Source organism: Streptomyces sp. NPDC088254 (assembly GCF_044740925.1).
In the GTDB taxonomy this organism is placed as follows: Bacteria; Actinomycetota; Actinomycetes; order Streptomycetales; family Streptomycetaceae; genus Streptomyces.
On the sequence record NZ_JBIURQ010000009.1, the window covers coordinates 339,612 to 448,531 of the forward strand.

The 108,920-nt window shown below is 72.4% G+C and carries 100 protein-coding genes, 1 pseudogene and 2 riboswitches (1 of these 103 only partly in view); of the genes and pseudogenes, 44 read left to right on the forward strand and 57 right to left on the reverse strand.

The window, feature by feature from the left end; translation table 11 throughout:
* The 3 genes in view from ACIOC0_RS26580 to rsmH are tightly spaced (at most 28 nt apart) and all read right to left on the reverse strand, a layout consistent with a single transcriptional unit that may run on beyond the window.
* Positions 1-12, reverse strand: the beginning of a protein-coding gene (locus ACIOC0_RS26580; protein WP_402158083.1) for a peptidoglycan D,D-transpeptidase FtsI family protein. The gene continues 1,947 nt to the left of window position 1, outside the view; only the first 12 of its 1,959 coding nucleotides appear in the window; its start codon is at positions 10-12; its stop codon lies off the left edge, out of view.
* 5 nt (positions 13-17) lie between these two features.
* Positions 18-506 carry a septum formation initiator family protein gene (locus ACIOC0_RS26585; RefSeq protein WP_402158084.1) on the reverse strand — a complete coding sequence of 163 codons (489 nt, stop codon included), beginning with the start codon at positions 504-506 and terminating at the stop codon, positions 18-20.
* Positions 507-534: 28 nt separating this feature from the next.
* The gene (gene rsmH / locus ACIOC0_RS26590; protein ID WP_402158085.1) at positions 535-1,539 is read right to left on the reverse strand and encodes a 16S rRNA (cytosine(1402)-N(4))-methyltransferase RsmH; all 1,005 of its coding nucleotides are present in this window, start codon (positions 1,537-1,539) and stop codon (positions 535-537) included.
* Positions 1,540-1,964: 425 nt separating this feature from the next.
* Between rsmH and ACIOC0_RS26595 the strand changes: the two genes are divergently transcribed.
* The 4 genes from ACIOC0_RS26595 (at position 1,965) to ACIOC0_RS26610 (ending at position 7,615) form a co-directional block, all read left to right on the forward strand.
* Positions 1,965-2,543 (forward strand): beta-class carbonic anhydrase, encoded by a 579-nt coding sequence (locus tag ACIOC0_RS26595; RefSeq protein ID WP_402158086.1) that lies wholly within the window; start codon positions 1,965-1,967, stop codon positions 2,541-2,543.
* Positions 2,544-2,715: 172 nt separating this feature from the next.
* Positions 2,716-3,747, forward strand: coding sequence for a MoxR family ATPase (locus ACIOC0_RS26600; protein WP_352246306.1), 1,032 nt, complete (start codon positions 2,716-2,718; stop codon positions 3,745-3,747).
* The gene (locus ACIOC0_RS26605; RefSeq protein ID WP_402158087.1) at positions 3,747-5,117 is read left to right on the forward strand and encodes a DUF58 domain-containing protein; all 1,371 of its coding nucleotides are present in this window, start codon (positions 3,747-3,749) and stop codon (positions 5,115-5,117) included. The genes ACIOC0_RS26600 and ACIOC0_RS26605 overlap by 1 nt, the downstream gene beginning before the upstream one ends.
* Positions 5,118-5,119: 2 nt before the next feature.
* Positions 5,120-7,615 (forward strand): DUF3488 and DUF4129 domain-containing transglutaminase family protein, encoded by a 2,496-nt coding sequence (locus ACIOC0_RS26610; RefSeq protein ID WP_402158220.1) that lies wholly within the window; start codon positions 5,120-5,122, stop codon positions 7,613-7,615.
* A 132-nt stretch (positions 7,616-7,747) separates the two neighbouring features.
* Here ACIOC0_RS26610 and ACIOC0_RS26615 read toward each other — a convergent pair whose 3' ends face one another.
* From ACIOC0_RS26615 to ACIOC0_RS26625, 3 genes are all read right to left on the reverse strand, one after another.
* Complete coding sequence (locus ACIOC0_RS26615; protein WP_130437204.1) at positions 7,748-8,149, reverse strand: DUF3040 domain-containing protein; 402 nt, start codon at positions 8,147-8,149, stop codon at positions 7,748-7,750.
* A gap of 288 nt (positions 8,150-8,437) precedes the next feature.
* The gene (locus tag ACIOC0_RS26620) at positions 8,438-9,259 is read right to left on the reverse strand and encodes a class I SAM-dependent methyltransferase (protein ID WP_402158088.1); all 822 of its coding nucleotides are present in this window, start codon (positions 9,257-9,259) and stop codon (positions 8,438-8,440) included.
* 219 nt (positions 9,260-9,478) lie between these two features.
* Complete coding sequence (locus ACIOC0_RS26625; RefSeq protein ID WP_402158090.1) at positions 9,479-10,075, reverse strand: SAV_6107 family HEPN domain-containing protein; 597 nt, start codon at positions 10,073-10,075, stop codon at positions 9,479-9,481.
* 175 nt (positions 10,076-10,250) lie between these two features.
* On the opposite strand from ACIOC0_RS26625, the gene ACIOC0_RS26630 reads away from it, so the two are divergent.
* From ACIOC0_RS26630 to ACIOC0_RS26645, 4 genes are all read left to right on the forward strand, one after another.
* Positions 10,251-11,288: an ATP-binding cassette domain-containing protein gene (locus ACIOC0_RS26630; RefSeq protein ID WP_402158092.1), complete on the forward strand. Its 1,038-nt coding sequence runs from the start codon at positions 10,251-10,253 to the stop codon at positions 11,286-11,288.
* Complete coding sequence (locus ACIOC0_RS26635) at positions 11,260-13,344, forward strand: YhgE/Pip family protein (RefSeq protein WP_402158093.1); 2,085 nt, start codon at positions 11,260-11,262, stop codon at positions 13,342-13,344. The genes ACIOC0_RS26630 and ACIOC0_RS26635 overlap by 29 nt, the downstream gene beginning before the upstream one ends.
* Before the next feature lie 50 nt (positions 13,345-13,394).
* Positions 13,395-14,021, forward strand: a complete 627-nt coding sequence (locus ACIOC0_RS26640) for a TetR/AcrR family transcriptional regulator (RefSeq protein ID WP_402158095.1) — start codon at positions 13,395-13,397, stop codon at positions 14,019-14,021.
* A gap of 463 nt (positions 14,022-14,484) precedes the next feature.
* A complete protein-coding gene (locus ACIOC0_RS26645) occupies positions 14,485-15,990 on the forward strand; it encodes a phytoene desaturase family protein (RefSeq protein WP_402158096.1) in 1,506 nt (501 codons plus the stop codon).
* Between the two features lie 43 nt (positions 15,991-16,033).
* On the opposite strand, the gene ACIOC0_RS26650 is transcribed toward ACIOC0_RS26645, so the two are convergent.
* The 6 genes from ACIOC0_RS26650 to ACIOC0_RS26675 all read right to left on the reverse strand — a co-directional run bounded on the left by ACIOC0_RS26650 (position 16,034) and on the right by ACIOC0_RS26675 (position 20,872).
* On the reverse strand, positions 16,034-16,978 hold the full coding sequence (locus ACIOC0_RS26650) for a hypothetical protein (RefSeq protein ID WP_402158097.1): 945 nt from the start codon (positions 16,976-16,978) through the stop codon (positions 16,034-16,036).
* 55 nt (positions 16,979-17,033) lie between these two features.
* On the reverse strand, positions 17,034-17,957 hold the full coding sequence (gene metF, locus ACIOC0_RS26655) for a methylenetetrahydrofolate reductase [NAD(P)H] (protein WP_402158098.1): 924 nt from the start codon (positions 17,955-17,957) through the stop codon (positions 17,034-17,036).
* 125 nt (positions 17,958-18,082) lie between these two features.
* Positions 18,083-18,730 carry a thiamine phosphate synthase gene (gene thiE / locus ACIOC0_RS26660; RefSeq protein ID WP_402158100.1) on the reverse strand — a complete coding sequence of 216 codons (648 nt, stop codon included), beginning with the start codon at positions 18,728-18,730 and terminating at the stop codon, positions 18,083-18,085.
* Between the two features lie 78 nt (positions 18,731-18,808).
* Positions 18,809-19,174, reverse strand: coding sequence for an Rv2175c family DNA-binding protein (locus ACIOC0_RS26665; RefSeq protein WP_402158102.1), 366 nt, complete (start codon positions 19,172-19,174; stop codon positions 18,809-18,811).
* Positions 19,175-19,247: 73 nt separating this feature from the next.
* Positions 19,248-20,444, reverse strand: coding sequence for an NAD(P)/FAD-dependent oxidoreductase (locus ACIOC0_RS26670; protein WP_402158223.1), 1,197 nt, complete (start codon positions 20,442-20,444; stop codon positions 19,248-19,250).
* Between the two features lie 77 nt (positions 20,445-20,521).
* The gene (locus tag ACIOC0_RS26675; protein WP_402158103.1) at positions 20,522-20,872 is read right to left on the reverse strand and encodes a hypothetical protein; all 351 of its coding nucleotides are present in this window, start codon (positions 20,870-20,872) and stop codon (positions 20,522-20,524) included.
* A gap of 52 nt (positions 20,873-20,924) precedes the next feature.
* Positions 20,925-21,036, forward strand: a riboswitch (TPP riboswitch).
* Between ACIOC0_RS26675 and thiO the strand changes: the two genes are divergently transcribed.
* From thiO to ACIOC0_RS26700, 5 genes are all read left to right on the forward strand, one after another.
* A complete protein-coding gene (thiO, locus tag ACIOC0_RS26680; RefSeq protein WP_402158105.1) occupies positions 21,034-22,197 on the forward strand; it encodes a glycine oxidase ThiO in 1,164 nt (387 codons plus the stop codon). (Overlaps the previous riboswitch by 3 nt.)
* Positions 22,194-22,394 carry a sulfur carrier protein ThiS gene (thiS, locus tag ACIOC0_RS26685; RefSeq protein WP_351093235.1) on the forward strand — a complete coding sequence of 67 codons (201 nt, stop codon included), beginning with the start codon at positions 22,194-22,196 and terminating at the stop codon, positions 22,392-22,394. Before thiO ends, thiS begins: the two co-directional genes overlap by 4 nt.
* A gap of 3 nt (positions 22,395-22,397) precedes the next feature.
* Positions 22,398-23,192, forward strand: coding sequence for a thiazole synthase (locus ACIOC0_RS26690; protein ID WP_402158108.1), 795 nt, complete (start codon positions 22,398-22,400; stop codon positions 23,190-23,192).
* A gap of 426 nt (positions 23,193-23,618) precedes the next feature.
* A complete protein-coding gene (gene pknB, locus ACIOC0_RS26695; protein WP_402158109.1) occupies positions 23,619-25,568 on the forward strand; it encodes a Stk1 family PASTA domain-containing Ser/Thr kinase in 1,950 nt (649 codons plus the stop codon).
* 34 nt (positions 25,569-25,602) lie between these two features.
* Complete coding sequence (locus ACIOC0_RS26700; RefSeq protein ID WP_130437190.1) at positions 25,603-26,484, forward strand: deoxyribonuclease IV; 882 nt, start codon at positions 25,603-25,605, stop codon at positions 26,482-26,484.
* Between the two features lie 67 nt (positions 26,485-26,551).
* Here ACIOC0_RS26700 and ACIOC0_RS26705 read toward each other — a convergent pair whose 3' ends face one another.
* Positions 26,552-27,184: a sulfite oxidase-like oxidoreductase gene (locus tag ACIOC0_RS26705; RefSeq protein ID WP_130437189.1), complete on the reverse strand. Its 633-nt coding sequence runs from the start codon at positions 27,182-27,184 to the stop codon at positions 26,552-26,554.
* Positions 27,185-27,358: 174 nt separating this feature from the next.
* On the opposite strand from ACIOC0_RS26705, the gene bfr reads away from it, so the two are divergent.
* A complete protein-coding gene (gene bfr / locus ACIOC0_RS26710) occupies positions 27,359-27,838 on the forward strand; it encodes a bacterioferritin (protein WP_351093242.1) in 480 nt (159 codons plus the stop codon).
* A gap of 27 nt (positions 27,839-27,865) precedes the next feature.
* On the opposite strand, the gene ACIOC0_RS26715 is transcribed toward bfr, so the two are convergent.
* The 3 genes from ACIOC0_RS26715 to ACIOC0_RS26725 form a co-directional block, all read right to left on the reverse strand.
* Positions 27,866-28,093: a bacterioferritin-associated ferredoxin gene (locus ACIOC0_RS26715; RefSeq protein ID WP_402158111.1), complete on the reverse strand. Its 228-nt coding sequence runs from the start codon at positions 28,091-28,093 to the stop codon at positions 27,866-27,868.
* Between the two features lie 155 nt (positions 28,094-28,248).
* Entirely contained in the window at positions 28,249-29,601 is a 1,353-nt protein-coding gene (locus tag ACIOC0_RS26720; protein WP_402158113.1) for a class II 3-deoxy-7-phosphoheptulonate synthase, read from the reverse strand.
* Positions 29,602-29,728: 127 nt separating this feature from the next.
* Positions 29,729-31,222, reverse strand: coding sequence for a hypothetical protein (locus ACIOC0_RS26725; protein ID WP_402158114.1), 1,494 nt, complete (start codon positions 31,220-31,222; stop codon positions 29,729-29,731).
* Between the two features lie 138 nt (positions 31,223-31,360).
* On the opposite strand from ACIOC0_RS26725, the gene ACIOC0_RS26730 reads away from it, so the two are divergent.
* On the forward strand, positions 31,361-31,423 hold the full coding sequence (locus ACIOC0_RS26730; RefSeq protein ID WP_351093427.1) for a trp operon leader peptide: 63 nt from the start codon (positions 31,361-31,363) through the stop codon (positions 31,421-31,423).
* 139 nt (positions 31,424-31,562) lie between these two features.
* Complete coding sequence (locus tag ACIOC0_RS26735; protein WP_402158116.1) at positions 31,563-33,470, forward strand: anthranilate synthase family protein; 1,908 nt, start codon at positions 31,563-31,565, stop codon at positions 33,468-33,470.
* A gap of 220 nt (positions 33,471-33,690) precedes the next feature.
* On the opposite strand, the gene ACIOC0_RS26740 is transcribed toward ACIOC0_RS26735, so the two are convergent.
* From ACIOC0_RS26740 to ACIOC0_RS26755, 4 genes are read right to left on the reverse strand one after another with little or no spacing between them, the layout of a single operon-like run.
* A complete protein-coding gene (locus ACIOC0_RS26740; protein ID WP_402158117.1) occupies positions 33,691-34,719 on the reverse strand; it encodes a 6-phosphofructokinase in 1,029 nt (342 codons plus the stop codon).
* Between the two features lie 59 nt (positions 34,720-34,778).
* Complete coding sequence (locus ACIOC0_RS26745) at positions 34,779-35,456, reverse strand: response regulator (RefSeq protein ID WP_402158119.1); 678 nt, start codon at positions 35,454-35,456, stop codon at positions 34,779-34,781.
* Entirely contained in the window at positions 35,453-36,691 is a 1,239-nt protein-coding gene (gene macS / locus ACIOC0_RS26750; protein WP_402158121.1) for a MacS family sensor histidine kinase, read from the reverse strand. The genes ACIOC0_RS26745 and macS overlap by 4 nt, the downstream gene beginning before the upstream one ends.
* Before the next feature lie 27 nt (positions 36,692-36,718).
* A complete protein-coding gene (locus tag ACIOC0_RS26755) occupies positions 36,719-37,489 on the reverse strand; it encodes a lysophospholipid acyltransferase family protein (RefSeq protein WP_402158122.1) in 771 nt (256 codons plus the stop codon).
* A 146-nt stretch (positions 37,490-37,635) separates the two neighbouring features.
* On the opposite strand from ACIOC0_RS26755, the gene ACIOC0_RS26760 reads away from it, so the two are divergent.
* The gene (locus tag ACIOC0_RS26760) at positions 37,636-38,415 is read left to right on the forward strand and encodes an alpha/beta hydrolase (protein WP_402158124.1); all 780 of its coding nucleotides are present in this window, start codon (positions 37,636-37,638) and stop codon (positions 38,413-38,415) included.
* Positions 38,408-39,100, forward strand: a complete 693-nt coding sequence (locus ACIOC0_RS26765) for a hypothetical protein (RefSeq protein ID WP_402158125.1) — start codon at positions 38,408-38,410, stop codon at positions 39,098-39,100. The genes ACIOC0_RS26760 and ACIOC0_RS26765 overlap by 8 nt, the downstream gene beginning before the upstream one ends.
* A gap of 52 nt (positions 39,101-39,152) precedes the next feature.
* On the opposite strand, the gene ACIOC0_RS26770 is transcribed toward ACIOC0_RS26765, so the two are convergent.
* From ACIOC0_RS26770 to ACIOC0_RS26795, 6 genes are all read right to left on the reverse strand, one after another.
* On the reverse strand, positions 39,153-39,899 hold the full coding sequence (locus ACIOC0_RS26770) for an endonuclease/exonuclease/phosphatase family protein (protein ID WP_402158127.1): 747 nt from the start codon (positions 39,897-39,899) through the stop codon (positions 39,153-39,155).
* A gap of 82 nt (positions 39,900-39,981) precedes the next feature.
* Complete coding sequence (locus ACIOC0_RS26775; RefSeq protein ID WP_402158129.1) at positions 39,982-40,935, reverse strand: ROK family glucokinase; 954 nt, start codon at positions 40,933-40,935, stop codon at positions 39,982-39,984.
* Between the two features lie 53 nt (positions 40,936-40,988).
* Positions 40,989-41,495, reverse strand: a complete 507-nt coding sequence (locus ACIOC0_RS26780; protein WP_402158131.1) for a DUF5304 domain-containing protein — start codon at positions 41,493-41,495, stop codon at positions 40,989-40,991.
* A gap of 56 nt (positions 41,496-41,551) precedes the next feature.
* The gene (locus ACIOC0_RS26785; protein WP_402158133.1) at positions 41,552-42,718 is read right to left on the reverse strand and encodes an ArsA family ATPase; all 1,167 of its coding nucleotides are present in this window, start codon (positions 42,716-42,718) and stop codon (positions 41,552-41,554) included.
* 103 nt (positions 42,719-42,821) lie between these two features.
* Positions 42,822-43,262: an SRPBCC family protein gene (locus tag ACIOC0_RS26790; protein WP_130437173.1), complete on the reverse strand. Its 441-nt coding sequence runs from the start codon at positions 43,260-43,262 to the stop codon at positions 42,822-42,824.
* Between the two features lie 93 nt (positions 43,263-43,355).
* Positions 43,356-44,111 carry a metallophosphoesterase gene (locus ACIOC0_RS26795; RefSeq protein ID WP_402158225.1) on the reverse strand — a complete coding sequence of 252 codons (756 nt, stop codon included), beginning with the start codon at positions 44,109-44,111 and terminating at the stop codon, positions 43,356-43,358.
* Positions 44,112-44,464: 353 nt separating this feature from the next.
* Here ACIOC0_RS26795 and ACIOC0_RS26800 point away from each other — a divergent pair, with 353 nt between their 5' ends.
* Positions 44,465-46,264, forward strand: coding sequence for an AMP-dependent synthetase/ligase (locus ACIOC0_RS26800; protein ID WP_402158135.1), 1,800 nt, complete (start codon positions 44,465-44,467; stop codon positions 46,262-46,264).
* A 48-nt stretch (positions 46,265-46,312) separates the two neighbouring features.
* On the opposite strand, the gene ACIOC0_RS26805 is transcribed toward ACIOC0_RS26800, so the two are convergent.
* The 7 genes from ACIOC0_RS26805 to ACIOC0_RS26835 all read right to left on the reverse strand — a co-directional run bounded on the left by ACIOC0_RS26805 (position 46,313) and on the right by ACIOC0_RS26835 (position 54,502).
* Complete coding sequence (locus tag ACIOC0_RS26805; protein ID WP_402158137.1) at positions 46,313-47,899, reverse strand: GMC oxidoreductase; 1,587 nt, start codon at positions 47,897-47,899, stop codon at positions 46,313-46,315.
* A 101-nt stretch (positions 47,900-48,000) separates the two neighbouring features.
* Positions 48,001-49,143 (reverse strand): glycosyltransferase family 4 protein, encoded by a 1,143-nt coding sequence (locus ACIOC0_RS26810; protein ID WP_402158139.1) that lies wholly within the window; start codon positions 49,141-49,143, stop codon positions 48,001-48,003.
* 31 nt (positions 49,144-49,174) lie between these two features.
* Positions 49,175-50,365, reverse strand: a complete 1,191-nt coding sequence (locus ACIOC0_RS26815; protein ID WP_402158140.1) for a hypothetical protein — start codon at positions 50,363-50,365, stop codon at positions 49,175-49,177.
* Between the two features lie 47 nt (positions 50,366-50,412).
* A complete protein-coding gene (locus ACIOC0_RS26820; RefSeq protein ID WP_402158142.1) occupies positions 50,413-51,423 on the reverse strand; it encodes an NlpC/P60 family protein in 1,011 nt (336 codons plus the stop codon).
* A 214-nt stretch (positions 51,424-51,637) separates the two neighbouring features.
* Positions 51,638-52,672, reverse strand: coding sequence for an NlpC/P60 family protein (locus ACIOC0_RS26825; RefSeq protein ID WP_130437166.1), 1,035 nt, complete (start codon positions 52,670-52,672; stop codon positions 51,638-51,640).
* A gap of 210 nt (positions 52,673-52,882) precedes the next feature.
* Positions 52,883-54,226 carry an NYN domain-containing protein gene (locus ACIOC0_RS26830; protein ID WP_351334350.1) on the reverse strand — a complete coding sequence of 448 codons (1,344 nt, stop codon included), beginning with the start codon at positions 54,224-54,226 and terminating at the stop codon, positions 52,883-52,885.
* A gap of 36 nt (positions 54,227-54,262) precedes the next feature.
* Positions 54,263-54,502 (reverse strand): hypothetical protein, encoded by a 240-nt coding sequence (locus tag ACIOC0_RS26835; RefSeq protein WP_020939540.1) that lies wholly within the window; start codon positions 54,500-54,502, stop codon positions 54,263-54,265.
* A gap of 181 nt (positions 54,503-54,683) precedes the next feature.
* Here ACIOC0_RS26835 and ACIOC0_RS26840 point away from each other — a divergent pair, with 181 nt between their 5' ends.
* Both ACIOC0_RS26840 and ACIOC0_RS26845 read left to right on the forward strand, forming a co-directional pair.
* Entirely contained in the window at positions 54,684-55,418 is a 735-nt protein-coding gene (locus ACIOC0_RS26840) for a rhomboid family intramembrane serine protease (protein ID WP_402158143.1), read from the forward strand.
* Complete coding sequence (locus tag ACIOC0_RS26845; RefSeq protein WP_130437162.1) at positions 55,415-55,696, forward strand: Lrp/AsnC family transcriptional regulator; 282 nt, start codon at positions 55,415-55,417, stop codon at positions 55,694-55,696. The genes ACIOC0_RS26840 and ACIOC0_RS26845 overlap by 4 nt, the downstream gene beginning before the upstream one ends.
* Positions 55,697-55,807: 111 nt before the next feature.
* Here ACIOC0_RS26845 and ACIOC0_RS26850 read toward each other — a convergent pair whose 3' ends face one another.
* From ACIOC0_RS26850 to ACIOC0_RS26875, 6 genes are all read right to left on the reverse strand, one after another.
* Entirely contained in the window at positions 55,808-57,184 is a 1,377-nt protein-coding gene (locus tag ACIOC0_RS26850) for an aminotransferase class V-fold PLP-dependent enzyme (RefSeq protein ID WP_402158145.1), read from the reverse strand.
* 164 nt (positions 57,185-57,348) lie between these two features.
* A riboswitch (SAM riboswitch) is annotated at positions 57,349-57,465 on the reverse strand.
* 126 nt (positions 57,466-57,591) lie between these two features.
* The gene (gene trpD / locus ACIOC0_RS26855) at positions 57,592-58,656 is read right to left on the reverse strand and encodes an anthranilate phosphoribosyltransferase (RefSeq protein WP_402158147.1); all 1,065 of its coding nucleotides are present in this window, start codon (positions 58,654-58,656) and stop codon (positions 57,592-57,594) included.
* 118 nt (positions 58,657-58,774) lie between these two features.
* Complete coding sequence (locus ACIOC0_RS26860; RefSeq protein ID WP_402158148.1) at positions 58,775-60,397, reverse strand: cytochrome bc complex cytochrome b subunit; 1,623 nt, start codon at positions 60,395-60,397, stop codon at positions 58,775-58,777.
* Positions 60,394-61,452 (reverse strand): Rieske 2Fe-2S domain-containing protein, encoded by a 1,059-nt coding sequence (locus ACIOC0_RS26865; protein ID WP_402158150.1) that lies wholly within the window; start codon positions 61,450-61,452, stop codon positions 60,394-60,396. The genes ACIOC0_RS26860 and ACIOC0_RS26865 overlap by 4 nt, the downstream gene beginning before the upstream one ends.
* Positions 61,449-62,261 (reverse strand): c-type cytochrome, encoded by an 813-nt coding sequence (locus ACIOC0_RS26870; protein WP_402158152.1) that lies wholly within the window; start codon positions 62,259-62,261, stop codon positions 61,449-61,451. The genes ACIOC0_RS26865 and ACIOC0_RS26870 overlap by 4 nt, the downstream gene beginning before the upstream one ends.
* 64 nt (positions 62,262-62,325) lie before the next feature.
* A complete protein-coding gene (locus ACIOC0_RS26875) occupies positions 62,326-62,946 on the reverse strand; it encodes a heme-copper oxidase subunit III (protein WP_402158153.1) in 621 nt (206 codons plus the stop codon).
* Positions 62,947-63,125: 179 nt separating this feature from the next.
* Here ACIOC0_RS26875 and ACIOC0_RS26880 point away from each other — a divergent pair, with 179 nt between their 5' ends.
* Positions 63,126-63,527 carry a hypothetical protein gene (locus ACIOC0_RS26880; protein ID WP_130437155.1) on the forward strand — a complete coding sequence of 134 codons (402 nt, stop codon included), beginning with the start codon at positions 63,126-63,128 and terminating at the stop codon, positions 63,525-63,527.
* Between the two features lie 121 nt (positions 63,528-63,648).
* Here ACIOC0_RS26880 and ACIOC0_RS26885 read toward each other — a convergent pair whose 3' ends face one another.
* The 4 genes from ACIOC0_RS26885 to coxB form a co-directional block, all read right to left on the reverse strand.
* On the reverse strand, positions 63,649-64,917 hold the full coding sequence (locus ACIOC0_RS26885; RefSeq protein WP_402158154.1) for an Ig-like domain-containing protein: 1,269 nt from the start codon (positions 64,915-64,917) through the stop codon (positions 63,649-63,651).
* Positions 64,918-65,080: 163 nt separating this feature from the next.
* Positions 65,081-65,479, reverse strand: coding sequence for a cytochrome c oxidase subunit 4 (locus ACIOC0_RS26890; RefSeq protein ID WP_130437153.1), 399 nt, complete (start codon positions 65,477-65,479; stop codon positions 65,081-65,083).
* Positions 65,476-67,212 (reverse strand): cytochrome c oxidase subunit I, encoded by a 1,737-nt coding sequence (gene ctaD / locus ACIOC0_RS26895; protein ID WP_402158156.1) that lies wholly within the window; start codon positions 67,210-67,212, stop codon positions 65,476-65,478. The genes ACIOC0_RS26890 and ctaD overlap by 4 nt, the downstream gene beginning before the upstream one ends.
* Positions 67,209-68,168 carry a cytochrome c oxidase subunit II gene (coxB, locus tag ACIOC0_RS26900; RefSeq protein ID WP_402158158.1) on the reverse strand — a complete coding sequence of 320 codons (960 nt, stop codon included), beginning with the start codon at positions 68,166-68,168 and terminating at the stop codon, positions 67,209-67,211. The genes ctaD and coxB overlap by 4 nt, the downstream gene beginning before the upstream one ends.
* A gap of 285 nt (positions 68,169-68,453) precedes the next feature.
* Between coxB and ACIOC0_RS26905 the strand changes: the two genes are divergently transcribed.
* A complete protein-coding gene (locus ACIOC0_RS26905; protein ID WP_402158159.1) occupies positions 68,454-69,836 on the forward strand; it encodes a cysteine desulfurase/sulfurtransferase TusA family protein in 1,383 nt (460 codons plus the stop codon).
* Positions 69,837-69,842: 6 nt separating this feature from the next.
* Here ACIOC0_RS26905 and ACIOC0_RS26910 read toward each other — a convergent pair whose 3' ends face one another.
* Positions 69,843-70,817 (reverse strand): carbohydrate kinase family protein, encoded by a 975-nt coding sequence (locus tag ACIOC0_RS26910; RefSeq protein ID WP_351093303.1) that lies wholly within the window; start codon positions 70,815-70,817, stop codon positions 69,843-69,845.
* Positions 70,818-70,949: 132 nt separating this feature from the next.
* Here ACIOC0_RS26910 and ACIOC0_RS26915 point away from each other — a divergent pair, with 132 nt between their 5' ends.
* Together ACIOC0_RS26915 and ACIOC0_RS26920 are read left to right on the forward strand one after the other, a co-directional pair.
* Positions 70,950-71,186, forward strand: coding sequence for a hypothetical protein (locus ACIOC0_RS26915; RefSeq protein ID WP_402158162.1), 237 nt, complete (start codon positions 70,950-70,952; stop codon positions 71,184-71,186).
* 146 nt (positions 71,187-71,332) lie between these two features.
* Positions 71,333-73,339 (forward strand): hypothetical protein, encoded by a 2,007-nt coding sequence (locus tag ACIOC0_RS26920; protein WP_402158164.1) that lies wholly within the window; start codon positions 71,333-71,335, stop codon positions 73,337-73,339.
* A gap of 78 nt (positions 73,340-73,417) precedes the next feature.
* Here ACIOC0_RS26920 and erpA read toward each other — a convergent pair whose 3' ends face one another.
* Entirely contained in the window at positions 73,418-73,774 is a 357-nt protein-coding gene (gene erpA / locus ACIOC0_RS26925) for an iron-sulfur cluster insertion protein ErpA (protein ID WP_130437147.1), read from the reverse strand.
* Positions 73,775-74,052: 278 nt separating this feature from the next.
* Between erpA and nadA the strand changes: the two genes are divergently transcribed.
* Positions 74,053-75,237, forward strand: a complete 1,185-nt coding sequence (nadA, locus tag ACIOC0_RS26930) for a quinolinate synthase NadA (RefSeq protein ID WP_402158165.1) — start codon at positions 74,053-74,055, stop codon at positions 75,235-75,237.
* A gap of 32 nt (positions 75,238-75,269) precedes the next feature.
* Here the strand turns inward: nadA and ACIOC0_RS26935 are convergent, their stop codons facing one another.
* The 5 genes from ACIOC0_RS26935 to ACIOC0_RS26955 form a co-directional block, all read right to left on the reverse strand.
* A complete protein-coding gene (locus tag ACIOC0_RS26935; RefSeq protein ID WP_402158167.1) occupies positions 75,270-77,570 on the reverse strand; it encodes a PQQ-binding-like beta-propeller repeat protein in 2,301 nt (766 codons plus the stop codon).
* A gap of 99 nt (positions 77,571-77,669) precedes the next feature.
* Complete coding sequence (locus tag ACIOC0_RS26940; protein ID WP_351093309.1) at positions 77,670-78,350, reverse strand: response regulator transcription factor; 681 nt, start codon at positions 78,348-78,350, stop codon at positions 77,670-77,672.
* The gene (locus ACIOC0_RS26945) at positions 78,347-79,573 is read right to left on the reverse strand and encodes a sensor histidine kinase (protein ID WP_402158169.1); all 1,227 of its coding nucleotides are present in this window, start codon (positions 79,571-79,573) and stop codon (positions 78,347-78,349) included. The genes ACIOC0_RS26940 and ACIOC0_RS26945 overlap by 4 nt, the downstream gene beginning before the upstream one ends.
* Positions 79,574-79,748: 175 nt before the next feature.
* Positions 79,749-80,027: a hypothetical protein gene (locus ACIOC0_RS26950; protein WP_402158171.1), complete on the reverse strand. Its 279-nt coding sequence runs from the start codon at positions 80,025-80,027 to the stop codon at positions 79,749-79,751.
* A gap of 33 nt (positions 80,028-80,060) precedes the next feature.
* The gene (locus ACIOC0_RS26955) at positions 80,061-80,861 is read right to left on the reverse strand and encodes a PspA/IM30 family protein (protein ID WP_402158173.1); all 801 of its coding nucleotides are present in this window, start codon (positions 80,859-80,861) and stop codon (positions 80,061-80,063) included.
* Positions 80,862-81,132: 271 nt separating this feature from the next.
* Here ACIOC0_RS26955 and ACIOC0_RS26960 point away from each other — a divergent pair, with 271 nt between their 5' ends.
* Together ACIOC0_RS26960 and ACIOC0_RS26965 are read left to right on the forward strand one after the other, a co-directional pair.
* A complete protein-coding gene (locus ACIOC0_RS26960) occupies positions 81,133-81,762 on the forward strand; it encodes a DUF3043 domain-containing protein (protein ID WP_130437140.1) in 630 nt (209 codons plus the stop codon).
* 83 nt (positions 81,763-81,845) lie between these two features.
* Positions 81,846-82,547, forward strand: a complete 702-nt coding sequence (locus ACIOC0_RS26965; protein WP_402158228.1) for a class I SAM-dependent methyltransferase — start codon at positions 81,846-81,848, stop codon at positions 82,545-82,547.
* A gap of 67 nt (positions 82,548-82,614) precedes the next feature.
* Here ACIOC0_RS26965 and ACIOC0_RS26970 read toward each other — a convergent pair whose 3' ends face one another.
* Entirely contained in the window at positions 82,615-82,827 is a 213-nt protein-coding gene (locus ACIOC0_RS26970; protein ID WP_130437139.1) for a hypothetical protein, read from the reverse strand.
* Between the two features lie 113 nt (positions 82,828-82,940).
* On the opposite strand from ACIOC0_RS26970, the gene ACIOC0_RS26975 reads away from it, so the two are divergent.
* Positions 82,941-84,158, forward strand: coding sequence for a bifunctional adenosylcobinamide kinase/adenosylcobinamide-phosphate guanylyltransferase (locus ACIOC0_RS26975; protein ID WP_402158175.1), 1,218 nt, complete (start codon positions 82,941-82,943; stop codon positions 84,156-84,158).
* A gap of 36 nt (positions 84,159-84,194) precedes the next feature.
* On the opposite strand, the gene ACIOC0_RS26980 is transcribed toward ACIOC0_RS26975, so the two are convergent.
* Positions 84,195-85,124 (reverse strand): class I SAM-dependent methyltransferase, encoded by a 930-nt coding sequence (locus ACIOC0_RS26980; protein WP_402158176.1) that lies wholly within the window; start codon positions 85,122-85,124, stop codon positions 84,195-84,197.
* A gap of 184 nt (positions 85,125-85,308) precedes the next feature.
* On the opposite strand from ACIOC0_RS26980, the gene cobT reads away from it, so the two are divergent.
* A complete protein-coding gene (gene cobT, locus ACIOC0_RS26985; RefSeq protein WP_402158178.1) occupies positions 85,309-86,508 on the forward strand; it encodes a nicotinate-nucleotide--dimethylbenzimidazole phosphoribosyltransferase in 1,200 nt (399 codons plus the stop codon).
* Positions 86,509-86,558: 50 nt separating this feature from the next.
* Here cobT and ACIOC0_RS26990 read toward each other — a convergent pair whose 3' ends face one another.
* Positions 86,559-87,320: a hypothetical protein gene (locus ACIOC0_RS26990; protein WP_402158179.1), complete on the reverse strand. Its 762-nt coding sequence runs from the start codon at positions 87,318-87,320 to the stop codon at positions 86,559-86,561.
* 61 nt (positions 87,321-87,381) lie between these two features.
* On the opposite strand from ACIOC0_RS26990, the gene ACIOC0_RS26995 reads away from it, so the two are divergent.
* The 7 genes from ACIOC0_RS26995 to ACIOC0_RS27025 all read left to right on the forward strand — a co-directional run bounded on the left by ACIOC0_RS26995 (position 87,382) and on the right by ACIOC0_RS27025 (position 98,263).
* On the forward strand, positions 87,382-88,206 hold the full coding sequence (locus ACIOC0_RS26995; RefSeq protein WP_402158181.1) for an adenosylcobinamide-GDP ribazoletransferase: 825 nt from the start codon (positions 87,382-87,384) through the stop codon (positions 88,204-88,206).
* A 297-nt stretch (positions 88,207-88,503) separates the two neighbouring features.
* The gene (locus ACIOC0_RS27000) at positions 88,504-90,042 is read left to right on the forward strand and encodes a leucyl aminopeptidase (protein WP_402158182.1); all 1,539 of its coding nucleotides are present in this window, start codon (positions 88,504-88,506) and stop codon (positions 90,040-90,042) included.
* A gap of 289 nt (positions 90,043-90,331) precedes the next feature.
* A complete protein-coding gene (lpdA, locus tag ACIOC0_RS27005; protein WP_351093326.1) occupies positions 90,332-91,720 on the forward strand; it encodes a dihydrolipoyl dehydrogenase in 1,389 nt (462 codons plus the stop codon).
* Positions 91,721-91,780: 60 nt separating this feature from the next.
* Positions 91,781-93,589, forward strand: coding sequence for a 2-oxoglutarate dehydrogenase, E2 component, dihydrolipoamide succinyltransferase (sucB, locus tag ACIOC0_RS27010; protein WP_402158183.1), 1,809 nt, complete (start codon positions 91,781-91,783; stop codon positions 93,587-93,589).
* Between the two features lie 216 nt (positions 93,590-93,805).
* Positions 93,806-94,447, forward strand: coding sequence for a GntR family transcriptional regulator (locus tag ACIOC0_RS27015; RefSeq protein WP_402158185.1), 642 nt, complete (start codon positions 93,806-93,808; stop codon positions 94,445-94,447).
* A 430-nt stretch (positions 94,448-94,877) separates the two neighbouring features.
* Complete coding sequence (gene aceE, locus ACIOC0_RS27020; RefSeq protein ID WP_402158186.1) at positions 94,878-97,589, forward strand: pyruvate dehydrogenase (acetyl-transferring), homodimeric type; 2,712 nt, start codon at positions 94,878-94,880, stop codon at positions 97,587-97,589.
* A 155-nt stretch (positions 97,590-97,744) separates the two neighbouring features.
* Positions 97,745-98,263, forward strand: coding sequence for a DUF4240 domain-containing protein (locus tag ACIOC0_RS27025; RefSeq protein WP_402158230.1), 519 nt, complete (start codon positions 97,745-97,747; stop codon positions 98,261-98,263).
* On the opposite strand, the gene ACIOC0_RS27030 is transcribed toward ACIOC0_RS27025, so the two are convergent.
* Entirely contained in the window at positions 98,253-99,107 is an 855-nt protein-coding gene (locus tag ACIOC0_RS27030; RefSeq protein ID WP_402158187.1) for a peptidoglycan recognition protein, read from the reverse strand. The genes ACIOC0_RS27025 and ACIOC0_RS27030 overlap by 11 nt on opposite strands.
* 197 nt (positions 99,108-99,304) lie before the next feature.
* Between ACIOC0_RS27030 and ACIOC0_RS27035 the strand changes: the two genes are divergently transcribed.
* On the forward strand, positions 99,305-100,489 hold the full coding sequence (locus ACIOC0_RS27035; protein WP_402158190.1) for a MarP family serine protease: 1,185 nt from the start codon (positions 99,305-99,307) through the stop codon (positions 100,487-100,489).
* A 31-nt stretch (positions 100,490-100,520) separates the two neighbouring features.
* Here ACIOC0_RS27035 and ACIOC0_RS27040 read toward each other — a convergent pair whose 3' ends face one another.
* The gene (locus ACIOC0_RS27040; RefSeq protein ID WP_402158191.1) at positions 100,521-101,021 is read right to left on the reverse strand and encodes a GNAT family N-acetyltransferase; all 501 of its coding nucleotides are present in this window, start codon (positions 101,019-101,021) and stop codon (positions 100,521-100,523) included.
* A 71-nt stretch (positions 101,022-101,092) separates the two neighbouring features.
* On the opposite strand from ACIOC0_RS27040, the gene ACIOC0_RS27045 reads away from it, so the two are divergent.
* Positions 101,093-101,992, forward strand: a complete 900-nt coding sequence (locus ACIOC0_RS27045; protein WP_402158192.1) for a TIGR01777 family oxidoreductase — start codon at positions 101,093-101,095, stop codon at positions 101,990-101,992.
* A gap of 198 nt (positions 101,993-102,190) precedes the next feature.
* Complete coding sequence (locus tag ACIOC0_RS27050) at positions 102,191-103,621, forward strand: NAD(P)/FAD-dependent oxidoreductase (RefSeq protein WP_402158194.1); 1,431 nt, start codon at positions 102,191-102,193, stop codon at positions 103,619-103,621.
* A gap of 82 nt (positions 103,622-103,703) precedes the next feature.
* On the opposite strand, the gene ACIOC0_RS27055 is transcribed toward ACIOC0_RS27050, so the two are convergent.
* Positions 103,704-105,299, reverse strand: a complete 1,596-nt coding sequence (locus ACIOC0_RS27055) for a regulator (RefSeq protein WP_402158196.1) — start codon at positions 105,297-105,299, stop codon at positions 103,704-103,706.
* A gap of 234 nt (positions 105,300-105,533) precedes the next feature.
* On the opposite strand from ACIOC0_RS27055, the gene lipB reads away from it, so the two are divergent.
* The 4 genes from lipB to ACIOC0_RS27075 all read left to right on the forward strand — a co-directional run bounded on the left by lipB (position 105,534) and on the right by ACIOC0_RS27075 (position 108,726).
* Positions 105,534-106,352: a lipoyl(octanoyl) transferase LipB gene (gene lipB / locus ACIOC0_RS27060; protein ID WP_402158198.1), complete on the forward strand. Its 819-nt coding sequence runs from the start codon at positions 105,534-105,536 to the stop codon at positions 106,350-106,352.
* Positions 106,353-106,483: 131 nt separating this feature from the next.
* On the forward strand, positions 106,484-107,473 hold the full coding sequence (gene lipA / locus ACIOC0_RS27065; RefSeq protein ID WP_402158200.1) for a lipoyl synthase: 990 nt from the start codon (positions 106,484-106,486) through the stop codon (positions 107,471-107,473).
* Positions 107,474-107,753: 280 nt separating this feature from the next.
* Complete coding sequence (locus tag ACIOC0_RS27070) at positions 107,754-107,954, forward strand: hypothetical protein (RefSeq protein ID WP_402158203.1); 201 nt, start codon at positions 107,754-107,756, stop codon at positions 107,952-107,954.
* 70 nt (positions 107,955-108,024) lie between these two features.
* On the forward strand, positions 108,025-108,726 hold the full coding sequence (locus tag ACIOC0_RS27075; RefSeq protein ID WP_130437120.1) for a DUF4191 domain-containing protein: 702 nt from the start codon (positions 108,025-108,027) through the stop codon (positions 108,724-108,726).
* An 86-nt stretch (positions 108,727-108,812) separates the two neighbouring features.
* Here the strand turns inward: ACIOC0_RS27075 and ACIOC0_RS27080 are convergent.
* Positions 108,813-108,920 (reverse strand): annotated as a pseudogene (locus ACIOC0_RS27080) (IS481 family transposase); the annotation flags it as partial.

Genomic DNA, 108,920 nt, shown 5'->3' on the forward strand with positions numbered 1-108,920 from the left:
CCTGTCGGACACTTCCGTCACCTGCCGTCGGTGGTGGGGGTGGCTGCGGTCGGGGTGTCGCCCGGCGCGGGCGCCACCGGGGCGCCGGCCCCGATGACCTCGGGCGGGCGGACGGCCGCGGGGGCGTCCCGCGCGGAGGGCATGCCGGCGGGTGACGGGACGCCCTTCACGGTGCCGTCTGGGGCGAGGAAGGCGGGGTCCCCGCCGGGCACCATGCCGAGTTCGCGGGCGCGGCGCTGGAGGGCGTCCGGGGCGGAGTAGGAGTCGATGTCCCGCTGGAGCGCCTGTTCCTCGTCGGTGAGGCTCTTGGTGTCCTTCTGCAGGTCGTCCATCTTGAACGACCCTTCGCTGAGGGCGGAGTTCAGCACGAGCAGGCCGATGAGTCCGCCGCCGAGGAGCAGGACGACCAGGAGGACGAACGGGGTGCGGGCCGCCCGGCGCGGGCCGGCCGGGAAGAGGCGCGCGAGCCGGGCGGCCCTCCCCCTCAGCTCGGGTTCGCCGCTCACTCGCCCTCCCCCGGGCAGGTCGCGCCCCTCATTCGACGTCCTCCCTGATGCGCTCGGCCCCGCGCAGCCGCGCGGGCGCCGCCCGCCGGTTCTCGGCGATCTCTTCCTCGGTGGGAAGTTCGGCACCGCGCGTGAGCAGCTTGAGCCGGGGCTGGTAGCGCTCGGGGACGACCGGCAGTCCGGGCGGCGCGGTGGTGGCGGCTCCGGCCGCGAGCACCTGCTTGACGAGCCGGTCCTCGAGGGAGTGGTACGACAGCACGGCGATCCGGCCGCCCACGTCGAGGGCCTTCACGGCGGCCGGTACGGCCCTTTCCAGCACGGCGAGTTCGCCGTTGACCTCGATGCGCAGGGCCTGGAAGGTGCGCTTGGCCGGGTTGCCGCCGGTGCGCTTGGCGGCCTGCGGGAGCGCGGAGCGGATCAGGTCGACCAGGCGCGCGCTGTTGGTGAACGGTTCCTCGTCCCGTTCGCGGACGATCGCCGAGACGATCCGCTTGGCCTGCTTCTCCTCGCCGTACGCCCGCAGGATGCGCACGAGTTCGCCCGCCGGGTAGGTGTTGAGGACCTCGGCGGCGCTGACGCCGGCCGACTGGTCCATGCGCATGTCGAGCGGGGCGTCCTGGGCGTAGGCGAAACCCCGGTCGGCCTCGTCGAGTTGCATGGAGGACACGCCGAGATCGAACAGGACGCCCTGCACGCGCGCGATGCCGAGCCGGGCGAGGACGGCGGGGAGTTCGTCGTAGACGGCGTGCACGAGTTCGGCTCGGTCGCCGAAGGGGGCGAGGCGCTCGCCGGACAGGCGCAGGGCCTCCTTGTCCCGGTCGAGGGCAACGAGCCGCGCCTCGGGGAAGCGCGTCAGCAGGGCCTCGCTGTGGCCACCGAGTCCGAGGGTGCAGTCGACGACGACGGCTCCGGGCTGCTCCAGGGCGGGGGCCAGCAGGTCCAGGCAGCGCCGGAGCATCACCGGGACGTGTCGGGCCTCGCCCTCCCGTCGCTCGGCACCACCCTTGTTCGAATGCGCTTCGCGCCCCTGCACTGTGGGCCCTCTCAGATCCGGCGGGCCCGTACGCACCGCCGGGTCCCCGTCCGCTCGAAGAAGGGAGGCCCGCCGGCGCCGGAAGCGTCAGCCGACCGGGAGCGGGAGGAGGCCGAGCCGTACGTACGCGCCGCGCACGCGGGGAGATCTCCGGCGGCCGCGCCGGGGTCTCTCGGGGAATTCAGTCCAGCGGGGAGACCGCAGCCTCCCGCTTCGCGTCACTTTAGTCCACCCTGTGTCGCGGTCAATCAACCGGCCTGCGCGTCGCGGCTCCACGCGCGCGTGAAGCGGCGCAGCGCCCGAAACCACCCGTTCGGGTGTCCGCCTCTCACTCTTGTGGCTTACCTCACAAGTGCGGCGTGATGACGCTCTTTTTCCCTCCCCACCGCAGGACCGGAACGGCGGTGACCAGTAACGTCATACTCATGACGACTTCCGCATCCGTACCCGTCGAGTCCGCCGGCACCGCGGGCGGCGGCTCCGTGACCGACCGCCTCGTCGCAGCGAACGAGCGGTACGCCGCGGCGTTCGCCGACCCCGGCATGGACGCCCGGCCCGTGCTGCACGTCGCCGTGGTGGCCTGCATGGACGCCCGTCTCGACCTGCACGCCGCGCTCGGCCTGGAGCTCGGCGACTGCCACACGATCCGCAACGCGGGCGGCGTGGTGACCGACGACGTGATCCGCTCGCTCACGATCAGCCAGCACAAGCTGGGCACGCGCAGCGTGGTCCTCATCCACCACACCGGCTGCGGCCTGGAGGCGATCACCGAGGACTTCCGCTCCGAGCTGGAGATGGAGGTCGGCCAGCGTCCCTCCTGGGCCGTCGAGGCCTTCAAGGACGTCGACCAGGACGTACGGCAGTCGATGCAGCGGGTGCGGACCTCGCCGTTCCTCCTGCACACCGACGACGTCCGCGGGTTCGTGTTCGACGTCAAGACCGGCCTGCTGCGGGAGGTCGACCCCGGGCGGAAAGCCGGCCCGGAGTCGGCACAAGAGGCCTGAGAGCTGACATACCGCTGTCAGTTGTCCACAGGCGAGTGACACGAAACGGTAACGGCGGCAAGAATGCGGTGATGGCATCACGCGAACGTTTTCCGCGTGGTGTCCGTATTCGGGGTGGGCCGTTGCGCGGACAGAAGCGTCGGCCTGGAAAGAACGGGCCGAGGAGGGCCGGGTGACGACCTATGACGATCGAGCGAGCCTCACTGATCTGACCGCCACTGTGGAGCGTGTCCGCAGTTCGGTGGAGGGAGTGATCGAGGGCAAGCCCGAGGTCGTACGGCTTTCGCTGACCGTGCTGCTCGCCGAGGGACATCTTCTGATCGAGGATGTCCCCGGCGTGGGCAAGACGATGCTCGCCAAGGCGCTGGCGCGGTCGATCGACTGCTCGGTGCGGCGCATCCAGTTCACGCCCGACCTGCTGCCGTCGGACATCACGGGCGTGTCCATCTGGGACCAGCAGCACCACGTCTTCGAGTTCAAGCCGGGGGCGATCTTCGCGCAGATCGTCATCGGCGACGAGATCAACCGCGCGTCGCCGAAGACGCAGTCGGCGCTGCTGGAGTCGATGGAGGAGCGCCAGGTCACCAGCGACGGGCAGTCCTACGAGCTGCCCAGCCCGTTCATGGTGGTGGCCACGCAGAACCCGGTCGAGATGGAGGGCACCTACCCGCTGCCCGAGGCCCAGCGCGACCGCTTCATGGCCCGGGTCTCCATCGGCTACCCGAGCCCCGAGGCCGAGCTTCAGATGCTCGACATCCACGGCGGGGTGAACCCCCTGGACGACCTCCAGCCGGTGGCGCACGCGCACGAGATAGTGAAGCTGATCGAGGCGGTCCGCGCGGTGCACGTCGCGGAGGCGGTCCGGCGGTACGCGGTCGACCTGGTCGCCGCCACCCGCACGCACCCCGACCTCAGACTCGGGGCCTCGCCGCGCGCGACGCTGCATCTGCTGCGCGCGGCGAAGGCCTCCGCCGCTCTGAGCGGGCGCGACTACGCGCTGCCGGACGACGTGCAGAACCTCGCCGTGGCCGTTCTCGCCCACCGTCTGCTGCCCACCGCGCAGGCGCAGCTCAACCGGCGCACCTCGGAGCAGGTCGTCGAGGAGATCCTCCAGCGCACTCCCGTCCCGGCGGCCCCGCAGCAGCGCGGCTACGGCCTGGGCGCGGACGCGCAATCGTACGGCCGGCCGCCGCGGGGGCTGTGATGGCCCACGGCGGGACGGGGCAGGCGGACACCGGCCGGGGGGAGAGGGGCGGCGGCGTCCGCACCGCCCTGGCCGGTCTGACCACCCGTGGCCGCTCCTTCCTCGCCGCCGGCGTCGCCGCCGCGATCTGTGCGTACGTCCTCGGGCAGCCCGACCTGCTGCGGGTGGGGCTGCTGCTGGCCGCGCTGCCGCTGGTGTGCGCCGCCGTCGTCTACCGCACCCGCTACCGGGTCGCCGGCAGCCGCCGGCTCTCCCCCGGCCGGGTGCCCGCCGGCAGCGAGGCCCGCGTCCATCTGCGGATGGACAACGTCTCCCGGCTGCCCACAGGCCTGCTGATGCTCCAGGACCGGGTGCCCTACGTGCTCGGACCGCGCCCCCGGTTCGTGCTGGACCGGGTCGAGCCGGGCGGCCGCCGCGAGGTGTCCTACCGGGTCCGCTCCGATCTGCGCGGCCGCTATCCGCTGGGCCCGCTGCAGCTGCGGCTGAACGACCCGTTCGGGATGTGCGAGCTGACCCGCTCCTTCTCGACGTTCGACACGCTGACGGTCGTTCCGCGTGTGGAGGCGTTGCCCGCGGTCCGGCTGAGCGGCGAGGCCAAGGGGTACGGCGACGGCCGGCAGCGTTCGCTGGCGCTGGCCGGCGAGGACGACGTGATCCCGCGCGAGTACCGCTACGGCGACGACCTGCGGCGCGTGCACTGGCGCTCCACGGCCCGCTACGGCGAGCTGATGGTGCGCCGCGAGGAGCAGCCCCAGCGGTCCCGCTGCACGGTGCTGCTCGACACCCGGGGGGCTGCCTTCCGGGGCGCCGGCCCCGACTCGGCGTTCGAGTGGGCGGTCTCGGGCTGCGCGTCGGTGCTGGTGCACATGCTGGAGCGGGGTTTCTCGGTGCGGCTGCTGACGGACACGGGCGCCTCGGTGCCCGGCGAGGGCGCCGACGGGTTCGCCGGGGCCAGCCAGGAGTCCGCGGACGCGGCCGGGCTGATGATGGACACCCTCGCGGTGGTCGACCACTCCGACGGCACGGGCCTGTCCCGGGCGTACGACGTGCTGCGCGGCGGCAACGAGGGGCTGCTGGTGGCCTTCTTCGGCGAACTCGACGAGGAACAGGCCGCGGTGGCCGGGAGGATGCGCCAGCGCAGCGGGGGCGCGATCGCGTTCCTGCTGGACGGCGACACGTGGGGGCGTGAACCGAACGAGGCCCCCGAAACGATGAACAGGACGAAGGAGCGGCTGCGGATGCTGCGCGAGGCGGGCTGGACGGCCGTGAGCGTGCCGCGGGGCGCTTCGCTGACCGAGTTGTGGCAGCGGGCGGACCAGGAGCGTTCCGGTGTCGTGACCGCGGGCCGGGCGAGCGGAGGGGAGGCGTGATGTTGAGCGGGCGGGCGCGACTGACGCTGTGCTCTGCGGCGGCCACGCTGATGGCCTCCCTCGCGATGATGCCTCTGGTCGAGCAGGCCTCGTGGATCCTGCAGGCGGCGTTCCTGCTGGCGGTCCAGTCCGGGGTGGGCGCGGCGACGCGGCGGGTGCCGCTGGCCCGGCCGCTGACGGTGCTGGCGCAGGCGGTGGTGTCGCTGGTGCTGCTGACCCTTGTCTTCGCCCGGGAGCAGGCCATCGCTGGGCTGATCCCCGGCCCGCGGGCCGTCCAGCACTTCGCCGACCTGCTGCAGGCCGGCGCGGACGACGTGGGTCGGTTCGCGATACCGGCGCCGCTGTCCGAGGGCATCCGGCTGATGATGGTCGCAGGTGTGCTGGTGATCGGCCTGGCGGTGGACACCCTCGCGGTGACCTTCCGCAACGCCGCCCCGGCGGGTCTGCCGCTGCTGGCGCTGTACTCGGTCGCCGCGGGCCTGTCGGACGGGGTCGCGGACTGGCTGTGGTTCCTGGTGGCCGCCGCCGGCTATCTGATGCTGCTCCTGGCGGAGAGCCGGGAGCGGCTCTCGCAGTGGGGCCGTGTCTTCGGCGGCGCTCCGCGCACGCCCGGCGGGCCGTCAGGCCCGGTGGCGCCGCTGCGCACCGGGCGGCGCATCGGCGCGGTCGCCCTGGGCGTGGCGCTGGTGGTGCCGCTGCTGCCGTTGCCGGCGATCGGCGGCGGTCTGCTGGCCGGCGCGGGCGACGGGGTGGGCGCGGGCAGCGGCGGAGGGGGCACGATCTCCGCGGTCAACCCGCTGGTGTCGCTGCGCGACAGCCTGAACCAGGACGAGGACCGCACGGTCCTGACCCTGCGCACCGACTCCGGCGACATCTCGGACCTGTATCTGCGGATCGTCTCCCTGGACGACTTCGACGGCACCACGTGGAAGCCGTCGAAGCGCCAGATCGTCGCCGTGCCGGACGACTTGCCGACGCCGGCCGGGCTGAGCCCGGACGTCAGGCGCTCCCAGGTGACGACCCGGATCAGGGCCGCCGACTGGTACGCCCAGGACTGGCTGCCGATGCCGTACCCGCCGAGCGCCGTGAAGATCAGCGGGAACTGGCGGTACGAACCGGTCGGCATGACCCTGGTGGGCGACCACGGCCAGAACACGCGCGGCAAGACGTACGAGGTGACCAGTCTGGCGGTGCGGCCGACGGCGAAGCAGCTGGCCTCGGCCCCGGAGGCGGCCGGCTCGGTCAGGAGCGACTACACCGAGGTGCCGTCGTCGCTGCCGGCGTCGGTGGCGAAGACGGCGCTCCAGGTCACCCGGGGCGCGCGCAACGACTACGAGCGGGCGGTGGAGCTGCAGGACTGGTTCGCGGTCACGGGCGGCTTCGAGTACGACACCGAGGTGCAGGTCGGCAGCGGCAAGGACGCGATCTCCCGCTTCCTGCGGGACAAGCGGGGCTTCTGCGTGCACTACTCGTTCGCGATGGCGGCGATGGCCCGCACGCTGGGCATTCCGGCCCGGGTGGCAGTGGGCTTCGCGCCGGGCTCCCCGCAGGCGGACGGTTCGGTGGCGGTGAGCCTGAAGGACGCGCACGCGTGGCCGGAGCTGTACTTCGAGGGCGTGGGCTGGACCCGCTTCGAGCCGACCCCGACGCGGGGGACGACGCCTCCGTACACGCTGCCGGAGAACTCCGGTGACGCGATCGCGGAGCTGCCGCAGGCCTCTCGGTCGGCGAGCGCGGCGCCCTCGGCGCAGCCCTCGGCGAGCAGCAGCTGCTCGGCGGCGGACAAGAAGGCCGAGGCCTGCCTGGGCGCGCTGCCGCTGGACGAGGCGGAGCAGGGCGGCGGCGGGCTGCCGTGGTACGAGATCGGGGGCTGGATCCTGCTCGGGGCCGCGGTGCTGTTGCTGACGCTGCTGCCGATGCTGTGGCGGATGAGACGGCGGTCGGTGCGGCTGGCGTCGGCCCAGCACACCGGCGCCGCGGGTGCCGCCGCGGGCGGAGTCGGCGGCGGTGGCCCGGAGGCGGCCGTTCCCGGTCCGGGGGTGGTGGTGGACGTGCCGGCGCGGGAGACCGCGGAGGCGGCCGTAGCCCATGTCCTGGCGGTGTGGCGGGAGCTGACCGACACGGCCTGGGACTACGGCATCACGCCCGACGACGCGCTGACTCCCCGGCGGGCGGCCGCGCGGATCGTCCGCCTGGGCGAGCTCGACGACACGGTGGCCGCGTCGGTGCACCGGGTGGCGGGCGCGGTGGAGCAGGTGCTGTACGCGCCGCGGCCGCGGGCCGAGGCCGGGCTGGCCGACGAGGTGCGCGGGGTGCGGGCGGCCCTGCGGTCGCGAGTCGGAAGGCGCACCCGGGTGCGCGCGGTCCTCGCGCCGCGCTCCGCAGTCCGGGCCGTATGGGATCTCGCCGACCGCTGGACGGCTCTGAGGACGGCCTGGGCGGCCCGCCTGACGGCGCTGCTGCGCCGGCCGTCGGGAGAGCAGGGCCAGAGCGTCTGATCCGGACACGAGTGAGGGGGCGACCACCTTGTCGGGTGGTCGCCCCCTCGTCGATGTCCCTCGTCGATATGCCGGTGTCCCTGTGTCGGCCAGGCGCTGCGGGGCCGGCTGTGCAGGAGGGTGGGGCCGGTATCAGTGGCCGTGTCCGCCTTGCTCGTCGCGGCGGCGCTGCCAGCGCTGTTCGATCCGGTCCATCATGGAGCGCTTGGGCCGTCCCTGACCGCGTGGGTGGGCGGCGGCGCCGGCGGGCTGTTCGCCCGGCTTGGGGGCCTTGCGCCAGCCAGTCACGGCGAGCACCGCACACCCGAGCATGACGAGGAAGCCCACCACGCTGAGCCAGACCTGCTTGGCGACCATACCGGCCATGAGGAGCGCGATTCCCACGAGGAAGCCGGCGACTGCCTGGTAGACCCGCCGCCGGGTGTACGTACGCAGCCCGCTTCCCTCGAGCGCCGACGCGAACTTGGGATCTTCGGCGTACAGCGCTCGCTCCATCTGCTCGAGCATGCGCTGCTCGTGCTCCGAGAGCGGCACGGAGTCCTCCTCATCGTGCAGTCGCCGGGGCGACCCGGGGGGTCCCTTCAGGATAGGCAGGGAATCGCCCCCGTGAAACCCGCCCCTCTGCGCCAATTGGCCAACCGGAGCCCGCCATGGGCGTCCCGGACTCGCTGGGGGTTCCATTCCCCAGCGGCCGACCCGTCATGCCGGGCGGTCTCCCTCGATCATACGGCGCACAGCGCCCGAACGGGGGGCCTGTGGCGTACTCCATGTGCGGCCAAGTCGCTGATCAGCGTGTGCCTGGCGGGTCACCCCACCGGTCACTCAGGCCTCCTCGGCCCCTCGGGTCTCGCCGAGGACGTGGAGCTGGGTCGCCACGGAGTGGAAGGCGGGTAGTTCGGCGGCGGCCTCCTCCAGCTTCAGCAGTGCTTCCAGGGCGCCGGGCTCGGTGTCCACGAGGACGCCGGGCACGAGGTCGGCGAAGACCCGCACACCGTGCACCGCGCCGACGGCGAGGCCGGCGCCCTCGACCAGGCCGGTGAGCTGTTCGGCGGTGAAGCGGTGCGGCACGGGGTCGCTCTCGCCCCAGCGGCCGGCCGGGTCGGTGAGCGCCTGCCGGGCCTCCGTGAAGTGACCGGCGAGGGCGCGCGCGACCACGGCTCCGCCGAGGCCGGCGGCGAGCAGGCTGAGCACGCCCTCCGGGCGCAGCGCGGCCACCGCGTTGCGGACGCCCTCGGCCGGGTCGTCGACGTACTCCAGGACGCCGTGGCACAGGACGGCGTCATAGGCGCCGCGTTCGACGACGTCGAAGAGGCCGTGCGCGTCGCCCTGGACGCCGCGGACGCGCTCGGCGACGCCTGCCTCGGCGGCGCGGCGCTCCAGCGCGAACAGCGCGTTGGGGCTGGGGTCGACGACGGTGACCCGGTGCCCGAGCCGGGCCACGAGCACGGCGAACTGGCCGCTGCCGCCCCCGGTGTCCAGGACGTCCAGCGACTCCCGCCCGGTGGCCTTGACCCGGCGGTCCAGGGCGTCCTGGAGGACGTCCCGGACGACGGCGGTGCGGAGAGCGGCGCGGGGGCGGGAGTCGGAGCGCGGCGACGTCGTCTCCGGGCGGTGGGGGGCGGGAGGGCGCATCGGGTCCGACACGGCAGTTGACTCCTCGGCGCGGCACCGCCTCTTGCGCGGCGGAGCGAACGGGGCGCCTTCCCGGCCCTGGTCGAGGGGGAAGGCTTCAGGCGCCCTCCACCCTATTGCCTCGCGGCGCTCGCCTCAGCGCCGCACCTGGTCACCGCGGCGCCGGGGGCATCGGGGTGACCAGGTGTCGCCGGGGTGCCAGCCGTCGACGGTGTGCCAGGGGTCGGCGTCTCATCCCGCGTCCGGCATGTCCCGGCCCTCCCCCGGGGCGTCGTGCGTCCGGGCGCCGGGGCGGGGCGGGCCTTCGCGGTGCTGCGGTCCGTCCTGGCGGGGCTGGGGCAGGGCCGGCTGCAGGACCAGCATGCGTTCCACGATGCGGAGGAACATCGCCACGTCCCTGATGAGGTCGTCGGCGTCCCTACGGCCGGCCGCGCCCTGGATGCCGGCCTCGGCCCGGGCGCGGCGGCGGGCCCCGGAGGCGAAGAGCGCGCTCCACTCGGTGAGTTCGGGCGCTATCTCGGGGAGCACTTCCCATGCGCTCCGGATGCGGGCCCGGCGCTTGGGCGAGGTCTCGGGCCGGCCACGCGCGGCGAGCACGGCGGCGGCGGTGCGCAGGGCGGCGAGGTGGGCCGTGGCGTAGCGCTCGTTGGGGGTTTCGAGGACGGCGGCCTCGTCCAGTCCGGCGCGGGCCTGGGCGAGCAGGTCGAGGGCGGCGGGCGGGGCGGTGGTCCGGCGCAGCACGGGGTGCACGTCGCTCGCCGGTCCGGTCAGTGAGGGGGCAGGGCCGAACGCGCGGCGCCGGTGGGCGGCTGCGGGGTTGCTGGCCATGACGAACCTCCTGTCGTCTGTGTGACGGCACGGCCCGATACGGGGTGCCGTATGTGCCCATCGTGGGGTATGGCACTGACAATCCGTTCTGAGCTGGGCTTTTGCTTCGAGCGAAGGTTCGCGTTAGTTTTTGCACTGACCAGTCAGTTCAAATTGGTGGGACACAGGGGGAACTGTGGACGGAGTCGGTGTCACGGCCGACGGCCTCGGGCTCCGCGGGCCGCGCGGGTGGGCGTTCCGCGGCGTCGGCTTCCGGGCGGAGCCGGGCTCGCTGATCGTGATCGAGGGGCCGTCGGGGTCCGGCCGGACGAGCCTGCTGCTCGCGCTCACCGGCCGGATGAAGGCCACGGAGGGCACGGCGACGGTGGGCGCGGCACGGCTGCCCAAGCAGGCGGCCGCGGCCCGCAAGGTCAGCGCCCTGGCCCATGTCGCCGGGCTCACCGACCTGGAGCCGGCCCTCACCGTGGGCGAGCACCTGCGCGAACGGGCGCTGCTGGAGCGGCGGTTCTCCGGTTCCGTACGGCAACTGCTGCGCCCGCGCGCGGAGAAGGCCGCCGAGCTGGACGCGCGCGTGGACGACGCGCTCGCCGCCGCCGGGCTCGACCTGGAGGCGCTGCCCAAGGGAGCGCGGACGGCCGTCCGCGATCTGGAACGCCTGGAGGCGCTGCGGCTGTCGGTGGCGCTGGCCCTCATCGGCCGGCCGGGGCTGCTCGGCGTGGACGACGCCGACCTGAAACTGTCCGAGGGTGAACGCGCCGAGGTGCGCGCGCTGTTCGCGTCCCTCACCGCGGCCGGGACGACGGTCGTGGCGGTGGGCGGCGAGGCCCCCGAGGACGCGGTCCGGGTGACGACGTCCGGCCAGGACGGCGAGGCCGGCGCGGCCGACGTGACCGGGGCGACCGGGGCGACCGGGGCGGGGAACCCGGAACCGGCCGCGGCTTCCGAGGCGGAGGGCGGCACGGACGCAGCCCAGGACGGACATGGGGAAGACGGAAAGGCCGGGGAAGACGGGGAAGTCCCCGAGAACGCGGCTGAGACGGCGGACGCGGCGGACACGGACACGGACACCGGCACGACCGAGGCGACAGCTGAAGACACCCCCGCCGGCGCCCGCGACGACGACCCGAAGACCGAAGACGCGAAGACCGACGACCGGAACACCGGTGACAAGGAGGACCCGGCGGATGCGCTCCCCGAAACTGGCCGCGCTTGAGCTGCGCCGCTTCGGCCGGGGGCGCCTCCCCCGCGCCGCCCTGGTCGCGCTCCTGCTGCTGCCCCTGCTCTACGGCGCGCTGTACCTGTGGTCCTTCTGGGACCCCTACGGACGCCTCGACCGCATCCCCGTCGCGTTGGTCAACGACGACCGGGGGGCGAACGTCGGCGGCAGAAGGCTCACCGCGGGCGACGACATCACCGAGAGGCTGCGGGACAGCGCGACCTTCGAGTGGCACGAGGTGAGCGCCGCGCAGGCACGCGCGGGCGTGGAGGACGGGACCTACTACCTGTCGCTGACCATGCCGGCCGACTTCAGCCGGCGGATCGCCTCCAGCTCCGGCGAGACCCCCGAGACGAGCGCCCTCCAGGTCCGCACGAACGACGCGAACAACTACATCGTCGGGCAGATCTCGCGGACGGTCTTCAGCGAGGTGCGCACGGCCGCCTCGACGAAGGCCTCGCGCTCGTTCCTCGACAAGATCTTCATCTCGTTCTCCGACATCCACGGCAAGACCGAGAAGGCCGCCGACGGGGCCGACAAGCTGACCGGCGGCATCGACAAGGCCGAGAAGGGCTCCAAGGACCTCGCCGACGGGCTGAAGAACGCCAAGACGGGCAGCGACAAGCTGGCCAAGGCGCTGACGAAGCTCGACAAGGGCGCCGGCGACCTGGCGGACGCGTCGCGCAAGGTCGCGGACGGCACGCAGACGCTGGCCGACAAGGTCAACGGCATCGACGCCAAGGTGGGGCCGTACGTCGCGAAGAACGAGAAGACCATCGGGGACACCGCGCAACTCGTCGCGGACTCCGCCAAGGTGGTCGGCGGCCACCTCGCCACACTGGTGAAGGCCGCCCCGATCGCCGCCAAGGGCGCGCACACTGGCGCCGACACACTGGCCGGCGTCTACACGGCACGCTGCGAGACCCCGGTGCTGCCCGACCCGGCCTGCGCCGACCTGAAGAAGGCCAGGGACGCGGCCGCGGACGTCGTGCTGATAGCCGACGACGTCAACACGCTCATCGCCGACCAGAACGGCGACCTCAAGACGCTCCGCGCGAACCTCGCCCTCCTGCAGAAGCAGTCGCAGGCCCTCGCCGACCGCGCCCCGAACCTGTCCGAGGACCTCACCGACGCCGTGTCCAGGATCAACGAGCTGAACGAGGGGGCCGGGAAGGTCGCCGCCGGCGCGAAGAAGCTGCACACCGGGCTCGGCGCCGCCGACACCGGCGCGGGGAACCTCGACAAGGGCGTCGGCAAGCTGAAGACCGGCGCGGACGACCTCAACGGCGGCATCTTCAAGCTGGTCGACGGCTCGGGGAAGCTCGCCGGCGGACTGCACGACGGCGCCGAGCGGATCCCCGACTACGACGAACGGGCCCGCGACGCGCGCACCGCGGTCATGGCGGACCCGGTGCGGCTCGCCAACCAGGACCTGCACAAGGCGCCCAACTACGGCACCGGGTTCGCCCCGTACTTCATCCCGCTGTCCCTGTGGGTGGGCGCGATGGTGGCGTACATGCTGATCGCGCCGATGAACCGGCGGGCGCTCGCCGCCGGCGCCTCGGCGTGGCGGATCGCGCTGGCGGGCTGGCTGCCGGTGGTGGCGATCGGCGTGCTGCAGACGACCGCGCTGATGGCGGTGCTGCACTGGGCGGTCGGCCTGCGGATGGAGCGGGCCGCCGGGACGGTTGGCTTCCTCTTCCTGGTGACGGCGTGCTTCGCGGCGCTGATCCAGTGGCTCAACGCCCGCTTCGGCGCGGCCGGCCGCATCCTCGTGCTCGCGCTGCTGATGCTCCAGCTGACGTCGGCGGGCGGCACGTACCCGGTGCAGACCAGTCCCGGCTTCTTCAACGCGATCCACCCCTACCTGCCGATGAGTCACGTCGTGGACGCGCTGCGCCGGCTCATCACGGGCGGCGGCCTGGAACCGGTGTGGCAGGCGTGCGTGGTGCTCGTCGCGTTCACCGCGGGCGCCCTGGCGCTGACCGCGCTGTCCGCGAGGCGGCGCCAGGTGTGGACGCTGGACCGGCTGCACCCGGAGCTGAGCCTGTGAGCACGCGATCCCGCCCTCCGGCGAGCCGGGTACCTGTGACAATCGGGGGCATGGAAAGCACCACCACGCCGGGCGGCCGCACCCGCCGCGAGGCCACCCGGCAGAAGCTCTACGAGGCGGCCGTCACCCTCATCGCCGAGCAGGGCTTCTCCGCCACCACGGTGGACGAGATCGCCGAGCGGGCCGGGGTCGCCAAGGGCACGGTCTACTACAACTTCGCGAGCAAGTCGGTCCTCTTCGAGGAGCTGCTGCGGCACGGGGTGGGCCTGCTCACCGCCTCGCTGCGGGAGGCCGCCGAGCGCACCGCGCAGGAGGGCGGCAGCCGGGTCGACGCGCTGGACGCGATGATCCGCGCGGGCCTCGTCTTCATCGACCGCTATCCGGCGTTCACGCAGCTCTACGTGGCCGAGCTGTGGCGCACCAACCGGGCGTGGCAGTCCACGCTGATGGTGGTGCGGCAGGAGGCGGTGGCCGTCGTCGAGGGGGTGCTGCGGGAGGGCATCGAGGGCGGGGACTTCAGCGAGGAGATCGATGTGCAGCTGACCGCGGCCGCGCTGGTGGGCATGGTCCTGGTGGCCGCGCTGGACTGGCAGTCCTTCCAGCCGGAACGCTCGCTGGACGACGTCCACGCGGCGCTGTCCCGGCTGCTCCAGGGGCGGGTCAGCGGGCGCCCGTAGGGCGGCCGGTTCCCGGGGCGCTTCCCGTGCGCCCCGGGGATGAGCGCTCATGGCTGAGTACGCGTACCTAGTGGGAGAGATGAGTACGCGCGCGGATGGGTGCGGGTCCATGGGGACGGGAGAGTAAAGGCACGGGAAGGGGCACGGCACCGGCACCGCCGACACGGGGCGGCGGAACGGCGCCGGTCCTGGACCGCTCCTTCCGCCGGCCGGGTCGGCGGGAGCGAGGCACGGGGGGACCCGGGGGAACGACCGAACGGGGTAACGGGGGAAGCACGGGGAAGCGCCGGTGCGCGGTGGCTCACGGGGGACGTGGCCACCACGCACCGGCGCTTCCCTGCGATGCCCGGCGACCCGGCGACCCGGCGACCCGGCGACCCGGCGACGGAGTCGGCGTTCCGCTCCGGCCCGATGGAACGGGCCGGGGCCGTCACTGTCAGTCGCGGCCGATAAAGTCGCGGGCATGGCACGGATTGCGGTGATCGGCGCTGGGATGGGCGCGCTCGCGGCCGCCGCCCGGCTGGCCGTGGCAGGTCACCGGGTGGTGGTGTACGAGCGTACGGAGACGTACGGCGGTGCGGTGCGCCGCTTCGAGCGGGACGGGTTCGCCTTCGACACCGGGCCCGGTCTGCTCCCGCTGCCCGCGGTCTGGCGCGATCTGTTCGTCAAAACCGGCAAGGAGCCGCTGGAGGACCGCGTCGAGCTCGTGCAGGTCGACCCGTCCGCGCGCCATGTGTTCGCGGACGGCGTCGAGGTCGCCCTGCCGAACGCCTCGCGCGCGGGAGTCGTCGCCGCCCTGGAGGAGTCGCTCGGGGCGGGCGCGGGGAAGCGCTGGGGCGACTTCCTCGTCCGGGCCCGGGAGGCCTGGGACCGCACCCGCCGGCCGCTCCTGGAGGAGCCGCTGTGGGCGGACTGGTCGGTGCTGGGCGAGCGGGAGCCCTACCCTTCGGTCCCGCACAAGCGACTGCTGCGCACGCGGCGGGCCGGCACCCTGGCCGAGGTCGGCGCCTGGGAGCTGCGCGACGACCGGCTCGCCGCGCTGCTGGAGAGCCACGCGCTCGCGTACGGCCTGGATCCGCGCGTCACCCCGGCGAGCGCGGCCGTGCTGCCGTACATGGAGCACGCGTTCGGGATGTGGTACGTGCGCGGCGGGATGCGGGAGCTGGCCCGCGCGGTGTACGAGCGGTGTGTGGCCCGCCGGGTCGAGTTCGTCTTCGGCGCCGAGGTGACACGGGTGCTGGAGAAGGACGGCCGGGCGGCGGGCGTGGAGTTCACGGGCGGCACCGGTTCCGGGGCGTCCGGCCCGGGGGAAGGCACGGTCGCGGAGGCCGACTTCGTCCTCGCTCCGGGAGGGTTCCCGGGGCTCGCGCCGCGCGCCCACGGCGAGGTGGTGCCGCAGGCGGGCCTGCCGAGCCGTCTGACCGTGCTGCTGGCCCTGCGGGGCGGTCGTCCGGACGGGGCCGCCCATCGGACGGTGGTGCACACCGACGACCGCGAGGGCGAGTTGGAGAGCCTCTTCGGTACGGCGGCGGGGAAGCCGGCGCGCCCGACGGTCACGGTGCTGCGGCCCGGCGACCCGGCTCTGGTGCCGGACTCCGGCCATGAGGCGGTCGCCGTCAGCTGTGTGGTGCCCGCGGGGGCGGATGTGCCGGCCGACGCCGTCGAGCGGTTGATCGACGCCGCCGGGCGGGCCGTCCCCGGGCTGCGGGACCGCCTGCTGTGGAGCGAGGTGCGCACGCCCGCCGACATCGCGGACGAGACCGGCGCCGCGGGCGGCGCCGTCCCGGCGCCGGCGCTGGCCGCGGCCGGGGGGCGGCTGCTGCACCCGTCCAACTCCACCGGTGTGGAGGGCCTGTTCACCGTGGGCGGCTGGTCGCACCCGGGCGGCGGGCTGCCGCACGCCGGCATGTCAGGTGCGCTGGTGTCCGGACTGATCGTGGAAGGGCCCGAGTTCCGCGGCTCGCAGTGAGCGGGACGCGCGGACGCCGGAAGGTGAGCGGTCCGCGCGGGCGTCAGTACCGGTACTGCTGCTCGTCGTAGCCGTTCCCCTGATGCCGGCCGTCGCCCTGGTAGGGGTAGTGCTGGTCGGACGGCAGGTCGCCGCCCAGGGAGTCGTCGCTGCGCTGCTGCGGGACCCACACACCGCCGGAGGGGGTCTCCCCGTAGCCGCCGGAGCCGTACTGGTCCTGGCCGTAGCCCTGCTGCTGGCCGTACCCGGTGTCGTACGAGCCCGAGCCGTAGGTCTGGGTGCCGATGTAAGGGTCGGAGTAGGCGGCGTACTGCTGTTCGCCGGCGGAGTCGTAGCCGTACTGCTGCTGCCCGTACCCGGAGTAGCCGTCGTGGCCGTAGCCCTGGTCGGCGGTCTGGGCGGCCGTCGCGTACTGGTCCTGGGGCTGGGTGGCGGCCGCGTAGGCGGAGTCGCTGTACACGCCGTAGGAGCCGGTGTCGTCGGGCAGGGGCTGCGGCTCGTAGACGGCGGTGGATCCGGCGGTGCCGCGGGCGGCCGGGGTGAAGACGTCGTCGTGGTCGTCGTCGTAGGAGTCCGTGTCGCGGCCGTAGGACATGCGGTCCCCGCTGAACGGGGCGTCGGCGTCGTGACCGTGGGAGTCGGCGTCCTCCTCGGCCGTCTCCAGGCCGGAGACCTGAAGAACGGGGTCCTTGCGCTCGGCCCGGCCCCGGCGGCCCTTGACGGCCTCCGCGCCGGGACGGCTGACGGCCCAGCCGGCGGAGAAGCCGCGGCGGAACGACAGCGTCACATAGGTCTGGCCGACCGCGAACGCGGCGGCGCCCAGACCGATGACGATGACGTTGGGCATCAGCACGCCCAGCACCACGCCGAGGAAGCCGGCGAACGCCAGCAGCCGGTAGCGCAGGCGTGCCTTGTACTGAAGCAGCACCTCGCCGAGCAGCCACAGCGCGACGACGCCGAACGCGATGTAGAGGACCGTCCAGCCCATGTACGCCCCTCTCCCAGTGGCCGCACGCAGTGTGACGTATCACGGTGCGGCAGGTCTAGGCCTGCGGCGGGTGGTGCAGACCCAGGTTCTCGTAGATTTCCAGCGTCGCCGTGGAGTTGTTGAGCGTGATGAAGTGCAGTCCGGGCACTCCCTCGGCGAGAAGCCGAGCGCAGAACTCCGTGGCGAAGTCGATGCCAATGGAGCGTACAGCGGCCGGATCGTCTTTGGCTGTGAGGATGCGCTCTTTCAGCTCCGCCGGGAAGTGGGCGTTGCTGAGCTGGGGCAGCCTCTCCAGCATTTTCACGCTCGTCACCGGGAGGATCTCGGGGATCACCGGGGTCGGGCAGCCGGCCGCCCCCACCCGGTCGCGCAGCCGCAGGTAGGACTCGGGCTGGAAGAACATCTGGGTGATGGCGTAGTCGGCGCCGGCCCGGCACTTGTCGACGAAGTGCGCGACGTCCTTGTCCCAGTCGGCGGAGCGCGGGTGCATCTCGGGGAACGCGGCGACGCCGACGCAGAAGTCGCCCGACTCCTTGATGAGCCGGACGAGTTCGGCGGCGTAGGTCAGGCCGCTCGGGTGCGGCACCCACTCCCCCATGGGGTCGCCGGGCGGGTCGCCGCGCACGGCGAGCATGTTGCGGATCCCGGCGTCGGCGTACTGGCCGATGATGTTGCGCAGTTCGGCGACGGAGTGGTCCACGGCCGTGAGGTGCGCGACCGGGGTGAGGGTGGTGTCGACGACGATCTGCTGCGTCTCCTTCACCGTGGTCGCCCGGGTGGAACCGCCGGCGCCGTATGTCACCGACACGAAGTCCGGGGCGACCGCCTCGACCCTGCGGAGGGCGTTCCACAGACCGCGCTCGCCCTTGGGCGTCTTCGGCGCGTAGAACTCGAACGAGTAGGTCGTCTTGCCGGTGGCCAGGATGTCGCGCACGGTACGGGCGCGGTCGGTCCTGGTGGATGCGGTTCCGAGGGCCATACCCGCAGGTTAGTCAGGGCACGGCGGTGTCCCAACCAGATCCCGCAAATTTGCCCGATTTGCCGGACTGCTGTCCGCCCTTTGGACATTCGGCCGGACAATGCCGGACAGCCACCGGCCGGAAATCACGCCTTCCGCAGCCGCTCGGCGAACTCCGCCGCCGCGGCCCCGGGGTCGTCCGCCTCGGTGATCGCGCGCACGACGACGACCCGGCGGGCGCCGGCGTCCAGCACCTCGTCGAGGCGGGTGAGGTCGATGCCGCCGATGGCGAACCAGGGGCGATCCGTGCCGAGGGCGGCGGTGTGGCGGACCAGGTCGAGGCCGGGGGCGTGTCGGCCGGGCTTGGTGGGGGTGGGCCAGCACGGGCCGGTGCAGAAGTAGTCCACACCGTCTTGGACGGCGGCGGCCCGGGCCTCCGCCTCGGAGTGCGTGGAGCGGCCGACGAGGACGTCGTCGCCGAGGATCGCCCGGGCCGCGGGGACCGGCAGGTCGCCCTGGCCGAGGTGGAGGACGTCGGCGCCGGCGGCGTGGGCGACGTCCGCGCGGTCGTTGACCGCGAGCAGCCTGCCGTGCCGGGCGCAGGCGTCGGCGAACACCTTCAGGTGCTCCAGCTCCTCGGCCGCCTCCATCCCCTTGTCCCGCAACTGGACGATGTCGACGCCGGCGGCGAGGACCGCGTCCAGGAACTCCGGGAGGTCGCCCTGGCGCTTGCGGGCATCCGTGCACAGGTACAGACGGGCGTCGGCGAGGCGGGCGCGGGCGGTGTCGGGCATGCGTGGGTCCCCCGTGGGCGGCGGCCCGCGGGGGCCCGGAAGCCTCCGCAGGCCGGTCGGTCGTCCGGAACGTGCTGGTCAGACGGCGAGCGCCTGGGCGCGGCGCTTCACCTCCGTGCCGCGATTCTCGCTCAGGGCCTGGGCCGGCGTGCCGGGCAGGCTCTCGTCGGGAGTGAAGAGCCACTCCAGCATCTCTTCGTCCGTGAAGCCGTCGTCCCGCAGCAGCGTCAGGGTGCCCACGAGGCCCTTGACGACCTTGTCCCCGTCGATGAAGGCGGCGGGCACGTGCAGCGCGCGGTTCTCGCCGCGGCGCACGGCGATGAGCTGGCCCTCCTTGACCAGCTGCCGCACACGTGTCACTTCGACGTCGAGCATCTCTGCGATGTCGGGCAGGGTGAGCCAGGCGGGGACGAGAGCATCGATGTTTGCGTCAATCTCGGTCACGGGGTCAAGGGTAGGCGCTCGGGCCGGGTGGCCGCGATCGCTCCCCTGCCCGAACGCCGCACTCCCGGGGAGATCAGGCGGTCGCGTTCTTCAGCGGACGCGACGGGTCGGCCAGCGCGTCGACGTCCATACGGCTGCCCGCCTCGATCAGCCGTCTGCCCTGCGCCAGGTCGCGCGGGCGGCCCACGGCCAGCAGGGCGACCAGGCGCCCGTCGCGCAGCCAGCACACGCTCCAGGCCGGTCCTGCCGGGTCACCGCGCCACACCATGCGGTCGGCGGCGCCGTGGTGGCCGGCGTACTGGACGAAGCGGCCGAACTGCTCCGACCAGAAGTACGGCACCGGGTCGTAGGTCTCCAGGGGCTCCCCGGTGGGCTCGCCGAGGATGTTGGCGGCGACCGTGCGCGGGCCCTGGAGGGCGTTGTCCCAGTGGTGGACGAGGAGCCGCTCGCCGTAGCGCGCCGAGGGGAGGGAGGCGCAGTCGCCGACCGCGTACACGTCCGGCACGCTGGTGTGCAGATGGGAGTCGGCGAGGACCTCGCCGTGCGCGCCGAGCTCGATGCCCGAACCGGCCAGCCAGGCGGTCGCGGGGCGGGCGCCGATGCCGACCACGACCGCGCCGGCGGGCAGCCGCGCGCCGTCGTCGAGGACGACCTCGCCGGGTTCGACGCGCTCCACACGCGCGCGGGTGCGCAGTTCGGCGCCGCTGTCGGCGTACCAGCCGGCCATCGGGGCGGCGACCTCGGCGGGCAGGGCGCCCGCGAGCGGCCGGTCGGCGGCCTCGACGACGGTGACGGCGCAGCCGGCGTCGCGGGCGGCGGTGGCGAACTCCGCGCCGATCCAGCCGGCGCCGACGACCACGACGTCGTGCTGCCGGGCGAGGACGGGCCGCAGCCGTTCGGCGTCGTCCAGGGTGCGCAGCAGATGGACACCGGGCACGCCCTCGGCGCCGGGCAGCCGGATCGGTTCGGCGCCGGTGGCGAGGACCAGGACGTCGTAGGGGACCGGGCCCGCCTCGGTGTCCAGGACGTGTTCGGCGGGGCGCACGCCGAGGGCCTCGCTGCCGAGCCGCAGGCCGATGCCGAGGCCTTCGAAGTCGACGTCGAAGGCGGAGCCCTCGGCCTTCCCGAGCAGGACCGCCTTGGACAGCGGCGGCCGGTCGTAGGGCTGGTGGGGTTCGGCGCCGATCAGCGTCACCGTCCCGTCGAAGCCCTGCTCGCGCAGAGCGACCGCGGTCTGCACCCCGGCCATGCCCGCGCCGACGACGACCACGCGCCGCCCGGCCGTACCGACTTCGTCCCGTCTCTGCTCGCTCACCTGATCACCTTAGACAACTGACGGATTGTCAGTCAGCCGTCGTGCTCCGTGACCTGCTCCACAACGCTCGTCCCGCTGCCGGGCTGCGACTCCCACTCCCATGTCTCGTCGAGGCGGACCCGGCCGTCGGCCAGCTCCACCACCGTCGACACGCAGTGCCCCGAGGACGTCGTCCCGTCCTGCTTGAGCTGTACGTACCGGAAGTCGAGCAGGTCCCCGGCACGGGTACCCACCAGATGCCCTCTCACGACGTCGCCGCCCGCGTAGTCGGCCCAGATCACACCGTCGCGCTCGTGGTACGTAAAGCGGGTGCGGGTGCCGACCTGGCCGGGGGCCTGGTCGGCGACGGGGGCGAGGACGAGACCGTCGAGCGAGGGCGGCACGGGGTGGGACTCCCTTACTGAGACATGCGGGGCCGGGCTAGGGTGGCCAACCTAGAGCACTCGCGGGAGCCCGGACGCACCGGGCTGAGAGGGAGGCTGGCGGCCTCCGACCGTACGAACCTGATCCGGGTCATGCCGGCGAAGGGAGGGGCTGGACGCCCATGTCCGCACGTACGTCAGACGTCCTCGTCGTCGGGGGCGGAATCATCGGTCTGGTCACGGCGTGGCGGGCCGCGCAGCGCGGTCTGGTCACGGCGGTGGTGGATCCCGATCCGGGCGGCGGGGCCGCGCGGGTGGCGGCCGGGATGCTGGCCGCCGTCACCGAACTGCACCACGGCGAGCAGACGCTGCTCGGCCTGAACGTGGAATCGGCGCGCCGCTACCCGGAGTTCGCGGCCGAGCTGAGCGACCTCACCGGGCACGACCTCGGCTATCGGCGCTCGGGCACCCTCGCGGTGGCGCTGGACGCCGACGACCGGGCCCATCTGCGGGAACTGCACGCCCTGCAACAGCAGTCGGGGCTCACGTCACAGTGGCTGTCGGGGCGCGAGTGCCGGCGCCTGGAGCCGATGCTCGCCCCGGGCGTGCGCGGCGGGCTGCGCGTGGACGGCGACCACCAGATCGACCCGCGGCGGCTCGCGGGGGCGCTGGTGGCCGCGTGCGAGCGGGCGGGCGTGGTCTTCCACCGCCGCTGGGCCGAGCGGCTGTCCGTGGGGGGCGGCCGGGCCGACGGGGTCGTCACGGACGACGGGACGGCGCTGAAGGCGGGGCAGGTGGTGCTCGCGGGCGGAAGTCTGAGCGGGCGGCTCGCGGGCGTGCCGCGGGAGCTGCTGCCGCCGGTGCGGCCGGTGAAGGGGCAGGTGCTGCGGCTGACCGTGCCGCCCCGGTACGCGCCGTTCCTGAGCCGCACGGTACGGGCCGTGGTGCGCGGCAGCGACGTCTATCTGGTGCCGCGGGAGAACGGCGAGCTGGTCGTCGGCGCGACGAGCGAGGAGCTGGGCTGGGACACGACGGTGACGGCGGGCGGCGTCTACGAGCTGCTGCGCGACGCCCATGAGCTGATCCCCGGGATCAGTGAACTGCCCCTGACGGAGACGCGCGCGGGGCTGCGTCCCGCGTCGCCGGACAACGCGCCCCTGCTCGGGCCGAGCGGCCTGGACGGGCTGCTGCTGGCCACCGGTCACCACCGCAACGGCGTGCTGCTCACGCCGGTGACCGGGGACGTGCTGGCGCACGTCCTGACCACGGGTGAACTTCCCGACCTGGCCCGCCCGTTCACACCCCGGCGCTTCGGCGCCGCCGCACTCTCGGAGCAGCCCGCATGAACATCCACGTCAACGGTGAGCGGCGGGAGGTCGCCGCCGGCACCGCGCTCGACGCCGTCGTACGGTCCCTGACGGCGGCGCCCTCCGGGGTGGCCGCCGCGCTGAACGAGACCGTCGTCCCGCGCGCGCGGTGGTCCGCCACGGCCCTCGCCGAGGGGGACCGGGTGGAAGTCCTCACGGCCGTCCAGGGAGGCTGAGCCATGGCTGACGATCCCCTCGTCCTCGGCGCTGCGACGCTGTCGTCCCGGCTGATCATGGGCACGGGCGGTGCGCCCAGCCTGGAGGTGCTGGAGCGGGCGCTGATCGCGTCCGGGACCGAGCTGACGACGGTCGCCATGCGCCGGGTGGACCCCTCGGTGCACGGGTCGGTGCTGTCGGTGCTCGACCGGCTCGGGATACGGGTGCTGCCGAACACGGCGGGGTGCTACACGGCCGGGGAGGCGGTGCTGACGGCGCGGCTGGCGCGGGAGGCGCTCGGGACGGACCTGGTGAAGCTGGAGGTCATCGCGGACGAGCGGACGCTGCTGCCGGATCCGGTGGAGCTGCTCGACGCGGCGGAGACACTGGTCGACGACGGGTTCACGGTGCTGCCTTACACGAACGACGATCCGGTGCTGGCGCGGAAGCTGGAGGACGTGGGGTGCGCGGCGGTGATGCCGCTGGGGTCACCGATCGGGTCCGGGCTCGGGATCCGCAATCCGCACAACTTCCAGCTGATCGTGGAGCACGCGGGGGTGCCGGTGATTCTGGACGCGGGGGCGGGTACGGCGTCGGATGTGGCGCTGGCGATGGAGCTGGGTTGTGCGGGGGTGATGCTGGCGTCGGCGGTGACGCGTGCGGCGGATCCCGAGCGGATGGCTCGCGCGATGCGGGCGGGGGTGGAGGCGGGGCGGTTGGCGCGGCTGGCGGGGCGCATTCCCCGGCGGTACTTCGCTGCGGCGTCTTCTCCTGCGGAGGGGTTGGCCTCGCTGGACCCTGAGCGTCCTGCGTTCTGACCGTGGGGACGGTCCCGTTTCCTCTCTCCCACCCGCGCACCGCCCGTTCACCGTCAGGAGAAAGGTGAACGTCGCCCGTGGGGGCTGAGCGCCGTCGGCGGCGTTCCGTCCCCGGGCGGAGGCGGGGCGCCCGGGGGCGAGCGCCGTCGGGGCTCTCCGTCTCGGGGCGGGAGGCGGACGTGGGGCTCTCCGTCTCGGGGCGGGAGGCGGACGTGGGGCTCTCCGTCTCGGGGCGGGAGGCGGACGTGGCCCGGAGGGCCGAGCGCCATCGGCGGGGTTTCGTCTCGGGGCGGGAGTCGGTGGGGGCCCGGGGGCTGGGCGCCGTCGGGGGCTTTCCGTCCCGGGGGCATGGGGTGCGTCACAGGTCCGCTGCAGTGCGGTGGTGGGTGGGGTGGGGGTGTCGGTGGGGGCTCGTAGACTCGCTGCGTGGACACGACCCTTCAGGACCCTCTCGTCGGGCAGGTGCTCGACGGGCGCTATCGCGTCGAGGCGCGGATCGCGGTCGGCGGGATGGCCACGGTCTACCGGGCCGTGGACACCCGCCTCGACCGCGTGCTCGCACTCAAGGTGATGCATCCGGCCCTCGCGAGCGACGCCTCCTTCGTCGAGCGTTTCATCCGGGAGGCCAAGTCCGTCGCCCGGCTCGCCCACCCCAACGTCGTCCAGGTGTTCGACCAGGGGACGGACGGGGCGTACGTGTACCTCGCCATGGAGTACATCGCCGGCTGCACGCTGCGCGATGTGCTGCGCGACCGGGGCGCGCTCCAGCCGAGGGCCGCGCTGGACATCCTGGAGCCCGTGCTCGCCGCGCTCGGCGCAGCGCACCGGGCCGGGTTCGTGCACCGGGACATGAAGCCCGAGAACGTGCTCATAGGGGACGACGGACGGGTCAAGGTCGCCGACTTCGGTCTCGTGCGCTCCGTGGACACCGTCACCAGCACCACCGGCGCCGTCCTCGGCACCGTGTCCTACCTGGCGCCCGAGCAGATCGAGCACGGCACGGCCGACGCGCGCGTGGACGTGTACGCGTGCGGCATCGTGCTGTACGAGATGCTCACCGGCGACAAGCCGCACGAGGGCGGCACCCCCGCCGTCGTGCTGTACAAGCATCTCCATGACGACGTGCCCCCGCCCTCGGCCGTCGTTCCGGGTCTGGCCTACGCGCTGGACGAGCTGGTCGCCTCGGCGACCGCCCGCAACGCGGACGTGCGCCCGTACGACGCCGTGGCGCTGCTCTCCCAGACCCGCGCGGCGCGCGCCGCGCTCACCGAGGAGCAGCTGGACGCCTCGCCCCCGCAGGCCCTGTCCGCGGAGCACGACAACGCCGAGGACCGCACGAGCGTGATCCCGCGCTCCCTCACGGTCCCCAGGCCCCTGCCCGTCGGCGAGAACGACCCGGCCGCCCAGGCCGGCGGAGGCGGCGACGGGCTCGACCGGACGTCCCGGTTCCGCAGCCCGCCTCCGCTGCCGCCGCAGCGCCGGTCGCTGCCGCCCAGGGGCCGGACGGTGGCGATCGTCACCCTGGTCCTGCTGGTCCTCGGCGTCGGCGCGGGCGTCTGGTACATCAACTCCGGGCAGTTCACCAAGGTCCCGGCGGTGCTGACCCAGACCGAGGAGCGGGCCAGGCAGCGGCTGGAGGCGGCCGGGCTGGAGGCCGGCACCACGAAGCACGAGTTCAGCGACACGGTCGCCCGCGGCACGGTCATCTCCACCGACCCCGGACCGGGGGCCCGCATCCGCAAGAACGACACGGTGACGCTCGTCGTGTCCGACGGGCCAGAGACCGTGAAGGTGCCGTACCTGAAGGGCTTCCGGCTGGCCAGGGCCAAGGCCCAGCTGAAGGACGACAGCCTGGAACCGGGCATGGTCACCCAGGAGTTCAGCGAGGACGTCCCCAAGGGCGCCGTCATCCGCAGCGACCCCGAAGCGGGCACCGAGCGCCGTGCGGGGACCGCGGTCGCCCTCGTCGTCAGCAAGGGCAGCCCGGTCGACGTCCCGGAGGTCGTCGGCGACAGCCTGGCCGACGCCCGGGCCGCGCTGGCGGAGGCCGGCCTGAAGGTGAAGGTCGCCGCCGGGCAGGTCAACTCCGAGTACGACAAGGGCCAGGTCGCCGCCCAGTCGCCGGGGCCGGAGAAGCAGGTCGCCGAGGGCGACACCGTGACGCTGACGCTGTCCAAGGGGCCGGAGATGGTCGAGGTCCCGGACGTGGTCGGCTCCAGCGTCGACGACGCCAAGCGGCAGCTGGAGCAGGCCGGGTTCGGGGTCAAGGAGGACAGGGGTCTGCTGGGGCTGTTCGGGGACACCGTGAAGGAGCAGTCGGTGGAGGCCGGGGAGTCGGCGCCCAAGGGGTCGACCATCACGATCACCATCCGGTGACCTGGCGGTCCCGGGGGCGTGACACCCTGGGCGGGTGAGTCCTCAAGCGTCACCGTTCCCCTCCCGCAACCCCGTCGGCGGCCATGTCCCCGTGGCCGGCGGCCTGCACTCGGTCGGGGTGGCCTACGCCCGCGAACTGCAGGCCGAGGCGGTCCAGGTCTTCGTCGCCAACCCGCGCGGCTGGGCGACCCCCGCCGGGAACCCGCGGCAGGACGAGGCGTTCCGGGAGGCGTGCGCGACCACGTCGACGCCGGCGTACGTGCACGCGCCGTATTTGATCAACTTCGGCTCGCACACCGAGGCGACGGTCGAGAGGTCGGTGGAGTCGCTGCGGCACTCGCTGCGCCGGGGGCGGGAGATCGGCGCGCTGGGCGTGGTCGTGCACACGGGCAGCGCGACGGGCGGACGGGACCGGTCGGTGGCGCTGAAGCAGGTGCGGGAGCACATGCTTCCGCTGCTGGAGGAGCTGACGCACGACGACGACCCGTGGCTGCTGCTGGAGGGCACGGCCGGCCAGGGCTCCTCGCTGTGCTCGCGGACCTGGGACTTCGGCCCGTACTTCGAGGCGCTGGACGCCCACCCCAAGCTCGGCGTCTGCCTGGACACCTGTCATGTCTTCGCCGCCGGGCACGATCTGACCGGCCCGTCCGGTATGCACCAGACCCTCGATCTGCTGGTGGACACCGTCGGCGAGGGACGGCTGAAGCTGATCCACGCCAACGACTCCAAGGATGTGGTCGGCGCGCACAAGGACCGGCACGAGAACATCGGGTCCGGCCACATAGGCGAGGATCCGTTCCGCGCCCTGATGACCCACCCGGCCACCGTCGGCGTGCCGCTCGTCATCGAGACGCCCGGCGGCAAGGAAGGCCACGCGGCGGACGTGGAGCGGCTGAAGAAACTCCGGGACGGCTGAGGAGCCGGCCAAGGACTCCGGGACGGCTGAGCAGCCGGCCACGGACTCCGGGACGGCCGAGGGCCGGCTACAGCTCCGGTCCCTCCCCCGGTTCCTCCTGGTAGGAGTACCGCTGCTCCCGCCACGGGTCGCCGATGTTGTGGTAGCCGCGCTCCTCCCAGAAGCCGCGGCGGTCGGCGGTCATGTACTCCACGCCGCGGACCCACTTCGGGCCCTTCCAGGCGTACAGATGGGGGACGACCAGGCGGAGCGGGAAGCCGTGTTCGGCGGTGAGGAGTTCGCCGTCCTTGTGGGTGGCGAAGATCGTGCGGTCGGAGGCGAAGTCCGACAGGCGCAGGTTGGAGCTGAAGCCGTACTCCGCCCACACCATCACATGGGTGACGTCGGGGGCGGGCGGCGCGATGTCCAGGATGGTGCGGGCCGGGATCCCGCCCCATTCGGCGCCGAGCATGCTGAACTTCGTCACGCAGTGCAGGTCGGCGACGACGGTGGTGTGCGGGAGGGCCGTGAACTCCTCGTGGTTCCAGCTCCGCTTGCCTCCGTCGGCGGTGGCGCCGAAGACGCTGAACTCCCAGCGCTCCGGACGGAACTTGGGCACCGGGCCGTAGTGGGTGACCGGCCAGCCCCGCTGCAGTCGCTGCCCCGGCGGAAGCTCGGACACTGCTGCTTCTCCCGTTTCCCGCTCCACCGGCTGACCCATGGCTCCATCCTGACAGACCCCGGACACCGCCCCTCACCCGCCATGGGCGGAAACGGGCAATCAGCACTGAGCCTGGACTAACTTACTAAGTACGCACTTACTGGACGATCTTCGACCAGCGGTGAAATCATGCGGCGGCAACCTCCTGATTCCCCACGTGGAAGGAGCCCCGCGATGCAGGGCGACCCCGAGGTCATCGAGTTCCTGAACGAACAGCTCACCGCCGAGCTCACCGCGATCAACCAGTACTTCCTGCACGCGAAGATGCAGGAGAACTTCGGCTGGACGCGGCTCGCGAAGTACACCCGGCACGAATCGTTCGACGAGATGAAGCACGCGGAGGTGCTCACCGACCGCATCCTGTTCCTGGACGGCCTGCCGAACTACCAGCGGCTGTTCCATGTGCGCGTGGGCCAGACGGTGAAGGAGATGTTCGAGGCCGACCGGCAGATCGAGGTGGAGGCCATCGACCGCCTCCGGCGCGGGATCCAGGTGATGCGCGAGAAGGGCGACATCACGTCCGCCAACATCTTCGAGTCGATCCTCGCGGACGAGGAGCACCACATCGACTACCTCGACACCCAGCTGGAGCTGGTGGAGAAGCTCGGCGAGGCGCTCTACATCGCGCAGCTCATCGAGCAGCCGGAGAGCTGAGCCGCCGCCGCGGGGCTAGCGCACGTACTAGGCCGCTTCGTCGAGGCGGGCGGTGAGCACCTGCTCACCCTGGTCCGCCTGCTCCCGGCGCGGACAGGTGCCGCGGCCGAGGATCGCCTGGATACGACGTACACAGGACCCGCAGTCCGTGCCGGCCTTGCAGGCGGAGGCGATCTGGCGCGGGGTGCAGGCGCCGTTCTCCGCGTGCTGCTGGACCTGCGCTTCCGTCACCTGGAAGCAGCTGCAGACGAACACGCGGATCCACCTCCCGCCGGGATTGATTGCTGTCGCCGTCCCGTTGATCGGTGAGGCTAACCTAACCTTACCCGGGGCTCAGGAGGCGCAAAAGTGGAGGGGGCGCGGATCGTATGTGATCCGCGCCCCACCCTCCGCCCGTCACGGGCGGATCACTACTGGTCCCGGTACATCTCCGCGACGAGGAAGGCCAGGTCGAGCGACTGGCTGCGGTTGAGCCGCGGGTCGCAGGCCGTCTCGTAGCGCTGGTGCAGGTCGTCGACGAAGATCTCGTCACCGCCGCCCACGCACTCGGTGACGTCGTCGCCGGTCAGCTCCACATGGATGCCGCCCGGGTGGGTGCCGAGCGCCTTGTGGACCTCGAAGAAGCCCTTGACCTCGTCGAGCACGTCGTCGAAACGGCGCGTCTTGTGCCCGGAGGCCGCCTCGAAGGTGTTGCCGTGCATCGGGTCGGTCACCCAGGCGACGGTCGCGCCCGAGGCGGTGACCTTCTCGACCAGCTCGGGCAGCTTGTCGCGGACCTTGTCGGCGCCCATGCGGACGATGAAGGTCAGCCGGCCCGGCTCCCGGTCCGGGTCGAGTCGCTCGATGTACTGCAGCGCGTCCTCGGCCGTCGTCGTCGGGCCGAGCTTGATGCCGATCGGGTTGCGGATCCTGGAGGCGAACTCGATGTGCGCGTGGTCCAGCTGCCGGGTGCGCTCACCGATCCACACCATGTGCCCGGAGACGTCGTAGAGCAGGCCGGTGCGGGAGTCGACGCGGGTGAGCGCGGACTCGTAGTCGAGCAGCAGCGCCTCGTGCGAGGAGTAGAACTCGACGGTCTTGAACTCCTCCGGGTCGACCCCGCAGGCGTGCATGAAGTTCAGCGCGCTGTCGATCTCGCGCGCGAGCTGCTCGTAGCGCTGGCCGGACGGGGAGGAGCGCACGAAGTCCTGGTTCCAGGCGTGCACCTGGCGCAGGTCGGCGTAGCCGCCGGTGGTGAAGGCGCGCACCAGGTTCAGCGTGGAGGCGGAGGCGTGGTACATCCGCTTCAGCCGCTCCGGGTCGGGGACGCGGGCGGCCTCGGTGAAGTCGAAGCCGTTGACGGAGTCGCCCCGGTAGGTGGGCAGGGTCACCCCGTCACGGGTCTCGGTGGGCTTGGAGCGCGGCTTGGAGTACTGGCCGGCGATCCGCCCGACCTTCACCACGGGCACGGACGCGGCGTACGTCAGCACGGCGCCCATCTGCAGGAGCGTCTTCAGCTTGTTGCGGATGTGGTCGGCGGACACCGCGTCGAAGGCCTCGGCGCAGTCGCCGCCCTGGAGAAGGAACGCCTCTCCCTTGGCGACGGCCGCCATCCGGGCGCGCAGCTGGTCGCACTCGCCCGCGAAGACGAGCGGCGGATACGACTCGAGGTCCGCGATCACTGCGCGCAGAGCCTCGGTGTCGGGGTACTCGGGCTGCTGCGCCGCGGGCAGGTCTCGCCAGGTGTTGCCAGCGCTCGCGCTGGACTTAGCGTTCACGGTCACGCACTCAACCCTACGGGGTCACCCCGCGCGTCCATCCCCATGCCCAACAAATGAGACGAAGCGCGCTCCGACGCGGCCGGATCGGGACGGTCCCCGCAACGGGGGACCGTCCCGGTCCGGCAGGGCGTCAGTGCAGGTTCTGCACCGCCGGGTCGGTGAAGCCGACGGCGAAGACGGTGCGCAGCGACATCGATGCGGCGCCGTTGTAGTTCAGACAGGCGTCGCCGGCGCCCGTGGCCGGCTTGAAGTCCTCCGGGTACGCCGCCTTGAGCGACGCGCTCGGGCAGATGTGCTCGGTCAGGCCCCACAGCTCGTCCACCGGATCCGTGCCGAGCCTGGGCCAGTAGCTGAGGGCCTGGGGGGTGCCCACCGCCCAGTTCCCGGTGGCGAGGTCGCCGCTGGTGCAGGCCGTCGGGGTGCGGGTGTCGCCGGCCCAGGTGTGCGAGAAGACGGCGGGCTTCGTGCCGCAGCCCTTGTGGAAGTCGAAGTGCAGCAGACCCTGGTCGTCCGTCCAGGTCATGCCGCCCTGGAGGCCCCGGTACCGGGAGGCGGCGTAGGCGTCCTGGATCACCGTCTTGCCGCCGGAGAGGTTGAGCAGCCCCGGGTAGGTCGCGGAGTCGGCCGGGTTCAGCTGGTAGCGCACCACGCGTCCGCCGTCGGCCTTGCCGAACCACTCGCCGGTGACCAGCTTGAAGGGGCCGCCGCCGGTCTTGTCGAGCGAGAGCCACGAGTAGCACAGCGAGTTCGCGTCGGGCACCCCGTTCACGGCGTCCTCGCTGCACGCGCCGGAGGGCGGCGCCGAGGCCTGCTTGTAGTAGTGCACCTGCGGCATCACGTACGGGTAGCCGCAGGCGCTGGACCTGCCGCCGTTGATGCCGGACGTGCTGACGCCGGAGCCGTAGACGTCGACCTTGGCGAGCTTCTTCATGTCGAAGACGCGGATGCCGCCGGTGGTGTCGGTGACGTAGATGTAGTTGGAGTACCAGACGATCCCGCCGGCGTGGCCGGTGACGAACGTGAAGTTCGAGGCGGCGGACGAGGTGCTGGTGGGCTGGGCGAGCAGCACGTGCCGGTACTTGCCGGTGTCCCGGTCGATGAGGCTCAGCTTGAGCAGGTTGTCGGTGCGGCAGCCGGTCGTGTCGGCGGCGGCGTCGCGTTCGTACGTGTTGTAGTGCCAGGCGACCGCCAGGGCGCGCTTGCCGTCGATGGCGCCGTCGCCCCCGTCGGCGGTGCCCGTGCTGCTCATGCCCTGCGGCCACCAGCGGCCCGTGTCGTCGTCGCCGTGGGCCGACGACCAGCACCAGGAGACCTTGCGGGTGACCGGCGGCAGCGCCTTGGTCTCGTTACCCTCGCAGGCCCGCATCGAGCGCAGGTTCATCCAGGGGTCGGCCGCGCCGGAGGAGTTGGTCGTGTAGTCGGTGGTGAGCACCTGCTCCAGGCTGGCGTGCTGCGTGAGGTGGTTGGCGTAGAGGTTGTTCGTCGCGGCGACGTAGCTCGTGTCGGTCATCTTGAACCGGTCGCCGCTGAGCGCCAGTTTCGTCATCGTCGGCTGGTCCACGGCTGTCGCGGCCGGCCCGGTGAGGCCGGAGAACAGCGCGGCCGCCGCGGCGACGAAGGCCAACGGCCTCAGTCTGCTCGTCAAAGACACACCCACCCCTTTGGTTCTGGTCTGGAACACGTCAAGCAGACGTGATCATAGGCCGGATCCGAAGCAGTGAAGCGCGTGCCGCGGCGGGGCCCGTGGGGTAGGGTGCGGCGCATGTTCGCGCATTCGACCCACACCCGGAACTGGTGGTGGACCGCTCATCCGGCGGCCCACTGACTGCGCGTACGCACGACGTCGCGAAGGCCGCCCGAGGGCGGCCTTCGGCGTTTTCCCCGCCGGTCGTCCTCCCGGCCCCGCACCTTCCCGCCTCCCCCTCCCCCGCTTCACCCGGTGCACCTGAGAGGACCCACGGACCATGAATCTGCTGGACCTGACGCACGACTCCCGCCCCTTCGCGCTGCTGCGCCGGCGCGCCCCTGGCCACGACGAGCAGACCGTGGAGCTGCTCGTCGGCCCGGTCACCACCCACGAACGTCTCGCCGACCTGCCCGACGAGGGCCTCGCGCTCGTGCCCTTCCGCCAGATCCGCGAGCGCGGCTTCGACGTCCGCGACGACGGCACCCCGCTGGCCTTCCTGACCCCGGAGGAGCGCCACGAGATCCCGCTCGCCGTCGCCCTGGAGCAGCTGCCCGCGCACGGGGTGCGCGTCGAAGGCGGCGCCTTCGACGTCGGCGACGAGGAGTACGCGCGGATCGTCGAGCGGGTGCTGCGGGACGAGATCGGACGCGGCGAGGGCGCGAACTTCGTCATCCGGCGGACCTTCGAGGGGCGGATCGCCGGCTTCTCCAGGGCCGACGCGCTCGCTCTGTTCCGGCGGCTGCTGGAGGGCGAGCGGGGCGCGTACTGGACGTTCGTCGTGCACACCGGGGAGCGGGTGCTGGTGGGCGCGAGTCCCGAGGTGCACGTGCGGATGTCCGGCGGCACGGTCGTGATGAACCCGATCAGCGGGACGTACCGCTATCCGGCCGAGGGGCCGAGCCCCGAGCGTCTGCTGGACTTCCTCGGCGACGGCAAGGAGATCGAGGAGCTGTCGATGGTCGTCGACGAGGAGCTGAAGATGATGTGCACCGTCGGCGACATGGGCGGGGTGGTGGTCGGGCCCCGGCTGAAGGAGATGGCGCACCTCGCGCACACCGAGTACGAGCTGCGCGGCCGGTCCTCCCTGGACGTGCGGGAGGTGCTGAGGGAGACGATGTTCGCGGCGACGGTGACCGGGTCGCCGGTGCAGAACGCCTGCCGGGTCATCGAACGCCACGAGCCCCTCGGGCGGGACGGGACCGCCCGCGGCTACTACGCGGGCGCGCTGGCGCTGCTCGGGCGGGACTCGGGCGGGGCGCAGACCCTCGACTCCCCCATCCTCATCCGCACCGCCGACATCGACGCGTCCGGACGGCTGCGGGTGCCGGTCGGGGCCACGCTGGTGCGCGGCTCGGACCCGGCGGGCGAGGTGGCGGAGACGCACGCCAAGGCGGCCGGCGTGCTCGCGGCCCTCGGCGTACGGCCGGGCAGGCCGCGGGAGGAGGGCGTACGGGCCGGGCTGGCCGACGACCCCCGGGTACGGGCGGCGCTGGACGGCCGGCGGGCCTCGCTGGCGCCGTTCTGGCTGCGCATGCAGGAGCAGGCGCGGGACCTCGGCTCTCACGCGCTCGTCGTCGACGGCGAGGACACCTTCACGGCGATGCTCGCGCACGTGCTGCGCTCGGCCGGGTTCACGGTGTCGGTCCGGCGCTACGACGAGCCGGGGCTGCGGGAGGCGGTCCTCACGCACGAGGGCCCGGTGGTGCTGGGTCCGGGCCCGGGCGACCCGTCCGATCTGGCCGACCCGAAGATGCGGCTCCTGCGGGAGCTGACCGCGCGGGTGATCCGGGAGCACCGGCACGGGGTCCTCGGCGTCTGCCTGGGCCACGAGCTGATCGCGGCGGAGCTGGGGCTGGACATCGTACGCAAGGAGGTCCCGTACCAGGGGGCTCAGACGACGGTGGACTTCTTCGGGCGTGAGGAGACCGTCGGGTTCTACAACAGCTTCGTGGCGCGGTGCGACGACGACGCCCGGCAGGAGCTGACCGCGCACGGCGTCGAGGTGAGCCGGGCGGACAACGGCGAGGTGCACGCCCTGCGCGGCGCGGGCTTCGCGGGCGTGCAGTTCCACCCGGAATCGGTGCTGACCCTCAACGGATCGGCGATCGTTGGGGAGTTGATGGAGGCGTTGCGGCCGGCCGGTCAGGCGGTGGGTGAGAACGGCTGGGGCGTGTTTCGAAAGTAGCGTCGTCCGCCCGCAGGGCGGGGCTCGCGGCGTCCGGTGCTGGGGGCACCTCCCACGCCTTTCAGGCAGTGGGGGAGCATCGCAAGGCGGAGGGTCGTCCGCGTGCTGGTTGCACGCGGGCGATCCCGACGACGCGGCGAGGCGCCGTGCCAGACGCCGAGAGCCCGGGGGTACTTCCCACGTCCTCAAGGCAGTGGGGGAGGGACTTTCGAAACACGCCCTACCCGAAGAAGACACCGGCCTCGGCGTACAGTGCGGGATCCACCGTCTTGAGCCGGGCCGTCGCCTCCGCGAGCGGGACGCGGACGATGTCCGTGCCCCGCAGGGCGACCATCGTGCCGAAGTCCCGTTCGTGGACGGCGTCGACGGCATGCAGGCCGAACCGGGTGGCGAGCCAGCGGTCGTAGGCGCTGGGCGTGCCCCCGCGCTGCACGTGTCCGAGGACCGTGGTGCGGGCCTCCTTGCCGGTGCGCTCCTCGATGCGACGGGCCAGCCACTCGCCGACGCCGGAGAGCCGCACATGCCCGAAGGGGTCCAGCGAGCGGTCCTTGAGGACCATGCCGCCGTCCCTGGGCACCGCGCCCTCGGCGACGACCACGATCGGCGCGTAGGAGGACCGGAAGCGGGAGGTCACCCAGGCGCACACCTGGTCGACGTCGAAGGGCTGCTCGGGGATCAGGATGACGTTGGCGCCGCCGGCCAGGCCCGAGTGCAGGGCGATCCAGCCGGCGTGGCGGCCCATCACCTCCACGACGAGGACGCGCATGTGCGACTCGGCTGTGGTGTGCAGGCGGTCGATGGCCTCGGTGGCGATGCCGACCGCGGTGTGGAAGCCGAAGGTGTAGTCGGTGGCCGACAGGTCGTTGTCGATGGTCTTCGGCACGCCGACGCAGGACACGCCGTGCTTCTCGCCCAGGCGCGCGGCGACGCCGAGCGTGTCCTCGCCGCCGATGGCGACGAGGGCGTCGACCCCGTCGCGGGCGAGGGTGTCGCGGATGCGGCGGACGCCGTCCTGCTCGTGCAGGGGGTTGGTCCGCGAGGAGCCGAGGACGGTGCCGCCCCGGGGCAGGATGCCGCGCACCGCCGGGATGCCGAGGGGGACCGACACCCCTTCGAGCGGCCCCCGCCAGCCGTCGCGGTAGCCGACGAACTCATGGCCGTGTTCCTGGACGCCCTTGCGGACCACGGCTCGGATGACGGCGTTGAGGCCGGGGCAGTCGCCGCCCCCGGTCAGTACTCCGACGCGCATGACGGGTCCCCTCGCCGTGAGCCGAGACTGCCTGACGAAGGGTCAGTGTCGCGCGCGACTCACTCGTCGTCGAGGCCGCGCTCTATGGCGTACCGGACGAGTTCGACGCGGTTGTGCAGCTGGAGCTTGCCGAGGGTGTTCTGCACGTGGTTCTGGACCGTGCGGTGGGAGATGACGAGGCGTTCGGCGATCTGCTTGTAGCTCAGGCCCTTGGCGACGAGGCGCAGCACCTCGGTCTCCCGGTCGGTGAGCCGGGGTGCGTCCGGTTCGCCGGCGCCGGCGGCGGGCGCGGGCTCGGAGGCGAGGCGGCGGTACTCGCCGAGCACGAGACCGGCGAGGCCCGGGGTGAACACCGGGTCGCCGACGACGGTGCGCTGCACCGCGTCCACCAGTTCCTCCGTGGACGCCGACTTCAGCAGGTAGCCGGTCGCGCCGGACTTCACCGCCTCCAGCACGTCGGCGTGCTCGCCGCTCGCGGACAGCACCAGGACGCGCAGCGCCGGGTTGGCGGCGACGACCTCCTTGCAGACCTGCACGCCCGGCTTGGCGGGCAGGTTCAGGTCCAGGACGAGCACGTCCGGTGTGGTGGCCCGGGCGCGGCGCACCGCCTGCTCGCCGTCGCCGGCGGTGGCGACCACGTCGAAGCCGGACTCCGTGAGGTCCCGGGCGACGGCGTCCCGCCACATCGGGTGGTCGTCGACCACCATCACCCTGATCGGGCCCTGTACGTCGCTCATCGCCGTCCTGCCTTCCCCGGCTCGATGTTCCCCTGCGGCGCCTTCGGCACCGTCAGTTCGACCTCCGTGCCCTGGCCGGGCGTCGAGATCAGTTCGGCGCTGCCGCCGAGGTCGCGCAGCCGGCCCCGGATCGACTGGGCCACGCCGAGCCGTCCCTCGTCCTCGGCCTGCGCGAGCCGTCCTTCCGGGATGCCGGGGCCGTCGTCCCGCACGGTGATGATCACCTGGTCGGGCTCGTCCTCGACCAGGATCCACGCGCGCGCGTCCGGCCCGGCGTGCCGTCGGACGTTGTCCAGCGCGGCCCCGACGGCCGCCGCCACCTCCCGCCCGGCGGGCGGCGCGAGGAGCACCGGGGCGCCGGGCTCGGCGAGGGCGACCCGGGCGGCGGCGAAGGGAGCGAGCAGGGTGCGCAGGTCGACAGGCCCGGTGTCCTCGTCGCCGGCGGGCTCGTCCACGATCCGTACGACGGCGCCCTCGGCCTCGTCCTCCGAGACCCGGGAGACCGGCACCAGCCCGCCGGACACCAGCGTGCGCAGCGCCACCTCCTGCTCGCCGGCCATCCGGCCCAGCTCGGCCGCCTCGCCGCCGATGACCGCGCCGCGCCGCTGCACCATGGCCAGCACCTGGAGCACGCTGTCGTGGATGTCCCGGGCTAGCCGCTCCCGTTCCCGGGTCGCGGCCTCGATCTCCAGGGCGCGGGCGAGGGTGCGCTCGGAGGCACGGGCGACCTCGACGACGTAGCCGATGGCGATGGCGGCGACCCAGACGAGGATCACGTTGTGCACGGTGTCGTGGGCCGGGGCGCCGCGTTCGACGAGGTTGGCGACGGCGACGGGGGTGGAGGCGAACACCGCCCAGCGCCAGCCGCCCTTGACGGCGAACGCGAGGACCGAGCCGGCGGTCCATATCGACGGCAGGGTGGGGCCGCCCTCGACGATCCGCTGGTGGGTGTCGGCGAGCGGGGTGAGCAGGATGCCGGTGAGGGCGATGGCGAGGTCGACGCCGAGGAAGGGCTTGGTGCAGGCGGCGGCGTTCTGGACGCGGGGCAGGGTGGCGAGCGTCCAGACGCTCAGCACGGCGTAGTAGCCGACGGCGATGCCGGGGCGGACGAACTCGTCGTAGGCGGTGGCGAACAGGCCGAGCGCGTACAGCAGCGTCAGCACCCGGTAGGCGGTGAGCGCGCGCCACAGCGGCAGCTCGACCGACATCCGCATGACTGCCTCGCGTCTGGCCATGTCCCCCACCCCCCGGCCCGGCCCCGTCTAGGGCCCCGACCGCTCCGCCTTTTCCTTCTCCGCCTGTTCCTTCTCCGCGCGGGCCAGGGCCGCCTTCGCGGCCTTGCCCGCCTCCTTCTCGGCCTTCGCCGCCTCCGCGATCTGCCGCTTGGCGGCCGTCGCGTAGATGTCGACGTACTCCTGTCCGGAGAGCTTCATGATCTCGTACATGACCTCGTCCGTCACCGCGCGCAGCACGAAGCGGTCGTGGTCCATGCCGTGGTAGCGGCTGAAGTCCAGCGGCTCGCCGATGCGGATGCCGGGCCGCATCACCTTCGGCATCACCTTGCCGGGCGGCTGGATCTTCTCCGTGTCGATCATGGCCACCGGGATGACGGGCGCGCCGGTGGCGAGCGCCACGCGCGCGAGGCCGCCGGGCTTGCCCCGGTAGAGGCGGCCGTCGGGCGACCGGGTGCCCTCCGGGTAGATCCCGAACAGCTCACCGCGCTCCAGGACCCCTATCCCGCTCTTGATCGCCGCCTCGCCCGCGCCCCTCGCGCCCGAGCGGTCCACGGGGAGCTGGCCGACGCCCTTGAAGAAGGCCGCCGTCAGCCGGCCCTTCAGCCCGGGCGTCGTGAAGTACTCGGCCTTGGCGATGAAGGTGACCTTGCGGTCCAGGACGGCGGGCAGGAAGAACGAGTCCGAGAAGGAGAGGTGGTTGCTCGCCAGGATCGCGGGGCCCTCGGCGGGAACGTTCTCCAGGCCCTCCACCCAGGGCCTGAAGACCACCTTCAGCGGCCCCCCGACGGAAACCTTCATCGCGCCGTACAACAACCGAGTGCCTCCTGTGTGTGTAGATCAGACCTTAACCCGGAGCGGCCGAGAAGGATCCGACGGCCCTGGTCGGTGTCAGTGCGGTCGCGTACGGTGAACCTCACACGAAGACAGAAGACAGGAGACCGAAGGTGCCGGTCCTTCCTGGAGCCGAGCCGTACCGCCATGCCGGCGGGGAGGTCGGGGTCCTCCTCTGCCACGGCTTCACCGGTTCCCCGCAGTCGCTGCGCCCCTGGGCGCGGCAGCTCGCCGGGCACGGTCTGACCGTCTCGCTGCCGCTGCTGCCGGGACACGGGACGCGCTGGGAGGACATGGTCCTCACCGGCTGGCCCGACTGGTACGCGACGGTGGACCGCGAGCTGCACATCCTGCGCGAGAGCTGCACGCGCGTGTTCGTGGCCGGACTGTCCATGGGCGGCGCGCTGGCGCTGCGGCTCGCGGCCAAGCACGGCGAGGGCGTGGAGGGCGTGATCGTCGTCAACCCGGCGAACCGGGTGCACGGTCTGTCCGCGTACGCCCTGCCGGTGGCCCGGCACCTGGTGCGGACGACGAAGGGGATCGTGAGCGACATCGCGAAAGAGGGCGTCGAGGAGACCGGTTACCACCGGGTGCCGCTGCACGCCGCGCACTCCCTGCGGACCTTCCTGCGGCGGCTCGACGGCGAACTGCCGCAGGTCACGCAGCCGCTGCTGCTCCTGCGCAGCGCGCGCGACCATGTGGTGCCGGCCGCCGACGCGGTCCGGATCCTGGGCCGGGTGTCGTCGAGGGACGTGACGGAGGTCCTGTTGGAACAGAGTTGTCACGTGGCGACGTTGGACCACGACGCGGACCGGATCTTCGAGGAGAGTCTCGCGTTCATCGGCCGGCTCGCACCCAGTGTCGGCAAGGAAGGGACGACGGCAGGTGGCTGAGCACGACTCCGACCGCGGGGAGCAGGACGTGCCCTTCGACGAGGAGGCCGCGTGGGCGGCGATCGTCGCGGGCTACGGCGAGGAGCCGGCGGACCCGCCGGGCGCGAAGCCGTTCAAGCCGATCGAGGATCTGGCGCTGCTGGAGGCGGAGCCCAACGACGACGGGTCGGGTGCGGGTGCCGGTACGGGCCCCAAGGCGGGGCCGGTCTCCGTCGCCGACCCCGGCGCGCCCGTCACCGACCCGGGCGCGCCCCCGGAAGCGGGCGCGGGCCCGCAGAAGGGCGCGGACCCCGGTCCCGCCGCCGGCTCCGGTGACGGCGCCGGCGGCGGGCCGGCCAAGCCGCTGGGCAGCTCCATCTCCTTCGCGCCCGGCGTCGGCCCGCGCGACTACTCGCTGTCCGAGCCCTCCGACGCGGACTTCGACGAGGACGACGAGGGCCACTTCGTGCCGCCCGAACCGCCGCCCCTGCCGACCGCGGACACCACGGCCAGGTTCGCCTGGCTCGGCGTGCTCGGCGGCCCGGTGCTGCTCCTGGTGGCGGTGCTGCTGGGCTGGGAGATGACGTGGTGGCTGACGACGGTCTGCGTCGGCGGCTTCCTGGGCGGCTTCGCGACGCTGGTCATGCGGATGAACCCGGGCGACGACGAGGACGACGGCGACCCCGGGCGGGGCGCGGTCGTCTGACCGGCGCGGCCGCGAAACCGGGGCGGCCGTCAGGTCCTGAAAGGCCCTGGCGTCATGCGGCGGGCACGCGGAGCGCCGCCAGGACCGGGAGGTGGTCCGTGGCGGCCCGCAGGTCGGCCTCGCTGATCCCGGGCAGTCCGACGGGCACCCCGCAGCCGAGCACCTCGATCCCCTTCGTCGCGAAGACGGCGTCGATACGGCGGTCGGGGGCGGCCGCGGGGAAGGTGAGCTCGGCGCCCCAGGGGGCGGTGGCCCGGCAGTCGAGCAGGGTGCCGGCCAGACGCCGGAACGTGGGACCGCCGGGCCGCTCGTTGAGGTCGCCGCCTGCGACGGCGTGCTCCACGCCCATCCCGGCGAGCCGGTCGAGGAGCATCCCGCCCTGCTCGTACCGCTCGTCCTCGTGCAGGCTCAGGTGGCAGCCGATGACGCCGAGCCGGGCGCCCGCGAAGCGGACCACGGCGGTGGCGAAGCCCCGGCGGTGACGGCCGGGGGTGCGGGGCAGCAGCACGTCCTCGGTGTGCTCGACGGTGGCCCGCAGCGAGCAGAGCACGGCGGGGCCCGCGGCCGTGCCGCCGCCGGTGAGGATCACCAGATCGGTGGCCGAGGCGAGGCGGGCCAGCTGCTTGCGCCAGCGGAAGAAGATCGGGGCTTCCTGTACGAGGACCAGGTCGGGGGCGCAGGCGGTGATGACGCGGGCGAGGGCGTCGGTGTCGTCCCGCATCGAGCGGATGTTGTAGGAGAGGACGCGGATGATGGGCGAACCGTCGGGCTCCGTGCACGAGTTGGGGAGCTGCGTCATACAGGACAATCTACGCCCGACGAGCGAGGGCGCGAGGCGTGCGCGTCCGCACGCCCCGCGCCCCTTCCCGCGGCGGGGTCCGCTACATGACCGGGTCGGGTTCGCGGGCCAGGTCCGCTGCGCCGACCAGGCCCGCCTCGTTGCCGAGCCGGGCCGCGATCACTTCGGCGACGGGGCGCCAGTTGCCGCCGACCAGCCAGCGCCGGTACGACTTGCGGATCGGGTCCAGGACGAGGTCGCCCTCGTCGGAGAGGCCGCCGCCGACGATGAACGCGGACGGGTCGAAGAGGGAGGCGAGGTCGGCGAGACCGGCGCCGGCCCAGCGGGCCAGCTCGCGGTAGGAGTCGACGGCGACCAGGTCGCCCTGGCGGGCGGCCATGGAGATGTGCTTGCCCTCGATGCCGTCGGGCGTCCCGTCGCCGAGGCCGAGCAGGACCTCGGCACGCTCGGGGGTGGCGTTGGCGCGCTGCTTGGCGTACCGCACGAGGGCGCGGCCGGAGGCGTACTGCTCCCAGCAGCCCTGTGAGCCGCAGCCGCACATGAGGCCGTCGGGCACCATGCGGATGTGGCCGAACTCGGCGGCCACGCCGAAGTGGCCGCGGCGCAGCTTGTTGCCGATGATGATGCCGCCGCCGAGGCCGGTGCCGAGCGTGATGCAGATGACGTTGCGGTGGCCCTTGCCCGCGCCGAACTTGTACTCGCCCCAGGCGGCCGCGTTGGCGTCGTTCTCGACGACGACCGGGAGACCGACGCGTGCTTCGACCTTGTCCTTCAGCGGTTCGTTGCGCCAGTCGATGTTGGGGGCGAAGTAGACGGTGGAGCGCTGCCGGTTGACGTAGCCGGCCGCTCCGATGCCCACGCCGACGATCTCGTGACCGGCGCGCGCGCCCTCCACCGCCGACGCGATGGCGTCCACGATGGCCTCCGGCGTGGAGGGGGTCGGCACCTTGAAGGTCGAGAGGATGTTGCCTTCCTCGTCGACCACGCCGGCCGCGATCTTCGTGCCGCCGATGTCGACGCCGATGGTGAGTCCCATGAATCCCTCAGTTTCGGTCGAGCCCCGCTACGGCCCACCGTACCCGAGTGGGGTCAGTCCAAGTCGATGCGCTGGGTCGGGCCGGGGTCGTCACCGCCGTCGCCGCGGGGGGTGCCGGGGCCGTCATAGGGGCGGCTCGGATCGCTCGTCCGGGCCGTCCAGCGCTGCTCCTGGTGCTGGACGGCGGAGCGGTAGGCGGCGAGCAGTTCACCGCCGGCCGCGGCGAGGTGGTCGAAGACGTCCGGGTTGCGCTCGATGACGGGTTCGACCGCGGCCTTGGCCTGCTGGACGACCTGGCGCACGACCTGCTGGGCGGCGGGTCCGGCGACCGCGCCGAGCAGCGGGGACTGGAGCCCGGAGAGCCGGTCGGCGACCGATTCGACGAGCTTGCGCAGCTCCTCGGCGGCCGAGCCGGGCGGCGGGCCGTGCTGGGCCCGGCGGCGGGCCCGTTCCTCGGCGAGGTCCTCGGCGCAGGCGGTGGCCCAGGCGTCGGCGTCGGTGGCGCGCGTCCGTCCCGAGCCCTCGTCGCCGGCGTCGCCTGTGGGGCGCTCTTCGCTCATGACGGCTCCTGACTACGGTTCGTCCCTACGACGTTACCCGAACGGCGGTATGCCGCTCACCGTGCCGACGGCCACAGCCCGGGGTCCGGCGCGAACCGGACGCGCAGTTCGCCGTCGCGCAGGGCGGCCCCGTCGACGGTGCAGCGGCGCAGCGCGGACGGCAGCGGCACGATCCGGCGGAACGGGCCGACGGTGACGACGAGTTCGTCGCCGCGCCGGACGAGGTCGAGATCGTCGCGTATGGCGCCGGGCAGGGGGATGTGCCAGACGAGGACGCCGTCCTGTGCGACCCGGTCGGCGACGGGCCACTGGACCGGGGGGACGCCCGCGTTGACGTCGGGGACGGCGAGCGCGGTGAGGTCGTCCTCGCCGCGCGGGTCGTGGCCGAGGTGGGCGACGGGGCGGGCCTCACCCCAGTCCACGAGGGTCTTGCGCTGCTGGGAGACGAGCCGGGCGAGGGGGCCGCCGCCGTCCGCCGCCTCCTCGGGCAGGACGCGGTTGGCGACGAGGGACTCGACGGGCAGTGCGCGCAGGGCGAGGCCGAGGCGGGCGTCGCGCACGGCGTCCTCGCCGGCCGGTCCGGGCTCGGCGACCAGGCGCACGGAGGTGCCGCGGTCGGCGAGGACGGCCTGGACGGCGGCCAGTTCCAGGTCCCAGCGGGCGGTCGTCTCGTACAGCCACTCGGCGGGCATGGGGACGCCGGCGAGGCGGCCGAGGACGGGGCGCAGGGCGCGGGCTGCCTGGCGTTCCGGGGGGAGCAGGCGGCGGAGGTAGCGGCGCAGTTCCTCCGGGAGGGCGAGGAGCGCGAGGGCCTGCGGGGTGGGCGGGAGGTCGACGACGAGGAGGTCGTGGGTCTCGGCGAGGGCGGCGTCGCGCAGGGCGCGCAGGAGGGTGAGCTCCTCGGCGCCGGGGAGGGGGGTGACCTCCTCGGGGTCGAGGCGGGAGGCGCCGAGCAGGTCGAGGACGGTGGAGGCGCGGTCCTGGAAGGCGGCGAGGTCGTCCCGGAAGCCGGCGGCCGCGTCGGGGCGCCAGGCGGTGAGGTGGGGGTTGATCCGGGTCGGCGCGGCTCCTGTCGGCGCGCCGAGGGCGGCGCCCAGGGTGTCTGCGCGGTCGGCGCTCAGGACCAGGACCTCGGCGCCGCGGCCGGCCGCCTTCAGCGCGGTGGCGGCGGCGACGGTGGTGCGTCCGCTGCCGCCCGGGCCGGTGATCAGGAGGGTGCGCATGAGGCTGAACGGTAACGGACGATCAGCTTCCTCCCGGGCGGCCGGTGAACCGGGCGGGGCCGGCCGGATCGGCCCGGTGGGCCGACGCGGCCGGGGAGGCCCGCTACTTGCCGGACTCGACCCGCTTCTTCAGGCCGGCCAGGGCCCGGTCGATGATGACCTTCTCGGCCTTGCGCTTGATCATCCCCAGCATGGGGATCTTGACGTCCACGGTGAGGACGTACGTCACCTCGGTCGCCCCCGCGCCGGCCGGCTTGAGCAGGTACGAGCCGTCGAGGGAGCGCAGCATCTGGGACTTCACCAGCGTCCACGACACCTCGTGCTCGCCGGTCCAGGTGTACGCGAGGACCTGGTCGTCCTTGATCGCGCCGGCGTCCATGACGAGGCGGACCTGCTCGGCGCGCCCCTGCGCGTCGGAGGCGAGCACCTCGGCCTCCTTCACCTCGCCGGTCCACTCGGGGTAGCGGGCGAAGTCGGCGATCACTCCCATGACCTCGGCCGGCGCCGCCTCGATCGTGATGCTCGAACTGGTGTGCTCCGCCATCGCCCCGGCTCCTCCAGACGCGGTCCGTGTGTGCAGCGTGAAGGCTACCGCGCGTGCGCCGCGCCGTTGTCACCCCACCCTCGTACCGCCCCGTCAGAACTCCAGCGCCCACGGCTTTCCGGCACCGGCGAAGTGCCCCACGTTGACGCACTCGGTGGGCCCGATCCGCATCCGGCGCGCCAGCGGCTGGTGGACGTGGCCGAAGAGGGCGTACCGGGGGCGGGTTCTGCGGATGGCGTCCAGCAGCGCCCGGCTGCCCCGCTCGAAACGGCGCGCGACGGTGTCGTAGACGAGGTCGGGCACCTCCGGGGGGATGTGAGTGCACAGCACGTCGACCTCGCCGACGGCCTCGATCTTCGCCGCATACTCCTCGTCGCCGATCTCGTACGGGGTGCGCATGGGCGTTCTCAGGCCCCCGCCCACGAAGCCGAAGACCCAGCCGCCTATCTCCACCCGCTGCCCGTCCAGCACCGTCGTCCCCTCGCCGGCGAACTCGGGCCACAGCCGGGGGATGTCGACGTTGCCGTAGGTCGCGTACGTCGGGGTGGGGAACGCCGCGAACATCTCGGCGTACTGCTTGCGCACCCCTCGTTCGATCACCGCGGCCCGGTCCTCGCCGACGCCCGCCCACAGCCGCGCCCCGAGCTCCCGCGCCTCCTCGAAGCGGCGGGCGGTGCGCAGTTCGACGAGCCGGTCGGCGTTCTCCACGCCGAAGAGGTCGGGGAAGATCCCGCGGGAGTGGTCGGCGTAGTCCAGGAAGAGCACCAGGTCGCCGAGGCAGATCAGGGCGTCCGCGCCCTCCCCAGCGCGGGCCAGGTCGCGCGCGTTGCCGTGCACGTCGCTGACCACGTGGATGCGTGTCCTGCCGCTGCCGGACGGTGTGGGTGCCATGGCGATCAAGGGTAGAAGGCGCGGCGCACCCGTGAACAGTGGCGGCCGGAATACCGGTTACTGGCCAGTTAGTAAAGCGGTGGACTACTGTGCGCGAGGAAACACCAATCTGTGTGACGCAGCGAACATCTCGCCGGGCCCCCCTGTCAAAGAAGCCATACCGGCGGGTAACGTCCGGGCCGTCCAGCCGTGCTCAGGTTTCGGCCAACGGGTCCCCGCCCGTCGGCGGACCTGGGCACTGCCCGAGCCTTGGACCGCACCGTCGCATCGCACAACGTCGTGGCGCCGGCGCCCTATGAGGAGCAGCAGTCTTGCGCGAGTTCAGCCTTCCGGCTTTGTACGAGGTCCCCGCGGACGGCAATCTGACCGACATCGTCCGCAGAAACGCCGCGCAGCACCCTGACGTCGCCGTCATCGCCCGCAAGGCGGGCGGCGTCTGGCAGGACGTGTCGGCCACGGCCTTCCTGGCCGAGGTGCACGCCGCGGCGAAGGGCCTCATCGCCGCCGGCGTCCAGCCGGGCGACCGGGTCGGCCTGATGTCGCGCACCCGCTACGAGTGGACGCTGCTCGACTTCGCCATCTGGTGCGCGGGCGCGGTCACTGTGCCGGTGTACGAGACCAGCTCGCCGGAGCAGGTGGGCTGGATCCTCTCCGACTCGGGCGCCACCGCGGTCGTGGTGGAGCTGGACGCGCACGCCGCCGCCGTGGAGTCGGTGCGGGACACGCTGCCCGCCCTCAAGCACGTCTGGCAGATCGAGAAGGGGGGCGTGGAGGAGCTCGGGCAGCTCGGGAGGGACGTCCCCGACGCGGCGGTCGAGGAGCGCAGCTCGCTCGCCAAGGCCGACGATCCGGCCACCATCGTCTACACCTCGGGCACGACCGGGCGCCCCAAGGGCTGTGTCCTGAGCCACCGCAGCTTCTTCGCCGAGTGCGGCAACATCGTGGAGCGGCTGCGGCCGCTGTTCCGCACCGGCGAGTGCAGCGTGCTGCTCTTCCTCCCCCTCGCGCACGTCTTCGGCCGGCTGGTGCAGATCGCCCCGATGATGGCGCCGATCAAACTGGGCACCGTCCCGGACATCAAGAACCTCACCGACGAACTGGCCTCCTTCCGGCCGACGTTGATCCTGGGCGTGCCGCGCGTCTTCGAGAAGGTCTACAACTCGGCGCGGGCGAAGGCGCAGGCGGACGGCAAGGGCGCGATCTTCGACAAGGCGGCGGACACCGCGATCGCGTACAGCCGGGCGATGGACCTGCCCTCGGGTCCGTCGATCGGCCTGCGGATCAAGCACAAGGTCTTCGACCGGCTGGTCTACAGCAAGCTGCGCGCGGTGCTGGGCGGCCGCGGCGAGTACGCGATCTCCGGTGGCGCGCCGCTGGGCGAGCGTCTCGGCCACTTCTTCCGCGGCATCGGCTTCACCGTCCTGGAGGGCTACGGCCTGACGGAGTCGTGTGCGGCGACCGCGTTCAACCCCTGGGACCGGCAGAAGATCGGCACGGTCGGGCAGCCGCTGCCGGGCTCGGTGGTGCGCATCGCCGACGACGGCGAGGTGCTGCTGCACGGCGAGCACCTGTTCAAGGAGTACTGGAACAACCCCGGGGCGACGGCGGAGGCGCTGGCCGACGGCTGGTTCCACACCGGTGACATCGGCACCCTGGACGAGGACGGCTACCTCAGCATCACCGGTCGCAAGAAGGAGATCATCGTCACCGCGGGCGGCAAGAACGTCGCCCCGGCCGTGATCGAGGACCGCATCCGGGCGCACGCGCTGGTCGCGGAGTGCATGGTGGTGGGCGACGGGCGGCCGTTCGTGGGCGCGCTGGTCACCCTCGACCAGGAGTTCCTGGACCGCTGGGCCGCCGACCACGGCAAGCCGGCCGGGTCCACCGCGGCGTCGCTGTGCGAGGACGCGGACCTGCTGGCCGCGGTCCAGACGGCGATCGACGACGGCAACGCCGCGGTGTCGAAGGCGGAATCGGTGCGGAAGTTCCGCATTCTCCCCTCCCAGTTCACGGAGGACTCGGGCCACCTCACCCCGTCGCTGAAGCTCAAGCGCAACGTCGTGGCGAAGGACTACGCGGCGGAGATCGAGGCGATCTACGCCAAGCAGTAGCCCGCCCAGCTCTCCTGACGGAATGTCATCAGACGCTCGGGGGGCGGGTCATGGCGCGGTGTCCTCGGCGAGGACCCGCGCCATCGTGCGTTCGGCGAGCGCGGTGATGGTGACGAACGGGTTCACCCCGATCGACCCGGGCACGAGCGAGCCGTCGGTGACGTAGAGCTTCGAATACCCCTTCACCCGGCCGTAGTCGTCGGTCGCCTTCCCCAGCACGCAGCCGCCCAGGGGGTGGTAGGTGAAGTCGTCGGCGAAGACCTTGCTCGGTGAGCTGAACAGGTCGTAGCGGTAGATGGTGGAGTTCGCCGAGTTGATCCGGTCGAACAGTTTCTTCGCCATGCCGACCGAGACGGCGCTCTGCGCCGCCGACCAGCCCAGTTTCACACCGCCCGAGGCGCTGTCGTACGTGAACGCGGCGCGCTGGGGGTTCTTGGTGATCGCCAGGTAGAGGCTGACCCAGTGCTCCAGGCCCGTGGGCAGCGGGGCGATCTCCGCGAAGACGGGGTTGGCGGTGTTGGCCCAGTCGTCGATGCCCATGACCGGCATGGTCGACTGGTTGGCGCCGACGGTGTCCCACAGGTGGTTGGCCCGCCCCAGCATCACGTTGCCGTTGGTTCCCCAGCCGGCCCCGACGCTCGCGTCGAGCGCGGGCAGCGTGCCCGTCTCCCGTGCGCGCACGAGGAGTTCGCTGGTGCCGACGCTGCCGCCGCCGAGGAAGAGGTAGGTGCAGCCGTACTGCTTGGTCTCCACGACCTTCCCGGTCACGTCGATGCGGTCGGCGGTCAGGACGTACGTCCCGTCGGCGGCGCGGCTGACCGCGCGGACCTTCTCCAGGGTGTGCACGGTGACGTTGCCGGTGCCGAGCGCGGCGGCTATGTACGTCTTGTCGAGGCTGCGCTTGCCCTGGTTGTTGCCGTAGATGACCTCTCCGCCGAGCGCCGACTTCGTGGCCGTGCCGTCCGCCTCGCGCCGCATGTAGCCGAAGTCGTAGACGTTGGGCACGAAGGCGGTCTTCAGGCCGGCGTTCTGGGCGTGCTTGCGGGAGACCCGGGTGAACCGGTACCAGTCGGTGGACTCGAACCAGGCCGGGTCGACCGCGTTGACGCCGAGCATCGAACGAGCCCGCGGGAAGTAGGTGCTGTACATCTCGTTGACGTCGACCGTCGGGAACTGCTCGGCGAAGTAGGACCGTAGCGGGGTGACCGCCATCCCGCCGTTGACGAGCGAGCCGCCGCCGACACCGCGTCCGACGTACACGGACATGTTCGCGAAGTGCACGCGGTCCAGGACGCCGGGGTAGGCGCTGATGTCCTTGTTGACGACGTCCAGCCAGAGGAAGCTGGCGAGCGGGGCCTCGGTGCGGGTGCGGAACCACATGGAGCGCTGGTCGGGGGCGATGGTGGAGCAGAAGACCTTGCCGTCGGGGCCGGCGGTGTTCCACAGGCGGCCCATCTCCAGGACGAGGGTGCGGATGCCGGCCTGGCCGAGACGGAGGGCGGCCACGGCGGCGCCGTAGCCGGAGCCGACCACGATGGCGGGCGCGGAGTCGACCGCGTCGGGCTCGGCGGAGTGGGCGGAGGTGAGGCCTACACGGGTGAATCCGAGGGTGGCCGCCGTCTGAAGGGCGGCCATTCCAAGGATTTGACGTCTCGTCAGCTGACGTTGAATCAGTTTTGGTGTCATGTGGGCAGCATGGGCGGTTTCTTCGCATACCGCCAGAGGTCGCGCCGGTTCTACAACAGGTCTTTCAGCCGATCCGCCAGCAGGTCCCAGCGCCACTTCTCCTCGACCCAGCGCCGGCCGCGCTCGCCCATCCTGCGGCGCAGCTCCTCGTCGGCGAGGAGGGGGACGATCCGGTCGGCGGCGTCCTCGGGGGAGTCGCCGCGGACGACCCAGCCGGTCTCCCCGTCGAGGACGGCGTCGGGCGCGCCGCCGGAGTCGCCGGCGACCACGGGCAGCCCGGTCGCGGACGCCTCCAGGTAGACGATGCCGAGGCCCTCCACGTCGAGTCCGCCGCGGCGGGTGCGGCACGGCATGGCGAAGACGTCGCCGGCGCCGTAGTGGGCGGGCAGCTCCGACCAGGGCACCGAACCGGTGAAGCGCACCGAGCCGGCGACGCCCCGCTCGTGCGCCAGCCGGCGCAGGTCCTTCTCGTACGGTCCGCCGCCGACGATCAGCAGCACCGTCTCGGGCTCGGCGGCCAGGATCCGGGGCAGCGCCCGGATCAGCGTGTCCTGTCCCTTGCGCGGGACGAGACGGGAGACGCAGACGACGACCGGCCGTTCGGAGAGGCCGAGACGCGCCCGCACCTCGTCGCCGCCGGAGCCGGGGTGGAAGGTCTTCTCGTCGACGCCCGGCGGCAGCTGCACCATGCGTGCGGCGGCGCCGGCGCTCAGCGCGGTCGCGATCCGCGAGCGCGTGTACTCCCCCAGATAGGTGATCGTGTCGGTGGTGTCCCCGATCCGCCCGAGCAGCTGCCGCGCGGCCGGCAGCTGGGCCCAGCCGGCCTCGTGGCCGTGCGTGGTGGCGACCAGCCGGCGCGCCCCGGCCCGGCGCAGCGCGGGCGCCATCAGCCCGAGCGGCGCGGCCGCCCCGAACCACACCGAGGTGCACCCGTGCTCCCGCAGCAGCCCGACGGCCCGCCGGGTCGCGGCGGGCGTGGGCAGCAGCATCGTCGTCGCGTCGCGGACGACGGTGAAGGGCTGCTCGGCGTCGAAGGCGGCCGTCGCCTCGACGCCCTCCCGGCCCCGCTTCCAGGTGGACGCGTAGACGACGATCCGCTCGGGGTCGAGACGGAGCGCCATGTTGTGCAGGAACGCCTGGATCCCCCCCGGCCGGGGTGGAAAGTCGTTCGTCACGATCAGGGTCTTGTCCATCGCCGCCGACCCTATCCAACCGCCGGCCGGTTCAGCCGAGCTGCTCCTCCGCGTAGGTTCGCCAGGTCGCGGTGAAGGCCTCGGGGGTGGTGCTCAGGGTGGACTTCATTGCGTGTTCCAGTGCGTCCGTGCGCCGGGGGTGGGCTCCGACGGCGCGGTAGAAGGCGTCGAGGCGGGCCTCGCCCCAGTGGGCGGCGATCAGGCGGCAGGCCAGCCAGCCGGACTCGTAGGCGCGGGCCAGCCGGGTCGCGTCCCCGGCGAAGGCGAAGTCCTCGTCGGCGGGCAGGGCCGTCGGGGTGCGGCCGTCGGTGACCGCCTTCTGCAGTTCGGGGGCCACCTGGGACGGGGTGCGGCCGGTGCCGCGGTAGCCGACCCAGTCCGCGTACCCCTCGGACAGCCACAGCGGGGTCGACGGGCCGGTGTGGGCCCGGGTGGCGACGTGCGCGGTCTCGTGGGTGAGCACGACCTGCCGGCCCACGGGCCCGAGGAGGCCGTAGGCGTCGGGGTTGACGATGATCCGGTCCGCGGGGGCCCGGGGCGCGCCGCCGGTCTCGCCCGTGGTGACGGCGGCGATTCCCCGGTAGGAGGCGGCCGGCGAGCCGAGCAGCGCCGCCATGCCGTCCAGCGACCCCGGCACGAGGACGACGACGTGCCGCGCCCAGTCCTCGCCCCAGGCCGCCGAGACCGCCGGGACCGCGCGGTCGGCCAGGTCGGCGAAGGCCCGCAGCTGCCCGGCGGTGCGGCCGACGCCGAGGACCAGGCTGTGCGCGCCCCGGGCGACGGTCACGGTGCCCTGATCCCACAACTGTGCGCCGGCCTTCGGCGCGGGCCGCTCCGAGGCCACCGCCCAGGTCCCGGCCGCGGCGCGGGCCAGGCGCAGGGTGCGTGCGGCGGTCACCGGGGCCCGGTCGTAGCCGTCGACGCGGTAGCTGAGCTCGGCCTCGGCGATGAGGGAGTCACCGTCACGGCGGGTCGAGGTGACCCGGTAGGACCAGGCGGCCAGCGGCACGGACCGCAGGCGGGCGTACCCGGTGCGCTCGCCGGTGGCGGCGTAGGCGTCGGCGTCGTGGGCCAGGACGGCCGCCGCGCGGCGGTCGAGCAGGCGCTGCGCGGTGTCCTGCGCGGTGTCCGCGGGCGGGTGCGCCCCGCCGCAGCCCACGAGGAGGGCGAGCAGCAGGACGGTGACGGTTCGCACCCCGCGGATTCGCCTCTGCCCGGCCATCCCCCGATCGTACGGGTGCCGGATCCGGCACCCGGCCGCACGAAGCTTCAGGGTCGCGTGACCGAGGACACCGGCATCATCCCGACCGGGTCGTAGCGGACCGGGGCACCCGGGTACGGGGCGTGGATGACCTGGCCGTCGCCGACGTACATGCCGACGTGGCTGGCGTCGGAGCGGTACGTGACGATGTCACCGGGGCGGGCCTGGGAGAGGGGGACGCGGTGGCCGGCGTGCGCCTGGGCCTGCGAGGTGCGCGGGAGGGAGAGGCCGGCCTGTGCGTAGGACCACTGCACGAGGCCCGAACAGTCGAAGCCGGTGGGGCCGTTGGCACCCCAGACGTACGGCTTGCCGAGCGCGGAACGCGCGGCGGCCAGCGCGGCGGCCGCGCGGCCCGAGGCCGCCGCGCCGCCGGGGCCGGACAGGTGGCCGCGGCCGGACCGGGAGGCCCTGTCGTACGCGGCGCGCTCCGCGGACGGCAGGGAGTTCAGCAACTGCCGTGCCCTGGCGAGCTTCTGCTCGACGCTCCGCTTGTGCGCGGCGACCGCCCTGCGGCTCTTGTCCAGTGCACCGAGCCTGCGCACGGCCTCGGCGCGTTCCTGGGCGAGTTCGCGCAACGCGCCCTGGAGATCCTTGAGTTCGCTCGCCTGGTGGAGGGTGATCCGGTCGAGGGCCAAGGCCCGGTCGAGGTAGTCGGCCGGGTCGTCGGAGAACAGCAGCGCCAGGGCCGGGTCGAGGCCTCCGGAGCGGTACTGGGCACCGGCGAACGCGCCGAGCCGCTCGCGCAGATCGTTGACGCGTGCCTGCTGGCGGGCGACCCGGTCCTGGGACTCGCCGACCTGGCGGCGCAGCGTCCCGGTGCGCTCCGCCGCCTCGTTGAAGGCCTCGGTGGCCTTCTCCGCCTGCGTGTAGAGGCGGTCGACCTCGGCGCGGGTGTCGTCGAGCGGTGCGGCGGGGGCCGGTACGGCGGCGAGGGCGCCGAAGGCTGCGGTCGCGACGGACAGGACGCCGAGGGCGCCCCGGTCGAACCCGGACGGTGCAAGGCGGCGATGGGACCCCACGGGAAGCCGCGCTCCTTCCACTGGCGGACGAGGAACGGGCCAGACAGTAGCCCCGCCACCGGGGGCCCACCAAAGACCTTCGCGGGCACACAACGTGACACCCCGCCTATGACGCAGGTCATGGGCGGGGTGCGGGGTCAGTTCACGTCGTGGCGATTCGCCCGTTCGGGCGGCACGGTGTCGTGATCTTGATGGCGGCGGCCGGCCGGTCGGCTCAGATCCGGACGCCGAACTGGAACGGCATGTTGCCGATCGACTCGTAGCGCACGACGGTGCCGGTGCGCGGGGCGTGCAGCACCTGGCCGTTGCCCGCGTAGAAGCCGACGTGATGCTGGTCGCCGTAGAAGATGACCAGGTCGCCGACCTTGAGGTCGGACTGGGAGTAGATCCGGGTGCCGGCGTTGGCCTGGTCCTGCGAGATGCGCGGGATCTTGACGCCGGCCTGGGCGAAGGCCCAGGAGGTCAGGCCCGAGCAGTCGAAGGAGGACGGGCCGGTGGCGCCGTAGACGTACGGCGAGCCGATCTTGCTCTGCGCGGCCTGGAAGGCGGCCATGGCGCGGCCCGAGGCGGGGGCGGTGTTGCCGAGGTCGACGCGGTCACCGGCGTCACGGCTGGCGCGGGCGTCGGCGGCGGCGAGCGCGGCCTTCTCCTTGGCGGAGAGCGTGTTGAGCAGCTTCTGCGCCTCGGCCAGCTTGGACTGGACTTCCTTCTTCTTCTTGCCCAGTTCGGTCCGCGTGGTGGCGAGGTCCTTGAGCTTCTCGGACGCCTCGGCGCGGTCCTGGGCGAGTTCGCGCTGCTTGTCCTGGATCTTCTTCAGCGCCTCGACCTGCTGGGCGCTGAGCTGGTCGGCCGCGGAGGCCTTGTCCAGGTAGTCGTCCGGGTCGGACGACAGGAAGAGCTGGAGGGAGGAGTCGATGGAGCCGGTGCGGTACTGGGCCGCCGCGGCGAGACCTATGCTGTCGCGGAGCCCGTTGAGCTCGTCCTGACCGCGGGCCACGTTGTCCTGGATGGTGGAGATCTCCTTCTGGAGCTTCTCCTGCTTCTCCTTGGCCCCGTTGAACTTCTCCGTGGCCTGCTCGGCCTGCTCGTAGAGCGCGTCGACCTTGGCCTTGACCTCGTCCTTGGTCGGCTTCTCACTGGGCGCGGCGTTGGCCGCCTGCGAGCTCAGGGCCACAGCGGCAGCGGCGGCGGTGGTCAGCACGGTGACGCGTGCGCGGCTCGGCTGCTTGGGTCGACGGTGGGACGCCACGGAGGACGACTCCTTCTTGTGAGTGATCACTCGTGTGGAGGTTCGAAGGCAGACCCTAGTGACCTCCCCGTGATCACTTCAAATCCTGAGCCAAAAAATCTCGGTTACGCACCGCATTTTTTGACCTCAATCCACGTGCGGTGATGCCTGGTTGACGCTACGTTGCGTGATGATTGCGCCAATTCGGGCATTAAACCTTTACATTGACTTTCAGGTCAGTCGCTTCAGGAGTACCGCAGAAGCGACAGGCCGCGCCCCCGCCTTGGCGACCCCGTCGGCCACCTCGCGGTCGGTCGAGGCGACGATGACCGGCCGGCCCGGCGGCTCGGCGCGCACCAGTTGGCGGATGAGCTCGTCGGCTGTGACGCCCGGCTTGGAGAACAGCACCCGCACCCCCCGCGGCGGCGCCAGCAGCACCGGCGCGGCCAGTTCGGCCCCGTCGAAGACACAGGTGACCTCGGCGCCGGTCTGCGCGGCGAGTTGCGAGAGCTGGCCGAGCAGGCGCAGCCGCTGCTTCTCCAACGGCATCTGCGGATAACCGGTCTTGGTGACGTTGTAGCCGTCGACCACGAGATGGGCCTGCGGCAGCGCGAGCAACTGGTCGAGGATGGCCGGGTCGTTCTCCGACAGGGCGCGCGCGGCGATGTCCTTCGGGGTCATCCGCCCCGGTTCGACCGCGTCCACGGTCTGCGCCGGACGGACCGACACCGGCGGCAACGCCAGTTCCCTGCGCAGCCCTTGGGCCGCGTCCAGCACGGTGTCCAGCAGCAGCCGCACCCGCATGTCCTCGACGCTGCGGCCCTCGCGCGCCGCCCGCCGCGCGGCCTCCAGGGCGGCCTCCGCCTCCCCGAGCCGGGCCTTCAGCCGCCGTGACTCGCTCTCCGCGGCGGACACCTGCGCCTGCCCCTCGGCCCGCTGGGCCTCGGCCTGTTCCTGCGCCTTGCGCAGCGCCGCCTCACCCCGCTTGACGTCGCTGAGGGCCGAACGCAGCTTGCGCTGAAGCGATTCCGCTTCCTTCTTCACCGCGTCCAGCTCGACGCGCAGCCGCTCGGTCTCGGCCCGGGTGTGCTCACGGGCCTGCGCGAGTTCCTCCCGCAGCCGCTCCAGCTCCGCCCGGCTCTCCTCGTCGGCCCGTTCGGCGTCCGCGCGCTGCGCCTCCTCGCCGGCCGCCGTGACCAGCTTCACCCAGTCGACAGGCCGCAGTACGTAGGCCGCGGCCGCCACATCGAGCGGATCCGCGGCCGGGGGCGGCGAGCCGGAGTCGAGGGCGCCGGCGAGTTCCGGCTGCGCCTCTCTGAACTTCTCGGCGATGCGCTGCCGGAACAACGTGTCCGTCTCCAGCGCGGCCGCCATCGCGTTCCCCGCGAACTTGGCCCGGCGGTTCGGGGCGAACCGGGCGTACTGCCGTAGCTGGGCGGGCAGTTCACCGACGGTCAGCCCACCGAAGGCGTCCGAGACGATCTGCACGACCCGGCGGCGCACGCCGTCGGGCAGCGGACGGTCGAGCACCTCAGCGGCGCCGTCGCCCGGCCCCCCGCCTGCGCTCTCCACCATCCGTCACACCCCACTAGCTGTGCGGGCCCTGCTCCCTCAGGAGCCGGCGCCCGGCCTGTCGACGAGTTCCACCTGGTCCACGGCGTTGCACCAACGGCACCGCACCGACTCGATGGTCTCACTGACCACCTCGCGCTCCTCGACGTTCGGCTCACCCGCCAGATCGAGGTGAACGTACTCGACGACCTTCGACGAGCGCGTCACGTCGAACCGGGTGAGATTGCCGCACAGCGTGCAGCGCCACCGCGTCGTGGCGGTCGGCAGGGGAACCGTCATCGTGACTGTCCGCTTCCTTCTAGTGTCGGTCTTCCGCTGGTGGGGCACCCGCCGGAGGCCCGGCGGGAACCCAGTGCGTGTGGCTCGTAACCCTACGGCCTGGCGGGTACTCGCCGCCCATCCGTCCACGGCGGCGAGGCGGTACGGGGGTGTGCGTCCCGTTACGTCATGCTCTGTGTCCATGATCAGCGACTGGAACGGGGCTCTGGACCGGGCGATCCGGCACCCCGCCGCACCGGTGACGTACACAACGATCGCGCTGTGCTGTGTGCTCTTCGCGATCAGCCCCGCCTCCGGCCTCAATCCCGCGTACGGCTCCGGCGAGGAGCTCGCGGCCGCACAGCGCGCCTACTTCCGCCGCTGGGGCGTGATCCCGGCCGACCTGTTCGACGTCTCCCCGCGCGCCCTCCTCACCCCGGCCACGGCCCTGTTCGTCCACGGGACCTGGGTGCACCTGCTGGGCAACATGCTCTTCCTCTACGTCTTCGGGGCGATGACCGAGCACCGGATGGGCCGCGTGCAGTTCTCGCTCTTCTTCCTCGGCTGCGGCTACCTGGCCCTGTCGGGGTACGCCGCCGCCAACGCCGGCTCCGGACAGCCCCTGGTGGGGGCGTCCGGGGCGATCTCGGCGATCCTCGGCGGGTTCCTGTACCTGTTCCCCCGGGCGCGGGTGACCAGTCTCCTGCCGTTCCTGTTCTTCCTGCCGCTGCGGTTCCCCGCATGGGTGGTGCTGCCCTTCTGGGCGGCGCTGCAGTGGCTGGCGGCGGGGCGGGCCGGGCCGGGGTCCGGGGTGGCGTACCTGGCGCACCTGATGGGGTTCGGCCTGGGCTTCGGCTACGCGTGGGCCCGGTTCAACGTGCCCACTAGAGTGAAACCCGCCCCGACTCCGTCCCCCGAGGGAGAGAACCAGCCGTGATCACCGCGATCGTCCTCATCAAGACCAGCGTGGACCGGATTCCCGAGATCGCGGAGTCGATCGCCTCGCTGGAGTCCGTGAGCGAGGTGTTCTCCGTGACCGGGACGTACGACCTGATCGCCATGGTGCGGGTGCGCAGGCACGACGACCTCGCCGAGGTGATCCCGGGGCGGATCAGCAAGATCCCCGGCGTTCTCGGGACGGATACGCATGTAGCTTTCCGCACGTATTCCCAGCATGATCTCGAGGCGGCTTTCGCCATCGGGCTGGACTCTTAGAGCGTTGGCGCAGGCGTCCGCGGGGCGTGGATCGTGCGCGGCTGACGGCCGGCGGTGGCTGGTCGCGCAGTTCCCCGCGCCACCGGGGCGTTGCCCCTGACGTGGGCTGCCTCATACCGCCGGGACGCAGCGGCCGTCCTCGGTGCGGTATCGCCACTTCGCACCCTGCGTCACCAGTTCCCGCACCGCGTGGACGAAGCGGTTCACGTGCTCGTCCGGGGTGCCCGCGCCGAAGCTCACCCTGATGGCGTTGAGGGACTTCTCGCCCGGCGCCGCCTCGGGGGCCCCGCACTCGCCCTGGGTCTCGGGGGCCGTGCCCAGCAGGGTGCGGACCAGGGGGTGCGCGCAGAAGAGACCGTCGCGGACGCCGATGCCGTACTCGGCGGAGAGGGCGGCGGCGAAGTGGGAGCTGTTCCAGCCCTCGACGACGAAGGAGATCACGCCGACCCGCGGCGCGTCGTCGCCGAAGAGGGAGAGGATCCGGACCTCGGGGACGTCCGCGAGGCCCTCGCGGACCTCGGCGATCAGGTGCCGCTCGCGGGCGACCAGCGTGTCGAAGCCGGCCTCGGTGAGGGCCTTGCAGGCCGACGCGATGGAGTAGGCGCCGATGACGTTCGGGGAGCCGGCCTCGTGGCGGGCGGCGCTGTCGTGCCACTCCACGTCCACTCCCCCGTCCTCGCGCCGGGTGACCTTGCGGCTGGCGCCGCCGCCTGCGAGGTAGGGGTCGGCGGCCCGGAGCCAGTCGGCGCGGCCGGCCAGGACGCCTGAGCCGAACGGGGCGTACAGCTTGTGGCCGGAGAAGGCGACCCAGTCGACGTCCAGGTCACGGACGGACACCGGGTGGTGGGGAGCAAGCTGGGCGGCGTCCAGGACGATCCGGGCCCCGTGCGCGTGGGCGGTGGCGGCCAGCTCCCGTACGGGCCACAGCTCGCCGGTGACGTTGGAGGCGCCGGTGACGCAGACCAGGGCGGGGCCGTGGCCCCCCTCAATCGACACAGTACGGGCGGCGAGGGCGCGTTCCAGCGTCTGGACGGCCTGGTCCGGGGTGCGCGGGGCGTCGAGGTAGGTGACGCGGGCGTCCCGCCAGGGCAGCAGCGAGGCGTGGTGCTCCGTCTCGAAGACGAAGACCTGGCAGCCGGCGGGCAGGGCCGCGGCGAGCAGGTTCAGGGAGTCGGTGGTGGAGCGGGTGAAGACCAGCTGGTCGTCGGCGCGGCAGTCGAGGAACCCGGCGACCGTCCGGCGGGCGTTCTCGAACAGGTCGGTGGAGAGCTGGGAGAGGTAGCCGGCGCCGCGGTGGACGCTGCCGTAGTACGGCGCGTAGGCCGCCACGTCGTCCCAGACGCGCTGGAGGGCGGGGGCGCTGGCCGCGTAGTCGAGCGCCGCGTAGGCGACTTCGCCGCCCGTGACGAGCGGGACGGTGACGTCCCCGCCCAGAACGGGCAGCGGGGCACAAACCGACGGGGCGACGGCAGCGGTGGAGACGGACATGGCGGGACTCCCGTGAGAGACAGGCGGATTCACCACGCGAGCGGATACGGCTCAAGCGCGGGAAAGGGATGAAAAGGGTGTGCGGAGGCGGGGCTCTGCGGCCCTATCGCATTCGCTTGCTCACGGAAGGCTCCCTCGATGACCAGGATCCCTGGTGGAGGAGGGATCCGCGCTTGCCGCGGACCTCGCTGCCCACGGCCTGGTCTTCACCCGGGGCACCCCGCCACGGACGGAGGGTTGCCGGACAGTCGGCCGGGGCCTCATGACTGTCACTCATGACCTGCGAAGGAACGTACGCGATGGGTTCGCGGTCCCGCAACCCGTGTCCGGATCGCGGGACCGCGTCACGTCCGGCCAGTGCCGCGGCAGGCAACGTCGCGACGGGGCAAACGTTGCCTGCCGGGGCACTACGCGTTGCTCGCGGCCACCCAGCGCTCCAGCGCGCGCTTGGCCGCACCGGAGTCGACGGACTGCGCCGCCTTGTCCATGCCGGCGCGGAGCTGCTCGGCGAGCGGCGCGTCCGACGGGTCCAGCGCCACCAGGGCCGCCGCGGAGTTCAGCAGGACGGCGTCACGGACCGGGCCCGTCTCGCCGTCCAGCAGCCGGCGCGCGACCTCCGCGTTGTACGAGGGGTCGGCGCCGCGCAGCGCCTCCACCCCGACCAGCTCGATGCCGACGTCCCGCGGGTCGAAGGTCTCCTCGGTGACCTTGCCGTCGCGGACGACCCAGACCCGGGAGGTGGACGTCGTGGTCAGCTCGTCGAAGCCGTCGTCGCCGCGGAACACCAGTGAGGAGTTGCCGCGTTCGGCGAAGACGCCCGCGATGAGCGGGGCCATCCGCGGGTCGGCGACGCCCACCGCCTGCGCCTTCACCCTGGCCGGGTTGGTCAGCGGGCCGAGGGCGTTGAAGGTGGTGCGGATGCCCAACTGGCCGCGCGCGGCCGCCACATGACGCAGCGCCGGGTGGAACTTGATCGCGAAGCAGAAGGTGATCCCGGCCTCCTCGGCGACCTCGGCCACCCGCCGCGGGGTCAGTTCGAGATTGACGCCGAGCTTCTCCAGGACGTCGGAGGCGCCGGACGCGGAGGACGCCGCCCGGTTGCCGTGCTTGACGACCTTCGCCCCGGTGCCGGCGATGACGATCGACGACATCGTGGAGATGTTCACCGTCTTCGCGCCGTCGCCTCCGGTGCCGACGATGTCGACGGTTCGCCCGGGCACGTCGATGACGTTGGCGTGCGCGTACATCGTCCGGACGAGGCCGGTGATCTCCTGGACGGTCTCGCCCTTGGCGCGCAGCGCCACCGCGAACCCGGCGATCTGCGCGTCGGTGGCCTCGCCGCGCATGATCAGGTCCATCGCCCAGGCCGTGTCGTCCGCGGAGAGGTCGCGGCCCTCCAGCAGGCCGTTCAGCAGAGCGGGCCAGGAGCGGCCCGCCGCGGTGTCGCCTCCAGCGGGGGTCACAGCGCTCATAGGGCCGCTCCTGGGTGTCGTAGAAGAGTGCGGTCCCACCCTATCCAGCCGTGGGGAACCGAAGGGCCCCGTCCGAACAGCGGACGGGGCCCTTCAGTGTGGTGTGGCGACGCAGTGATCAGTGGTGGCCGTGGCCGCTCGTGATCTCCCGGTACTCCTCGACGGTCGGCTTGGCGATCTGGTTCTCCTCGCCGTAGTACGCCTTGCTCAGCTTGGCGCGGACCTTCTCGGAACGCTTCACCTTGCGCTCGACGCCGTTCTCGTCGACCGTGGGGCCGATCTCGGCGGGCTGGTACTGCTCGTGCGCGGTGAGCGTGTACAGGGCCTCCTGGCTGAGCGGCTCGTGCACCTCGATGAACTCACCGTGCGGCAGGCGCTTGATGGTGCCGGTCTCACGGCCGTGCAGCACCTTGTCCTTGTCGCGGCGCTGGAGGCCGAGGCAGATCCGCTTGGTGACCACGAAGGCCAGCACCGGTCCGGCGAAGAAGCCGATCCGGACGAACCAGGTGACCGCGTTGATCGACAGGTGGAAGTGGGTGGCGACGATGTCGTTGCCACCGCCGATCAGCATGATCATGTAGCCGGTGACCCAGGCGACGCCGAAGGCCGTGCGGGTCGGGGCGTTGCGCGGACGGTCCAGGATGTGGTGCTCGCGCTTGTCGCCGGTGACCCAGGACTCGATGAACGGGTACAGGGCGATCACACCGAGGAACAGACCGAAGAGCACCAGCGGGATGAACACGCCCAGGACCAGCGTGTGACCCCAGATGTTGATCTCCCAGCCCGGCATGGCGCGGATCAGGCCCTCGGCGAAGCCCATGTACCAGTCGGGCTGGGCGCCGGTGGACACCTGGTCCGGACGGTAGGGGCCGAGCACCCAGATCGGGTTGATGGACGCGATGCCGGCGATGGCCGCGATGACGCCGAAGACCAGGAAGAAGAAGCCTCCGGCCTTGGCCATGTAGACCGGCAGCAGCGGCATGCCGACGACGTTGTTGTTGGTGCGGCCGGGACCCGCGAACTGCGTGTGCTTGTGGTAGAAGACCAGGATCAGGTGGCCGACCACGAGCCCGAGCATGATGCCCGGCAGCAGCAGGATGTGGATCGAGTAGAACCGCGCGACGAAGTCGCCGCCCGGGAACTCCCCGCCGAACAGGAACATCGAGATGTACGTGCCGACGATCGGCATGGACAGGATCGCGCCCTGCGTGAAGCGGACACCGGTGCCGGAGAGCAGGTCGTCCGGGAGCGAGTAGCCGGTGAAACCGGTGAACATGCCCAGGACGAACAGCAGGAAGCCGAACAGCCAGTTGATCTCACGCGGCTTGCGGAACGCGCCGGTGAAGAAGACGCGCATCATGTGCACGAACATGCCGGCGAGGAAGATCACCGCGGCCCAGTGGTGGATCTGCCGGATCAGCAGACCACCGCGCACATCGAAGGAGATGTGCATGGTCGAGTTGAACGCCTCGGACATCAGCTGTCCCTGGAGGGGGACATAGGAGCCGTGGTACTCCACCTCGTTCATCGACGGGTGGAAGAACAGCGTCAGATACACACCCGTGAGGATGATGATGATGAAGCTGTAGAGGCAGATCTCGCCCAGCATGAAGGACCAGTGGTCCGGGAAGATCTTGCGCATGTTGGCCTTGGCCAGGGAGTAGATCCCCAGCCGACCGTCGGCCCAGTCGGCGACCCGCTCACCTGCGGGCGCCTTGCGGCGGTCGTCCTTGTTGCTCATCCGCGCTCCCAGAATGCAGGACCGACGGGCTCTTCGAAGTCGCCGAGCGCCTCGAGGTAGCCCTCGTCGTTCACACCGATGCGCAGCTGCGGCAGGGCGTGACCGGCCGGGCCGAAGATCACTCGGGCACCGTCGGACAGGTCGAAGGTGGACTGGTGGCAGGGGCACAGCACGTGGTGCGTCTGCTGCTCGTACAGGGAGATCGGGCAGCCCACGTGGGTGCAGATCTTCGAGTACGCCACGATGCCGTCGTGCGACCACTCGAGCTCGCGCTTGTCCTTGATGTTCTCCGGCTGGATGCGGACGATCATCAGGGCGGCCTTGGCGATCTCGTTCTGGAAGTCGTGGTCGGTCTCCTCCAGACCCTCCGGCTTGGCGAAGGTGAGGGAGCCGACCGCGACGTCCGAGGGACGCAGCGGCTCGTTGGTGTTCATGTTGACGAGCAGCTTGCCCTTGCCCCACAGCGTGTGGCGCAGCTTGTCCCCGGGCAGCGGGCCGAGGTCGCGCAGCAGCACGACGCCGGAGAGCGGGAACAGGGCCAGCGCGCCGAACATCGTGTTGCGGATCAGCTTGCGCCGGCCGAGCGCGGACTCCTTGGCGCCCTGCTTGAAGTCGGCCATGACCTTGGCCTTGACCTCGGGGCTCGCCTCGATCGGGTGACGCTCGTCGGCGACCTCCTCGTCCGACATCAGCGTGCGGGCCCAGTGGACCGCGCCGGCGCCGATGCTGAACAGGGCCGTGCCGAGGGTCAGGCCCAGCGCGAAGTTCATCGCGTTGATGTGACCGATCGGGAACACGAAGATCGACTTGTCGTGCGGGATCGTCACGTACGAGGCGATGAAGCCGACGGTGGCCAGCATGGACAGCGTGAACAGGAGGGCGACCGTACGCTCGGACCGCTTGGCGGCCCGCTCGTCGATGTCCTGGACACGGTGCTCGTGGGGCGGCAGCCCCGGGTCCGCGAACGGGTGCTGCTCGTCCGCGACGCTCACCGCGCCGTGGCGGGCGTCCTGCTCAGCGGGCAGGTTCTCTTCTGGAATGTCTTGGCTACTCATGACTTCTTGGCCTTTGCGGTCCGGGCGGCGACCCACACGGCGACGGCGATCAGTCCGCCGAGACCGAAGATCCAGCCGAACAGACCCTCGCTGACCGGCCCGAGGCCGCCCAGTTCGAGACCGCCGGGGCTCTCCGTCTCATCTCCGTTGACCGCGTTCAGGTACGCGATGATGTCCTTCTTGTTCTGCTCCGACAGCGTGGTGTCGGGGAAGGAGGGCATGTTCTGCGGGCCGGTCTGCATGGCCTCGTAGATGTGCTTCGGGTTCACGCCCTCGAGCGAGGGGGCGTACTTGCCCCGGGTCAGGGCGCCGCCCTTGCCGGTGAAGTTGTGGCACTGCGCGCAGTTGGTGCGGAACAGTTCACCGCCCTTGGCGATGTCCGCGCCCTCCGGACCGTACTCGGCCTCGGTCGGGACGGACGGGCCGGCGCCGAGCGAGGCGATGTACGCGGCCAGCTGGTCGATCTGGGCCTGCGTGTAGACGGCCTTCTTCTTCGGCACCTGGGCGCCCTGGGAGGTCGCCGCGGGCATACGGCCGGTGCCGACCTGGAAGTCGACGGCGGCGGCGCCCACGCCCACGAGGCTCGGACCGTCGGAGGTGCCCTGACCGCCGGTGCCGTGGCAGCTGGCGCAGCCTACGGCGTAGAGCTTCTTGCCCTCCTCGATGGCGAGGGACTGGGCGGTTTCATCTGCCTGCGCCTTGCTCGCGGGTGCGAACGCGGCGTACAGCCCCCCGGTGCATGCCAGCGCGAGGAGTAGGACGACGAGCGCCGCCAGCGGATGGCGTCGTCGTGCGGAGAGCTTTTTCACGGATTACCCCGGTGTCAGGATCTTCTGCGTCGATGCTTCTGGAATGTGCGGGTGCGGGCCCCGGCTACTTGATCATGTAGATCGTGGCGAAGAGGCCGATCCAGACGACGTCGACGAAGTGCCAGTAGTAGGACACGACGATCGCGGCGGTCGCCTGCTCGTGGGTGAACCTCCTGGCCGCATAGGTGCGTCCGAGGACCAGCAGGAAGGCGATGAGACCGCCCGTCACGTGCAGGCCGTGGAAGCCGGTGGTCAGGTAGAAGACCGAGCCGTAGGGGTTGGACGAGAGCGAGAGGCCCTCGTGCTTGACCAGCTCGGTGTACTCGTACACCTGACCGCCGATGAAGATCGCACCCATGATGAAGGTGACGATGAACCAGCCCCGGAGCTTCTTCACGTCACCGCGCTCGGCGGCGAACACGCCGAGCTGGCAGGTGAGCGAGGAGAGCACCAGGATCGTGGTGTTCGTCGCCGAGAACGGGAAGTTCAGGGCTGCGGCCTGTTCCTTCCAGAACTCTGGACCCGTCACCGATCGCAGGGTGAAGTACATCGCGAAGAGGGCCGCGAAGAACATCAGCTCGGAGCTCAGCCAGATGATGGTTCCGACGCTGGTGAGGTTCGGCCGGTTGACCGACGGGTGCGCGTGCCCGGTATCTACTGTCGTTGCTGTCGCCACGACCGACATTATGTCGGTCGCTTATCTCGCCCTCACTCCCGGGGGTGCCGTTCGGAGTGTCCGTACCGTGTGGAGTGCCCGGATGGCCCACCACGGGGGTGTTCCGACAGGTGTTGACGTGGTCTTCAGGGGAGTAGCATCCGCCCCATCGGTACCCGGAAGTTCCACTCCAATGACGCGGAGGAACCATGCAGGCGACCGCCACGGTGCTGGTCTACAGCGACGACGCCCGGACCAGGGAGCAGGTGCGGCTGGCGACCGGACGGCGGCCCGCGCCGGACTCCCCCGTCGTGGAGTTCATCGAGTGCGCGACGCACGCGGCGGTGCTGAAGGAACTGGACGCGGGCGGGGTCGACGTCGTGGTCCTGGACGGGGAGGCCGTGCCCATGGGGGGCATGGGGCTGTGCCGGCAGATCAAGGACGAGGTGTTCCGGTGCCCGCCGGTGCTGCTGCTCATCGGGCGGCCGCAGGACGCCTGGCTGGCCACCTGGAGCCGGGCGGAGGCGGCGGTGACGCTGCCGGTGGACCCGGTGGAGTTCGCGGCGGCGCTGGCCGCCCTGCTGCGCGAGAAGCGGCTGCAGAGCGCCTGAGGGGGCGCTGAGCGGCCCGAGCGGCTTTGGGTGGCTGTGGGATGCTCTCGGCGGCTCCGAGATGCCCTGAGCTGCTCCGGGTGCCTTCCGTCCGGCCGGCCCTGGGCGGCTTCGAGGCCGTCTAGACGGCCGTCGGGCGCAGGCGGGTGGTGTCGGGCTGCGTCTTGTGCGCGTCGGCCGTCAACGCGCTGCCCTCGGTCCACTTCTTCCAGTCGACGTTCCAGTCCCCGAAGCCGTTGCCGAAGGTCTCCATCGTGCGGCCGTTGCTGTTGACGACCTGCACCACGTCGCCCTGGCGGACGTGGTCGAAGAACCAGGCGGCGTTGGCGGTGCTCATGCCGGTGCAGCCGTGGCTGACGTTGGCGTACCCCTGGGAGCCCACCGACCACGGGGCGGCGTGCACGTACTCGCCGCTCCAGGTGACGCGGGTGGCGTAGTAGACGGGCAGGTCGTACGAGTCCGAGGATCCCTCGGGGATGCCGATGCTGGTGCCGCGCATCCGGACGAAGTACTCCTTGCCCAGGACGACCTTGATCCCGTTGCGGGTCTCGAAGCCGGGCTTGCCGGTGGTGACCGGGAGCCGCTTGACCTCCTCGCCGTTCTTGGTGAGCGTCAGCGTGTGCGACGCGGCGTCGGTGAGGGCGATGACGCGGTCACCGATGGTGAGTGAGAGGTCCTTGCCGGCTCCGCCCCAGAGGCGGTCGCCGATCTTGATGCCGTCCAGGTTGCTGTGCACCCGGATCGTGGCGTGGGCGGGCCAGTACTCCTGCGGGCGGTAGTGGAGCTGCTTGTCGTCGACCCAGTGCCAGCCGCCCTGGACGGCGGGCTGCGACTCGACCTTGAGGGCCCGTTCCACGAGGGCGCGCTGCGCGGGGTCCTTGACGGGCTGGCTCAGTTCCGCGGTGAGGGGCTGGCCGACGCCGTAGGTGCCGGCCTGCGGGCCGAAGGCCACCGTCAGGCGCTTCTTGTCGGCGGGCTTGCCGGTGACGAAGGACAGGACGCGGCGGCCGGGGGCGCCGTCCTCGTCCTCGGTGCTGACGCGGACCGTGTAGCGGGCGTCGGCGGCGAGCGGCTCGGTGCTGTGCCAGCGGGCGCCGTCGGCGGACAGCTCGCCGGCTATGTAGCGGCCGGTCGCGTCGAGGGCGGTGACGTCCGTTATACGGCCGTCCGCGGCCCGCGCGGTGATCTCCAGGGGCTTGTCCGGGTCGGCCTTCTCGGCCTCGCGGGTGGGCCCGTTGAAGGCGATCTGGTCCGTGGCGTCGTAGGGGCGCGCGGCCAGGGGGTTGTCGTCCTGGCCGCAGGCGACGGCGCCCTCGGCCAGGGCGATCACCAGCAGGGTGCAGCCGACGACGGTACGGGGGTGGGGGCGGGGGCGGGGTGCATGGCTCATGTGGATCACGCTAGGAAGCCGTGTCAACGGCGGCGCGCTGAGAGACACGCACGGGTGACACTCGTTGCGGCGAACGCAGGAGCCCGGACGCTCCTTGCGGAGTGTCCGGGCTCTGCCGCGTTCAGCGGCCGGTGCGGTGCCTCATGCCGGGCGCCGCCGGGTGTCACTGCGTGCGGTTCTCACCGCGGTAGTACTCGAACACCCAGCCGAACAGGCCGACGAGGATCACGGGTGCCGCGAAGTACAGCAGCCACCAGCCGACCGCGACCCCCAGGAAGGCGAGGGCGCCGCCGATGGCCAGGGACAGCGGCTGCCAGCTGTGCGGGCTGAAGAAGCCCAGCTCGCCGGCGTCGTCCGCGACGTCCGCCTCCTTGTTGTCCTGGGCGCCGGTGTCGACCCGTCGGGCGGTGAAGCCCAGGTAGAAGCCGACCATGATGCACAGGCCGAAGGCCAGGAAGAGGGCCGTGGTGCCGGCCGGCTCCTTCGACCACACGCCATAGACGACCGCCATGGCGAGGACGAAGACGCTCAGCCAGATGAACATCTTGCCCTGGATCTTCACTTGCCGGCCTCCTTGCTGCCCGCGATGGCGCCGGTGCCGTGGTCGGCGTACTCCAGCTGCTCGAGCGCGGCGATCTCCGGGTGGTGCAGGTCGAACGCCGGGGATTCGCTGCGGATCCGCGGCAGGGTGAGGAAGTTGTGCCGCGGCGGCGGGCAGGAGGTCGCCCACTCGAGGGAGCGGCCGTAGCCCCACGGGTCGTCCACGCCGACCGGCTTGCCGTACTTGGCCGTCTTCCACACGTTGTAGAGGAACGGCAGGATCGACAGGCCGAGCACGAACGAGGCGATCGTCGAGATCGTGTTCAGGGCGGTGAAGCCGTCGGCCGCCAGGTAGTCGGCGTACCGGCGGGGCATGCCCTCGGCGCCCAGCCAGTGCTGGACCAGGAACGTGCCGTGGAAGCCGACGAACAGCGTCCAGAAGGTGATCTTGCCGAGGCGCTCGTCCAGCATCTTGCCGGTCCACTTCGGCCACCAGAAGTGGAAGCCGGAGAACATCGCGAAGACGACGGTGCCGAAGACGACGTAGTGGAAGTGCGCCACCACGAAGTACGAGTCGGAGACGTGGAAGTCCATCGGCGGCGAGGCCAGGATGACACCGGTCAGACCACCGAAGGTGAAGGTGATCAGGAAGCCGGTGGCCCAGAGCATCGGCGTCTCGAAGGACAGGCTGCCCTTCCACATCGTGCCGATCCAGTTGAAGAACTTCACGCCGGTCGGGACGGCGATGAGGAACGTCATGAAGGAGAAGAACGGCAGCAGCACACCGCCGGTGACGTACATGTGGTGCGCCCACACGGTCACGGACAGGCCGGCGATGGAGATCGTCGCGGCGATCAGGCCCATGTAGCCGAACATCGGCTTACGGGAGAAGACCGGGATGACCTCGGAGATGATGCCGAAGAACGGCAGGGCGATGATGTACACCTCTGGGTGTCCGAAGAACCAGAAGAGGTGTTGCCACAGCAGGGCGCCGCCGTTGGCCGCGTCGAAGACGTGGGCGCCGAACTTGCGGTCCGCCTCCAGGGCGAACAGCGCAGCCGCCAGCACCGGGAAGGCCAGCAGGACCAGGACACCGGTCAGCAGGACGTTCCAGGTGAAGATCGGCATACGGAACATCGTCATGCCGGGGGCGCGCATGCAGATGATCGTGGTGATGAAGTTGACCGAGCCGAGGATCGTGCCGAAGCCGGAGAAGGCCAGACCCATGATCCACATGTCGGCGCCGATGCCGGGGCTGCGGATCGCGTCCGACAGCGGGGCGTAGGCGAACCAGCCGAAGTCGGCGGCGCCGTTCGGCGTGAGGAAGCCGGCGACGGCGATCAGCGAGCCGAACAGGTACAGCCAGTAGGCGAACATGTTCAGCCGTGGGAACGCCACGTCGGGCGCGCCGATCTGCAGCGGCATGATCCAGTTCGCGAAGCCGGCGAACAGCGGCGTCGCGAACATCAGCAGCATGATCGTGCCGTGCATCGTGAACGCCTGGTTGAACTGCTCGTTCGACATGATCTGCAGGCCCGGACGGGCCAGCTCGGCGCGCATGAGGAGAGCCATGGCGCCGCCGATGATGAAGAACGCGAACGACGTGGCCAGGTACAGCGTGCCGATCGTCTTGTGGTCGGTCGTGGTCAGCCACTTGACGACCACTTCACCGCGACGCTGGCGCCGGACCGGCAGCTCGTCCTGGTAGTGGGACCCCGCTGCCGCGGCACCCTGGGGTTCGTTGAGGATGCTCACAGGATGTTCGACTCCCGTTCCTTCTCGTGGCTCGTCTGCTCGATGCCAGCCGGAACGTAACCGGTCTGCCCCTTCTTCACGAGGTCCTTGAGGTGCTGCTCGTAGCGCTCGGGGGAGACGACCTTCACGTTGAACAGCATCCTGGAGTGGTCGACGCCGCAGAGCTCGGCGCACTTGCCCAGGAAGGTGCCCTCCCGGTTGGGGGTCACCTGGAAGGCGTTGGTGTGGCCCGGGATGACGTCCTGCTTCATCAGGAACGGCACCACCCAGAAGGAGTGGATGACGTCCCGCGAGGTGAGGACGAAGCGGACCGTCTTGCCCTCGGGGAGCCAGAGGGTCGGCCCGGGGTTGTTGGTCTGCGGGTTCCGCTCACCGGGGGTGCCGCAGGTGTAGACGCCGCCCGCGTCGGCCGGGAAGTCCTTCTTGTACCTGTCCGGGATCGCGGCCAGGTTCTCGTCGGTCTTCGCGTCACCGGTGGAACCGTCGACGTTCTGGATGTAGTTGAAGCACCAGCTCCACTGGAAGCCGACCACGTTGACCGTGACGTCGGGCTTCTCCTCCAGGCTGAGGAGCTTGGACTCGTCCCGGGCCGTGAAGTAGAACAGCACCGAGACGATGATGATCGGGACCACCGTGTACAAGGCCTCGATGGGCATGTTGTAACGGGTCTGCGGAGGTACCTCGACCTTCGTGCGGCTGCGCCGGTGGAAGATCGCACTCCACAGGATCAGGCCCCACACCAGCACGCCGACGGCGAGCGCGGCCGCCCACGATCCCTGCCACAGGGAGAGGATCCGCGGAGCCTCTTCCGTGGTCGGGGTGGGCATGCCAAGGCGGGGGAAGTCCTTCCATGTGCAACCGGTTGCGGTCGCAAGGACCAGGCCCGCGGTCAGTGCCTGCAGCAGCTTCCGCCGCATCGGGCGCCGCGGCGAGCGGTCGGAGCCGTTGGGACTCACGTAGCGCCTTCCCGAGAGTCTCGCCCGCGCGGTTGGCTGCGGCCTTCTCGCTGGTCGGTCGCCGCCCTGCGTCGGGCAGGGGTTTGGATGTTTATGCGGACCAAACCCTAGCCGACGCCCTCCGGGGGTTCGCGGGGAGGGTGGCATACGCGCCGGGGGCGACCCCGAAGGGGTGGGGACAGGCGCCTGACAGCCCGGGAATCGCGGCTTGTTCGGCGTGTGCGGGCCCGGTGGTGGTTGATCGCGCAGTTCCCCGCGCCCCTTCGGGACGCTTAGCGTTGACGTGTGGCCTACTTCGACGCTGGTTCCGCTGTTCCCCTTCATCCCGTTGCCCGGCAGGGGCTGTTGGCTGCTTTGGATGAAGGGTGGGCTGATCCTTCGCGGTTGTATCGGGAGGGGCGGCGGGCTCGGTTGCTGCTCGACGCCGCTCGGGAGGCGGCGGCCGAGGCGGTGGGCTGCCGGGCGGACGAGTTGGTGTTCACGTCGTCCGGGACGCAGGCCGTGCACAGCGGTGTCGCGGGGGCGCTGGCGGGACGGCGGCGGGTCGGACGCCACCTGATCGTGTCAGCCGTCGAACACTCCTCGGTACTGCATTCGGCGGAGGCGTTCGAGGCGGACGGCGGTTCGGTGACCCGGGTTCCGGTGGAGCGGTCGGGGGCGGTGACCGTGGGGTCGTACCGGGAGGCGCTGCGTTCCGACACGGCGCTGGCCTGCCTTCAGTCGGCCAATCACGAGGTGGGGACCGAGCAGCCGGTGGCCGAGGTGGCCGAGGTGTGCCGGGCGGCGGGGGTGCCGTTGCTGGTGGACGCGGCGCAGTCGCTCGGGTGGGGGCCGGTGCCGGGCCCCTGGTCGCTGCTGACGGCGAGCGCGCACAAGTGGGGCGGGCCGCCCGGGGTGGGGCTGCTGGCGGTGCGCAAGGGGGTGCGGTTCGTGGCCCGGGGGCCGGTGGACGAGCGGGAGTCGGGGCGGGCGGCCGGGTTCGGGAATCTTCCGGCGATCGTCGCCGCGGCGGCCTCGCTGCGGGCGGTGCGGGCGGAGGCGGTGGCCGAGGCGGCCCGGCTGCGGGAGCTGACGGAGCGGATCCGGGCCCGGGTGCCGCGACTGGTGCCCGATGTGGAGGTGGTCGGGGATCCGGAGCGCCGGCTGCCCGGGACCGTCACGTTCTCGTGCCTCTACGTGGACGGGGAGGCGCTGCTGCACGGGCTGGACCGGGAGGGGTTCTCGGTGTCGTCCGGGTCGTCGTGCACCAGCAGCACGCTGACGCCCAGCCATGTGCTGAGGGCGATGGGGGTGCTGAGCGAGGGGAACGTGCGGGTGTCGCTGCCAGCGGGGACAGCGGAGGAGGACGTGGAGCGGTTCCTCGCCGTGCTGCCGGGGGTGGTGGCGGAGGTGCGGGAGAAGCTGGGGGCGCCGTCGGCGACCGCCGCCGCCGGCGTCGGGCGGGGGGAACTGGTCGTGGACGCGCTCGGGAAGCGCTGCCCGGTCCCCGTCATCGAACTGGCGAAGGCCTTCGGGGGCGTGCCGGTCGGCGGGACGGTGCGCGTCCTGTCCGACGACGAGGCGGCCCGGCTGGACATCCCGGCCTGGTGCGAGATGCGGGGCCAGGAGTACGCGGGCGAGGAGCCGGCGGACCGGGGTACGGCATACCTGGTCCGCCGGGTCTCCTGAAGTGTCCTAGCCGAGGTGCTTGCGGACCTCTGCCGCCGCCTCGTCGCCGTAGGCCGTGGCGAAGCGGTCCATGAAGTGGCCGCGGCGCAGCTGGTACTCCTGGGTGCCGACGGTCTCGATGACGAGGGTGGCGAGCATGCAGCCGATCTGGGCGGCGCGCTCCAGGGAGACGTTCCAGGCCAGGCCGGAGAGGAAGCCGGCGCGGAAGGCGTCGCCGACGCCGGTCGGGTCGGCCTTGCGGTCCTCGGCGGGGCAGCCGACCTCGATCGGGGTCTCGCCGGCCCGCTCGACGCGGACACCGCGCGAGCCGAGGGTGGTGACACGGTGGCCCACCCTGGCGAGGATCTCCTCGTCGCTCCAGCCGGTCTTGGACTCGATGAGGCCCTTCTCGTACTCGTTGGAGAACAGGTACGTCGCGCCGTCCAGCAGTATCCGGATCTCTTCGCCGTTCATACGGGCGATCTGCTGGGAGAAGTCGGCGGCGAAGGGGATCGAGCGGGCGCGGCACTCCTCGGTGTGGCGGAGCATCGCCTCCGGGTCGTCGGCGCCGATCAGCACCAGGTCAAGACCGCCCACGCGGTCGGCGACCGTCTTGAGCTCGATGAGGCGGGCCTCGCTCATCGCGCCGGTGTAGAACGAGCCGATCTGGTTGTGGTCGGCGTCGGTGGTGCACACGAAGCGGGCGGTGTGCAGGGTCTCGGAGATGCGGACCGACTCGGTGTCGACGCCGTGCCGGTCGAGCCAGGCCCGGTAGTCGTCGAAGTCGGAGCCGGCGGCGCCGACCAGGACCGGCTCGGTGCCGAGCTGGCCCATGCCGAAGGCGATGTTCGCGCCGACCCCGCCGCGCCGTACGTCCAGCTGGTCGACCAGGAAGGAGAGCGAGACCGTGTGGAGCTGGTCCGCGACGAGCTGGTCGGCGAAGCGGCCGGGGAACGTCATGAGATGGTCGGTTGCGATGGAGCCGGTGACTGCGATGCGCACGGCGTGGACTCTCCTGTGTGGGGAGCGGGATTGACAGTTCACGCTACCCGGTCGACCGCCGTCGTCGAAGCCTGAGAAACTACCCGATAGTAGATCTTTCTTCGCTCGCACCCCCGTGCGTACGGTGCCGCTATGACGAACCTCAAGGCGTACGCGCCCGCTCCGGCGCCCTCTTCCACCGCCGGTCTCGCCGGCGACCTGGACGGCGGCCTGGCCTCGCTGCGGGGCGACTGCGCGCGGATGACGCCGCACTGGGCGGCCCCGGAGCGGAGCGCCTCCCGGCCGGTTCCGCTCTCCCTGCTGCACGGGGTGACCGTACCGGCCACGTCGGCCCGGCTCCTTGAGGCCATGCCCGAGTACGGGAACTGAGACCGCCCCCGGCCTTCTGGGCCGTTCGGGTGGCTGATCCTTCGGTCGGAGCGCGTGGGGGAACCGTGCGCTCCCCCGCTGCGTCCCATCGCTGTCCCCCGTAAAGGGGATGTGAGGTACGACAGCGCAGCCGAAGGAGCGATGCGGTGAACACCGAGCGACCCGACAACGACGACGCCGCACGCGGACCGGAGGACGGGGCCACACCGGAGACGGAGACGGCGGAGCCCGTCGACGGGACCGAGCCCGTGACGGCCGACGCGACGGAAACCGACACGGCGGAAGAGAGCGCGGCAGGGGTCGAGGCAGAGACCGAGGCGGAGGCCAAGGCGGAAGCGGAGCCGAAGGCCGACGCCGGGCCGAAGCCGAAGGCCGACGCGGCCCCGAAGCCGGAAGCCGAGGCGGAACAGAAGGCCCAAGCCGAGCCGAAGGCCGACGCCGAGCCGAACGCCCAAGCCGAGCCGAACGCCCAAGCCGAGCCGAAGGCCGACGCCAAGCCGAAGGCCGACGCCGAGCCGAAGGTCGACGCGGGTGCTGTCGCGGAGTCTGGCGCGGCGGCCGAGTCCGCGGCCGCGGCGACCGCCGCCGGCTCGCCCGAGGCGAAGCGCGCCCCGGCCTCCGAACCCGCTGACGGCGCCGCAGTCGCCGGGGGCGAGCTCGGGGATGTGGGGCCCGTGGCGGGTGGGGCGCGAAGCGGGCGGCGGCGGTCGCCCGCCGTCGTGGCCGCGGTCGCCGCGGCCGTGCTGCTGGTGTGCGGCGGCGGGGCCTATCTCGCCGCCAACGCGGCCGGCGGGGGCGGCGGCGAGTCGACGGCCGGGTCCTCCGCCAAGGACGGAGCGCCGCCCGCGCTCGTGCTGGACGACTACAACGCGGCCACCGCTCCCTCGGGCAACGCCGGCGAAAGCGGTGGCAACGGCATCGCCCCCGGTGAGCCCAACCCCTACGGGGTGGTCTACCGCGCCGAGGGCACCCTCCCGGACGGTCCCGACTCCGCGCCCGTGTACTGGGCGAAGGGCGCGGTCAGCGAGGCCGAGGTGGCCCGGCTGGCGGCCGCGCTCGGGGTGAAGGGGACGCCGGTCACCGAGGGGCAGAGCTGGAAGGTCGGCGCCGGGACGGACGGTTCCGGTCCGGTGCTGCGGGTGGAGAAGCAGGCGCCCGGCCTGTGGACGTTCAACCGGTACGCCCCCGGCACCGACTCCTGCAAGAGCGGCGCCGCCGTCTGCGCGCAGGGCTCCGCGACCGGCGCTCCGGTGAGCGAGGAGGCGGCGAAGAAGGCGGCCGAGCCGGTCCTCAACGCCGTCGGCCAGAGCGACGCCGAGATCGACGCGAGCCAGGTCGCGGGCGCCCAGCGGATGGTGAACGCCGACGCCGAGTTCGGCGGTCTGCCCACCTACGGCTGGACGACCGGCGTCACCGTCAACGGGCAGGGCGAGGTCGTCTCCGGGAACGGGCAGCTGAAGACGCCGGCCGAGGGAGACTCGTACCCCGTGCTGAGCGCGCGGGAGACGCTGGACCGGATGAACGCCGCGCCCGGCACCGACCACCGGATGGGCATCGGCGGCTGCGCCACCTCGGCCCCGCTGGACGGCCGTCCGCAGGGCAGGGAGGACCGGCTGGCGAGCCCGTGCGCCCCGTCGGCCGACATGCCGGGGAAGCAGACGCGCAAGCAGACGGTGACGGTCGAGGAGGCGGTGTTCGGGCTGGCCCCGCACTCCTCCGGCGGGCGGCAGGTCCTGGTGCCGTCGTGGCTGTTCGAGGTGCGGGGCGCCGGGGACGGCACGTACACGGTGACGCATCCGGCCGTCGAGCCGGAGTACCTGGGCGGGCCCGCGACGGCGAGCCCGTCCGGCGCGGCCACCTCGGGCGCGACGACGCAGGACGTGAAGGTCGACGGCTACACCGCCGAGGGGCGGGAGCTGACGGTCGCCTTCACCGGCGGGGTGTGCGCCGACTACACGGCGGCGGCGACCGAGCGCGGCGACCAGGTCGAGGTCACCGTGACCGCGACGCCGTGGCCGGACAAGGTCTGCATCAAGATCGCCAAGGTGTTCCACAAGACGGTGACGCTGGACGAGCCGCTCGGCAGCCGGACCGTGGTCGGCTCGGACGGCAAGCCGGTCCCGCTGGAGAAGCCGGGCGCGCGGCTGCCGTGACGGGCGGCCGGCGTACGGAACGCGGAAGGCGGCGACCCCCGCAAGAGGGGCCGCCGCCTTCCCGTCGTCCGGTACGGCTCAGCTGAAGGAGTCGCCGCAGGCGCAGGAACCGGTCGCGTTCGGGTTGTCGATCGTGAAACCCTGCTTCTCGATCGTGTCCACGAAGTCGATCGTGGCGCCGCCCAGGTAGGGAGCGCTCATGCGGTCGGTGACCACCTTGACGCCGTCGAAGTCCTTCTCGACGTCGCCGTCGAGGGACCGCTCGTCGAAGAAGAGCTGGTAGCGCAGGCCGGAGCAGCCGCCGGGCTGGACGGCCACGCGCAGGGCGAGGTCGTCACGGCCTTCCTGGTCGAGCAGGGCCTTGACCTTCGACGCGGCGGCGTCGGTCAGGATGATGCCGTCGGTGACGGTGCTGGTCTCGTCCGATACGGACATCTACATCTCTCCCGGGTTGTACGGAGACTGCTTGCCGACGGTTGCAACCGACGGGGCCGCGGATTCATTCCGGGCCGAGGGGCCCGAACGAGTCGTGTTCCGCTCTTCACCGCGCCCCTCTGCCCTTCATGCTCGCACACACGCGTGGGAGCGCACAGTGTCCGCCCGGGTGGGTCAGGGATTCACGTCACATCGACGCAATGACCATCGTCAAAGTGACGTGAAGCGGGTTATCATAGATAACGTCAGTTCGACGAAAAGTAGAAAGGGTGCGTGCCGTGACCACCGCCCCAACCCCGGAGCTCGACGTACAGCCGACTCCCCTCGCCCTGTTGCTGCTCGGCCGGGAGGCCGACCCGAAGAGCGAGCGGGGCGTCGATTGCCCCGGCGACCTGCCCTCCCCGTCCGACCCGGACCTGGTGGAGCGGGCCCGCGCCGCCAAGGAGAAGCTCGGGGACAAGGTCTTCGTCCTGGGGCACCACTACCAGCGCGACGAGGTCATCCAGTTCGCCGACGTCACGGGAGACTCCTTCAAGCTGGCCCGGGACGCGGCCGCGCGCCCCGACGCCGAGTACATCGTGTTCTGCGGTGTGCACTTCATGGCGGAGTCCGCGGACATCCTCACCTCCGACGACCAGAAGGTCGTGCTGCCCGACCTCGCCGCCGGCTGCTCCATGGCCGACATGGCCACGGCCGAGCAGGTCGCCGAGTGCTGGGACGTGCTGACCGAGGCGGGCGTCGCCGAGCAGGTCGTCCCGGTGTCGTACATGAACTCCTCCGCGGACATCAAGGCGTTCACCGGCAAGCACGGCGGCACGATCTGCACGTCGTCGAACGCGAAGCGGGCCCTGGACTGGGCCTTCGAGCAGGGCGACAAGGTGCTCTTCCTGCCGGACCAGCACCTGGGCCGCAACACCGCCGTCCGCGACATGGGCATGTCCCTGGACGACTGCGTGGTCTACAACCCGCACAAGCCGAACGGCGGGCTCACCGCCGAGCAGCTGCGGAACGCCAGGATGATCCTGTGGCGGGGCCACTGCTCGGTGCACGGCCGCTTCAGCCTGGAGTCGGTGGAGGACGTCCGCGCCCGCATACCCGGTGTGAACGTGCTGGTCCACCCCGAGTGCCGGCACGAGGTCGTGGCCGCGGCGGACTACGTCGGTTCGACCGAGTACATCATCAAGGCCCTGGAGGCCGCCCCGGCCGGATCGAAGTGGGCGATCGGCACCGAGCTGAACCTCGTGCGGCGGCTGGCGAACCGTTTCGCTCCCGAGGGCAAGGAGATCGTCTTCCTCGACCGCACGGTCTGCTTCTGCTCGACCATGAACCGCATCGACCTGCCCCACCTGGTGTGGACCCTGGAGTCCCTGGCCGAGGGCAAGCTGGTCAACCGCATCGAGGTCGACAAGGAGACGGAGGCCTTCGCGAAGCTGGCCCTGGAGCGGATGCTGGCGCTGCCGTAGTCCTCACCGGCCCCCGGCTCCGTCGTGCACGCTCACGCCGGGGCCGGGGTGCTGTCGGGGTGCGCGGGGTCCACGGAGAAGACCGTCCCGTCGGAGGTGACCACCACCAGCGCGCCCGCCAGCGGGAGCATCTCCGGGAGCCAGCCCGACGCCCCGATCCGGGCCGCGTGCGGGAGCGTCTCCCACAGGACGCGACCCGTACGGGCGTCCAGCGCGGCCACCCGGCCGCTCGCGCTGGCGAGGAACACCGTCGCCCCTCGCGGTCCCGCCATCGCCCGACCGGGCTGCTCCAGGCTCGTACGGGTCCGCCACAGCCGTGCGCCCGTCTCCGGGGAGACGGCGGTGACCAGTCCGTTGGACGCCGCGAAGCAGACCACCCCGCCGATCAGCGCCGGCTGTCCCACGGGCTCCCCCGCCGCCGTCACCGCCCGCCGTTCACCGCTCGCCGGATCGACCGTCACCACACGCGCGTACGCCAGGTCGTCGCCTGACTCCCGCCTGCTCGCCTCGGCCGGCTCCACGAGCACCGGCCGACCGTCCCGCGCGCCCAGGAGCACGCTGTCCGGCGCGACGACCGCGAGTTCACGGGTCTTGCCGTCTGCCGGGTCGATGGAGAGGAGCTTGGCCTTCGGCTCGTCGACGTCGTACCGCCCGCACAGGGTGTACAGGGCGTCGCCGAAGCCGTGGAAGGTGCAGGCGTGGTCGGCGGGCAGGGGGGCGGACCAGCGGCGGGCGCCGTCGCGCGGGGAACGCGCGGTCATCGTCCGGAGGTCGGCCTCGGGGACGATGACCAGCCCGCCGGCGAGGCCCGGGGCGCCGTTCCCGGAGGACACCGGACGCGACCAGAGCCTCTTGCCGGTGTCGGCGTCGAGAGCCGTCAGGGCCGGGGGCCGCGGGCTGCTGTCCGGCGTCAGGGGCTCCGACTCCCTGACGAGCACCACGCCGTCCTCGACCCCGAGCATGTGCCCTTCGTACCTGGCGGGCGCCTTCTCGGAGCCGGCGGCGCCCGCCCGCCACAGGGTCCGGCCGGTCAGCGCGTCGACCCGGATCGGCAGGACCCCGCCGCCGACGCAGTAGACGGCGCCCGCGGCCGACGCGCAGGCCGGGGTGCCCTGTTCGCCGGTGCGTTCCGGGGCGCGCGTGACGCCGTGCTCGGCAGGCTCGCGCACGGTCGTGGTCCAGGGCTTCCAGCCGGCCGGGACGGCCGCCCAGCGGGAGTCCGCCGAGCTCGGGGAGCCGCCGGCACGGTCGCCGCCGCGGTCGTTCAGCGGACCGAGGACGAGGTAGACGGCGAGGGCGACGGCGAGCACCCCGGCCGCGCCGGCCAGAGCGAGCAGGCGGACACGGCCGCGCCGGTCGTCGGCCGGCTCGGCGACGGGTCCCTCGAGCGGCTCGGCGACCTGTTCGAGGGGCGGTCCGACCACGGGCTCGGGGTTCGTGCCGGGGCCGGGCCGCCGTGAGGCCGCGGCGTCCCTGTCCTCCTGCGCCCCGTGGTTCTCCTCGCTCTCCTGCGCCTCTTGCGTGCCCTCCGGCAGCGCGGCCGCGAACTCCTTCAGCAGGTCGTCCAGTTCGGGGCGCTCGTCCGGGGTTTTGGCCAGGCAGTGGGCCACGACCGCGCGCAGGGACGGGGGCAGGCGGGTCAGGTCCGGTTGCTCGTTCATCACCCGGTACGCCGTCAGGTACGGGCTGTACGCGTCGAAGGGGCCGCGGCCCGTCGCCGCGAACGTCAGGAGCGCGCCGAGGGAGAAGACGTCCGAGGGCGGCCCGACCGTGCGGGCGTCGGTGAGCTGCTCCGGGGACATGAACGGCGGGGTGCCGATCAAGTGGCCGGTCTCGGTCAGTGTCTGGTTCTCCGTCGCCCGGGAGATGCCGAAGTCGATGACGCGGGGCCCGTCCTCGGCCATCAGGACGTTCCCCGGCTTGAGGTCGCGGTGGACGACCCCGGCCCGGTGGATCTCCCGCAGAGCCTCCACCAGCCCCAGGGCGAGCCGGCGCAACTCCGGCTGCCTGAGCGGTCCTTCGTCCCGGATCCGGGCGGCGAGCGAGGGCGCGGGCACGTACTGGGTGGCCATCCACGGCCGTACGGCTTCCGGGTCCGCGTCCACGACGGGCGCGGTGAAGGCGCCGCTCACCTTGCGGACGGCATCGATCTCCTGCCGGAATCGGGTGCGGAAGACGGCGTCCTCTGCGTACTGGGCGTGCACCACCTTGACGGCGACCTCTCGGCCCGACCCGGACACGGCCCGGTAGACGACGCCCATGCCGCCGGCGCCGAGCCGGTCGACGATCCGGTACCCGCCGAGCGACTTCGGGTCGTCCTTGTGCAGCGCCACCGCCCCGGTCCCCCTTCCCCGCAGAGCAGTTCGAGCTCACAGGATAGGAAACCCGCGCCCTGGAAAGGGAATCGGCGCCACCGGAGCCGGCATCCGGGCTCAGTCCGCTCTCGGGCGTACCAGCCCGGACTCGTAGGCGATCACCACGAGTTGGGCGCGGTCGCGGGCGCCCAGTTTGGCCATGGACCGGTTGACGTGCGTCTTCACGGTCAGCGGGCTGACCTCCAGGCGTTCGGCGATCTCGTCGTTGGAGTGACCGCCGGCGACCTGGACGAGGACCTCGCGCTCGCGGACGGTCAGGGCGTCCAGCGCCCGCGCTCGGGCGGGGTCGCGGACGTCGTCGGGGTCGCCCTGGGCGAGGAAGCGGGCGATCAGACCCTTGGTGGCGGCCGGCGACAGCAGGGCGTCACCGCCCGCGGCGACCCGGATGGCGCTCAGCAGTTCGTCGGGCTCGCTGCCCTTGCCGAGGAATCCGGAGGCGCCCGCGCGCAGCGACTGCACCACGTAGTCGTCGACCTCGAACGTCGTCAGGATCACCACGCGTACGTCGGTGAGCGTCGGGTCGGCGCTGATCAGGCGCGTCGCGGCGAGGCCGTCGGTGCCGGGCATGCGGATGTCCATCAGGACGACGTCGGCCTCGCGTTCCTTGGCCAGCCGCACCGCCTCGGCGCCGTCGGAGGCCTCGCCGACCACCTCCATGTCTGGCTCGGAGTCGACGAGCACACGGAAGGCGCTGCGCAGCAGTGCCTGGTCGTCGGCGAGCAGGACACGGATGCTCATACGGGGTCCTCCGTTGCTGCGGCGGCGCTGGGTGTCTTGAGCGGCAGGACGGCATGGACGCGGAAGCCGCCGCCGTAGCGCGGACCGGCGGTGAGGGTCCCGCGCAGGGCGGTCACGCGTTCGCGCATGCCGAGCAGGCCGTGGCCGCCGCCGGCCTGCTGCGCCGGGGCGTCGCCGGAGCCGTCGTCGAGGACGGTGACCTCGATGTGCGGTCCGACGCGGACGACGCTGACCTCGGCTTTGGCCTCGTCCCCGGCGTGCTTGCGCACATTGGTCAGCGCCTCCTGGATGATCCGGTAGGCGGCCAGGTCGACGGCGGCGGGGAGCGCGGTGTCCTGGTCGTCGCGGGCGATCTCCACCTGGAGGCCGGCGCTGCGGAAGGTGCCGGCGAGCTCGTCGAGGCGGTCCAGGCCGGGGGCGGGTTCGGTGGGGGCCTCGGGGTCGCCGGACTGGCGCAGCAGCCCGACGGTGGCGCGCAGTTCGTTCAGCGCGGAGCGGCTGGCGTCGCGGACGTGCGCGAGGGCTTCCTTGGCCTGGTCGGGCCGCTTGTCCATGACGTGGGCGGCGACCCCGGCCTGGACGTTGACCAGGGCGATGTGGTGGGCGACGACATCGTGCAGGTCGCGGGCGATGCGCAGGCGCTCCTCGGCGACCCGGCGGCGGGCCTCCTCCTCACGGGTGCGTTCGGCGCGTTCGGCCCGTTCCCGGATGGCCTGGAGTGCGGCCCGGCGGCTGCGGACGGCGTCGCCGGCGGTGGCGCCGATGCCGGTCCAGGCGAGCAGGCCCAGGTTCTCCTGGGCGTACCAGGGCAGCGGGCCGGCGAGCATGGCCGCGCCGGTGAGGACGGTCATGGTGAGCAGCCCGGCCCGCCAGGTGGTGGCGCGGTCGGTGGTGGCGGCGACGGTGAACAGGGCGACGACGGCGGACATCGCGACCGGGGCGCGGGGGTCGCCGGTGACGGACTCGACGAGGGAGAGGCTGCCGGTGACGGCGAGGACCGTCATGGGGGCGCTGCGCCGGAAGACGAGGGCGGCGGCGCTGAGGGTCATGAGCAGCAGACTCAACGGGTCGGGGGTGCGCAGGCTCCAGCTGACGCCGCGCTCGCCGTGCGGGTCGACGAAGGAGCCGGCCAGCATGCAGACCAGGACGCCCGCGGCGAGGGTGGCGTCGGCGGCCAGGGGGTGGGCTCTCAACTGGCGCTGGGCTCGGGCGAGGGGTGTCAAGGTGCCGTGCCTTTACAGTGGGCGCCGCTTCGAGTGGACGTCGCGGTGATGAGTGAGCGTCGCTCCGGTGGACGTTGCCGGGGGTTGCCGCCCCAAGGCCCCGCTTCGGTCCTGAAGACTCGATCTCCCTCAGGGGGACCCCCGGACGGGCCGGAAGTCCCCGACACCGAAAGCTTCAGCCCGGGATCAGTCCGCCGTCGCTCAGCATCTCGCGGACCTCCTCCAGGCCGGCGTCCGGAGCCGGGAGGATGAGTTCCGAGGGTTCCAGGGTCTCGTCCGGGAGGGGCTCGCCGAGGCGGCGGACGGCGTGCAGGAGGGCGCCGAGAGTGCGGCGGAAGCCCTCTTCGTCGCCGCCCTCCATCTCCTTCAGCAGCTCGTCGTCCAGCATGTTCAGCTCGCTCAGATGGGAGTCGGCCAGCGTCCACTGGCCCTCCCCCATGATCCGTACGATCATGCGCCCTCCTCGGAGTGCGGTCCCGGCGCCGGGCTACTGCTTGTCGAAGCGCGGGGTGTCCTGCGGCTGCTGCTGGGGCTGCGCCTGCTGGTTCGTGCCGCCTTCGATGGCCTGCTGCCCGGCGGAGGGGCCGCCGGCGAGCTCGGCCTTCATGCGCTGGAGCTCCAGCTCTACATCCGTACCACCGGAGAGGCGGTCCAGCTCGGCCTGGAGGTCGTCCTTGGCGATGCCGGTGGGGTCGTCGAGGGCGCCGGAGGCGAGGAGCTCGTCGAGGGCGCCGGCGCGGGCCTGGAGCTGTGCGGTCTTGTCCTCGGCGCGCTGGATGGCGAGGCCGACGTCGCCCATCTCCTCGGAGATGCCGGAGAACGCCTCGCCGATGCGGGTCTGCGCCTGAGCCGCGGTGTAGGTGGCCTTGATGGTCTCCTTCTTGGTGCGGAAGGCGTCGACCTTGGCCTGGAGCCGCTGGGCCGCGAGGGTGAGCTTCTCCTCCTCGCCCTGGAGTGTGGCGTGCTGGGTCTCCAGGTCGGTGACCTGCTGCTGGAGGGCGGCTCGGCGGGAGAGGGCCTCGCGGGCGAGGTCCTCCCGGCCGAGCGCGAGCGCCTTGCGGCCCTGGTCCTCCAGCTTGGAGGACTGCGACTGGAGCTGGGTGAGCTGGAGTTCCAGCCGCTTGCGGGAGGTGGCCACGTCGGCGACGCCGCGGCGGACCTTCTGCAGGAGCTCCAGCTGCTTCTGGTACGAGTAGTCGAGGGTCTCGCGCGGGTCCTCGGCCCGGTCAAGGGCCTTGTTCGCCTTCGCGCGGAAGATCATCCCCATACGCTTCATGACACCGCTCATGGGCTTCGCGCGCCCCCTTCTGACGGACTCCAGCTCACAGGTCTGCGACAGGACCCACAGTACGGGCCCTGCATCCATTGACGCACTGTTCGGAGACGGATGCGCTCATCCCCAAGGACGACTGGTGAAGCCTTGGCTCCCGCCTGGGGAGTAGGAGCTCCTCAGGGTGAGCGGCGGGCAGCGGGCGCCCCCTCTCACCCCACCTCCGCCCGGTCTGTCCCCACTTCAGACGACTGGTGTTGCCGGATCGTTCCCCGCCGGGCTGGGGTCCATGCCCGAGAAGCGCTTACCCTTGGGTTTTGTGTTCCGTAGCCGTGCCAAGGAAGAGAAGGCCGCAGTCGCCGACAAGGCGCCGCTGACCGACTCCAAGCAGCCCCGCGACCCGCAGGCCCCGAAGGGTCGGCCCACGCCCAAGCGCAGCGTGGCCCAGTCCCAGCGCCGCAGCGTCGCCAACACTTCGATGACGCGCAAGGAGGCCGCCAAGCGTCAGCGTGACGAGCGTCGCGCCCAGATGGAGCGGCAGCGTCAGGCGCTGGCGGGGGGCGACGAGCGGTATCTGCCGGCCCGGGACAAGGGTCCGGTGCGCCGGTTCGCGCGCGACTTCGTCGACTCGCGGTTCAACGTGGCGGAGTGGTTCCTGCCCATGGCCGTGGTCATCCTCGTGCTGAGCATGGTCCGGGTGGCCTCCCTGCAGAGCATGGCGCTGCTGCTGTGGCTCGTGGTGATCGTGCTGATCGTGCTGGACTCGATCGTCACCGGCTTCCGTCTGAAGAAGCGGCTCGCCGAGCGCTTCCCCGACGAGAACCGGCGCGGCGCGGTGGCGTACGCGCTGATGCGCTCCCTCCAGATGCGTCGGCTGCGGCTGCCCAAGCCGCAGGTCAAGCGTGGAGCGCGGCCCTGAGCGCTGCTTCTTTCTCCGGGGGTGCGGCGCAGGCCTGGCTGAACACGCTGGGCGGCTTGCGTGACGTGGTGCGGCAGGAGCTGGTGGCCCGGCAGCTCGACGAGCAGATAGCCGGGCGCTACCCGGTCGGGCAGCGGCTGCGGGTACTCGACGTCGGGATGGGCCAGGGCACGCAGGCGCTGCGGCTGGCCCGGCTCGGTCACCGGGTGACGGGCCTGGAGCAGGACGCGACGATGATCGCCGCGGCCCGCACGGCCCTGTCCGGAGAGCCGGAGGGCATCCGGGAGCGGATGCGGATCATCGAGGGGGACGGCCGGGACACCGGCGTGCACTTCCTGCCGGGCAGTTTCGACATCGTGCTGTGCCACGGCGTGCTGATGTACGTCGAGGAGCCGGACCCGCTGCTGGCGGGGCTGGCGAGGGTGCTGGCCCCGGGCGGGCTGCTGTCGCTGCTCGTCCGCAACGGCGACGCGCTCGCCCTGCGGCCCGGCCTGGCCGGCGACTGGGCGGGCGCCCAGGCCGCCTTCGACACCGTCTCCTATCGCAACCGGCTCGGCCTGGAGGTGCGGGCGGACCGCCTGGACGCGCTGACGGCGACCCTCGCCGGCATCGGCGCGCCGCTCCAGTCCTGGTACGGCGTCCGGGTGTTCACGGACCTGGCGGTGGACGGGGCGGAGATCCCGGCCGACGTTGAAGACCTGCTGGCAGCCGAAGAACGAGCAGGCCGCACGGACCCGTACCGCCGGATAGCGGCACTGCTGCACCTGTGCGGCGTCAGAGGCTGACAGACGCCGACCGGAGTGGGCCGCAGGTGGGGCGGCCGGGGTGGGTGGCCGCCCCAGCGCGTGGGGGTCAGGACTCGTCGGCGTGCAGGTTCATCGGGCCGTAGATCTCGGTGGTGTCCTCGAACAGGCGCACCTGGTCTGCGCCGCCTTCGAGCAGGGCCTTCCAGTGCTCCCCGATCCAGGACTCGGCGTCCCCCTGAGTGGTGAACTCCTCGGGCTCCACCGCGGGCTGGACCTCCGTGCCGTCGGCCTTCTCGAACCGCCACGTCCATGCCGCCATGTACACCTCCAACGTATCGAGCGCGAACAACGCAGAAGCCGGATCTTGGTCCGGCTCCTGCTCGCAGCCTAGTCGGATGCGCAAGACCGGCGGCGACAAGCGAAAATCGGTTCGTGGAAGTCACTCTGCTCGGTACCGGCGCCCCCGCGGGACTCCCCCGCCCCGACTGTCCGTGCGCGGTCTGCGCGACCTCGCTCGGGGCGGACGCGCGGGCGGCGACCGCCGTTCTCGTGGACGGTGCGCTGCTGTTGGACCTGACGCCGGGCGCGGCGTTCGCGGCGGCGCGGGCGGGGCGTTCGCTGACCGGGGTGCGGCAGGTGCTGCTGTCGCACCCGCACGACGGGCCGCCGGTGGAAGTGCCGGCCGGGCTGCCGCAGCCCGGACGGGTGCCGGACGGACGGGAGTTGACGCAGCTGACGGGGCATCGGGTGCGGGCGGTCGCGCTGGACGCGCCCGGCACCGGGTACGCGGTGACCGGGCCGGACGGGCAGCGGCTGCTGTATCTCCCGCCGGGCGGCGCGCCGGCCGGACTCCATGAGCCGGTGGACGCCGACGGGCGCTACGACATCGTCCTCGCGGACGTGGTGGGGCGGCCGGACGCGCTGGCGAAGCTGCGGGCGGTGGGCGCGGTCGGGCCGACGACGGACGTCGTGGCGGTCCACCTCGACCACGACGTGCCGCCGGGCGCGGAGACGCGGCGGCGGCTCGCGGCGGCGGGCGCGCGGGCGGTGCCGGACGGGTCGACGCTGACGGCCGGCTCGTACGAGAACGTGTCGGCCGTGCCGGACGTGCCGCGCAGGACGCTGGTGCTGGGCGGGGCGCGGTCGGGGAAGTCGGTCGAGGCGGAACGGCGGCTGGAGTCCTTCCCCGACGTCCTGTACGTGGCGACCGGGGGGACGCGGGGCGGGGACGGGGAGTGGGCGGCCCGGGTGGCCCTGCACCGGGAGCGGCGGCCGGGGTCGTGGCGGACGGCGGAGACGTGCGACCTGGTGCCGCTGCTGGGCGAGGACGGGCCCGCGCTGCTGATCGACTGCCTCTCCCTGTGGCTGACGGACGCGATGGACTCCGTCGGGGCGTGGGACGACGCGGAGTGGGCGGGCGGCGGTGAGCGGGAGCTGCGCAAGCGGGTCGCGGAGCTGGCGGGGGCCCTGCGGGCGACCCGGCGGACGGTGGTGCTGGTCTCCAACGAGGTGGGGTCGGGGATCGTGCCGGCCACGGCCTCCGGGCGGCGCTACCGGGACGAGCTGGGGAGGCTGAACGCGGCGGTGGCCGGCGAGTGCGAGCAGGTGGTGCTGGTGGTGGCGGGGCAGGGGGTCGTTCTGCGGGGGTGAGGGCCGCGGGCACCGGGCATGGTGCCCGCCGCCGGTTCAGGGGAGCCGGGCGATCAGGCGGTAGGTGTTGCTGAAGCGGGTGTGGCGCAGCACCGGGGAGAGGCTGTGGTCGAGGGCTGTGGCGGCCGCCAGGAGGGGGGCGACCTGGCGGGCGCGCGGGAGGGAGAGCACGAGGGCGGCGGTGAGGTCGTGGGGGACGTGGGCGGCGCTGCGATCGGCCGCGACGATCGTGCAGCCCCGCGACTCCAGTTCGGCGCGGACGTTGGCGAGCGGGAGGAGGTGGAGGTGGCGCGGCTGGCCGTGCGGCGCCCACCACTTGCCGAGGAGCGGGGCGAACGCGCTGAGGGGGTCCGGGAGTTCGAGGAGGAGACGTCCGCCGGGCCGCAACACGGTGAGGGCGGCGGCGAGTTCCTCCCGGGGGTCAGGGGTGTGCTCCAACTGGTGCAGCATGCTGACGACGTCGTAGCGGCCCCGCAGGCGGGCGGTGATACCGGGGGTCGTCAGACGGCCGACGTGGGCCTCCTCGATCCGGCCGGCCCATCTCGCCCGCTCCACCCGGGGCGTGGGGTCCAAGCCGTCGAACGCCGTGTAGGGGAACACCTCTTTGGCCGCCTGCGGGAACAGCGCGTGCCCCGTGCCGACGTCCAGCCAGCTCTCCGGCTCGGGGAAGCGCAGCATCGTCCGGGCGACGGCTCTCAGGCGCCGCCGGCTCGTGCGGGCGGCGAGGACGCGCTCCGTGAGGCCGCGGCCGCTGCCCGCCTCCGGTTCGCGCAGGTAGAGGGCGAGCCCCTCGGCGGTCAGGCGCGGGTTCTGGAATGCGTGCGCGCAGTCGAGGCACTCGTCGACCACGAAGGTCCCGGGCCGGTGGTGCAGCAGGTCGGGGGCGCGCAGCCGGGTGCGCAGCCGTTTCGAGCCGCACCAGGGGCAGTCGTCGCGGCGCGGCTCGTGGATGGGCCTGGGGGGCATGAGCGGCTCCGGGGAGGGGGAAGCACTGGGACATCGGGAGGGCAGAGGGGGGAAGGCGGTCAAATACGCAGATTCCTGGCAAAGCGGAACGTATGGGATCACGATCGGGGGTGCAACGACGTCGTGGGGGTGTGGTGGTCGAGTGGCGCTGAAGCGTTCGATCAGTGCCGGTACTGTTCGGCGAATGAGCTCGCTGAATCTCGACGACTTCACCGACCTGATCGAGCGTCCCGACGGCGGGGTGCGACACGACGCGGAGGCGCGCCGGGAGCGGCGGAGCGTGCCGCCCGGATCACTGGGGCGCCTGGACGACCTGGGCGAGTGGCTGGCGGCGGCTCAGGGTTCGGTGCCCGTACGGCCCCTGGAGCGGCCGCGGGTCGTGTTGTTCGCCGGCGATCACGGGGTCGCCGAGCTGGGCGTCTCGGCGCGGCCCGCGGGAAGCGCGGCGGAGCTTGTGCGGGAGGTGCTGGAGGGCGGCCGTCCGGTGTCGGTGCTGGCGCGTCGGCTGAAGGTGCCGGTGCGGGTCGTGGACATGTCGCTGGACTGCGATCCGGGCACGTTCCCCGAGGACGTCGTACGGCACCGGGTGCGGCGTGGCAGCGGCCGTATCGACGTCGAGGACGCGCTGACGCTCGAGGAGGCGGAGGCCGCGTTCCTGGCCGGCGTGGCCGTCGCCGACGAGGAGGCGGACTCCGGGACGGACCTGGTGGTGCTGGGCGACGTCAGCGTGGGCGGGACGACGGCGGCGGGCGTGCTGGTCGCCGCGCTGTGCGGGACGGACGCGTCGGTGGTGACCGGGCGGGGCGGCGAGGCGATCGACGACCTCGCCTGGATGCGCAAGTGCGCGGCGATCCGGGATGCGTTGCGGCGGGCACGGCCGGTGCTCGGGGAGCAGTTGCGGCTGCTGGCGACGGTCGGCGGGGCCGACCTGGCGGCCATGACGGGCTTTCTGCTGCAGTGCGCCGTACGGAAGTTGCCGGTGGTGCTGGACGGAGTGGTGGCGGCGGCCTGCGCGCTCGTCGGACAGCGGATCGCGTTCCGGGCGCCGGACTGGTGGCTGGCCGGGCAGCGCAGCGGGGAGCCGGGACAGGCGAAGGCGCTGGACCGGATGGCGCTGGAGCCGCTGCTGGACCAGGGCGTGACGGTGGGCGAGGGTGCGGGCGCGCTGCTGGCCCTCCCCCTGGTGCAGGCGGCGTCGGCCCTGGCGGCCGAACTCCCGGAGAAGCCGGAACCGAAGCAGCCGGAGCCGGAGAAGCAGGCCGCTGCCGGCGAGACCTCGGTCCTGGAGAAGCCGGTCGCGGCCGGCGAGAGCCCGGACAAGGAGAAGCCGGTCGCGATCGGCGATGAGGCCGAGCCGGGGAAGGCCGCTCGGGCCGAGGGCTGAGCCCCCGTCGAACGCCCAGGACCTTGCCACCCCCGGACCGGACCGCAGACCTACTCGTGGCTCGCCGACTCCAGTTCCGGCGTCGGTTTGCCGCCGAGCCAGTTGGCCATGGCCCGGGTGGGGCCGCTCCAGCGGCGGTCGTGGTGGTAGGCGCGGAGTGCGGCCTTCGCCCGGGCCCGGGGGCGGTGGCGGTAGAAGCGGCGGGCCCAGGGCGAGCCGGGGCGGGCGAGGCGGACGAAGCCGATGAGGGCGACGAACGGGACGATCACCCCGAAGATCGCCATCTTCAGTTTGCCCTTGGTGAGCGCGGCGAGGGCGACGAGGAAGTTGCCGCCGACGGTCGCGATCACGGTGCCGCGGTCCTGGAGTTCGTCCGCGGTCAGGTCGTTGACGCCGAACGGCGAGAAGCCCACCAGCATCAGACCCACGAGGGCCGCCGTCAGCACGACGGCCTCCACGCTCTGCCGGCCCGCCTCCGTCCAGTACACGTCGGCCAGATGCAGGATCAGCGCGAACTCGTCGAGGACGAGGCCCGCGCCGACGCCGAAGACGACCGCGAAGGCGGCCGAGCCGAAGCCGTGCTGACCGCCGGCCACCGCGCCGAAGCCCCCGAGGACGGTAAGGATCACGCCGGGCACGACATGGTGGATGTGCAGCCCGCCCGCGCTGACGTTGCCGAACGGCCCCTTCCCGGCGCGGATCAGGCGGGTGACCGTCCGGGTGACGACGAAGGTCAGGACGAAGGCGGTGAGGGCGAGGAGCAGCGGGAGCTTGCCCGGCTCGACGATGTTGCGCTGCAACCAATGTCCCATATGCGCATTTTGGCCCCGGCGCTCCTCGGCCGCCCGTCCGACCGCCGGGTAACCTGCGCCGGTGTCCACACCCCCGCCGCCCGCCTCGCCGCCCGTGCCGCCGTCCGCCGCCTCCGCCCCGGACGGCCTGCGGTTCGCCTTCGGCACGCTGACCGTGCTGCCGGTCCGGGTGACCCGCTGGGACCGTTCGGCCGCGCGCGGGGGCATGACCGCGGCCCCCACGGTCGGGCTGGTCGTCGGCGGCTGCGCGGCCGGGCTGGGGCTGTTGGCCCTGCTCGCGGGCGCGGGCCCGCTGCTCGCCGCGGTCGCCTCCGCCGCCGCGCCCGCCGTCCTGACGCGCGGTCTGCACCTGGACGGGCTCGCCGACACCGCGGACGGCCTGGGCAGCGGCCGTCCCGCCGAGGACGCGCTGCGGATCATGAAGCAGTCGGACATCGGACCGTTCGGCGTGCTCACCCTGCTGTTCACGCTGCTCGCCCAGGTCGCCGCGCTGGCGCAGCTCTACGACGCCTCCTGGACGCGCGGCGCGACCGCCGCCGTGGTCTCGGCGGTCGTGGCCCGGCTGGCGCTCACCCTGGCCGCCCGCACCGGCGTGCCGGCCGCCCGGCCGGAGGGGCTGGGCGCGGCGGTCGCCGGGGCGGTGCCGGCCCGGCGGGCGGCGGCCGTGGCGGCCGTCTGCGTGGCCGCCGCGGCCGCCGGGGGCGCGCTCACGGGCCCGTACGACGCCGTCCGCGCGGCCCTCGCGGTCGTCCTCGCCGTCGCCGCCGCCGAACTCCTGCTGCGCCACTCGGTCCGCCGCTTCGGCGGCGTCACCGGGGACGTCTTCGGCGCCGTCGCGGAGACCGCGACGACCACGTCCCTGGTCGCCCTCTGCCTGGGCGGCTAGGGCAACTCCACGGGCCTTCACGACTGTCCTGTTTGTCATGCGTGGCGGGGCTCGCGGGGTGCGAGGATCGGCTCAGGGCCGTGACGCCGCCGCCTGGTTGACACCCGCGTGCGTGAGCCACCGCACGCGCACGCGTAGGCTCATTGCGGGGTCCGCCCCATCGGTTCGCCGCGCCGGTGGGACATACCCCCGGTGACGACCGCTCCCCCGGCCCGGATCTAGGGTCGGCTGTCGGGTCCGGTCGGCCCACCACTTTCGGCCACCGCAACTTCACATCGGAAGCGAGATTTCACCACCGTGACTGCTCTCACTCTCAGCACCGCCGCGGCGCCCGGCCTGCGGGCCGACGCGATCGTGATCGGTGTCGCCAAGGGCCCTGCCTCCAGGTCGTCGAACCTGGTCGTCGCCCCGGGCGCCGAGGCCGTGGACAAGGCCTACGACGACCGGCTCGCCGCCGTCCTGGAGACTCTCGGGGCCACCGGCGCCGAGGGAGAGGTGACGAAGCTGCCCGCCCCGGCCGGCTTCAAGGCGCCGCTCGTGCTGGCGGTGGGTCTGGGCGGGGAGCCCGAGAAGGACGCCTCCTACGACGCCGAAGCCCTGCGCAAGGCGGCCGGTGTGGCCGCCCGCACCCTCGCCGGCGCCAAGAAGGCCGCCTTCGCCCTGCCCGTGACGGACGCCGCCGCCCTCGGCGCCGTCGCCGAGGGCGTCGGACTGGGCGCCTACTCCTTCGACGCCTACAAGCAGCAGGCCAAGGACCCCAAGGCCAAGAACGGCAAGGCCCCGCTCGCCGAGGCCGTCCTGCTCGGCGGCAAGCCGCGCGACGCCGCTCACAAGGCCGCGCTCGCCCGCGCCGGTGCCGTCACCGAGGAGCTCAACCGCGCCCGCGACCTGATCAACATGCCGCCGAACGACCTCAACCCCGAGGCGTTCGCCGCGATCGCGCAGGACGCTGCCAAGGCGCACGGCGTGAAGATCCAGATCCTCGACGAGAAGGCGCTCGCCAAGGGCGGCTACGGCGGCATCCTCGGCGTCGGCGCCGGTTCCGCGTCGGCCCCGCGCCTGGTGAAGCTGTCGTACACCTCGTCCAAGGCGAAGAAGCACCTCGCCTTCGTCGGCAAGGGCATCACCTACGACTCGGGCGGCATCTCGCTGAAGCCGGCCGGTCACAACGAGACGATGAAGTGCGACATGAGCGGCGCCGCGGCGGTCTTCGCCGCCGTCGTCGCCGTCGCGCGGCTCGGTCTCGACGTCAACGTCACCGCGTGGCTGGCGCTGGCCGAGAACATGCCCTCCGGCTCCGCCACCCGCCCCGGCGACGTGCTGCGGATGTTCAGCGGCAAGACGGTGGAGGTGCTCAACACCGACGCCGAGGGACGCCTCGTCCTCGCCGACGCGCTGTGGGCGGCCTCGCAGGAGAAGCCCGACGCGATCGTGGACGTCGCGACCCTCACCGGCGCGATGATGCTGGCGCTGGGCAACCGGACGTTCGGCGTCATGGCCAACGACGACGCGTTCCGCTCCGCGGTGTACGAGGCGGCGGAGGAGGTCGGCGAGCCTGCGTGGCCGATGCCGCTGCCCGAGCACCTGCGCAAGGGGATGGACTCGGCCACCGCCGACATCGCGAACATGGGCGAGCGGATGGGCGGCGGGCTCGTCGCGGGGCTGTTCCTGCGGGAGTTCGTGGGCGAGGGGATCGCCTGGGCGCACCTGGACATCGCCGGGCCCGCGTACAACGAGGGCGGGCCTTTCGGGTACACGCCCAAGGGCGGGACGGGTACGGCTGTGCGGACGCTGGTGCGGCTTGCGGAGCTGACCGCTGCGGGTGACCTGGGCTGACGCCCGCTTACGGGACGCGGGGGACTGTGCGCCTGATCACTCGGGCCGATCCGTCATGCGGCGGGTGCGGACCGCGGGTGGCTGGTCGCGCGGTTCCCCGCGCCCCTTTTGTCGGACCAGTGGGGTGTCTCACACAGCAGCCCGGCGTCTCGTCGGTCTCCCACAAGTGCAAAGATGGGGCTCGGCAGGACAGGGCCCCCACCACAGGGCCGGAGAAAGAGCGGCCGGACACCAGCCGCCGGCGGTCAGCGACGACCGGCGCACGGCGCACATGCATGGAGGACGTGACGTGGCGAACGACGCCAGCACCGTTTTCGACCTAGTGATCCTCGGCGGCGGCAGCGGCGGTTACGCCGCGGCACTGCGCGGGGCGCAGCTGGGCCTGGACGTCGCCCTGATCGAGAAGGACAAGGTCGGCGGGACCTGCCTGCACCGGGGTTGCATCCCCACGAAGGCCCTGCTGCACGCGGGCGAGATCGCCGACCAGGCCCGTGAGAGCGAGCAGTTCGGCGTCAAGGCGACCTTCGAGGGCATCGACATCGCCGGGGTCCACAAGTACAAGGACGGCGTCGTCTCCGGCCTGTACAAGGGCCTCCAGGGACTCGTCGCCTCCCGCAAGGTGACGTACATCGAGGGCGAGGGACGGCTGTCGTCCCCGACCTCCGTCGACGTGGACGGCAAGCGCATCCAGGGCCGTCACATCCTGCTGGCGACCGGCTCCGTGCCCAAGTCGCTGCCGGGCCTGCAGATCGACGGCGACCGGATCATCTCCTCCGACCACGCCCTCGTCCTGGACCGCGTGCCGAAGTCCGCGATCATCCTCGGCGGCGGTGTCATCGGCGTCGAGTTCGCCTCGGCGTGGAAGTCCTTCGGCGCGGACGTGACCGTCATCGAGGGTCTGAAGCACCTCGTCCCGGTCGAGGACGAGAACTCCTCCAAGCTCCTCGAGCGCGCCTTCCGCAAGCGCGGCATCAAGTTCAACCTGGGCACCTTCTTCGACAAGGCCGAGTACACCCAGGACGGCGTCAAGGTCACCCTCGCCGACGGCAAGGAGTTCGAGGCCGAGGTGCTGCTGGTCGCCGTCGGCCGCGGCCCGGTCTCGCAGGGCCTCGGCTACGAGGAGCAGGGCGTCGCGATGGACCGCGGCTACGTCCTCGTCGACGAGTACATGCGCACCAACGTCCCCACCATCTCCGCCGTCGGCGACCTGGTGCCCACCCTCCAGCTCGCGCACGTCGGCTTCGCCGAGGGCATCCTGGTGGCGGAGCGCCTGGCCGGCCTGAAGACCGTACCGATCGACTACGACGGTGTCCCGCGGGTGACGTACTGCCACCCCGAGGTCGCCTCCGTCGGCATCACCGAGGCCAAGGCCAAGGAGATCTACGGCGCGGACAAGGTCGTCGCTCTGAAGTACAACCTGGCGGGCAACGGCAAGAGCAAGATCCTCCAGACCGCGGGCGAGATCAAGCTCGTCCAGGTCAAGGACGGCGCCGTGGTCGGCGTCCACATGGTCGGCGACCGCATGGGCGAGCAGGTCGGCGAAGCCCAGCTGATCTACAACTGGGAGGCGCTGCCGGCCGAGGTCGCCCAGCTCGTCCACGCCCACCCGACGCAGAACGAGGCGCTCGGCGAGGCGCACCTGGCCCTCGCGGGCAAGCCGCTGCACGCGCACGACTGACCCCTCGGTCGACGAAGCGACGATCCAGACTTCCGCAATTCGTAAGGAGCAACAGAAACCATGGCGGTTTCCGTAACCCTTCCGGCGCTCGGCGAGAGCGTCACCGAGGGCACTGTCACCCGCTGGCTGAAGGCCGAGGGCGAGCGCGTCGAGGCCGACGAGCCGCTGCTGGAGGTGTCGACCGACAAGGTCGACACCGAGATCCCCTCGCCCGCCGCCGGCGTCCTGGCCTCCATCAAGGTCGCCGAGGACGAGACCGTGGAGGTCGGCGCCGAGCTGGCCCTCATCGACGACGGCACCGGCTCGGCGGCCGCCGCCCCGGCCCCGGCCGCCGAGCCGGTCGCCGAGCCCGCTCCCGAGCCGGCCGCGGCCGCTCCCTCCACCGAGCAGGAGGCCCCGGCCCCCGCTCCCACCGCCGAGGCGGCTGCCGGCGGCGGTTCCGCCGAGGGCACCGACGTGGTCCTGCCCGCGCTGGGCGAGTCCGTCACCGAGGGCACCGTCACCCGCTGGCTGAAGTCGGTCGGCGACTCCGTCGAGGCCGACGAGCCGCTGCTGGAGGTGTCGACGGACAAGGTCGACACCGAGATCCCGGCGCCCACCTCCGGTGTGCTGCTGGAGATCGTCGTCGGCGAGGACGAGACCGCCGAGGTCGGCGCCAAGCTGGCCGTCATCGGCGCCCCGGGCGCGGCTCCGGCCGCCGCTCCGGCCCCCGCCGCCCCGGCCCCGGCCGCCGAGGCCCCGGCCGCGCCCGCTCCGGCCCCGGCCGCGCCCGCCGCTCCGGCCCCGGCTCCGCAGGCGCCCACGGCTCCGGCCCCGCAGCAGCAGACCACCCCGGCTCCCGAGCCGGTCCCGTCCGCTCCGGCTCCCGCACCCGCACCGGCTCCCGCCCCGGCGGCCCCGGCCGCGCCCGCCCCCGCCGCCTCGGGCGCCGGTGACGACGGCGCGTACGTGACCCCGCTGGTGCGCAAGCTCGCCGCCGAGAACGGCGTCGACCTGGGCTCCGTCAAGGGCACCGGCGTCGGCGGCCGGATCCGCAAGCAGGACGTGCTCTCCGCCGCCGAGGCCGCGAAGGCCGCCGCCGCCGCTCCGGCCCCGGCCGCCGCCGCTGCCCCGGCCGCCAAGAAGGCGCCCACCCTGGAGGCCTCCCCCCTCCGTGGCCAGACCGTCAAGATGCCGCGCATCCGCAAGGTCATCGGCGACAACATGGTCAAGGCCCTGCACGAGCAGGCGCAGCTGTCCTCGGTCGTCGAGGTCGACGTCACCCGCCTGATGAAGCTCCGCGCCAAGGCCAAGGACTCGTTCGCCGCACGCGAGGGCGTCAAGCTCTCGCCGATGCCGTTCTTCGTGAAGGCGGCGGCCCAGGCGCTGAAGGCCCACCCGGTCATCAACGCCAAGATCAACGAGGCCGAGGGCACGATCACCTACTTCGACTCCGAGAACGTCGGGATCGCGGTGGACTCCGAGAAGGGCCTGATGACCCCGGTCATCAAGCACGCGGGCGACCTCAACATCGCCGGCATCGCCAAGGCCACGGCGGAGCTCGCGGGCAAGGTCCGCGCCAACAAGATCACCCCGGACGAGCTGTCCGGCGCGACCTTCACCGTCTCCAACACCGGTTCGCGCGGTGCGCTCTTCGACACGATCATCGTGCCGCCGGGCCAGGTCGCGATCCTCGGCATCGGGGCCACGGTGAAGCGTCCGGCCGTCATCGAGACGGAGGAGGGCACGGTCATCGGCGTCCGCGACATGACCTACCTGACCCTGTCCTACGACCACCGCCTGGTGGACGGCGCCGACGCCGCGCGTTACCTGACCGCGGTGAAGGCGATCCTGGAGGCCGGTGAGTTCGAGGTCGAGCTCGGCCTCTGAGCCCTTCCGCCGACCCGCGCACGGTCGTACGGCGCCCCCGTCGGAGCCCTCGGGCTTCCGGTGGGGGCGCCGTCGTGTTACCCAAGCGTGTAAGCCTCGTCTCACCTGCGGGAAAGCGCCCCCGCGCACCTTCCGGCACGGGCTGACGGCCGTATTGTTTCTCCACGTCACCGCCGCCCCAGGGGCCGATGCGCTGCCCCTCCCTAAGGAGCACACATGACCGCGCCCGTCGTCCACTCGCTGCGCGAACAGATCCGCGAGCACATCGTGGAGGGGATCGTCAGCGGTCGCTGGAAGCCGGGCGAGCGGATCGTGGAGCGGCGGATCGCCACCGAGCTGGAGGTCAGCCAGACGCCGGTGCGGGAGGCGCTGCGCGAGCTGGAGTCGCTGCGGCTGATCGAGTCCGCGCCGAACAAGGGCGTCCGGGTGCGGAACCTCACCGCGGCCGATCTGGAGGAGAGCTACCCGGTCCGGGCCGGTCTGGAGGCGATCGCGGCGGAGCTGGCGGCCGCGCGGCTGGCGGAGGACTGCTCGGCCCTGGAGACGCATGTGGCGGCGCTCTACGAGGCCGACCGCGCCGCCGACGGCACGGGGCAGGTGCGGCACACGGTGGGCTTCCACCGCGAACTGGTGCGCGCGGCGGGCAACTCGGTGCTGCTGCACACCTGGGAGGGCCTGGGCATCGAGGTCTTCACGGCCCTGTCGATCCGCTGGCTGGGCACGGTCCAGCAGTCGTACGCGGAGGAGCACCAGGCCCTGGTGGAAGCCTTCCAGAACCGCGACCCCGACATAGGCCGCCTGGTGAAGAACCACGTGCTCGGCTGCGCCCCCCGAGCAGCAGACCCGACAACCCCCTAAGGGGCAACGATCTCCCCCGCTCAGCGACAACTCCCCAAGGGGCGCGGGGAATTGCGCGACACGCCCCCACAACCCGCACCCGAATCCCCCAAGCCGACGCCAACGCTCCCCAGCCCAGCGAGGACCCCCAAGGGGCGCGGGGAACTGCGCACCCAGCCCCCACCAACCCGCACCCGCACCCCCCAGCCAACCCTCACCTGCAGAAACTCCGCCCACAAAGACACCCCGTGCCCCCGTCGGAGACACCCCGTGCCGACTTTCTCGTGATCAAGAGGTTTTGCCCCGCAACCCTTTGATCGATCATCGATCACCGGGTTATTGTCGCCGACGGGCTCTCACCCGAGCCCCACCGCCCTGTCCTGCCAAGAACAAGGGCACCCCGATCCCCCGACCGATGAGGGAACCCCCTTCGACTGAGGAAGGCGGCGACATGACCGACCCCCACGCCATCCAGCCGAGCGCGCTCGACCAGCTCCCCGACCGGGACCCGGAGGAGACCGCCGAATGGCAGGCCTCGCTGGACGCGGTCGCCCAGGCGGCCGGGCCGCACCGTGCCGCGTACCTGATGCGGCGCACGCTGGAGCGTGCCGAGGGCAACGGCATCGCGCTGCCCAAGCTGCTCGAGACGGACTACGTCAACACCATCCCCACCTCCGCCGAGCCCGCCGCCCCCGGCGACGAGGCGCTGGAGGCCCGGATCACCGCCTGGAACCGCTGGAACGCGGCCGCGATGGTGACCAGAGGCAGCAAACACGGCGTCGGCGGCCACATCGCCACCTTCGCCTCCGCGGCCTGGCTCTACGAGACCGGCTTCAACCACTTCTTCAAGGGCAAGGAATCGCAGGATTCCCCCGGCTCGGGCGACCAGCTCTACATCCAGGGCCACGCCTCCCCCGGCATCTACGCCCGCGCCTTCCTCGACGGCCGGCTCAACGAGCAGCACCTCGACAACTTCCGCCAGGAGGCGGCGGGCAACGGCCTCCCGTCGTACCCGCACCCCCGCCGGCTGCCCTGGCTGTGGGAGTTCCCGACGGTGTCGATGGGCCTCGGCCCGCTCTCCGCGATCTACCAGGCGCGCTTCAACCGCTATCTGACCAACCGCGGCATCAAGGACGTCTCCGCCTCCCACGTCTGGGCCTTCCTCGGCGACGGCGAGATGGACGAGCCCGAGTCGACGGCCGCGCTCGCGCTGGCGAGCCGCGAGGGCCTGGACAACCTGACCTTCGTCATCAACTGCAACCTGCAGCGTCTCGACGGTCCCGTCCGCGCCAACTTCAAGATCGTGCAGGAGCTGGAGGCCCAGTTCCGCGGCGCCGGCTGGAACGTCGTCAAGACGCTGTGGGGCACCGCCTGGGACGAGCTGCTCCAGCTCGACACCACCGGCGCGCTCGTCCGCCGCCTGCGTGAGGTGCCGGACGCCCAGGTGCAGACGTACCAGACCCGCGACGCCGCCTACATCCGCGAGGACTTCTTCGGCAAGGATCCGGCGCTCGCCGAGATGGCGAAGCTGCTGAGCGACGACAAGATCCTCGAGTGTTTCCACCTCTCCCGCGGCGGCCACGAGGCGCGCAAGGTGTACGCCGCCTACAAGGCCGCGGTCGAGTTCAAGGGCGCGCCGACGGTCATCCTGGCGCAGACGGTCAAGGGCCACACCCTCGGCCCGGGCTTCGCGTCGAAGAACGCCAACCACCAGATGAAGAAGCTGACGGTGGACGAGTTCAAGGCCATGCGCGACCTGCTCGAACTGCCGATCCCGGACGCGCGGTTCGAGGACGGGGTCGTCCCCTACGGCCACCCCGGCGCCGACTCGCCCGAGGTCCGCTACCTCCAGGAGCGCCGCGCCGCCCTCGGCGGCCCGGCCCCGGCCCGCCGCGTGCACCCGGTCGCGCCACTGCCCGCGCCCGCGGAGAAGGCGTTCGCCTCCTTCGACAAGGGCTCCGGCTCGCAGAACGTCGCCACCACGATGGCCTTCGTCCGCCTGGTCAAGGACCTGGTCCGCGACAAGGAGACCGGGAAGCGCTGGGTGCCGATCGTCCCCGACGAGGCGCGCACCTTCGGCATGGAGTCGCTCTTCCCGTCCCTCGGGATCTACTCCCCCAAGGGCCAGACGTACGAGCCGGTCGACCGCGACCAGCTGATGTACTACAAGGAGGCCCAGAACGGCCAGATCCTCAACGAGGGGATCACCGAGGCCGGTTCGATGGCCGACTTCATCGCCGCGTCCACGTCGTACGCGACGCACGGCGAGGCGATGATCCCGTTCTACATCTTCTACTCGATGTTCGGGTGGCAGCGCACGGCCGACCAGATGTGGCAGCTCGGCGACCAGCTCGGCCGCGGCTTCCTCGTCGGCGCCACGGCGGGCCGTACGACGCTGACGGGCGAGGGCCTGCAGCACGCCGACGGCCACTCCCCGGTCATCGCCGCGACCAACCCGGCGGCGCTGACGTACGACCCGGCGTTCGCGTACGAGGTCGCCACGATCGTCAAGGACGGTCTGCGCCGGATGTACGGCGAGGCGGCCGACGGTGAGGACCAGGACGTCTTCTACTACCTCACCGTCTACAACGAGCCGATGCCGCAGCCGGCCAAGCCGTCGGGCCTCGGCATCGACGAGGGCATCGTCAAGGGCCTGTACCGCTTCAACACCGCGGAGTCGGCGGGGCTCGCCCCGGCCGCCAACGCGCCGCGCGTCCAGCTGCTCGGCTCCGGCACGGCGATCCACTGGGCGCTCGCGGCGCAGAAGCTGCTCGCCGAGGACTGGGGCGTGGCAGCCGACGTGTGGTCGGCGACCTCGTGGACGGAGCTGCGCCGGGACGCGCTGGAGGCCGACGCGGCCCTGCTGCGCGGCGAGGAGCGGGTCCCGTACATCCGGCAGGCGCTGAACGGCGCGGAGGGCCCGGTGCTCGCGGTCTCCGACTACATGCGCCAGGTCCCCGACCAGATCGCCCAGTGGGTCGAGCAGGACTACTCCTCCCTCGGCGCGGACGGCTTCGGTCTCTCCGACACCCGTGAGGCGGCCCGCCGTCACTTCGGCGTCGACGCGCCGTCGATCGTCGTCGCGGCCCTGGCCCAGCTGGCGAAGCGGGGCGAGGTGCAGGCGACGGCCGTGAAGGAGGCCCGGGCGCGGTACGGGCTGTAGTTCCGCCGGACCGGCCCAGGGGGTCGAGAGGGCTCGCCTTCTCGACCCCCTGGGCCGTTCCTGTACGGGCGGCGTTCGCGGAGCCGTGCCGGGGCGGTGAATGCGCCGCACTCCGGGTGCGTCCCGCCCCTCCAGGCACGATGCTGGGACCCGTGATGGACGAGACGGAGTTCTGGGAGCTGGTCGACGCCGCCCGTGAGGCCGCCGAGGGGGACCCCGAGGAACAGGCCGAGGTGCTCGTGGACCGGCTGCTGCGGCTGGACCCGGATCTGGTGCTGGACTTCGCCCGTCACTTCGAGGCCCGCTACAACCGGGCGTACACCTGGGATCTGTGGGGCGCCGCCTGGGTGCTGCTGGACGGGGCGAGCGACGACGCCTTCGACTTCTTCCGCTGCTGGCTGATCGGCCAGGGCCGGGAGGTCTACGAGGGGGCGGTGCACGATCCGGACTCGCTCGCCGACCTGCTGGGCGACTTCGACGAGGAGATCGACGGCGACGGCGAGGAACTCGGCTACGCGGCCGACGAGGCCTACGAGCAGCTCACCGGGACCGTCGCCCCGGACCTGGGCATCCAGCCCGCACGGGCGGAGCCCGAGGGCACGCCACTCGACTTCGAGAACGCCCGCGTCCTCGCCGAGCGCTACCCCCGGCTGTGGGAGCGGTTCAAGGAGTGAGCGTTCCTGTGGACGCGGGGACCGAGGTGGCGTCGGTGCGGCCCTGGAGCCGGGCCGCCGTCCGCCGGATCTCCGGCAGGCGCGCGGTGAGGGCGGCGCCGGGGCAGGTCGTCTCGAAGCCGTCGTCGTGGCCGGCGAGGGCGGGCAGGGAGACGGTGACACCGGCGTCGTAGCGGCTGCGGCTGCTGCTGGAGGTCAGCCTGACCGTCGCCCTGGGGTCGATTCCGGCGGGGCCGAGTTTCCAGGCGGCGAGGGCCGCGATCGCGTCGAGCATCGGCTGCGGCACGTGCGTCCCGGCGGTGAAGGTGCCCAGCGCGGCGACGCCCGCCGTGCGGTGGTTGAAGCCCTGCGTGTGCGCGCCGGTGACGGCGCGGTCGATCCCGCCGGCGCGGCCCTCGTAGATCGTTCCGCAGCGGTCGACGAGGAAGTTGTAGCCGATGTCGTCCCAGCCCCGGGCACCGGTCTGGCCGGCGTAGAGGTGGCGGATGAGGCGGGGCGCGTCGGCGCAGTCGTAGGCGTTGGGCGAGTCGGTGTGGTGGACGAAGACGGCGACGACCCGGTCGTCGAGGCGGGGCGGCGGCTGGGTGCGGCCGGCGAGATCGGCGAGCCAGACGGAGCGGGGTACGACGGGCGGCCGTGGGGCGAGGTGCGCCACGGTGTGCCGGGAGCGGGCGGAGTGCGGGGCGCGGGCGGTGGCGGCGCGCTCGGCCCGGTCCGCGCACAGCGCCAGGGCGAGGACGGCGAGCCCTGGCAGGCAGACGAGGATCAGGAGCAGCGGCCTGGGCGGCCGCGCCGGGGGCCGTCCTCGCGCCCTGAGGTGGGCGGCCTGTCGGATGGCACGCATGGTCCCACTGTCGGTGGGTTCGTGCCGGTCCGCGATGTGTGGTGTGCCACCTGGTGGAACCATCGTCCCTGTCCGCACCGTTTTCCGGGTAGACGCACGCGTGACCGGTTAGGTCCTCCCCGCGCGTGTGGCCGAATCACGGCTGATCACCGGGCCGGTCCCGCACGTACTAGAGGATCCCTGAGAAAGGCGGCCGCGTGGACCTGCTCGACATCCTGCTGGTGCTGGTGATGCTGGCGTACGCGGCCTCGGGCTACCGGCGCGGCCTGGTGGCCGGCTGTGTCTCGCTCGCCGGTTTCGTGGGCGGCGCGGCGGTGGGCGTCTGGGCGTTGCCGTGGGTGATGGGCCTGGTGACGACGGGTACGACGGCGGCGACGGTGACGGCGGTGCTCACGGTGCTGCTGCCGGCGGCGGTCGGGCACGAGCTGGCGAGCCGGCTGGCGTTGCGGCTGCGCAGGGAGCTGGACCGGGGACCGTTGCGGGTGGCCGACGGGGTCGGCGGGGCCGCGGCGAACGCGGCGGCGGTGCTGATCGTGTCGTGGGTGGCGGCGAGCGTGCTGGGCGCGTCGGCGTCGCCGATGGTGACGTCGGCGATCCGGGAGTCCCGGCTGCTGGGCACGGTGCAGCACTCGATGCCGGACACCACCCCGGCGTGGTTCGCGCGGGCGACGTCCGCGCTCACCCAGGCGGGCTTCCCGCAGGTGTTCAACCCGTTCGAGACGGAGTCGACGGCCGAGGTCGCCAAGCCCTCCGGTGACAACGTGACGCCGGCCGCGACCAGCGCGGCCAAGCTGAGCACGGTGAAGGTCGAGGGCGCCGCGGGCAGCCAGGGCCGCGAGGGCAGCGGGTTCGTGTACGCGACCGAGCATGTGATGACCAACGCGCACGTGGTGGCGGGCATCGACTACCCGACCGTGCGGATCGGGGGCGTGGGGCCCTCGTACGACGCGAAGGTGGTGCTGTTCGATCCGGCCAAGGACGTGGCCGTGCTGTACGTCCCGAACCTGCGCGCGCCGCTGCTGCCCTTCGACGAGGCGGCCTCCCGCGGGGACGCGGCGGTGGTCGCGGGCTATCCGCAGGACGGCGGCCTCGACCTCCAGGCGGCGACGGTCGCGGGCCGGGTGAACGCGATCGGCCGGAACATCTACAACGACGCGACGGTCACCCGTGAGATCTACTCGATCCGCTCGACCGTCCGCCCCGGCAACTCCGGGGGTCCGCTGCTGACCACCGACGGCAGGGTCTTCGGCGTGGTCTTCGCCCGCTCCACCTCGGACGCCGAGACGGGTTACGTCCTGACGGCGGCGGAGGTGGCCGACGACGCCGAACGCGCGGCGACGGCGACGCAGGCGGTGGACACGGGCGGCCTGATCGAGTCGTGAGCGGGCGCACCACCGTCGCCGGGCGCGGCGTCTACAGGGGGCGCCCCATGAAGACGTCGTCGACGTACTCCCCGCGCAGCAGGAACTCCTGCGGCAGGACGCCCTCCACCATGAAGCCCTCGGACGCGTAGAGCGCCCGGGCGGGGGCGTTGTGGCCGAGGACGCGCAGGGTGAGCCGGCGTGCGCCGCGTCGGCGGGCCTCCTCGACGGCCGCGCGGAGCAGAGCCCGCCCGACGCCCCGGCCGCGCGCCTCGTCGGCGACGGCGAGGCCCTGGATCTGCCGGACATGGGCGTTGCAGGCGAGGCCGGTGGGGAAGCCGAGGCGGATGTAGCCGACGAGGCGGGGGCCGAGTTCGGCGACCAAGTGGTCCTCGGGGAGGTGGCGTTCGTCGAAGAAGGGCCCGTACGGCGGTTGCGGCTCGGGCGTGACGGCGTGCAGCGGAGACCAGGTGAGCCGGTCGAGGAGGGCGAGGGCGTCGTCGTCGGCGGGCCGGGCCGGGCGTATGCGCGGGGCGTCGGGGGCGGTGGGCATGCGGGTCACCCTATGGTCCGTCCGCCGGGTTCGGGGCGGGGTTTTCCGCGGGTTCCGGGCAGGATGGCGGCATGGTAGCTACGCGAATCGTGGTGGCCGGCGCGTCCGGTCTCATCGGCGGCGCCCTGGTGCGGTCCCTGGCCGCGGACGGGCACGAGGTGGTGCGCCTGGTGCGCCGTGAGCCCCGGGGCGACGGCGAGGTGCGCTGGGATCCGGAGCGGGGGCGGGTGGACGAGGCCGGGCTCGCGGGGTGCGACGCGGTGGTCAATGTGGCGGGTGCGGGCGTGGGCGACCACCGCTGGACGGACGCCTACAAGAAGCGGATCCACGACAGCCGGGTGCACGGCACGGCGGCGCTGGCCCGTGCGGTGGCCTCGCTGCCCGAGCGGGACCGGCCGGGGGTCCTCGTCAACGGCAGTGCCATCGGCTTCTACGGCGAGACGGGCGAGCGGGTCGTCGACGAGGACGCGCCCGCCGGGCGGGGTTTCCTGCCGGAGCTGTGCGTGGAGTGGGAGGCGGCCGCGGCCCCCGCCGCGGAGGCGGGCGTGCGGACGGTGTTCGCGCGCACCGGGCTGGTCGTCGCCCGGGGCGGCGGCGCCTGGGGGCGGCTGTTCCCGCTCTTCCAGGCCGGGTTGGGCGGGCGGATGGGCGACGGACGGCAGTACTGGTCGTACGTGTCGCTGCACGACGAGGTCGCGGCGCTGCGGCATCTGCTGGACCGGGACGACCTCTCGGGGCCGTTCAACCTGACCGCGCCGGAGCCGCTGACGAACCGTGAGATCACGGCGGCGATGGGGCGGGTGCTGCGCCGGCCGACGCTGTTCCCGGTGCCGGCGCCGGTGTTGCGGGCGGCGCTGGGCGAGATGGCCGGGGATGTGCTGGGCAGCGCACGGGTGGTGCCGAAGCGGCTGCTGGAGTCCGGGTTCACCTTCGCGTTCCCCGGGATCGAGGACGCCCTGCGCGCTGCCTGAGGTGCCGTCAGTTCACTGTCGGGTCGGGCGCTTCCGACCAAGGGCCGTATGCGACCGCCGTGCGACCGTGCCCCGTCCATGTGCGACTGTTCCCGACCGTTCGCGGCCCTACCCTCGATCCGAACTCGGGTATCCCGGAAGCCTGTTGGGGGCATCACGTCTCCACCGGCCGCGCAACCTCGAGGCGAGGAGGGGCACGTGCTTGAGCCCGCTTACCAGGCAGACGTCGTCATCGTGGGGGCCGGGGTCGCCGGTCTCTCCGCGGCGCATCGGCTGACCGGCGCAGGAGTGACGACGACGGTCCTGGAGGCCGCCCCTTGCGTGGGCGGCCGCATGGCGACCGAGAAGGTCGACGGTTTCCGGCTCGACCGCATCGGACAGCTGCTGTCCACGGCGTATCCCGAACTGGCGCTCACCCCGGGGCTGGACGCGCTGGTACTGCGTCCGTTCGCCCCGGGAGTGCTGCTGCACAGCGACGGGAGCCGCCACCGTGCGGGCGCACAGCCAGGCGTGGGAGGTGCGCGGAGCGCGAGGGGCGCACTTCATGCCGTGCGCGCCCTGGCGAGCGCCCCTCGGCCGGGGGCGCTGCCTCGGCCCGGGGGGCTGTCCAAGCCGCGTCCTGCCGCGCCCGGGGCCGTGGCGGCCCCGCCGCGGGTGCGTGCGGGGGCGCCGCTGGGCACCGCCGTGGACCAGGCGCGGCTCGGCGCCGCGCTGACCCGGCTCGCGGCCACGCCCGTGGAGCAGCTGCTGCGCCGCCCCGAGGCGCCGGCCGCGCAGGCCCTGGCGGCCCGCGGGCTGCCCGCCCGTACGATCGACGGCTTCCTTCGTCCGCTGCTCGCCGCGCTGCTGTGCGATCCGGAGCTCACCACCTCCAGCCGGTGCGCCGACTTCGCGCTGCACGCGTTCGCCGCCGGGCGGCTGTGCCTGCCGGAGGGCGGCGCGGACGTGCTGCCGGAGCTGCTCGCGCGGACGCTGCCGGCGGGCACCGTGCACACGGGGGTGCGGGTCACCTCGGTGTCGACGACCGAGGTGACCACGGCCGAGCACGGGGTGTTCCGGTGCCGGGCGGTGCTGGTGGCGACCGACGCCCGTACGGCGGCGGAGCTGCTGCCCGGGCTGCGGGTGCCCGACTTCCACCCCGTGACGGTCCTGCACCACACGACCGACGAGCCGCCGGCGACCGGGGCCTCGCTGGTCCTGGACGCCGACCGGGGCGGTCCGGTCGCCCACACGGCGGTGGTCAGCGGGGTCGACCCGAGCCGGGCGCCGGCCGGGCGGACGCTGATCTCCTCCACGGTCCTCGGCCCGCCGCCGGCCGGTGTGGACACCGCGGTCCGCATCCATCTCGCCCGGCTGTACGGCGTCCCGACCGCCCGCTGGGAGACGCTGGCCGTGCACCACACCCCGGAGGCGGTCCCCGCGATGCCGGCTCCGCACGATCTGCGGCGGCCGGTGCGGTTGCTGGCGGGGCTGTACGTGTGCGGCGACCACCGGGACACCAGCACCGTGCAGGGGGCGTTGCACTCGGCTCACCGGGCGGCGGCGGCGATCCTGGCCGACCTCGGGGCCGCCGGGTCCCTCCACTCGGCCGACCCCGCACCGACGGCGCCCCGGCAGGCAGCGGCCTGAACGCGGAGGTGGGGCCCCTGGGGAGGCCGCCCACGCAGGCGGGGGGCGGGCGAAGCAACCGCCCGCCCCCCGCCTCCACCCGTCAGCCCAGTGCCGCCACCCTCTCGCGGTACACCCGGGCCGGGCCCGCGTCCCGGTAGGGCTCCAGGCGTCGCTCGAAGTCCCGTACGTACTCCACCGCCCGCACGGAGCGCATCTCGGCGGCCTGGCCCGCGGCCTCGGCCGCCAGCAGGCACGCCTGTTCCAGCTCCCCCAGGCCCAGTCGCGCCGACGCCAGCACCACCCGGCACAGGAGCCGGCTGCGCGCGTACCCCGCGGGGCGCAGCCGCAGGGACCGTTCGGCGTGCTGCGCCGCCGCCCGGAACTGCTGCAGGTCCCGGTGGCAGTGCCCGAATTCGTCGGCGAGCTGCCCCTCGTCGAAGAACCGGGCCCAGAACGGCACCTCGTCCCCCGGCTTGGCCGTCTCCAGCGCCCGCTCCGCCCGCACCAGGGAGGCGGTGCACGCCCGCACCTCGCCCAGCGTCCCGTGCCCCCGCGCCTCCGCCGCGTGCAGCAGCGCCTGGACGACGGGCGGCGCGCCGCCGCCGACGCCCTGCTGGGCGACGCGCGCGAGCTGCACCGCCTCCCGCCCGTGACCGAGGTAGACGGCCTGTCGGCTCATGGTGACCAGCACGTACGCCCCGTAGGCCCGGTCGCCCGCGGCCTGCGACAGCCGCAGCGCCTGTACGAAGTACCGCTGGGCGAGCCCGTGCGCGGCGATGTCGAAGGAGGTCCAGCCGGCGAGGCGGGTGAGGTCGGCGGCGGCGGCGAAGAGCCGGCGTCCGGTCTGCTCGCCGTAGGCGCCGCGCAGCATCGGCTCGCACTCGTGCTCCAGGTAGCGCACGAGGGCCTGGCGGGCGTGGCCGCCGCCGTACATGTCGTCGAGGGTGCGGAAGAGCTCGCCGACGGAGCGGAGCGCCGCGATGTCGCCGCCGGTGACCCGCTGGCCGGGGCCGCGCTCGACGGGGCCCCGCTGCCGGGGCACCCCGGACCCGCCGGGCCCGGCCCTGCCGACGCCGCCCGGCGGGGCGGCGGGCCTGCCCCCGGGACGCGCCTGGGACGGCACCCGGGCCACCGCGGCCGCACCGCCCGGCGCGGGGAGCGCCCCGGCTCCCGCGACGGCGGGGGCCGACGCCGGGGCCACGGCCCCCGCCGCCAGCCCCGACACCCCCGCCGATGGTTGTTCGCGCGCGACCCTGTCGTCCGCGCGCCCGATCAGCCAGTCCCTGCTGGGCACCACGAGACCCGCCGGGGTGAAGGCGATCTTGCGGAGTTCGGCATGGCTGCCGGAGTCCTTGCGCCAGAGTCCGCCGACGATGTCGACGGCCTCCTCGGGCGTGCCGGCGAACTCCAGCCCCGCGTACACGGGCGCGCAGGCGTCCAGGCCGAGGTCCTGGGCGGTCAGCCGGCGGCCCAGGCGCCGGGTGAAGACCTCGGCGATCAGGGCGGGGGTGGTGCCCCGGGGCTGCTGGCCGCGCAGCCACCGGGTGACGGAGGTCTTGTCGTATCTGAGGTCCAGGCCGTGTTCGAGACCGAGCTGGTCGACGCGCCGGGCCAGACCCGCGTTGGAGAAGCCCGCTTCTGCGATGAGCGCGGCGAGTTGGCGGTTGGGAGTGCGCTGCGCGGGTCGTTCCGTCATCTGCGGTGCGGTCTCCTGCCTTCCGGGCTGCTGAAGTGCCCGGATTGCCCTGTGAGCAGCCCTAATGGCCTCGTGAACGGCGCGAATGTAGCTGAGCGTGAGCATGCGGTCGCACATCTCGCCGTTCATTCATCCGATCGTGTGAGGATTGGCCGCACGGCTGACGTGCCGGGGGCGGACGTACAGTGGCGTGGGCGCGGTTCGCGCCAGTCACGTCTAAGGAGGCGCTTCACCGTGAGCGAGCTGCGGTTCGTCCGTATGGGGTTCGGCGCGGACGCCGTCGAGTACCAGGAGGCCTGGGACGAGCAGCGCCGGGTGCACGCGGCCCGGTTCGCGGACGAGGTCCCCGACACCGTCCTGCTGCTGGAGCACCCCCCGGTGTACACGGCGGGCCGGCGCACGGCGGACGACGAGCGGCCGCTGGACGGAACGCCGGTCGTCGACGTGGACCGCGGCGGGAAGATCACCTGGCACGGCCCGGGCCAGCTGGTCGGCTACCCCATCCAGAAGCTCCCGCGCCCGGTCGACGTCGTCGCCCACCTGCGCCGCCTGGAGGACGCGATGATCCGGGTCTGCGCGGAGTTCGGCGTGGAGACCAGCCGGGTGGAGGGCCGGGCCGGGGTCTGGGTCCTCGGCGACCCGGTGGAGCAGCGCCCCGCGCTGGGCGGGCTCTCCCTCGACTTCGACCCCCGGCTGACCGACGACGAGTTCGACCCCCGCCTCAACGGCCCCGAGTACGCCCCCTCCAACGCCGGCCAGCGACGCGAGGACCGCAAGATCTGCGCCATGGGCATCCGGGTCGCCAAGGGCGTCACCATGCACGGCTTCGCCCTGAACGTGAACCCGGACACATCCAACTTCGACAAGATCATCCCATGCGGCATCCGCGACGCGGGCGTCACCTCCCTCTCCCACGAGCTGGGCCGCGAGGTGACCATCGAGGAGGTTCTGCCGGTCGTGGAGCGCCATCTGACGGACGTACTGGGGAACGCCGACCTGAAGCCGCGGGTCATCGAGGAGACGCCGGCACCACTCAGCCCGTCCGGCGCTTGAGGACGAGGCCGTCAGGCCGAAGCGGGAGCCTGGGGGCGGCAGCCCCCAGCGGGGCCGACACCCGCACCGGGTTTCGAATCAACGGGCGTACGCTTAAAGCCGCCGAAGAATCAATCGCTAGGGAGCCGGTCGTGTCCGCAGTCGCACCCGACGGACGCAAGATGCTGCGCCTGGAGGTCCGCAACAGCCAGACCCCCATCGAGCGCAAGCCCGAGTGGATCAAGACCCGGGCGAAAATGGGCCCCGAGTACACGCAGATGCAGAAGCTCGTGAAGAGCGAGGGGCTGCACACCGTCTGCCAGGAAGCCGGCTGTCCCAACATCTACGAGTGCTGGGAGGACCGCGAGGCGACGTTCCTCATCGGCGGCGACCAGTGCACCCGGCGCTGCGACTTCTGCCAGATCGACACCGGCAAGCCCGAGGCCCTCGACCGGGACGAGCCGCGCCGCGTGGGCGAGTCCGTGGTCACCATGGACCTGAACTACGCCACCATCACCGGCGTCGCCCGCGACGACCTGGAGGACGGCGGCGCCTGGCTGTACGCGGAGACCGTGCGCCAGATCCACCAGCAGACCTCGGGGCGCGAGGGCGGCCACACCAAGGTCGAACTGCTCGCCCCCGACTTCAACGCCGTCCCGGAGCTGCTGCGCGAGGTCTTCGACTCCCGGCCCGAGGTCTTCGCGCACAACGTCGAGACCGTGCCCCGCATCTTCAAGCGGATCCGCCCCGGCTTCCGCTACGAGCGCTCCCTCGGCGTCCTGACCGCCGCCCGCGACTACGGGCTCGTCACCAAGTCGAACCTGATCCTCGGGATGGGCGAGACTCGTGAGGAGGTCAGCGAGGCGCTGCGCCAGCTGCACGAGGCGGGTTGCGAGCTCATCACCATCACCCAGTACCTGCGGCCCTCGGTGCGCCACCACCCGGTGGAGCGCTGGGTGAAGCCGCAGGAGTTCGTCGAGCTGAAGGAGGAGGCCGAGGAGATCGGCTTCTCCGGTGTGATGTCGGGTCCGCTGGTGCGCTCGTCGTACCGCGCCGGGCGGCTCTACGGGATGGCGATGGAGTCGCGCGAGTCCTCCGCTTCGCGGCGCGGCGGCGAGGTCGCCGCAGCCCAGGCCGTCTGACGCCGGGTCAACCGCCGTTCCCCGGATGGCCGCGGGGCAAGCGTGTGAATTCGGGCACAAGCGGCTACTGGCCGGTAGCGGCCGAAACGACGCGGTCCTGACCGTCCTCGCAGATGAGGGCATACGTCAGGGCCGCGTCGGCGTTTATGCCCAGCGCACCGGGGCTTCATGGACGTTTGACCGGTCGGTCACGCCCTGGTAACACCGAACAGTGACGCTGGTATCACTTCACGTCGATCACGTCGTTTCGTGCCCAAGCCGCACTGAGGGGGACCTCCACATGCAGGCCGCGCCCGTCCGCGCCACCGCGATCCCTTCCTTCACCGACGCCCTGCGCGCCGTCGAGTCCCTGCTCATGAGCGGCGGCCAGCGCACCGCCCGGCGCAACGCCTGGACCTCCGTGCTGGAGGACCGCCGCCGCGCCAAGGACCGTTTCGAGGCGCAGCGCGTCCTCGAGGAGTTCACCTCCGTCACCCCCTGACCGGCCCCGGCCTTCCAGCAGCCGGACACTGCCGTCGTCGGCGCCGCCGGGGCCACGTAGACTGCGTGGCATGGCGAGGAAGGACACGGCGGCGGACGCCGCTAACCCCGGGCGACTGAAGCAGATCGCCCTGACCTACAAGATGACTCGCAAGGCCGACAAGAAGATCGGTCTTGTGCTCGCGGCTGTCGGAATCGTCACCTTCGGTGTCTTCCTCGCGATCGGCTTCTTGATCGGCCACCCCATCTATCTCGGCATCCTGGGCCTCCTGCTCGCCTTCCTCGCGACGGCGATCGTGTTCGGCCGCAGGGCCGAGCGGGCCGCCTTCGGCCAGATGGAAGGCCAGCCGGGCGCTGCGGCGGCCGTCCTGGACAACGTCGGCCGAGGATGGACCACCACCCCGGCGGTGGCCATGAACCGCAGCCAGGACGTGGTGCACCGGGCCGTCGGCAAGGCCGGCATCGTCCTGGTCGCCGAGGGCAACCCGAACCGGGTGAAGGGCCTGCTGGCCGCCGAGAAGAAGAAGATGAACCGCGTGGTCGCGGATGTCCCGGTGCACGACCTGATCGTGGGCACGGGCGAGGGACAGGTCGAGCTGAAGAAGCTGCGGACCACCATGCTGAAGCTGCCGCGGGTGCTGACCGGCCCCCAGGTGACGTCCACCAACGACCGGCTGCGCGCCATGGGCGACCTGATGAGCAACATGCCGCTGCCCAAGGGCCCGATGCCCAAGGGCATGCGCATGCCGAGGGGCGGCCCGAAGGCCCGCTGACCCCAGTCCGACCCCCGTCGACGACGAAGGAGGGGCGCCCGGTCGACCGGGCGCCCCTCCTTCGTCTCTTCTCTTCGAAACACGCCCTAGATGTATTGGCCCGCAGCGTTGTTCACACGGCTGATGGGTGGCTGGCCTCCGAGTGCGGTGTGGCAGCGATGGTAGTTGTAGCCGTGGAGGAAGTCGTCGAGGGC

What these genes read in the sequence shown, in the direction of transcription:
- ACIOC0_RS26735 (WP_402158116.1), top strand. Translation starts at nt 31,563, where the DNA reads ATGAATCTGCTGGACCTGACGCACGACTCCCGCCCCTTCGCGCTGCTG.
- ACIOC0_RS26605 (WP_402158087.1), top strand. Translation starts at nt 3,747, where the DNA reads ATGGCCCACGGCGGGACGGGGCAGGCGGACACCGGCCGGGGGGAGAGG.
- ACIOC0_RS26880 (WP_130437155.1), top strand. Translation starts at nt 63,126, where the DNA reads ATGCAGGCGACCGCCACGGTGCTGGTCTACAGCGACGACGCCCGGACC.
- thiE (WP_402158100.1), bottom strand. Translation starts at nt 18,730, where the DNA reads ATGCCCGACACCGCCCGCGCCCGCCTCGCCGACGCCCGTCTGTACCTG.
- trpD (WP_402158147.1), bottom strand. Translation starts at nt 58,656, where the DNA reads ATGAGCGCTGTGACCCCCGCTGGAGGCGACACCGCGGCGGGCCGCTCC.
- ACIOC0_RS26690 (WP_402158108.1), top strand. Translation starts at nt 22,398, where the DNA reads ATGGCTGACGATCCCCTCGTCCTCGGCGCTGCGACGCTGTCGTCCCGG.
- ACIOC0_RS26770 (WP_402158127.1), bottom strand. Translation starts at nt 39,899, where the DNA reads ATGACGCAGCTCCCCAACTCGTGCACGGAGCCCGACGGTTCGCCCATC.
- ACIOC0_RS27045 (WP_402158192.1), top strand. Translation starts at nt 101,093, where the DNA reads ATGGTAGCTACGCGAATCGTGGTGGCCGGCGCGTCCGGTCTCATCGGC.
- ACIOC0_RS26970 (WP_130437139.1), bottom strand. Translation starts at nt 82,827, where the DNA reads ATGGCGGCATGGACGTGGCGGTTCGAGAAGGCCGACGGCACGGAGGTC.
- ACIOC0_RS26745 (WP_402158119.1), bottom strand. Translation starts at nt 35,456, where the DNA reads ATGAGCGACGTACAGGGCCCGATCAGGGTGATGGTGGTCGACGACCAC.
- ACIOC0_RS26955 (WP_402158173.1), bottom strand. Translation starts at nt 80,861, where the DNA reads ATGAGCGGTGTCATGAAGCGTATGGGGATGATCTTCCGCGCGAAGGCG.
- ACIOC0_RS26960 (WP_130437140.1), top strand. Translation starts at nt 81,133, where the DNA reads ATGCCCGAGAAGCGCTTACCCTTGGGTTTTGTGTTCCGTAGCCGTGCC.
- ACIOC0_RS26740 (WP_402158117.1), bottom strand. Translation starts at nt 34,719, where the DNA reads ATGCGCGTCGGAGTACTGACCGGGGGCGGCGACTGCCCCGGCCTCAAC.
- ACIOC0_RS26780 (WP_402158131.1), bottom strand. Translation starts at nt 41,495, where the DNA reads ATGAGCGAAGAGCGCCCCACAGGCGACGCCGGCGACGAGGGCTCGGGA.
- ACIOC0_RS27055 (WP_402158196.1), bottom strand. Translation starts at nt 105,299, where the DNA reads ATGACGGAACGACCCGCGCAGCGCACTCCCAACCGCCAACTCGCCGCG.
- ACIOC0_RS26940 (WP_351093309.1), bottom strand. Translation starts at nt 78,350, where the DNA reads ATGAGCATCCGTGTCCTGCTCGCCGACGACCAGGCACTGCTGCGCAGC.
- macS (WP_402158121.1), bottom strand. Translation starts at nt 36,691, where the DNA reads ATGGCCAGACGCGAGGCAGTCATGCGGATGTCGGTCGAGCTGCCGCTG.
- ACIOC0_RS26755 (WP_402158122.1), bottom strand. Translation starts at nt 37,489, where the DNA reads ATGAAGGTTTCCGTCGGGGGGCCGCTGAAGGTGGTCTTCAGGCCCTGG.
- ACIOC0_RS26595 (WP_402158086.1), top strand. Translation starts at nt 1,965, where the DNA reads ATGACGACTTCCGCATCCGTACCCGTCGAGTCCGCCGGCACCGCGGGC.
- ACIOC0_RS26645 (WP_402158096.1), top strand. Translation starts at nt 14,485, where the DNA reads ATGGCACGGATTGCGGTGATCGGCGCTGGGATGGGCGCGCTCGCGGCC.
- ACIOC0_RS26650 (WP_402158097.1), bottom strand. Translation starts at nt 16,978, where the DNA reads ATGGGCTGGACGGTCCTCTACATCGCGTTCGGCGTCGTCGCGCTGTGG.
- ACIOC0_RS26865 (WP_402158150.1), bottom strand. Translation starts at nt 61,452, where the DNA reads ATGAGTAGCCAAGACATTCCAGAAGAGAACCTGCCCGCTGAGCAGGAC.
- ACIOC0_RS26810 (WP_402158139.1), bottom strand. Translation starts at nt 49,143, where the DNA reads ATGGACAAGACCCTGATCGTGACGAACGACTTTCCACCCCGGCCGGGG.
- thiO (WP_402158105.1), top strand. Translation starts at nt 21,034, where the DNA reads ATGTCCGCACGTACGTCAGACGTCCTCGTCGTCGGGGGCGGAATCATC.
- aceE (WP_402158186.1), top strand. Translation starts at nt 94,878, where the DNA reads ATGACCGACCCCCACGCCATCCAGCCGAGCGCGCTCGACCAGCTCCCC.
- thiS (WP_351093235.1), top strand. Translation starts at nt 22,194, where the DNA reads ATGAACATCCACGTCAACGGTGAGCGGCGGGAGGTCGCCGCCGGCACC.
- ACIOC0_RS26775 (WP_402158129.1), bottom strand. Translation starts at nt 40,935, where the DNA reads ATGGGACTCACCATCGGCGTCGACATCGGCGGCACGAAGATCGCGGCC.
- ACIOC0_RS26990 (WP_402158179.1), bottom strand. Translation starts at nt 87,320, where the DNA reads ATGGGACATTGGTTGCAGCGCAACATCGTCGAGCCGGGCAAGCTCCCG.
- metF (WP_402158098.1), bottom strand. Translation starts at nt 17,957, where the DNA reads ATGGCCCTCGGAACCGCATCCACCAGGACCGACCGCGCCCGTACCGTG.
- ACIOC0_RS27075 (WP_130437120.1), top strand. Translation starts at nt 108,025, where the DNA reads ATGGCGAGGAAGGACACGGCGGCGGACGCCGCTAACCCCGGGCGACTG.
- sucB (WP_402158183.1), top strand. Translation starts at nt 91,781, where the DNA reads ATGGCGGTTTCCGTAACCCTTCCGGCGCTCGGCGAGAGCGTCACCGAG.
- ACIOC0_RS26835 (WP_020939540.1), bottom strand. Translation starts at nt 54,502, where the DNA reads ATGACGGTTCCCCTGCCGACCGCCACGACGCGGTGGCGCTGCACGCTG.
- ACIOC0_RS27070 (WP_402158203.1), top strand. Translation starts at nt 107,754, where the DNA reads ATGCAGGCCGCGCCCGTCCGCGCCACCGCGATCCCTTCCTTCACCGAC.
- ACIOC0_RS26790 (WP_130437173.1), bottom strand. Translation starts at nt 43,262, where the DNA reads ATGGCGGAGCACACCAGTTCGAGCATCACGATCGAGGCGGCGCCGGCC.
- ACIOC0_RS26640 (WP_402158095.1), top strand. Translation starts at nt 13,395, where the DNA reads ATGGAAAGCACCACCACGCCGGGCGGCCGCACCCGCCGCGAGGCCACC.
- ACIOC0_RS27040 (WP_402158191.1), bottom strand. Translation starts at nt 101,021, where the DNA reads ATGCCCACCGCCCCCGACGCCCCGCGCATACGCCCGGCCCGGCCCGCC.
- ACIOC0_RS26840 (WP_402158143.1), top strand. Translation starts at nt 54,684, where the DNA reads ATGATCAGCGACTGGAACGGGGCTCTGGACCGGGCGATCCGGCACCCC.
- bfr (WP_351093242.1), top strand. Translation starts at nt 27,359, where the DNA reads ATGCAGGGCGACCCCGAGGTCATCGAGTTCCTGAACGAACAGCTCACC.
- ACIOC0_RS26875 (WP_402158153.1), bottom strand. Translation starts at nt 62,946, where the DNA reads ATGTCGGTCGTGGCGACAGCAACGACAGTAGATACCGGGCACGCGCAC.
- ACIOC0_RS26915 (WP_402158162.1), top strand. Translation starts at nt 70,950, where the DNA reads ATGACGAACCTCAAGGCGTACGCGCCCGCTCCGGCGCCCTCTTCCACC.
- ACIOC0_RS27015 (WP_402158185.1), top strand. Translation starts at nt 93,806, where the DNA reads ATGACCGCGCCCGTCGTCCACTCGCTGCGCGAACAGATCCGCGAGCAC.
- ACIOC0_RS26850 (WP_402158145.1), bottom strand. Translation starts at nt 57,184, where the DNA reads ATGTCCGTCTCCACCGCTGCCGTCGCCCCGTCGGTTTGTGCCCCGCTG.
- ACIOC0_RS26980 (WP_402158176.1), bottom strand. Translation starts at nt 85,124, where the DNA reads ATGCCCCCCAGGCCCATCCACGAGCCGCGCCGCGACGACTGCCCCTGG.
- ACIOC0_RS26950 (WP_402158171.1), bottom strand. Translation starts at nt 80,027, where the DNA reads ATGATCGTACGGATCATGGGGGAGGGCCAGTGGACGCTGGCCGACTCC.
- erpA (WP_130437147.1), bottom strand. Translation starts at nt 73,774, where the DNA reads ATGTCCGTATCGGACGAGACCAGCACCGTCACCGACGGCATCATCCTG.
- ACIOC0_RS26815 (WP_402158140.1), bottom strand. Translation starts at nt 50,365, where the DNA reads ATGGCCGGGCAGAGGCGAATCCGCGGGGTGCGAACCGTCACCGTCCTG.
- cobT (WP_402158178.1), top strand. Translation starts at nt 85,309, where the DNA reads ATGAGCTCGCTGAATCTCGACGACTTCACCGACCTGATCGAGCGTCCC.
- ACIOC0_RS26885 (WP_402158154.1), bottom strand. Translation starts at nt 64,917, where the DNA reads ATGAGCCATGCACCCCGCCCCCGCCCCCACCCCCGTACCGTCGTCGGC.
- ACIOC0_RS26830 (WP_351334350.1), bottom strand. Translation starts at nt 54,226, where the DNA reads ATGGTGGAGAGCGCAGGCGGGGGGCCGGGCGACGGCGCCGCTGAGGTG.
- ACIOC0_RS27030 (WP_402158187.1), bottom strand. Translation starts at nt 99,107, where the DNA reads ATGCGTGCCATCCGACAGGCCGCCCACCTCAGGGCGCGAGGACGGCCC.
- ACIOC0_RS26785 (WP_402158133.1), bottom strand. Translation starts at nt 42,718, where the DNA reads ATGCGCACCCTCCTGATCACCGGCCCGGGCGGCAGCGGACGCACCACC.
- ACIOC0_RS26705 (WP_130437189.1), bottom strand. Translation starts at nt 27,184, where the DNA reads ATGGGTCAGCCGGTGGAGCGGGAAACGGGAGAAGCAGCAGTGTCCGAG.
- ACIOC0_RS26805 (WP_402158137.1), bottom strand. Translation starts at nt 47,899, where the DNA reads ATGGCCGCCCTTCAGACGGCGGCCACCCTCGGATTCACCCGTGTAGGC.
- ACIOC0_RS26625 (WP_402158090.1), bottom strand. Translation starts at nt 10,075, where the DNA reads ATGGCCAGCAACCCCGCAGCCGCCCACCGGCGCCGCGCGTTCGGCCCT.
- ACIOC0_RS27025 (WP_402158230.1), top strand. Translation starts at nt 97,745, where the DNA reads ATGGACGAGACGGAGTTCTGGGAGCTGGTCGACGCCGCCCGTGAGGCC.
- ACIOC0_RS26635 (WP_402158093.1), top strand. Translation starts at nt 11,260, where the DNA reads ATGCGCTCCCCGAAACTGGCCGCGCTTGAGCTGCGCCGCTTCGGCCGG.
- ACIOC0_RS26860 (WP_402158148.1), bottom strand. Translation starts at nt 60,397, where the DNA reads ATGAGCAACAAGGACGACCGCCGCAAGGCGCCCGCAGGTGAGCGGGTC.